At 56.1% G+C, this 110,185-nt stretch carries 99 protein-coding genes and 2 pseudogenes; 53 read left to right on the top strand and 48 right to left on the bottom strand.

Annotation, left to right across the window (positions count from 1 at the left end; translation table 11 throughout):
• The 5 genes from L350_RS23715 to aceK all read left to right on the top strand — a co-directional run.
• Positions 1–179: integrase core domain-containing protein (locus L350_RS23715; RefSeq protein WP_144300347.1), on the top strand; the 179-nt coding region annotated here is incomplete at its 5' end.
• Positions 180–356: 177 nt separating this feature from the next.
• Positions 357–1,286: a homoserine O-acetyltransferase MetA gene (metA, locus tag L350_RS00900; RefSeq protein ID WP_022646716.1), complete on the top strand. Its 930-nt coding sequence runs from the start codon at positions 357–359 to the stop codon at positions 1,284–1,286.
• Positions 1,287–1,556: 270 nt separating this feature from the next.
• Complete coding sequence (gene aceB / locus L350_RS00895; protein ID WP_032627008.1) at positions 1,557–3,158, top strand: malate synthase A; 1,602 nt, start codon at positions 1,557–1,559, stop codon at positions 3,156–3,158.
• A 31-nt stretch (positions 3,159–3,189) separates the two neighbouring features.
• On the top strand, positions 3,190–4,494 hold the full coding sequence (gene aceA, locus L350_RS00890; RefSeq protein WP_023299080.1) for an isocitrate lyase: 1,305 nt from the start codon (positions 3,190–3,192) through the stop codon (positions 4,492–4,494).
• 50 nt (positions 4,495–4,544) lie between these two features.
• A complete protein-coding gene (gene aceK, locus L350_RS00885) occupies positions 4,545–6,284 on the top strand; it encodes a bifunctional isocitrate dehydrogenase kinase/phosphatase (RefSeq protein WP_032627010.1) in 1,740 nt (579 codons plus the stop codon).
• A 505-nt stretch (positions 6,285–6,789) separates the two neighbouring features.
• Here aceK and iclR read toward each other — a convergent pair.
• Positions 6,790–7,617: a glyoxylate bypass operon transcriptional repressor IclR gene (gene iclR, locus L350_RS00880; protein WP_022646720.1), complete on the bottom strand. Its 828-nt coding sequence runs from the start codon at positions 7,615–7,617 to the stop codon at positions 6,790–6,792.
• A gap of 193 nt (positions 7,618–7,810) precedes the next feature.
• Here iclR and metH point away from each other — a divergent pair, with 193 nt between their 5' ends.
• From metH to rluF, 5 genes and pseudogenes are all read left to right on the top strand, one after another.
• Positions 7,811–11,494, top strand: a complete 3,684-nt coding sequence (gene metH / locus L350_RS00875) for a methionine synthase (protein WP_032627012.1) — start codon at positions 7,811–7,813, stop codon at positions 11,492–11,494.
• 116 nt (positions 11,495–11,610) lie between these two features.
• A complete protein-coding gene (locus L350_RS00870; RefSeq protein ID WP_022646722.1) occupies positions 11,611–13,242 on the top strand; it encodes a Na/Pi cotransporter family protein in 1,632 nt (543 codons plus the stop codon).
• 95 nt (positions 13,243–13,337) lie between these two features.
• Positions 13,338–13,630, top strand: a pseudogene (locus tag L350_RS23720) (type II toxin-antitoxin system CcdA family antitoxin).
• Positions 13,627–13,803: pseudogene (locus L350_RS00865) on the top strand (CcdB family protein); the annotation flags it as partial. The pseudogenes L350_RS23720 and L350_RS00865, both read left to right, overlap by 4 nt.
• 54 nt (positions 13,804–13,857) lie before the next feature.
• Positions 13,858–14,730 (top strand): 23S rRNA pseudouridine(2604) synthase RluF, encoded by an 873-nt coding sequence (gene rluF, locus L350_RS00860; RefSeq protein WP_022646725.1) that lies wholly within the window; start codon positions 13,858–13,860, stop codon positions 14,728–14,730.
• Here rluF and L350_RS00855 read toward each other — a convergent pair whose 3' ends face one another.
• The 3 genes from L350_RS00855 to lysC all read right to left on the bottom strand — a co-directional run bounded on the left by L350_RS00855 (position 14,731) and on the right by lysC (position 17,441).
• Positions 14,731–15,003, bottom strand: a complete 273-nt coding sequence (locus L350_RS00855) for a YjbD family protein (RefSeq protein ID WP_017382612.1) — start codon at positions 15,001–15,003, stop codon at positions 14,731–14,733.
• Positions 15,004–15,053: 50 nt separating this feature from the next.
• Positions 15,054–15,998 (bottom strand): ketopantoate/pantoate/pantothenate transporter PanS, encoded by a 945-nt coding sequence (panS, locus tag L350_RS00850; protein ID WP_032627014.1) that lies wholly within the window; start codon positions 15,996–15,998, stop codon positions 15,054–15,056.
• A gap of 93 nt (positions 15,999–16,091) precedes the next feature.
• Positions 16,092–17,441, bottom strand: a complete 1,350-nt coding sequence (gene lysC / locus L350_RS00845) for a lysine-sensitive aspartokinase 3 (RefSeq protein ID WP_022646727.1) — start codon at positions 17,439–17,441, stop codon at positions 16,092–16,094.
• Between the two features lie 374 nt (positions 17,442–17,815).
• On the opposite strand from lysC, the gene pgi reads away from it, so the two are divergent.
• The 6 genes from pgi to psiE all read left to right on the top strand — a co-directional run bounded on the left by pgi (position 17,816) and on the right by psiE (position 24,195).
• Positions 17,816–19,465, top strand: a complete 1,650-nt coding sequence (pgi, locus tag L350_RS00840; protein WP_022646728.1) for a glucose-6-phosphate isomerase — start codon at positions 17,816–17,818, stop codon at positions 19,463–19,465.
• 366 nt (positions 19,466–19,831) lie between these two features.
• Positions 19,832–20,074, top strand: a complete 243-nt coding sequence (gene yjbE, locus L350_RS00835) for an exopolysaccharide production protein YjbE (RefSeq protein ID WP_003860341.1) — start codon at positions 19,832–19,834, stop codon at positions 20,072–20,074.
• 63 nt (positions 20,075–20,137) lie between these two features.
• Positions 20,138–20,776 (top strand): YjbF family lipoprotein, encoded by a 639-nt coding sequence (locus L350_RS00830; RefSeq protein ID WP_003860339.1) that lies wholly within the window; start codon positions 20,138–20,140, stop codon positions 20,774–20,776.
• Complete coding sequence (locus tag L350_RS00825; RefSeq protein WP_032627016.1) at positions 20,773–21,510, top strand: capsule biosynthesis GfcC family protein; 738 nt, start codon at positions 20,773–20,775, stop codon at positions 21,508–21,510. The genes L350_RS00830 and L350_RS00825 overlap by 4 nt, the downstream gene beginning before the upstream one ends.
• Positions 21,510–23,606, top strand: coding sequence for a YjbH domain-containing protein (locus L350_RS00820; RefSeq protein ID WP_023299084.1), 2,097 nt, complete (start codon positions 21,510–21,512; stop codon positions 23,604–23,606). Before L350_RS00825 ends, L350_RS00820 begins: the two co-directional genes overlap by 1 nt.
• A 178-nt stretch (positions 23,607–23,784) precedes the next feature.
• Positions 23,785–24,195 (top strand): phosphate-starvation-inducible protein PsiE, encoded by a 411-nt coding sequence (gene psiE, locus L350_RS00815; protein WP_000202963.1) that lies wholly within the window; start codon positions 23,785–23,787, stop codon positions 24,193–24,195.
• A gap of 96 nt (positions 24,196–24,291) precedes the next feature.
• Here the strand turns inward: psiE and malG are convergent, their stop codons facing one another.
• The 3 genes from malG to malE all read right to left on the bottom strand — a co-directional run bounded on the left by malG (position 24,292) and on the right by malE (position 28,053).
• A complete protein-coding gene (gene malG / locus L350_RS00810) occupies positions 24,292–25,182 on the bottom strand; it encodes a maltose ABC transporter permease MalG (RefSeq protein ID WP_003860332.1) in 891 nt (296 codons plus the stop codon).
• 14 nt (positions 25,183–25,196) lie between these two features.
• Positions 25,197–26,741 carry a maltose ABC transporter permease MalF gene (gene malF / locus L350_RS00805; RefSeq protein ID WP_023299085.1) on the bottom strand — a complete coding sequence of 515 codons (1,545 nt, stop codon included), beginning with the start codon at positions 26,739–26,741 and terminating at the stop codon, positions 25,197–25,199.
• Between the two features lie 121 nt (positions 26,742–26,862).
• Positions 26,863–28,053: a maltose/maltodextrin ABC transporter substrate-binding protein MalE gene (gene malE, locus L350_RS00800; protein ID WP_022646733.1), complete on the bottom strand. Its 1,191-nt coding sequence runs from the start codon at positions 28,051–28,053 to the stop codon at positions 26,863–26,865.
• A 371-nt stretch (positions 28,054–28,424) separates the two neighbouring features.
• Here malE and malK point away from each other — a divergent pair, with 371 nt between their 5' ends.
• The 5 genes from malK (at position 28,425) to ubiA (ending at position 33,546) form a co-directional block, all read left to right on the top strand.
• Positions 28,425–29,534: a maltose/maltodextrin ABC transporter ATP-binding protein MalK gene (malK, locus tag L350_RS00795; protein WP_003860329.1), complete on the top strand. Its 1,110-nt coding sequence runs from the start codon at positions 28,425–28,427 to the stop codon at positions 29,532–29,534.
• 42 nt (positions 29,535–29,576) lie between these two features.
• Positions 29,577–30,944: a maltoporin gene (locus L350_RS00790; protein WP_032621777.1), complete on the top strand. Its 1,368-nt coding sequence runs from the start codon at positions 29,577–29,579 to the stop codon at positions 30,942–30,944.
• A 111-nt stretch (positions 30,945–31,055) separates the two neighbouring features.
• Positions 31,056–31,994, top strand: coding sequence for a maltose operon protein MalM (gene malM, locus L350_RS00785; protein WP_032627019.1), 939 nt, complete (start codon positions 31,056–31,058; stop codon positions 31,992–31,994).
• Between the two features lie 172 nt (positions 31,995–32,166).
• On the top strand, positions 32,167–32,664 hold the full coding sequence (gene ubiC / locus L350_RS00780; protein WP_022646736.1) for a chorismate lyase: 498 nt from the start codon (positions 32,167–32,169) through the stop codon (positions 32,662–32,664).
• A 12-nt stretch (positions 32,665–32,676) separates the two neighbouring features.
• Complete coding sequence (gene ubiA / locus L350_RS00775) at positions 32,677–33,546, top strand: 4-hydroxybenzoate octaprenyltransferase (protein ID WP_032627022.1); 870 nt, start codon at positions 32,677–32,679, stop codon at positions 33,544–33,546.
• 89 nt (positions 33,547–33,635) lie between these two features.
• Here ubiA and plsB read toward each other — a convergent pair whose 3' ends face one another.
• Positions 33,636–36,056, bottom strand: coding sequence for a glycerol-3-phosphate 1-O-acyltransferase PlsB (plsB, locus tag L350_RS00770; protein ID WP_023299088.1), 2,421 nt, complete (start codon positions 36,054–36,056; stop codon positions 33,636–33,638).
• A 154-nt stretch (positions 36,057–36,210) separates the two neighbouring features.
• On the opposite strand from plsB, the gene L350_RS00765 reads away from it, so the two are divergent.
• The 4 genes from L350_RS00765 to L350_RS00750 all read left to right on the top strand — a co-directional run bounded on the left by L350_RS00765 (position 36,211) and on the right by L350_RS00750 (position 39,026).
• Positions 36,211–36,579, top strand: coding sequence for a diacylglycerol kinase (locus L350_RS00765; RefSeq protein WP_006810487.1), 369 nt, complete (start codon positions 36,211–36,213; stop codon positions 36,577–36,579).
• Between the two features lie 108 nt (positions 36,580–36,687).
• Positions 36,688–37,296: a transcriptional repressor LexA gene (lexA, locus tag L350_RS00760; RefSeq protein WP_003860318.1), complete on the top strand. Its 609-nt coding sequence runs from the start codon at positions 36,688–36,690 to the stop codon at positions 37,294–37,296.
• A gap of 63 nt (positions 37,297–37,359) precedes the next feature.
• Entirely contained in the window at positions 37,360–38,697 is a 1,338-nt protein-coding gene (dinF, locus tag L350_RS00755) for an MATE family efflux transporter DinF (protein ID WP_032627024.1), read from the top strand.
• 119 nt (positions 38,698–38,816) lie between these two features.
• Positions 38,817–39,026 (top strand): CsbD family protein, encoded by a 210-nt coding sequence (locus L350_RS00750; protein ID WP_003860314.1) that lies wholly within the window; start codon positions 38,817–38,819, stop codon positions 39,024–39,026.
• Between the two features lie 47 nt (positions 39,027–39,073).
• On the opposite strand, the gene zur is transcribed toward L350_RS00750, so the two are convergent.
• Positions 39,074–39,586 carry a zinc uptake transcriptional repressor Zur gene (gene zur / locus L350_RS00745; RefSeq protein WP_006810484.1) on the bottom strand — a complete coding sequence of 171 codons (513 nt, stop codon included), beginning with the start codon at positions 39,584–39,586 and terminating at the stop codon, positions 39,074–39,076.
• Positions 39,587–39,703: 117 nt separating this feature from the next.
• On the opposite strand from zur, the gene L350_RS00740 reads away from it, so the two are divergent.
• Positions 39,704–40,192, top strand: a complete 489-nt coding sequence (locus tag L350_RS00740) for a cupin domain-containing protein (protein WP_022646741.1) — start codon at positions 39,704–39,706, stop codon at positions 40,190–40,192.
• A 192-nt stretch (positions 40,193–40,384) separates the two neighbouring features.
• Positions 40,385–41,671 carry a conjugal transfer protein TraF gene (gene traF / locus L350_RS00735; protein ID WP_152811457.1) on the top strand — a complete coding sequence of 429 codons (1,287 nt, stop codon included), beginning with the start codon at positions 40,385–40,387 and terminating at the stop codon, positions 41,669–41,671.
• A 32-nt stretch (positions 41,672–41,703) separates the two neighbouring features.
• On the opposite strand, the gene L350_RS00730 is transcribed toward traF, so the two are convergent.
• Together L350_RS00730 and L350_RS23725 are read right to left on the bottom strand one after the other, a co-directional pair.
• The gene (locus L350_RS00730; RefSeq protein ID WP_197092504.1) at positions 41,704–42,039 is read right to left on the bottom strand and encodes a type II toxin-antitoxin system HicB family antitoxin; all 336 of its coding nucleotides are present in this window, start codon (positions 42,037–42,039) and stop codon (positions 41,704–41,706) included.
• A complete protein-coding gene (locus L350_RS23725; RefSeq protein WP_071993645.1) occupies positions 42,036–42,299 on the bottom strand; it encodes a type II toxin-antitoxin system HicA family toxin in 264 nt (87 codons plus the stop codon). Before L350_RS23725 ends, L350_RS00730 begins: the two co-directional genes overlap by 4 nt.
• A gap of 147 nt (positions 42,300–42,446) precedes the next feature.
• Between L350_RS23725 and dusA the strand changes: the two genes are divergently transcribed.
• Both dusA and pspG read left to right on the top strand, forming a co-directional pair.
• Positions 42,447–43,442 carry a tRNA dihydrouridine(20/20a) synthase DusA gene (gene dusA / locus L350_RS00725; protein ID WP_003860304.1) on the top strand — a complete coding sequence of 332 codons (996 nt, stop codon included), beginning with the start codon at positions 42,447–42,449 and terminating at the stop codon, positions 43,440–43,442.
• 136 nt (positions 43,443–43,578) lie between these two features.
• Complete coding sequence (pspG, locus tag L350_RS00720) at positions 43,579–43,821, top strand: envelope stress response protein PspG (RefSeq protein ID WP_017382623.1); 243 nt, start codon at positions 43,579–43,581, stop codon at positions 43,819–43,821.
• Positions 43,822–44,006: 185 nt separating this feature from the next.
• Here the strand turns inward: pspG and L350_RS00715 are convergent, their stop codons facing one another.
• Positions 44,007–44,990, bottom strand: coding sequence for a quinone oxidoreductase (locus tag L350_RS00715; protein ID WP_022646744.1), 984 nt, complete (start codon positions 44,988–44,990; stop codon positions 44,007–44,009).
• 66 nt (positions 44,991–45,056) lie between these two features.
• On the opposite strand from L350_RS00715, the gene dnaB reads away from it, so the two are divergent.
• The 8 genes from dnaB to L350_RS00675 all read left to right on the top strand — a co-directional run bounded on the left by dnaB (position 45,057) and on the right by L350_RS00675 (position 52,285).
• Positions 45,057–46,469, top strand: a complete 1,413-nt coding sequence (gene dnaB / locus L350_RS00710; RefSeq protein ID WP_003860298.1) for a replicative DNA helicase — start codon at positions 45,057–45,059, stop codon at positions 46,467–46,469.
• A 16-nt stretch (positions 46,470–46,485) separates the two neighbouring features.
• A complete protein-coding gene (alr, locus tag L350_RS00705) occupies positions 46,486–47,565 on the top strand; it encodes an alanine racemase (RefSeq protein ID WP_032627027.1) in 1,080 nt (359 codons plus the stop codon).
• A 21-nt stretch (positions 47,566–47,586) separates the two neighbouring features.
• Complete coding sequence (gene pnuC, locus L350_RS00700; RefSeq protein ID WP_032627030.1) at positions 47,587–48,144, top strand: nicotinamide riboside transporter PnuC; 558 nt, start codon at positions 47,587–47,589, stop codon at positions 48,142–48,144.
• Positions 48,141–49,154, top strand: coding sequence for an AAA family ATPase (locus tag L350_RS00695; RefSeq protein WP_032627032.1), 1,014 nt, complete (start codon positions 48,141–48,143; stop codon positions 49,152–49,154). The genes pnuC and L350_RS00695 overlap by 4 nt, the downstream gene beginning before the upstream one ends.
• Positions 49,155–49,225: 71 nt before the next feature.
• Positions 49,226–50,419, top strand: a complete 1,194-nt coding sequence (gene tyrB, locus L350_RS00690) for an aromatic amino acid transaminase (RefSeq protein WP_023305262.1) — start codon at positions 49,226–49,228, stop codon at positions 50,417–50,419.
• A 267-nt stretch (positions 50,420–50,686) separates the two neighbouring features.
• Positions 50,687–51,400, top strand: a complete 714-nt coding sequence (gene aphA / locus L350_RS00685; protein ID WP_003860292.1) for an acid phosphatase AphA — start codon at positions 50,687–50,689, stop codon at positions 51,398–51,400.
• Between the two features lie 112 nt (positions 51,401–51,512).
• Positions 51,513–51,929, top strand: coding sequence for a secondary thiamine-phosphate synthase enzyme YjbQ (locus tag L350_RS00680; RefSeq protein WP_023299095.1), 417 nt, complete (start codon positions 51,513–51,515; stop codon positions 51,927–51,929).
• A gap of 2 nt (positions 51,930–51,931) precedes the next feature.
• Positions 51,932–52,285: an MmcQ/YjbR family DNA-binding protein gene (locus L350_RS00675; protein ID WP_032627034.1), complete on the top strand. Its 354-nt coding sequence runs from the start codon at positions 51,932–51,934 to the stop codon at positions 52,283–52,285.
• Positions 52,286–52,288: 3 nt separating this feature from the next.
• Here the strand turns inward: L350_RS00675 and uvrA are convergent, their stop codons facing one another.
• The gene (gene uvrA / locus L350_RS00670; protein ID WP_032627036.1) at positions 52,289–55,111 is read right to left on the bottom strand and encodes an excinuclease ABC subunit UvrA; all 2,823 of its coding nucleotides are present in this window, start codon (positions 55,109–55,111) and stop codon (positions 52,289–52,291) included.
• 251 nt (positions 55,112–55,362) lie between these two features.
• Between uvrA and ssb1 the strand changes: the two genes are divergently transcribed.
• Positions 55,363–55,887: a single-stranded DNA-binding protein SSB1 gene (gene ssb1 / locus L350_RS00665; RefSeq protein WP_003860284.1), complete on the top strand. Its 525-nt coding sequence runs from the start codon at positions 55,363–55,365 to the stop codon at positions 55,885–55,887.
• 60 nt (positions 55,888–55,947) lie between these two features.
• On the opposite strand, the gene L350_RS00660 is transcribed toward ssb1, so the two are convergent.
• The gene (locus tag L350_RS00660; protein WP_022646751.1) at positions 55,948–56,229 is read right to left on the bottom strand and encodes a YjcB family protein; all 282 of its coding nucleotides are present in this window, start codon (positions 56,227–56,229) and stop codon (positions 55,948–55,950) included.
• Between the two features lie 431 nt (positions 56,230–56,660).
• On the opposite strand from L350_RS00660, the gene L350_RS00655 reads away from it, so the two are divergent.
• Together L350_RS00655 and L350_RS00650 are read left to right on the top strand one after the other, a co-directional pair.
• Positions 56,661–58,061: a sensor domain-containing diguanylate cyclase gene (locus L350_RS00655; protein WP_032627039.1), complete on the top strand. Its 1,401-nt coding sequence runs from the start codon at positions 56,661–56,663 to the stop codon at positions 58,059–58,061.
• 265 nt (positions 58,062–58,326) lie between these two features.
• The gene (locus L350_RS00650; RefSeq protein WP_032627041.1) at positions 58,327–59,892 is read left to right on the top strand and encodes an EAL domain-containing protein; all 1,566 of its coding nucleotides are present in this window, start codon (positions 58,327–58,329) and stop codon (positions 59,890–59,892) included.
• A 6-nt stretch (positions 59,893–59,898) separates the two neighbouring features.
• Here L350_RS00650 and soxS read toward each other — a convergent pair whose 3' ends face one another.
• On the bottom strand, positions 59,899–60,225 hold the full coding sequence (soxS, locus tag L350_RS00645) for a superoxide response transcriptional regulator SoxS (RefSeq protein WP_003860277.1): 327 nt from the start codon (positions 60,223–60,225) through the stop codon (positions 59,899–59,901).
• 98 nt (positions 60,226–60,323) lie between these two features.
• Between soxS and soxR the strand changes: the two genes are divergently transcribed.
• The 4 genes from soxR (at position 60,324) to L350_RS00625 (ending at position 65,211) form a co-directional block, all read left to right on the top strand.
• A complete protein-coding gene (gene soxR, locus L350_RS00640; protein WP_003860275.1) occupies positions 60,324–60,782 on the top strand; it encodes a redox-sensitive transcriptional activator SoxR in 459 nt (152 codons plus the stop codon).
• A 310-nt stretch (positions 60,783–61,092) separates the two neighbouring features.
• Positions 61,093–61,764: a glutathione S-transferase family protein gene (locus L350_RS00635; protein ID WP_022646756.1), complete on the top strand. Its 672-nt coding sequence runs from the start codon at positions 61,093–61,095 to the stop codon at positions 61,762–61,764.
• A gap of 297 nt (positions 61,765–62,061) precedes the next feature.
• Positions 62,062–63,411: a guanine/hypoxanthine transporter GhxP gene (gene ghxP / locus L350_RS00630; protein WP_022646757.1), complete on the top strand. Its 1,350-nt coding sequence runs from the start codon at positions 62,062–62,064 to the stop codon at positions 63,409–63,411.
• Between the two features lie 153 nt (positions 63,412–63,564).
• Complete coding sequence (locus L350_RS00625) at positions 63,565–65,211, top strand: Na+/H+ antiporter (RefSeq protein ID WP_022646758.1); 1,647 nt, start codon at positions 63,565–63,567, stop codon at positions 65,209–65,211.
• Positions 65,212–65,723: 512 nt separating this feature from the next.
• Here the strand turns inward: L350_RS00625 and L350_RS00620 are convergent.
• Positions 65,724–66,611 (bottom strand): LysR family transcriptional regulator, encoded by an 888-nt coding sequence (locus L350_RS00620; protein WP_022646759.1) that lies wholly within the window; start codon positions 66,609–66,611, stop codon positions 65,724–65,726.
• 102 nt (positions 66,612–66,713) lie between these two features.
• Here L350_RS00620 and L350_RS00615 point away from each other — a divergent pair, with 102 nt between their 5' ends.
• Positions 66,714–67,124 carry a CidA/LrgA family protein gene (locus L350_RS00615; protein ID WP_022646760.1) on the top strand — a complete coding sequence of 137 codons (411 nt, stop codon included), beginning with the start codon at positions 66,714–66,716 and terminating at the stop codon, positions 67,122–67,124.
• Complete coding sequence (locus tag L350_RS00610) at positions 67,117–67,806, top strand: LrgB family protein (protein ID WP_022646761.1); 690 nt, start codon at positions 67,117–67,119, stop codon at positions 67,804–67,806. Before L350_RS00615 ends, L350_RS00610 begins: the two co-directional genes overlap by 8 nt.
• 33 nt (positions 67,807–67,839) lie before the next feature.
• Here L350_RS00610 and actP read toward each other — a convergent pair whose 3' ends face one another.
• The 3 genes from actP to acs all read right to left on the bottom strand — a co-directional run bounded on the left by actP (position 67,840) and on the right by acs (position 71,892).
• Complete coding sequence (gene actP / locus L350_RS00605; RefSeq protein ID WP_023299099.1) at positions 67,840–69,489, bottom strand: cation/acetate symporter ActP; 1,650 nt, start codon at positions 69,487–69,489, stop codon at positions 67,840–67,842.
• Positions 69,486–69,800: a DUF485 domain-containing protein gene (locus tag L350_RS00600; protein ID WP_022646763.1), complete on the bottom strand. Its 315-nt coding sequence runs from the start codon at positions 69,798–69,800 to the stop codon at positions 69,486–69,488. Before L350_RS00600 ends, actP begins: the two co-directional genes overlap by 4 nt.
• 133 nt (positions 69,801–69,933) lie before the next feature.
• Positions 69,934–71,892 carry an acetate--CoA ligase gene (gene acs, locus L350_RS00595; RefSeq protein WP_032627044.1) on the bottom strand — a complete coding sequence of 653 codons (1,959 nt, stop codon included), beginning with the start codon at positions 71,890–71,892 and terminating at the stop codon, positions 69,934–69,936.
• A gap of 423 nt (positions 71,893–72,315) precedes the next feature.
• On the opposite strand from acs, the gene gltP reads away from it, so the two are divergent.
• Positions 72,316–73,629: a glutamate/aspartate:proton symporter GltP gene (gltP, locus tag L350_RS00590; RefSeq protein ID WP_022646765.1), complete on the top strand. Its 1,314-nt coding sequence runs from the start codon at positions 72,316–72,318 to the stop codon at positions 73,627–73,629.
• Positions 73,630–73,749: 120 nt separating this feature from the next.
• Here gltP and L350_RS00585 read toward each other — a convergent pair whose 3' ends face one another.
• From L350_RS00585 to fdhF, 5 genes are all read right to left on the bottom strand, one after another.
• Entirely contained in the window at positions 73,750–74,907 is a 1,158-nt protein-coding gene (locus L350_RS00585) for a DDE-type integrase/transposase/recombinase (RefSeq protein ID WP_032624508.1), read from the bottom strand.
• 103 nt (positions 74,908–75,010) lie between these two features.
• Positions 75,011–75,685, bottom strand: a complete 675-nt coding sequence (locus tag L350_RS00580) for a tetratricopeptide repeat protein (protein ID WP_032627046.1) — start codon at positions 75,683–75,685, stop codon at positions 75,011–75,013.
• Positions 75,686–75,842: 157 nt separating this feature from the next.
• Positions 75,843–75,959 (bottom strand): Hok/Gef family protein, encoded by a 117-nt coding sequence (locus L350_RS0122750; protein WP_050595087.1) that lies wholly within the window; start codon positions 75,957–75,959, stop codon positions 75,843–75,845.
• A gap of 99 nt (positions 75,960–76,058) precedes the next feature.
• Positions 76,059–77,428 (bottom strand): IS3-like element ISKpn8 family transposase gene (locus tag L350_RS24080; protein ID WP_085949440.1). Its coding sequence is split into 2 segments (ribosomal slippage): positions 76,059–76,948 and positions 76,948–77,428, totalling 1,371 coding nucleotides; the frame shifts between segments, so codons are not numbered across the junction.
• A gap of 296 nt (positions 77,429–77,724) precedes the next feature.
• Entirely contained in the window at positions 77,725–79,872 is a 2,148-nt protein-coding gene (gene fdhF, locus L350_RS00565; RefSeq protein ID WP_080298763.1) for a formate dehydrogenase subunit alpha, read from the bottom strand.
• 256 nt (positions 79,873–80,128) lie between these two features.
• Here fdhF and L350_RS00555 point away from each other — a divergent pair, with 256 nt between their 5' ends.
• The gene (locus L350_RS00555; RefSeq protein ID WP_032627048.1) at positions 80,129–80,860 is read left to right on the top strand and encodes a response regulator; all 732 of its coding nucleotides are present in this window, start codon (positions 80,129–80,131) and stop codon (positions 80,858–80,860) included.
• On the opposite strand, the gene L350_RS00550 is transcribed toward L350_RS00555, so the two are convergent.
• The 6 genes from L350_RS00550 to L350_RS00525 form a co-directional block, all read right to left on the bottom strand.
• Complete coding sequence (locus L350_RS00550; RefSeq protein WP_032627049.1) at positions 80,842–81,861, bottom strand: carbohydrate kinase family protein; 1,020 nt, start codon at positions 81,859–81,861, stop codon at positions 80,842–80,844. The two genes, L350_RS00555 and L350_RS00550, sit on opposite strands and share 19 nt — an antisense overlap.
• Positions 81,861–82,721 carry a ketose 1,6-bisphosphate aldolase gene (locus tag L350_RS00545; protein WP_022646771.1) on the bottom strand — a complete coding sequence of 287 codons (861 nt, stop codon included), beginning with the start codon at positions 82,719–82,721 and terminating at the stop codon, positions 81,861–81,863. Before L350_RS00545 ends, L350_RS00550 begins: the two co-directional genes overlap by 1 nt.
• Positions 82,722–82,731: 10 nt before the next feature.
• On the bottom strand, positions 82,732–83,418 hold the full coding sequence (locus tag L350_RS00540; RefSeq protein WP_032627050.1) for a D-lyxose/D-mannose isomerase: 687 nt from the start codon (positions 83,416–83,418) through the stop codon (positions 82,732–82,734).
• A 107-nt stretch (positions 83,419–83,525) separates the two neighbouring features.
• Positions 83,526–84,467, bottom strand: coding sequence for an ABC transporter substrate-binding protein (locus L350_RS00535; RefSeq protein WP_003860240.1), 942 nt, complete (start codon positions 84,465–84,467; stop codon positions 83,526–83,528).
• A gap of 28 nt (positions 84,468–84,495) precedes the next feature.
• Positions 84,496–85,491, bottom strand: coding sequence for an ABC transporter permease subunit (locus L350_RS00530; protein WP_003860239.1), 996 nt, complete (start codon positions 85,489–85,491; stop codon positions 84,496–84,498).
• 2 nt (positions 85,492–85,493) lie between these two features.
• Positions 85,494–87,008 carry a sugar ABC transporter ATP-binding protein gene (locus tag L350_RS00525; RefSeq protein WP_023299107.1) on the bottom strand — a complete coding sequence of 505 codons (1,515 nt, stop codon included), beginning with the start codon at positions 87,006–87,008 and terminating at the stop codon, positions 85,494–85,496.
• Between the two features lie 181 nt (positions 87,009–87,189).
• Between L350_RS00525 and L350_RS00520 the strand changes: the two genes are divergently transcribed.
• Both L350_RS00520 and yjdP read left to right on the top strand, forming a co-directional pair.
• Positions 87,190–89,469 carry a hybrid sensor histidine kinase/response regulator gene (locus L350_RS00520; RefSeq protein WP_032627051.1) on the top strand — a complete coding sequence of 760 codons (2,280 nt, stop codon included), beginning with the start codon at positions 87,190–87,192 and terminating at the stop codon, positions 89,467–89,469.
• Between the two features lie 69 nt (positions 89,470–89,538).
• Positions 89,539–89,862 (top strand): DDRRRQL repeat protein YjdP, encoded by a 324-nt coding sequence (gene yjdP / locus L350_RS00515; protein WP_017382647.1) that lies wholly within the window; start codon positions 89,539–89,541, stop codon positions 89,860–89,862.
• A gap of 55 nt (positions 89,863–89,917) precedes the next feature.
• Here yjdP and phnP read toward each other — a convergent pair whose 3' ends face one another.
• The 16 genes from phnP to L350_RS00435 all read right to left on the bottom strand — a co-directional run bounded on the left by phnP (position 89,918) and on the right by L350_RS00435 (position 101,809).
• The gene (gene phnP, locus L350_RS00510; protein ID WP_032627052.1) at positions 89,918–90,676 is read right to left on the bottom strand and encodes a phosphonate metabolism protein PhnP; all 759 of its coding nucleotides are present in this window, start codon (positions 90,674–90,676) and stop codon (positions 89,918–89,920) included.
• A gap of 9 nt (positions 90,677–90,685) precedes the next feature.
• Entirely contained in the window at positions 90,686–91,120 is a 435-nt protein-coding gene (gene phnO / locus L350_RS00505) for an aminoalkylphosphonate N-acetyltransferase (RefSeq protein WP_032627053.1), read from the bottom strand.
• Positions 91,113–91,664, bottom strand: a complete 552-nt coding sequence (gene phnN, locus L350_RS00500; RefSeq protein ID WP_032627054.1) for a ribose 1,5-bisphosphokinase — start codon at positions 91,662–91,664, stop codon at positions 91,113–91,115. The genes phnO and phnN overlap by 8 nt, the downstream gene beginning before the upstream one ends.
• Positions 91,661–92,797 carry an alpha-D-ribose 1-methylphosphonate 5-triphosphate diphosphatase gene (phnM, locus tag L350_RS00495; RefSeq protein ID WP_032627056.1) on the bottom strand — a complete coding sequence of 379 codons (1,137 nt, stop codon included), beginning with the start codon at positions 92,795–92,797 and terminating at the stop codon, positions 91,661–91,663. Before phnM ends, phnN begins: the two co-directional genes overlap by 4 nt.
• On the bottom strand, positions 92,794–93,474 hold the full coding sequence (gene phnL, locus L350_RS00490; protein ID WP_022646780.1) for a phosphonate C-P lyase system protein PhnL: 681 nt from the start codon (positions 93,472–93,474) through the stop codon (positions 92,794–92,796). Before phnL ends, phnM begins: the two co-directional genes overlap by 4 nt.
• A gap of 156 nt (positions 93,475–93,630) precedes the next feature.
• Entirely contained in the window at positions 93,631–94,386 is a 756-nt protein-coding gene (gene phnK / locus L350_RS00485) for a phosphonate C-P lyase system protein PhnK (protein WP_032627058.1), read from the bottom strand.
• Positions 94,383–95,228, bottom strand: coding sequence for an alpha-D-ribose 1-methylphosphonate 5-phosphate C-P-lyase PhnJ (gene phnJ, locus L350_RS00480; RefSeq protein ID WP_023299113.1), 846 nt, complete (start codon positions 95,226–95,228; stop codon positions 94,383–94,385). The genes phnK and phnJ overlap by 4 nt, the downstream gene beginning before the upstream one ends.
• The gene (locus L350_RS00475; RefSeq protein WP_022646782.1) at positions 95,221–96,285 is read right to left on the bottom strand and encodes a carbon-phosphorus lyase complex subunit; all 1,065 of its coding nucleotides are present in this window, start codon (positions 96,283–96,285) and stop codon (positions 95,221–95,223) included. The genes phnJ and L350_RS00475 overlap by 8 nt, the downstream gene beginning before the upstream one ends.
• Complete coding sequence (phnH, locus tag L350_RS00470) at positions 96,285–96,869, bottom strand: phosphonate C-P lyase system protein PhnH (protein WP_003860219.1); 585 nt, start codon at positions 96,867–96,869, stop codon at positions 96,285–96,287. The genes L350_RS00475 and phnH overlap by 1 nt, the downstream gene beginning before the upstream one ends.
• Entirely contained in the window at positions 96,866–97,318 is a 453-nt protein-coding gene (gene phnG / locus L350_RS00465; RefSeq protein ID WP_022646783.1) for a phosphonate C-P lyase system protein PhnG, read from the bottom strand. Before phnG ends, phnH begins: the two co-directional genes overlap by 4 nt.
• Positions 97,319–98,044, bottom strand: coding sequence for a phosphonate metabolism transcriptional regulator PhnF (gene phnF / locus L350_RS00460; RefSeq protein WP_032627060.1), 726 nt, complete (start codon positions 98,042–98,044; stop codon positions 97,319–97,321).
• Positions 98,045–98,064: 20 nt separating this feature from the next.
• Positions 98,065–98,844, bottom strand: a complete 780-nt coding sequence (gene phnE / locus L350_RS00455; RefSeq protein ID WP_022646785.1) for a phosphonate ABC transporter, permease protein PhnE — start codon at positions 98,842–98,844, stop codon at positions 98,065–98,067.
• A 115-nt stretch (positions 98,845–98,959) separates the two neighbouring features.
• Complete coding sequence (phnD, locus tag L350_RS00450) at positions 98,960–99,976, bottom strand: phosphonate ABC transporter substrate-binding protein (protein WP_022646786.1); 1,017 nt, start codon at positions 99,974–99,976, stop codon at positions 98,960–98,962.
• Positions 99,977–99,999: 23 nt separating this feature from the next.
• Positions 100,000–100,788 carry a phosphonate ABC transporter ATP-binding protein gene (gene phnC, locus L350_RS00445; protein WP_003860210.1) on the bottom strand — a complete coding sequence of 263 codons (789 nt, stop codon included), beginning with the start codon at positions 100,786–100,788 and terminating at the stop codon, positions 100,000–100,002.
• Positions 100,789–100,961: 173 nt separating this feature from the next.
• A complete protein-coding gene (gene yjdN, locus L350_RS00440) occupies positions 100,962–101,393 on the bottom strand; it encodes a VOC family metalloprotein YjdN (RefSeq protein ID WP_022646788.1) in 432 nt (143 codons plus the stop codon).
• Between the two features lie 80 nt (positions 101,394–101,473).
• Positions 101,474–101,809 carry a zinc ribbon domain-containing protein YjdM gene (locus L350_RS00435; protein WP_022646789.1) on the bottom strand — a complete coding sequence of 112 codons (336 nt, stop codon included), beginning with the start codon at positions 101,807–101,809 and terminating at the stop codon, positions 101,474–101,476.
• A 591-nt stretch (positions 101,810–102,400) separates the two neighbouring features.
• Here L350_RS00435 and crfC point away from each other — a divergent pair.
• Complete coding sequence (gene crfC, locus L350_RS00430; protein ID WP_032627062.1) at positions 102,401–104,755, top strand: clamp-binding protein CrfC; 2,355 nt, start codon at positions 102,401–102,403, stop codon at positions 104,753–104,755.
• Positions 104,752–105,630 carry a diguanylate cyclase regulator RdcB family protein gene (locus tag L350_RS00425; RefSeq protein ID WP_022646791.1) on the top strand — a complete coding sequence of 293 codons (879 nt, stop codon included), beginning with the start codon at positions 104,752–104,754 and terminating at the stop codon, positions 105,628–105,630. Before crfC ends, L350_RS00425 begins: the two co-directional genes overlap by 4 nt.
• Before the next feature lie 33 nt (positions 105,631–105,663).
• Here L350_RS00425 and kdgT read toward each other — a convergent pair whose 3' ends face one another.
• Complete coding sequence (gene kdgT / locus L350_RS00420) at positions 105,664–106,656, bottom strand: 2-keto-3-deoxygluconate transporter (protein ID WP_022646792.1); 993 nt, start codon at positions 106,654–106,656, stop codon at positions 105,664–105,666.
• 646 nt (positions 106,657–107,302) lie between these two features.
• Between kdgT and proP the strand changes: the two genes are divergently transcribed.
• On the top strand, positions 107,303–108,805 hold the full coding sequence (gene proP / locus L350_RS00415) for a glycine betaine/L-proline transporter ProP (RefSeq protein ID WP_022646793.1): 1,503 nt from the start codon (positions 107,303–107,305) through the stop codon (positions 108,803–108,805).
• 32 nt (positions 108,806–108,837) lie between these two features.
• Here proP and L350_RS00410 read toward each other — a convergent pair whose 3' ends face one another.
• Positions 108,838–109,791: a nickel/cobalt transporter gene (locus tag L350_RS00410; protein WP_032627064.1), complete on the bottom strand. Its 954-nt coding sequence runs from the start codon at positions 109,789–109,791 to the stop codon at positions 108,838–108,840.
• Positions 109,792–110,185 lie beyond the last annotated feature (394 nt).

Genomic DNA, 110,185 nt, shown 5'->3' on the forward strand with positions numbered 1-110,185 from the left:
GTTTGAATGAGCACTGGTTCAGCGATATCGTTCATGCCAGGAAAATTATTAATGACTGGCGGCAGGATTATAACGAATGCCGCCCGCACTCCACGCTGAATTATCAGACACCGTCTGAATTTGCAGCGGGCTGGAGAAAGGGTCATTCTGAGAATGAAGATTCCGACGTTACTAACTGAGTGTTGTATCTAATCGTGGGGGCAGGTCAGTGGCCCCACCTTACCCGCCCTACATGCTTTCCCTCCTTGAAACTTTCTCACCTTTCGCTTGCAGACTCGACATTAAGCCTGTTTCTGGGTATCGTTAGCTGTCTGGATGTCTAAACGTTTATACGTATGTTGTGAGGATTTAAGGTTATGCCGATTCGGGTGCAGGACGAGCTACCAGCCGTCAATTTCTTGCGTGAAGAGAATGTCTTCGTCATGACGGCTTCGCGTGCGACAGGTCAGGAAATTCGCCCGCTGAAGGTGCTTATTCTCAATCTGATGCCAAAAAAGATCGAAACGGAGAACCAGTTCCTGCGTTTGCTCTCCAACTCTCCGCTTCAGGTTGATATCCAGCTGCTGCGCATTGACGCCCGTGAGTCACGCAACACGCCTGCTGAGCATCTGAATAACTTCTACTGTAATTTTGAAGATATTCGCGATGAGAATTTCGATGGACTGATCGTCACCGGCGCACCGCTGGGTCTGGTGGAATTTAATGACGTTGCCTACTGGCCACAAATCAGGCAGGTGCTGGAGTGGGCAAAAGATCACGTCACGTCCACCTTATTTGTCTGTTGGGCGGTACAGGCCGCGCTGAATATCCTCTATGGCATTCCCAAGCAAACCCGCAGCGACAAACTTTCTGGCGTATACGAACACCACATTCTTCACCCGCATGCGCTGCTGACGCGTGGTTTCGATGACACTTTCCTGGCTCCGCATTCTCGATACGCCGATTTTCCGGCACAGCTGATCCGCGATTATACCGACCTGGAAATCCTGGCCGAAACGGAAGACGGCGATGCCTACCTGTTCGCTAGTAAAGACAAACGCATCGCGTTCGTTACCGGCCATCCTGAGTACGATCCGCATACCCTCGCGTCAGAGTATTTTCGTGACGTTGAAGCGGGTCTGAATCCGGATGTCCCGTACAACTATTTCCCGAAAAACGATCCGCAAAACACGCCTCGGGCAACCTGGCGTAGTCACGGAAATCTGCTGTTCACTAACTGGCTCAACTATTACGTCTACCAGATTACGCCGTACGATCTGCGCCACATGAATCCGACGCTGGAGTAATCGTCTGCATTAAACGATCCTAAAGCGTTTCAGCTATTCAGATCAGGCACCTTAAGGTGCCTTTTTTATTTCCGAAAACCAACTCAACATCGTGAAAAACTTTAATCCCATATTAATCATACAGTTGTAATTGGATATGAATTAAAATGGAAATTGTTTTTGATTTTGGAAAAATTATAGATAGTCTTAATTCTGCTGAGCGAAAACTAAACAACGATCTTTCGCTCGCATCGGGGGCGTGATTTTGGATCTTTGATGAGGAGCAGAACGATGACTCAACAGGCAACAACGGTCGATGAACTGACCTTTACCCAGCCGAATGGTGAGCAAGAACAGCAAGTTTTGACGGCAGAAGCGGTAGAGTTTCTGACTGAACTGGTGACTCGCTTTACGCCACAGCGTAATAAACTGCTGGCGGCACGCATTCATCAACAGCAGGAGATCGATAACGGCAAGTTGCCAGGGTTTATTTCGGAAACCGCTTCCATTCGTCATGGTGAATGGAAAATTCGCGGAATCCCTGAAGATTTACAGGATCGTCGCGTAGAGATCACCGGCCCGGTAGAGCGCAAAATGGTGATTAACGCCATGAATGCCAACGTCAAAGTATTTATGGCGGACTTCGAAGATTCCCTCGCGCCGGACTGGCAGAAAGTTATCGACGGGCAGATCAACCTGCGCGACGCCGTCAACGGCACCATCAGCTATACCAACGAAGCCGGTAAAATTTACCAGCTCAAACCGAATCCGGCGGTGCTGATCTGCCGCGTACGCGGTCTGCATTTGCCAGAAAAACACGTTACGTGGCGCGGAGAAGCGATTCCGGGCAGCCTGTTCGACTTTGCGCTGTACTTCTTCCACAACCATAAGAACCTGCTGGCGAAAGGCAGCGGCCCCTATTTCTATCTGCCGAAAACCCAGTCCTGGCAGGAAGCGGCGTGGTGGAGTGAAGTCTTCAGCTACGCAGAAGACCGCTTCAGCCTGCCGCGCGGCACCATTAAGGCCACGCTGCTGATTGAAACCCTGCCAGCCGTATTCCAGATGCATGAGATCCTCCATGCGCTGCGTGACCATATTGTGGGCCTGAACTGCGGCCGCTGGGATTACATCTTCAGCTACATCAAAACCCTGAAAAACCATGCCGACCGGGTATTGCCGGATCGTCAGGTTGTCACCATGGATAAACCCTTCCTCAGCGCCTACTCGCGCCTGCTGATTAAGACCTGCCACAAACGCGGCGCCTTTGCGATGGGCGGTATGGCGGCGTTTATCCCGAGCAAAGACGCAGAGCGTAACAACCAGGTGCTCAACAAGGTAAAAGCCGATAAAGAACTGGAAGCCCGTAACGGCCACGACGGGACGTGGATTGCCCACCCCGGTCTGGCCGACACGGCGATGGAGGTCTTCAACCGCGTACTCGGCGACAACAAAAACCAGCTGTTTGTCACCCTTGAAGACGATGCGCCAATCGCAGAAGAACAGTTGCTTGCGCCGTGTGCGGGCGAGCGTACGGAAGAGGGCATGCGCGCCAATATTCGCGTCGCCGTGCAGTACATCGAGGCATGGATCTCCGGCAACGGCTGCGTGCCGATCTACGGTCTGATGGAAGATGCCGCCACGGCGGAAATTTCACGTACCTCCATCTGGCAGTGGATCCATCATCAAAAAACGCTCAGCAACGGCAAACCGGTCACCAAAGCCCTGTTCCGTCAGATGCTGGCCGAAGAGATGCGGGTCATCCAGGACGAACTGGGCGAGCACCGCTTCAGCAGCGGGCGTTTTAATGACGCTGCGCGCCTGATGGAGCAAATCACCACCTCTGATGACTTAATCGACTTCCTGACCCTGCCGGGCTACCGCTTCCTGGCGTAATTCACCACATAACAATATGGAGCATCTGCACATGAAAACCCGTACCCAACAGATCGAAGAGTTACAAAAAGAGTGGACCCAACCGCGCTGGGAAGGCATTCGCCGTCCGTACAGCGCAGAGGAAGTGGTGAAGTTACGCGGCTCGGTTAACCCGGAGTGTACGCTGGCGCAGAACGGCGCGGCGAAAATGTGGGATCTGCTGCACGGGGGGTCTAAAAAAGGTTATATCAACAGCCTCGGCGCACTGACTGGCGGTCAGGCATTGCAGCAGGCGAAGGCCGGCATTGAAGCTATCTATCTTTCCGGCTGGCAGGTCGCGGCGGATGCTAACCTGGCCTCCAGCATGTATCCGGATCAATCTCTTTATCCGGCGAACTCGGTGCCGTCAGTGGTAGATCGGATCAACAATACCTTCCGCCGTGCGGATCAGATCCAGTGGGCGGCGGGCATCGAGCCCCACGATCCGCGCTTTACTGATTATTTCCTGCCGATCGTCGCCGATGCGGAAGCCGGTTTCGGCGGCGTGCTGAACGCCTTTGAGCTGATGAAATCGATGATTGAGGCCGGTGCAGCGGCCGTACACTTTGAAGATCAGCTGGCGTCGGTGAAGAAGTGTGGGCATATGGGCGGGAAAGTGCTGGTGCCAACTCAGGAAGCGATCCAGAAGCTGGTTGCCGCGCGTCTGGCTGCTGACGTGCTCGGCGTGCCGACGCTGGTCATTGCCCGTACCGATGCGGACGCAGCGGACCTGATCACCTCTGACTGCGACCCGTACGACAGCGAATTCATTACCGGCGAACGCACCAGCGAAGGGTTCTATCGCACGCATGCCGGTATTGAACAGGCGATCAGCCGCGGCCTGGCGTATGCCCCTTACGCCGACCTGGTCTGGTGTGAAACCTCCACGCCGGATCTGGCGCTGGCGAAGCGCTTTGCCGATGCGATTCATGCGAAATATCCGGGCAAGCTGCTGGCCTATAACTGTTCACCGTCCTTCAACTGGCAAAAAAATCTGGACGACACGACCATCGCCAGCTTCCAGCAGCAGCTGTCGGATATGGGCTACAAGTACCAGTTCATCACCCTGGCGGGTATCCACAGCATGTGGTTCAACATGTTCGACCTGGCGCATGCCTACGCACAGGGCGAAGGCATGAAGCACTATGTTGAGAAGGTACAGCAGCCAGAATTTGCGGCGGGTAAAGAGGGATATACCTTCGTTTCGCACCAGCAGGAGGTGGGAACCGGCTACTTCGATAATGTGACCACAATTATTCAGGGCGGGACTTCCTCCGTCACGGCATTAACGGGCTCAACGGAAGAAGCACAGTTCTGATCTTTCCCCCTCTCCCCCCTCGGGGAGAGGGTTGGGGTGAGGGGGAATATATGTCGCGTGGTCTGGAATTACTGATAGCCCAAACTATTTTGCAGGGCTTCGATGCCCAGTATGGCCGCTTTCTGGAAGTCACATCCGGCGCGCAACAGCGTTTTGAGCACGCCGACTGGCATGCGGTTCAGCAGGCCATGAAGCAGCGTATCCATCTCTATGATCACCACGTAGGTCTGGTGGTGGAACAACTGCGCTGTATCACCGACGGTAAAAGCCCGGATGCGGAATTTTTACTGCGCGTGAAAGAGCATTACACCCATCTGTTACCCGACTACCCGCGCTTCGAGATTGCGGAGAGCTTTTTCAACTCCGTCTATTGCCGGTTATTTGACCACCGCTCATTATCTCCTGAGCGGTTATTTATCTTCAGCTCCCAGCCCGAGCGACGCTTCCGTACCATTCCGCGTCCGCTGGCGAAAGATTTCTTTCCCGATCGCGGCTGGGAAAAGCTCCTGCACCGCGTCTTAACGGATTTGCCGCTGCGCCTGCCGTGGCAGAATAAACCCCGGGATATCGGCTATATCCACGCGTATCTCAGTGAAACCTTCGGCGAGGCGGTGCTCAGCCGCAGCCATTTGCAGGTTGCCAACGAGCTTTTCTACCGCAATAAGGCCGCCTGGCTGGTGGGTAAACTGGTTACGCCGACAGCCATCGTGCCGTTTCTGCTGCCCATTCACCGTACCGACGACGGCGAACTGTTTGTCGATACCTGCCTGACTACCAGCGCTGAGGCGAGTATCGTATTTGGCTTCGCCCGCTCCTATTTCATGGTCTACGCCCCGCTGCCCGCCGCCCTGGTGGAGTGGCTGCGCGAGATCCTGCCGGGCAAAACCACTGCCGAGCTGTATATGGCGATTGGCTGTCAGAAGCATGCCAAAACGGAGAGTTATCGGGAATACCTGCGTTATGTCACCACGGCTGATGAGCAGTTTATCGAAGCGCCGGGTATCCGCGGCATGGTGATGCTGGTCTTCACGCTGCCGGGCTTTGATCGGGTGTTTAAGGTGATTAAGGATAAATTCGCCCCGCAGAAAGAGATGACCGCAGCCCACGTCCGTGCCTGCTATCAGCTGGTAAAAGAGCACGATCGCGTCGGGCGAATGGCCGATACCCAGGAGTTTGAAAACTTTGTGCTGGATAAGCAGCAGATCGATCCGGCGCTAATGACGCTACTCATGCAGGAAGCGTCGTCGAAAATTACCGATCTTGGCGATAAGATTGCGATCAGCCATCTCTACATTGAGCGCCGTATGGTGCCGCTAAATATCTGGCTGGAACAGTCAGAGGGCCAGGCTTTACGTGATGCCATCGAAGAGTACGGCAACGCCATCCGCCAGCTCGCCGCTGCCAATATTTTCCCCGGGGATATGCTGTTTAAAAACTTCGGCGTCACCCGTCACGGGCGGGTGGTGTTCTACGATTACGATGAAATTTGCTACATGACCGAGGTGAACTTCCGCGATATCCCGCCGCCGCGCTACCCGGAAGATGAACTGTCCAGCGAGCCGTGGTACAGCGTATCGCCGGGCGATGTGTTTCCGGAGGAGTTTCGCCACTGGCTGTGTGCGGACCCACGCATCGGGCCGTTATTTGAAGAGATGCATGCCGATCTGTTCCGCGCCAGCTACTGGCGCGGGCTGCAAACGCGGATTAAAAACGGGCACGTGGAAGATGTCTACGCTTACCGCCGCAAGCAGCGGTTTTGCATCCGCTTTTCTCCCTCTCCCGCAGGGTAAGGGCATCATGTTTTCTCCCTCTCCCTGTGGGCTGAGGGTTCCCCAGTAATTTTTTTATGCAGAAGCAATAAAGTTGCTTTCTAAATGACTGAGGGCTGTCAGCGATGCCCTGGTCCGGCTGTAAATCGCTGAGGCGTTTCCTGCAGGCCGGGGCGAGGCGCAGGGATGCGCCGAGAGGGCGGCTTTACAGGGACGTTGCCTCCGCCCGTACCCGATAAGCCGGAAGGAATAAGCCGAGGGCACCGCGAAGCGGCGATTTTCCGCCGGGAGCCCGGGTCGCCAGGGTGGTGGCGACTGAGCCACCCTGGCACGTTCACCGGTCATGTCGTTACAGAGTAGCAAGGAACATAAAGTGAACGGAATGACCACCACCGCCGTATGTTCCCCTCACCCTAACCCTCTCCCCGGAGGGGCGAGGGGATTGCTCAGTGCTCGCATTAATTTGTGGGGAACCCTCAGCCCTGTGGGAGAGGGCCGGGGTGAGGGCACCAGACCGCTCTCAATCCTAGCGAATCCCACCATACGCCAGCGTCACCTCTTTTGCGGCCTTAATCACCAGCGCACCCAGCTCGGTGACGCGGTCGTCGGTCATACGTGAAATCGGCCCGGAGATGGAGATGGCGGCAAACGGCTCGCGGTGTTCGTCGAAAATACAGGACGCGAGGCAGCGCAGCCCGAGGGCATGTTCTTCGTCATCAAACGAATAGCCGCGCTTGCGGGTCAGAGCCAGATCTTCTTTCAGATGCACCGGCGACACCAGGGTGGCGTGGGTGTAGGCGTGCAGACCTTTACGGTGCAGCAGACCCGTCACCTGCTCTTCGCTAAGCTGCGAGAGAAACGCTTTCCCTGCGCCAGAGGCATGCATCGGCAGCTTGCCGCCAATCGGTGCGGACATGCGCATCAGCTGCGTACACTGCACCTGGTCGATGATAATCGCCTGATGATCGCTCTGATCCAGCACGGCCAGGTTTACCGTCTCGCCGGACTCCTCCATCAGCTTGCGCAGAATCGGGTGGACAATCGCCAGCAGGTTGCGGCTTTGCAGGAAGCTGCTGCCAACGATAAAGGCATGCGCGCCAACCGCCCAGTGACCCAGCTCGCCCACCTGACGTACGAAGCCCAGCTGCTGCATGGTGGTTAACAGGCGGTGAGTGGTGGAGTTCGGCAGGCCAGCCTGCTGCGCCAGCTCCGTCAGGGCCACGCTACCATGCGATTCGGCTATCCATTCCAGCAGCTTCAGGCCGCGCGTCAGGGATTGAACCTGTCCGCCAGGTTGTGCAGCGGTGGTTGCAGCAGGTTTTCTGCCGCGTTTAGCGGGAACGGTCGTAACCATGACGAACTCCTTTTTCTGTATCGTGGAAATCATTTTCGTTTTATTTGGTGGTTTTGCAACCGCTTTCCTGACTGATCGGAGGAGTGATAGTGAACATGTCTCATGTTACCGCTGTGTGACTTTTCGACCCTTAGAGATTATGCCAGTATGGAACGCAGCCTTTTGGCCATGTTGAACGTTGTCGGGAGCAAGTGTGAGCAGCAAAGTAGAGCAACTGCGTGCGCAGTTAAATGAACGAATTCTGGTGCTGGACGGCGGCATGGGCACCATGATCCAGGGCTATCGTCTGAGTGAAGACGATTTCCGTGGCGAGCGCTTTGCCGACTGGCCTTGTGACCTGAAAGGAAACAATGACCTGCTGGTGTTGAGCAAACCCTCTGTCATCAGGGATATCCACAACGCCTACTTCGAAGCGGGTGCGGATATTGTAGAAACCAACACCTTCAACTCGACAACCATCGCCATGGCGGATTACCAGATGGAATCCCTGTCGGCGGAGATCAACTTTGCAGCGGCGAAACTGGCGCGCGCTTGCGCCGACGAGTGGACGGCCCGCACGCCGGACAAGCCGCGCTATGTTGCCGGGGTGCTGGGCCCGACCAACCGCACCGCGTCGATTTCTCCGGACGTGAACGATCCAGCCTTCCGCAATATCACCTTTGACCAACTGGTGGCCGCGTATCGTGAGTCCACTAAAGCGCTGGTGGAAGGCGGTTCCGATCTGATCCTGATTGAAACCGTATTCGACACTCTCAACGCCAAAGCTGCAATTTACGCGGTGAAAGAGGAGTTCGAGGCGCTGGGAGTTGACCTGCCGATCATGATTTCCGGCACCATCACCGATGCCTCGGGGCGCACGCTTTCCGGCCAGACAACCGAAGCGTTTTATAACTCTCTGCGCCATGCCGAAGCGCTCTCCTTCGGCCTGAACTGCGCGCTGGGGCCGGACGAGCTGCGCCAGTACGTGCAGGAGCTTTCGCGCATCGCAGAGTGCTACGTCACCGCCCACCCGAACGCCGGTCTGCCGAACGCGTTCGGTGAGTACGATCTGGATGCCGACACCATGGCGGCGCAAATCCGCGAGTGGGCCGAATCTGGCTTCCTCAACATCGTCGGCGGCTGCTGCGGCACCACGCCGGAGCACATCGCCGCCATGAGCCGCGCCGTCGCCGGGCTTGCACCGCGCAAGTTACCCGAGCTTCCGGTAGCCTGCCGTCTGTCCGGCCTTGAGCCGTTGACCATCGGCGACGACAGCCTGTTTGTGAACGTGGGTGAACGTACCAACGTGACCGGTTCTGCGAAGTTCAAGCGCCTGATCAAAGAAGAGAAGTACAGCGAAGCGCTGGACGTTGCCCGCCAGCAGGTGGAGAGCGGGGCGCAGATCATCGATATCAACATGGACGAGGGGATGCTCGACGCCGAAGCGGCGATGGTGCGTTTCCTCAACCTGATTGCCGGTGAGCCGGATATCGCCCGCGTGCCGATCATGATTGACTCCTCCAAATGGGACGTCATCGAAAAGGGGCTGAAGTGCATTCAGGGCAAAGGCATCGTTAACTCCATCTCAATGAAAGAGGGCGTCGATACCTTTATCCACCACGCGAAGCTGGTGCGTCGCTACGGGGCCGCCGTGGTGGTGATGGCCTTCGATGAAGTGGGCCAGGCCGATACCCGCGAGCGCAAAATTGAGATTTGCCGCCGGGCGTACAAAATTTTGACCGAAGAGGTGGGCTTCCCGCCGGAAGACATTATTTTCGACCCGAACATCTTTGCTGTCGCAACCGGCATTGAAGAGCACAACAACTACGCCCAGGACTTTATCGGCGCGTGTGAAGACATCAAACGCGAGCTACCGCATGCGCTAATTTCCGGCGGCGTGTCGAACGTCTCGTTCTCGTTCCGCGGCAACGACCCGGTGCGTGAGGCCATCCATGCCGTGTTCCTCTACTATGCCATCCGCAACGGGATGGACATGGGGATCGTTAACGCCGGACAGCTGGCGATTTACGACGACCTGCCCGCAGAACTACGCGACGCAGTAGAAGATGTGATCCTCAACCGTCGCGACGACGCCACCGAACGCATGCTGGATCTGGCGGAAAAATACCGCGGCAGTAAAGCTGACGAATCAGCCAACGTTCAGCAGGCCGAATGGCGTTCCTGGGATGTGAGAAAGCGTCTGGAATACTCGCTGGTAAAAGGCATTACTGAGTTCATTGAGCAGGATACCGAGGAAGCGCGTCAGCAGGCAGCCCGTCCGATTGAAGTGATCGAAGGGCCGCTGATGGACGGCATGAACGTGGTCGGCGATCTGTTCGGCGAGGGCAAAATGTTCCTGCCGCAGGTGGTGAAATCCGCCCGCGTCATGAAGCAGGCCGTGGCTTATCTTGAGCCGTTTATCGAAGCCAGCAAAGAGAAGGGCTCCAGTAACGGTAAGATGGTCATTGCCACCGTGAAGGGCGACGTACACGACATCGGCAAAAACATTGTCGGCGTGGTACTGCAATGCAATAACTACGAAATTATCGATCTTGGCGTGATGGTCCCGGCGGATAAAATCCTCAGGACCGCTCGCGAAGTGAATGCGGATCTGATTGGTCTTTCCGGGCTGATTACGCCGTCGCTGGACGAAATGGTCAACGTGGCAAAAGAGATGGAGCGCCAGGGCTTCACTATTCCACTGCTGATTGGCGGGGCAACCACCTCGAAAGCCCACACCGCAGTGAAAATCGAGCAGAACTACAGTGGGCCGACGGTGTATGTCCAAAACGCCTCGCGCACCGTGGGCGTGGTCTCCGCGCTGCTGTCTGACACCCAGCGCGATGACTTTGTCGCCCGCACCCGCAAAGAGTATGAAACCGTCCGCATTCAGCATGGACGTAAGAAACCGCGCACGCCGCCGGTTTCGCTTCAGGCGGCGCGCGATAACGATCTGGCGTTCGACTGGTCCAGCTATACGCCGCCGGTCGCGCACCGTCTGGGCGTGCAGGAGGTGACGGCCAGCATCGAAACGCTGCGTAACTACATCGACTGGACGCCGTTCTTCATGACCTGGTCGCTGGCGGGCAAATATCCGCGCATTCTTGAAGATGAGGTAGTAGGCGAAGAGGCGAAACGCCTGTTTAAAGATGCCAACGATATGCTCGACAGACTGAGCGCAGAGAAAGCCCTCAACCCGCGCGGCGTGGTGGGGCTGTTCCCGGCGAACCGCGTGGGCGACGACATAGAAATTTACCGCGATGAAACCCGCACCCATGTGCTGGCCGTGAGCCACCATCTGCGCCAGCAAACCGAGAAAGTGGGCTTTGCCAACTACTGCCTGGCGGATTTCGTCGCACCGAAACTCTCCGGTAAAGCCGACTATATCGGCGCCTTTGCGGTGACCGGCGGTCTGGAAGAAGACGCGCTGGCGGACGCGTACGACGCACAGCACGATGATTACAACAAAATCATGGTGAAAGCGATTGCCGATCGCCTGGCGGAAGCCTTTGCCGAGTATCTGCACGAGCGCGTACGTAAGGTGCACTGGGGCTACGCCGCGAATGAGAATCTCAGCAACGAGGAGCTGATCCGCGAAAACTACCAGGGCATTCGTCCGGCACCCGGCTATCCGGCCTGCCCGGAACACACCGAGAAGGGCACTATCTGGAAACTGCTCGACGTGGAAGCGCATACCGGCATGAAACTTACCGAGTCGTTCGCCATGTGGCCGGGCGCGTCCGTTTCCGGCTGGTATTTCAGCCACCCGGACAGCAAGTACTTCGCCGTGGCACAGCTTCAGCGGGATCAGATTGAAGACTACGCCCTGCGAAAAGGCATGAGCGTGTCAGAGGTGGAACGCTGGCTAGCGCCGAATTTAGGCTACGACGCAGACTAACGTCACTTTTCCTTACAACAAACAGGGCACCGCTATGGTGCCTTGTCTCTTTCTTACGTTTAAACCCTTATACTGAACCTAAGGAAAATGAATAACGATAAGGAGGAAAACCCACTGTGTTGACGTTGTTACACCTGCTCTCCGCAGTCGCACTGCTGGTATGGGGCACCCATATCGTTCGTACCGGCGTGATGCGCGTGTTTGGCGCACGTTTACGTACCGTTCTCAGCGGCAGCGTTGAGAAGAAGCCGCTCGCCTTCTGTGCGGGTATTGGCGTCACGGCGCTGGTGCAAAGCAGCAACGCCACCACTATGCTCGTCACCTCGTTCGTGGCGCAGGATCTGGTGGCGCTCGCCCCGGCGCTGGTGATTGTCCTTGGCGCCGACGTCGGTACCGCGCTGATGGCACGTATCCTGACCTTCGATCTCTCCTGGCTGTCGCCGCTGCTGATTTTTATCGGCGTCATTTTCTTCCTCGGTCGTAAGCAAAGCCGTGCCGGGCAGCTTGGCCGCGTCGGTATTGGCCTCGGGCTGATCCTGCTGGCGCTGGAGCTGATTGTGCAGGCTGTCACGCCGATCACCCAGGCCAACGGTGTGCAGGTCATTTTCGCCTCGTTAACCGGCGATATTATGCTGGATGCGCTGATCGGCGCGGTGTTTGCCATTGTCAGCTACTCCAGCCTGGCAGCGGTCCTCCTGACGGCGACCTTAACCGCTGCGGGCGCGATCTCTTTCCCGGTGGCGCTATGCCTGGTCATCGGTGCGAATCTTGGCTCTGGCCTGCTGGCGATGCTCAACAACAGCGCAGCCAATGCTGCCGCCCGCCGGGTGGCACTGGGGAGTTTGCTCTTCAAGCTGGTGGGTAGCCTGATCATTCTGCCGTTTGTGCACCCGCTGGCGAACCTGATGGACAACCTCTCTCTGCCGAAAGCGGAGCTGGTGATCTACTTCCACGTCTTCTACAACCTGGTACGCTGTCTGGCGATGGTGCCGTTTGCCGCGCCGATGGCCCGCTTCTGCGAGCGGCTAATTCGTGATGAACCGGAGCTGGACGCGCGCCTTAAACCGAAGCATCTGGACACCTCGGTGCTGGACACGCCCGCGCTGGCTATCGCCAATGCCGCCCGCGAAACGCTGCGCATGGGTGACGCGATGGAAACCATGCTGGAAGGGTTGCAAAAGGTGATGCACGGCGAGCCGCGCGAAGAAAAAGAGCTGCGCAGGCTGGCGGACGATATCAACGTGCTGTATACCGCCATCAAGCTCTATCTGGCGCGGATCCCGCAGGACGAGCTGGCGGAAGAGGAGTCGCGCCGCTGGGCGGAAATCATTGAGATGTCGCTTAACCTGGAGCAGGCTTCGGATATTGTCGAGCGTATGGGCAGTGAAATCGCAGACAAATCCCTGGCCGCACGTCGGGCGTTTTCTGTCGAAGGGCTGAAGGAGCTGGAAGCGCTCCACGAACAGCTGGTCAGCAACCTGAAGCTGGCGATGTCGGTCTTCTTCTCCAGCGACGTGCCGAGCGCGCGCCGCCTGCGCCGCAACAAGCACCGTTTCCGCATCCTCAACCGGCGCTACTCGCACGCCCACGTTGAGCGTCTGCACCAGCAGAACGTGCAGAGTATCGAAACCAGCTCCCTGCACCTGGGGCTGCTGGGAGATATGAAGCGTCTTAACTCGTTGTTCTGTGCGGTGGCATACAGCGTGATGGAGCAGCCGGATGAAGACGATGAGCGGGATGAGTATTAATCTCTGAAAGCGCCTCGCAAAACGGTTTTGTGAGGCGTGACTCCCCATAAAGAGCAATTTATTCTTCAACCCTTACATTTTTAAGGGAATAGGAAGTGCTCAATTATTACGCTACACTTCGCCAGTTCATGCGCATTCCAATGGGGGTTCTCATGCGCGGTGCTAATAGCATTAAAAAATCAGTGAATGTTTCCCTGTCGCCGGACATCCTTGAAGAGGCGCGAAGGCTTAAACTTAACCTTTCTGCCGTGCTAACGGCGGCTTTGCAGGAGCAATTTCGTGAACATCGGCGCGCAGAGTGGCTTGAAGAAATAAAGCTTCTATTGACGCCATTAACCAGTGGGTTGATGAAAACGGCTCCTTTAGTGACTTTCAGAGGTCGTTCTGATGAAGCATGTACTGGTCGCTCCCGTCGTTGAGGTCGCGGGAAAACCCTGCGTGGTGATGATGCACATGATGGCAGGCATATCGCTAAAAGAGTTAGGTGAACGCGTTGCCGATCTTACTAACAGCAGTGCTTCATTGCGGGATGCACTCGATTTTCTGATCAGCGGTTACTAGGACTTTTTTGTCAGGCGCAAGGTAAGGTATATTTCGCCCTTCACAGGAGAAACTATGCTGCCAACTCAATCAACCCGATTAAACAAATACATTAGCGAGAGCGGGATCTGCTCACGTCGCGAGGCTGACCGTTACATTGAACAGGGTAACGTGTTTCTTAACGGCAAACGCGCCACCATTGGCGATCAGGTGGTACCTGGCGATGTGGTGAAAGTGAATGGTCAGGTCATCGAACCGCGTGATGCCGAAGACCTGGTGTTTATCGCGTTGAACAAACCGGTTGGGATTGTCAGCACCACGGAAGATGGCGAGCGGGACAACATTGTTGATTTCGTGAACCACAGCAGCCGCATTTTCCCGATTGGCCGTCTGGATAAAGACTCTCAGGGGCTGATTTTCCTCACCAACCACGGCGATCTGGTCAACAAAATTCTGCGTGCCGGTAACGACCACGAGAAAGAGTACATCGTGACGGTGAACAAGCCGGTGACGGACGAGTTTATCCGCGGAATGGGCGCTGGCGTGCCGATTCTGGGCACCGTGACGAAGAAGTGTAAAGTCAAAAAAGAAGCACCGTTCGCGTTCCGCATCACGCTGGTTCAGGGCCTGAACCGCCAGATCCGCCGCATGTGCGAGTACTTCGGTTATGAAGTGACGAAGCTGGAACGCACGCGCATCATGAACGTCAGCCTGTCTGGCATCCCGCTGGGCGAGTGGCGTGACTTAACGGATGATGAGCTGATCGAGCTGTTCAAACTTATCGAGAACTCCTCGTCCGAAGCGAAGCCGAAAGCTAAAGCCAAACCGAAAACGCAGGCGATTAAGCGTCCGGTGGTGAAGGCACCGCAGGCGGAAGAGAAAGGGCGAGGCAAGCCGGGCAACGGAAAACGCTTTACCCAGCCGGGGCGCAAAAAGAAAGGGCGCTGATTAGCGCCTTCCACGGGTTGATGTGCTGGCGGACCAGGAAAAAGTCGCCTCTGCGTCGGGTTTATACGCCTGCTCTTTTTTCAGCTTGCGGGCTTTTTTCGCCGCGGCATCACGTTGCGCCATCAGCTTATCGATGTACTCTTTTTTAACCTGATTGGTTTCGGCGTTCGTCAGCGTGCGGCCATGCGCGATGCGGGCGCGGTCGAGAAGCGTTTTAAGTTCGCGCTGCTCGGCTTCGGTCATGTCTTTCTGGGTCAAACGTGGTGTAGCCATTGCTGAAGCCTCCTGATGGGGAGGCTTCAGTGTAAAGCAAGCCGGCTCAATTAACCCTGTTTCACCGCATCTTTTTTCGGTTGGTCATCAATCGGCTTACCGGACCAGTACCCTGCTAACAGCGAACCGGACAGGTTGTGCCAGACGGAGAACAGCGCTCCCGGTAGCGCCGCCAGCGGTGAGAAGTAAATTTTACCCAGCGCCGCCGCCAGGCCAGAGTTCTGCATCCCCACTTCGATCGCCAGCGTGCGGCAGGTGGATTCGTCGAAACCAAACAGCTTTCCACCCCAGTACCCGCCCAGCAGACCAATGGTGTTATGCAGCACAACCGCGACGATCACTACAAAGCCCACCGAAGCAATGTGCGATGCGGAACCGGCTACCACGGCGCTGATAATGGCCAGTATGCAGATCATCGAAAACGCGGGCAGATACGGCTCAACCGCTTTCACCACCCGCGGGAAGAGATGGTGGATCACCAGTCCCAGCGCAATCGGGATTACCACGATTTGCAGAATGCTGAGCAGCATGCCCATCACATCCACCTGGATATGCGCGTCCACGTACAGGCGGGTTAACAGCGGCGTGGCAATCACGCCCACCAGCGTGGAAACGGAAGAGATAGTGACGGAGAGCGCCACGTCGCCTTTCGCCAGATAGATCATGACGTTAGATGCCGTGCCGCTGGCGACGCTCCCCACCAGCACCATCCCGGCGGAAAGGTCGGGCGGCATCTTAAAGGCCATCGCCAGCAGCCAGGCCGCGAGCGGCATCACCAGGTAGTGCAGGAAAATCCCTGCGGCAACCGGTGCCGGGCGAGACAGCACGCGTTTGAAATCGTCAATTTTTAGATGCACGCCCATGCCGAACATAATCAGCATCAGTAGCGTGGTGACCCACGGACCAATGCCCGTGAACGTGGTGGGAGTGTAATACGCGAGTACGGAGAGCAGCAGCGCCCATAACGGGAACAGCCGGGTGATAGCGGAGAGCATAGTGAATTCCTTGCAGTATTGTCGTGTTGTTTTGTTATAAAAAAGCCGGGTCTGTGCCCGGCTTATGGATAATGTTTATCGTGCTAACGAATTTTATTCAAACAAATTCTGATGAAGTTTCTGCACAACCTGCTCGGCCTGATCGGCAGGGACCAGGAAGCAGAGGTTGTAGCTGGACGCGCCGTAGCAAATCATGCGGATGCTGAACGGGTCGAGCACGCCGAACACCTCTTTGCCCACGCCGCACGCGCGCGACAGCTTATTACCGATGATGGCAACCAGCGCCAGATCTTCTTCCACCTCCACGCGGCACAGCTCGGAAAGCTCAATCAGCAGCGACTGCGTCAGCAGGGTATCACCCGTTGAGGTTGAACCGGTGGTGTCGAGCGTCAGCGCAATACTCACTTCGGAAGTGGTAATCAAATCTACAGAGATATTGTGGCGCGCCAGGATGCCAAACACTTCCGCCAGGAATCCGCGGGAGTGCAGCATATTATGGCTGTGCAGGGTAACCAGCGTCTGCTTACGACGCAGGGCCAGCGCGCGGAACAGCGGCGGGTTCTCGGTTTTCTTGCAGACCAGCGTCCCGCCCGCCTTTGGATCTTTACTGGAGCCAACGAAGACCGGAATGTCGCTGCGCACGGCGGGCAGCAGCGTGGCCGGATGCAGCACTTTCGCGCCGAAGGTGGCCATTTCAGCCGCTTCTTCAAAGGCGATCACGTCAATGCGTTTTGCCGCAGAGACCACGCGCGGGTCGGTGGTGTAAATGCCCGGCACGTCCGTCCAGATATCCACGCGGGTGGCATGCAGGGCTTCACCCAGCAGGGCGGCGGTATAGTCGCTGCCGCCACGGCCCAGCGTGGTTGTGCGCCCTTTGGCTTCGCTGCCGATAAAGCCCTGGGTGATCACTATGCCTTCATCCAGACGCGGGGCAAGCTGCTGGTTGGTCAGCTCGGCCAGCGCTTCCACGTCCGGCTCGGCGCGGCCAAAGCGGTCGCTGGTGCGCATTACTTTACGCACGTCGAACCACTGCGCCTGAATATTGCGCTCGCGCATGATCTCAACGAATAGCAGGGTGGACATCAGTTCGCCGTGGCTGACCAGTTCATCGGTTAGGGCGGTAGAGGTTGCCAGTGAAGCGGCTTCTGCCAGGGTAGTGATATTTTCCAGCAGGCGTTCCACTTCCTCACGAATGACGTTCGGGTTTTGCAGACGCTCAAGGATGTCGAACTGAATTTTGCGCAGTGCATCCAGCTTCACGAAACGCTCGGTCGCTTCCAGTCCTTCAGACAAAGAAACCAGCAGGTTCGTCACGCCGGCTGAGGCGGAGAGCACCACCAGGCGGGTATTCGGATCGGCCAGCACCACATCGGCGCTGCGGTTCATGGCAGCGTAGTCTGCCACACTGGTGCCGCCAAACTTGGCGACCACAAAACTCGTCATAACAACCTCGTGTCAGGGAATGAATAGAGCGACCTTGGCACAAGAATGAAGCGAGAACAGGTGCAGGCGCAAAATACGGCCCTATAAATAAAATGCGGGGGAGGTCCTGTCAATGCTGGGATTATGCGGATTTTTCATGGGGGGGTACCCCTCAGAAACAGGACTTATAACAGGCCCATATTTTATGCTCCTTTTTACCCCTTTTTGACCAACATTTCGCCACGCCGGAAGGGCGCGACAGCAGCTATACTTTTCGGGTCTTTTCACCTGCGTTTGATGCAGACCAGGGCAATGGCATAAAAACCATCACAATTTTTATTTGCAGGCGCTACAATCGACCGCAGTCACAATTCTCAAATCAGAAGAGTATTGCTATGAAAAACATCAACCCAACGCAGACCGCTGCATGGCAGGCACTACAGAAACATTTTGATGAAATGAAAGACGTCACTATCGCGGATCTGTTCGCGAAAGATGCCGATCGTTTCAGCAAGTTTTCCGCCACCTTCGATGACCTGATGCTGGTGGATTTCTCTAAGAACCGTATCACCGAAGAGACGCTGGCGAAGCTGCAAGATCTGGCGAAAGAGACTGAGCTGGCAGATGCCATCAAATCCATGTTCTCCGGTGAGAAGATCAACCGCACCGAAGACCGTGCCGTGCTGCACGTGGCGCTGCGCAACCGTAGCAATACTCCAATTATCGTTGACGGCAAAGATGTGATGCCGGAAGTGAACGCGGTGCTGGAAAAGATGAAAACCTTCTCTGAAGCGATCATCTCAGGTCAGTGGAAAGGCTACACCGGGAAAGCGATCACCGACGTCGTAAACATCGGTATCGGCGGCTCTGACCTCGGCCCGTTTATGGTGACCGAGGCGCTGCGCCCGTACAAAAACCATCTCAACATGCACTTCGTGTCCAACGTCGATGGGACTCACATCGCTGAAGTGCTGAAAAAGGTGAACCCGGAAACCACGCTGTTCCTGGTGGCGTCTAAAACCTTCACCACTCAGGAAACCATGACCAACGCCCACAGCGCGCGCGACTGGTTCCTGAAAACCGCGGGCGACGAAAAGCACGTGGCGAAACACTTCGCGGCGCTGTCCACCAACGGTAAAGCGGTAGGTGAGTTCGGTATTGATACTGCGAACATGTTTGAATTCTGGGACTGGGTGGGTGGCCGCTACTCACTGTGGTCTGCGATCGGTCTGTCCATCATCCTGTCCGTCGGCTTCGACAACTTCGTTGAGCTGCTCTCCGGCGCGCACGCGATGGACAAACACTTCTCCACCACCGCGCCTGAGAAAAACCTGCCGGTGCTGCTGGCGCTGATCGGGATCTGGTACAACAACTTCTTCGGCGCTGAAACCGAAGCGATTCTGCCGTACGACCAGTATATGCACCGCTTTGCGGCCTACTTCCAGCAGGGCAACATGGAATCCAACGGCAAGTACGTTGACCGTAACGGTAACGCGGTGGATTATCAGACTGGCCCAATCATCTGGGGCGAGCCGGGCACCAACGGTCAGCACGCGTTCTACCAGCTGATCCATCAGGGCACCAAAATGGTACCGTGCGATTTCATCGCCCCGGCGATTACGCACAACCCGCTGTCCGACCACCATCCGAAGCTGCTGTCTAACTTCTTCGCCCAGACCGAAGCGCTGGCGTTCGGTAAATCCCGCGAGGTGGTTGAGCAGGAGTACCGTGACCAGGGTAAAGATCCGGCTACGCTGGAACACGTCGTGCCGTTCAAAGTGTTCGAAGGCAACCGTCCAACTAACTCCATTCTGCTGCGTGAAATTACGCCGTTCAGCCTGGGCGCGCTGATTGCCCTCTACGAGCACAAGATCTTCACTCAGGGCGCTATTCTGAACATCTTCACCTTTGACCAGTGGGGCGTTGAGCTGGGCAAACAGCTGGCAAACCGCATTCTGCCAGAGCTGGGTGACGATAAAGCAATCGACAGCCACGACAGCTCCACCAATGGTCTGATTAACCGTTATAAAGCATGGCGTGCGTAATAAATATGTCATGAACAATGCCGGCGATATGCCGGCATTTTTTTATCGGATAATTCCTGATGTCTGTTAGTTATCTCAAATTCTGAATCTGAGTTTAATCCGAAAAACACGGTTACCCCGTTAATTGCTGAGGGTTATTTTAAGAAAATACGGAGTGATACTTTAATGGGTTTATATTATAACTGTTTGATAATGAATGGTTATCTATTTCAATAATTATTTTTTCTTTTCATTTTTAACCATTAGTCTGAAAACCTCATCCCTATTTACCCCCACGGTAAACCCACTGCTTTAGTTGTGTATACTCGAATCCGCCTGAATTTCTTTTCGGGCAAATCTCCATTCATTCATTGAAGGGAAATTGTTATGAAGAAAGTACTGTATGGCATTTTTGCCATATCTGCGCTTGCGGCGACGTCTGTCTATGCAGCTCCGGTCCAGGTCGGGGAAGCAGCAGGGTCGGCAGCGACGTCTGCGTCTGCGGGGAGTTCTACCGCAGCCAGCACCAGCGCCGTAAGTTCAGCCGTGGGTGTCGCGCTGGCGGCAACCGGTGGCGGTGATGGCTCCAATACCGGAACCACGACCACTACGACGACCAGCACCCAGTAATACCGGGTGTTTTAATCATAACCACACTTCGGTGTGGTTATTTCGCCCCTTCGGAGAAGAGTCGTGAAGCGACCTGCAATCATCCTGATTTGCCTGCTATTGCAGGCGTGCTCAGCTACCACCAAAGGGCTGGGCCACTCACTGTGGGACAGCATGTTCGGCACGCCGGGCGTGCATCTGACCGATGACGAACTTCAGAACATGCCGTATGCCAGCCAGTACATGCAGCTAAACGATGGTCCGCAACTGTTTGTGGTGCTCGCTTTCGATGAAAACGGGCAGCAGAAATGGGTGACGCAGGATCAGGCTACCATCGTGACTCAGCATTCCCGAATCGTGAAAACGTTGCTCGGCGGCGACAACCTGCTTGAGGTAAACAACCTGGCTGAAGATCCGCTCATCAAGCCGAATCAGATCGTCGATGGCGCAAGCTGGACGCGCACAATGGGCTGGACCGAGCACAAACAGGTGCGCTACGCCACGGCCCGCTCCACCTTCCGCTGGGATGGTACGGACAGCGTCAAAGTGGGCAGCGACGAAACACAGGTGCGCGTGCTGGATGAAGAGGTGACAACCGATCAGGCCACCTGGCATAACCGCTTCTGGGTGGACGAAGAGGGGCAAATCCGCCAGTCCTTACAGTATCTCGGTGCCGGTTTCTTCCCGGTGAAGACCACCCTGATCAAGGCGGCGAAATCATGAAAATGTTCATTCACGTTGCGCTTCTCGCCAGCCTGGCCTCGCCGCTGGCGTGGTCTGCGGGAACGGTACAGGTCTACACCCCGGACAGCGAAAAACCTAAAACCTTAACCAATGCCGGGCATCTGCTCGATCTGGTGGGGCAGCCGAGGCTGGCGAAAAGCTGGTGGACCGGGGCGGTTATCAGCGAGCGTCAGGCGACGATTGTAGCGGAACAAAAACATCAGTCGCTGCTCGCCCGACTGAGCGGGCTGGCACAACAGGAAGATGCTGACGATGCCGCGGCCATTACTAGCCTGCGTCAGCAGCTTCAGGCGGTTAAGGTGACGGGTCGCCAGAAGGTGAATCTCGATCCGGATGAGGTGCGCGTCGCCGAAAACGGCAATCCGTCGCTGGAAGGGGACTATACCCTGTGGCTGCCGGCTCAGCCTTCCACCGTCACCGTGATGGGGCTTATCAGCAGCCCTGGCAAAAAGTCGTTTACGCCGGGCCGGGACGTCGTGAGCTATCTCGACGAGCAAAGCTTGCTCAGCGGTGCGGATAACAGCTATGCCTGGGTGGTCTATCCGGACGGGCATACGCAAAAAGCGCCGGTGGCTTACTGGAATAAACGCCATATCGAACCTATGCCAGGCAGCATCATTTTTGTCGGTTTTGCCGACCATTTCTGGACGAAAGCGTATGACGGGCTTAATGCCGATATCCTTCGCTCCCTGATACAGCGGATACCGGAATAATGAAAAAAACCTATCTCTACAGCATGCTTGCACTGTGCGTGAGTGCCGCCTGTCATGCAGAAACGTATCCGGCACCCATCGGCCCGTCGCAGTCCGATTTTGGCGGCGTGGGCTTACTGCAAACCCCGACCGCGCGTATGGCCCGCGAAGGGGAAATCAGCCTTAACTATCGCGATAACGATCAGTACCGTTACTACTCTGCGTCCGTGCAGCTGTTCCCCTGGCTGGAGACCACGCTGCGCTACACCGACGTGCGTACAAAACAGTACAGCAGCGTGGACGCCTTCTCCGGCGATCAGACCTATAAAGACAAAGCCTTCGACGTGAAGCTGCGCCTGTGGGAAGAGAGCTACTGGATGCCGCAGGTCTCCGTCGGGGCGAAAGACATTGGCGGGACCGGCCTGTTTGATGCGGAATACATCGTTGCCAGCAAAGCCTGGGGACCGTTTGATTTCTCGCTGGGTCTTGGCTGGGGCTACCTCGGCACCAGCGGCAACGTAACCAACCCGTTCTGTACCTACAGCGACAAATACTGCTACCGCGATAACAGCTATAAAAAAGCGGGTTCCATCAACGGCGACCAGATGTTCCACGGCCCGGCCTCGTTGTTTGGAGGCGTAGAGTATCAAACGCCATGGCAGCCGCTGCGCCTGAAGCTGGAGTACGAAGGCAATAACTACAGCGAAGATTTTGCCGGCAAGATTGAGCAGAAGAGCAAGTTTAACGTCGGCGCCATTTACCGCGTCACCGACTGGGCCGACGTTAACCTCAGCTATGAGCGCGGTAATACCCTGATGTTTGGCTTTACGCTGCGCACCAACTTTAACGACATGCGGCCGCGCTACAATGACAATCCGCGGCCCAAATACCAGCCGGAGCCGCAGGATGCGATCATTCAGCACTCCGTGGTAGCGAACCAGCTGACGCTGCTGAAATATAACGCGGGCCTGGCGGATCCGAAGATCCAGACCAAAGGCGATACGCTGTACGTCACCGGCGAGCAGGTAAAATACCGCGACTCCCGCGAAGGGATCGAGCGCGCCAACCGGATCGTCATGAACGATCTGCCGGAGGGGATCCGCACGATCCGCGTGACGGAGAACCGTCTCAACCTGCCGCAGGTCACCACTGAAACCGATGTTGCCAGCCTTAAGCGTCATCTTGAAGGCGAACCGCTGGGACATGAAACCGAGCTGGTGCAAAAACGCGTTGAGCCGGTGGTGCCAGAGAGCACCGAGCAGGGCTGGTATATCGATAAATCCCGCTTCGATTTCCATATCGATCCGGTGCTGAACCAGTCCGTAGGTGGGCCGGAAAACTTCTACATGTATCAGCTGGGCGCGATGGCGACGGCGGATCTGTGGGTGACCGACCACCTGTTGACCACCGGTAGTCTGTTCGGCAACCTTGCCAACAACTACGACAAATTTAACTACACCAACCCGCCGAACGATTCAAAACTGCCGCGCGTGCGTACCCGCGTTCGCGAATATGTGCAGAACGATATCTACGTGAATAACCTGCAGGCCAACTACTTCCAGTACTTCGGTAACGGCTTCTACGGCCAGGTTTACGGTGGCTATCTGGAAACCATGTTCGGCGGCGCGGGGGCGGAGGTGCTTTATCGTCCCGTCGACAGCAACTGGGCGTTTGGGATTGATGCCAACTACGTGAAACAGCGTGACTGGCGCAGCGCGCAGGACATGATGAAGTTCACCGACTACAGTGTCAAAACCGGCCACCTGACCGCCTACTGGACGCCGTCGTTCGCACAGGATGTGCTGGTGAAAGCCAGCGTCGGGCAGTACCTGGCGGGCGATAAGGGCGGCACGCTGGATATCTCCAAACACTTCGACAGCGGCGTTGTGGTAGGCGGTTATGCCACCATCACCAACGTTTCGCCAGACGAGTACGGGGAAGGGGACTTCACCAAAGGGGTGTACGTGTCGATTCCGCTGGATCTGTTCTCGTCAGGCCCAACCCGCAGCCGTGCGGCAGTGGGCTGGACGCCGCTGACGCGCGACGGCGGTCAGCAGCTTGGACGTAAGTTCCAGCTGTATGATATGACCAGCGATAAGAACATTAACTTCCGCTGATGCTTGTTTGCCCGGTGGCGCTGCGCTTACCGGGCCTACGAGAGTATTTTTGTAGGCCGGGCAAACGCAGTGCCGCCCGGCAAGAATGTTCATGTGGACAAAACATAAACAAAAAATATAGATCCCCGTCACATTTTTGCGTTATACAGGAACCTCGCCCTGGAGAATGAGGTGCTGTATGACATCCCTGACTCGTCCGCGTGTTGAGTTTATCTCAACGATACTCCAGACCGTGCTGAACCTCGGTCTGCTGAGCCTTGGCCTGATCCTGGTCGTGTTTCTGGGTAAAGAGACGGTGCATCTGGCGGATGTGCTGTTCGCACCTGAGCAAACCAGCAAATACGCGCTGGTGGAAGGCCTGGTGGTCTACTTTCTCTACTTTGAATTTATCGCCCTGATTGTGAAGTACTTTCAGTCCGGCTTTCACTTCCCGCTGCGCTATTTTGTCTACATTGGCATCACCGCCATTGTGCGGCTGATCATCGTCGATCATAAATCCCCGCTCGACGTGCTGATCTACTCGGCGGCGATCCTGCTGCTGGTGATCACCCTCTGGCTGTGCAACTCAAAGCGGCTGAAACGCGAATAAAAAAAGGGCGCTCCGAAGAGCGCCTAACAACAGTCACAAGTTGGTTCAATACAATACGTCTAAAGTTGAGGGTTGCAGTGGCATAACAGATGAAACTTAACCTTTCACACCGCCCGCCGTCAGGCCGTTGACCAGCCAGCGCTGGGCCAGCAGGAACACCACGGTAATCGGGATGGCAGAGAGGACGGCCGCCGCGGCAAAGTCGCCCCACAGGTAGTTTTGCGGGTTGAGGTATTGCTGCATACCGACGGCCAGGGTGTAGCTGTTCACATCGCGCAGTAACAGAGAGGCGACCGGTACTTCGGTGATCGCCGCGATAAACGACAGGATGAACACCACCGCCAGAATCGGCACCGACAGCGGCAGCAGCACCAGACGGAACGCCTGCCACGGGGTGGCGCCATCCAGCGCGGCGGCTTCTTCCAGTGAACCATCGATGGTTTCGAAATAGCCCTTGATGGTCCACACATGCAGGGCGATGCCGCCAAGATAGGCGAAGATCACGCCGCCGTGGGTGTTCAGGCCGATAAACGGCACGTACTGGCCCAGACGATCAAACAGGGCATACAACGCCACCAGTGACAGCACCGCCGGGAACATCTGGAAAATCAGCATCCCTTTCAGCAGCGTCGCTTTGCCCGGGAAACGCATACGGGCGAAGGCGTAAGCACAGGTGGTGGAGAGCGTCACGATGCCGATGGCAGTGATGGTCGCCACTTTTACCGAGTTCCACAGCCACAGCAGCACCGGGAACGGCGGTGGAGTGACGCGGCCATCCGCGTGTTCCACACTGAAGCCCAGCGCGAGTTTCCAGTGCTCCCAGGAGATTTCATCCGGGATCAGGCTCCCGGTGGCGAAGTTCCCCGAACGCAGGGAGATGGCGATAACCATCAGCAGCGGGAACATGATCGCCGCGATGAAAATCAGCAGGCCTAAGTGCGTCGCGAGGAGGCGCAGTTTCTGAGATTTGGGTTGTACCATAGCCATGTTCAGTGCCCTCCTTAGTCAAATTTCATACGTGTAGCTTTCAGGTTCACGATCGCCAGGGCGCCCACCAGCAGGAAGATCAGGGTTGCAATCGCTGCCGCCAGACCGAAGTCCTGACCGCCGCCGCCTTCGAAGGCGATACGGTAGGTGTAGCTCACGAGCAGGTCGGTATAGCCTGCCGGCGTGGTGGTGCCGAGACGGTCCGGACCGCCGTTGGTCAACAGCTGAATCAGCACAAAGTTGTTAAAGTTAAAGGCGAAGCTGGCAATCATCAGCGGCGTCAGCGGCTTAATGAGCAGCGGCAGGGTAATTTTGAAGAAGTTCTGGAACGGACCCGCGCCGTCCATCGCCGAGGCTTCGTACAGGTCGTCCGGGATGGCCTTCAGCAGCCCCATGCACAGGATCATCATGTACGGATAACCGAGCCAGGTGTTCACGATGATAATCATCGAGCGAGCGGTGGTCGGGTCGCTGAACCAGGCCGGTTTGATGCCGAACAGCGCGCTCAGCATCATGTTGATTTCACCGAAGCTCTGGTTAAACAACCCTTTGAAAATCAGAATCGAGATGAACGACGGCACGGCGTACGGCAGAATCAGCAGCACGCGGTAAATCGCTTTGCCCTTCAGGGATTCCCACTGGACCAGACAGGCCAGCACCATGCCCACGGCCACGGTCAGGATCACGGTCAGGATGGAGAAGACTACCGTCCAGACGAAGATGGCGAAGAACGGTTTCTGGATGCCTTCGTCGGTAAACACGCGGGTAAAGTTATCCCAGCCGATGGTAACGGTATAGCCCGGGCTGAGCTTGTCGTCGCCCCAGCTGCCGTCGGCATTCACCGACTGATAGAAACCGATATCGTTGTTCGGGCGGTATTTTACGCCGCTCTGGTTGTTGGTCAGCGTGCCGTCATCCGCCAGAGTATAAAGCGGCTGCGTGCCGGAAAACTGGCGCAGCGAGCTCATGGTTACTTTGCTGTCATCGGGCAGCACAGCGGTGAGCTGGGTCAGCGCCTGGCGATTTTGAGTGATGATACGCAGGTTGGCACGTTCACCTTCTGGCAAGGCCGCGGCCTCTTTTAAGACCAGCTTCTGCTCGCCGCCAAATTTGAACGCGTCGGAAAGATAGTTTTTGCCGCTCTCACCGTCAGTGAGCGCTAACTTCCACTCATCTCCCGCAGGATACAGGCCGAAGTTAAAGGTTTTACCCGCCTGATAAGAACGATCCAGAAGCACCTGAGTGGCACGCTCCTGCGCGAGCTGGTTGGTGCTGCTGTAGTTAGTAAAGGCAATCGCGATGGTGCAGATCAGCGGAAAGAGGACAAACAGCCCCATCCCGGCAACACCGGGGTAGACATAGCGCCAGGCATACGCTTTACGGTTGGCGAAAATATACAGGCCAACCGAGCTTAAAATCAGCGTCATGATGGCAAAAAGGTATTCCCCTTGCACGTACATTAAAACAACAAGGTAACCCACCAGCAGGCACAGCAGACCTATCACTGACCACTTCAGTGCGTCGCTTTGCCACCAGCGTTTCTTTTTAATGACATCCATGGGGTTCTTCCTCTACAACGGTGGAAACTTATCGTCAGGTGGCGCTGCGCTTACCTGACCTACGGATCGTGCCGTAGTCGTAGGGCGGGTAAGCGCACGCGCCACCCGCCGTTTTTCAGACTTACTTAGTAATACGACCCTGAGCATCTTTCAGCGCGGCATCAACAGTCTGGCGACCGCTTGCAGCGTTGATGACGGCGGTACGGGTGGCGTACCAGAACGCAGCCATCTGTGGGATGTTCGGCATGATTTCGCCTTTCTGGGCGTTATCCATGGTGGCCGCAATGCGTGGATCTTTCGCTAACTGATCCTGGAAGGATTTCAGCGCAACGGCGCCCAGCGGTTTGTCCTTGTTCACTTCATCCAGACCCTGATCGGTCAGCAGGTAGTTTTCCAGGAACTCTTTCGCCAGCTCTTTGTTCGGGCTGGCGGCGTTGATACCCGCGCTCAGCACGCCAACAAACGGTTTAGACGGCTTGCCGTTGAAGGTTGGCAGCAGGGTCACGCCGTAGTTGACTTTGCTCTTGTCGATGTTGGTCCAGGCCCACGGACCGTTGATGGTCATCGCGGTTTCGCCTTTGTTGAACGCCGCTTCCGCGATGGAGTAGTCGGTATCCGCGTTCATGTGTTTGTTCTTAATCAGGTCAACCAGGAAGGTCAGGCCTTTTTTCGCGCCCGCGTTGTCCACGCCCACGTCTTTCACGTCATATTTGCCGTTTTCAAACTTGAACGCGTAGCCGCCGTCGGCAGCAATCAGCGGCCAGGTGAAGTACGGCTCTTGCAGGTTGAACATCAGAGCGGATTTACCTTTCGCCTTCAGCTCTTTATCCAGAGCAGGGATCTCTTCCCAGGTTTTCGGTGGATTTGGCACCAGGTCTTTGTTGTAAATCAGTGACAGGGCTTCAACCGCGATTGGGTAAGCGATCAGCTTGCCGTTATAGCGAACGGCGTCCCAGGTGAACGGGAACAGTTTGTCCTGGAAGGCTTTGTCTGGCGTAACTTCTGCCAGCAGGCCAGACTGCGCGTAGCCCCCGAAACGGTCATGCGCCCAGAAGATAATGTCCGGACCATCGCCGGTTGCCGCAACCTGCGGGAACTTCTCTTCCAGTTTGTCCGGGTGCTCTACGGTGACTTTGATACCGGTGTCTTTCTCGAATTTTTTGCCCACTTCGGCCAGACCGTTATAGCCCTTGTCGCCGTTAATCCAGATAACCAGCTTACCTTCTTCAATTTTGGCGAGAGCCGGTGCGGAAATCATCATTGCTGCGAGGGCGGACAATGCGAAAACGCGTGCGCCAGTCTTGATCTTCATATCTGCCATCCTTTATTGGTGATGTGCTCGTGGATACATAAGGTGGTTCAACGTGACTCAGTCTCCTTATTTGACATCCTCTTTCCATCCTCCCAGTCCCTACGCCCCACCCCCTGTTTGTGTGATCCCTGTAACATAAATTTAAGTTATGAGTGCTGGCGCACATAAAAACCCACTGAATTTTGCAGGCCGCTTCACGATTTTCGCCTCAGCCCCTCCGCTGCGGTCGCAGAGCCTGCTCTCTCATCCTCCCGCCTCCTCCCCCATAAAAAAGCCGGGGGGTGGAGGATTCACGAAAGTAATGGAACACGCATAGTGAACTTATCTTGAATGTTTCTGTCGGTGACAGGTTGTAACGAAGGGAGAAGGGCATGGCGAGCGTACAGCTGCGTAATGTAACGAAAGCCTGGGGCGACGTTGTGGTGTCAAAAGACATCAATCTGGACATCCACGAAGGTGAGTTTGTGGTGTTCGTTGGTCCATCAGGCTGTGGTAAATCTACTCTGCTGCGTATGATTGCCGGTCTTGAAACCATCACCAGTGGCGATTTATTTATTGGTGATACCCGAATGAACGACATCCCGCCAGCTGAACGCGGCGTGGGCATGGTGTTCCAGTCTTATGCGCTTTATCCGCATCTTTCCGTTGCCGAGAACATGTCCTTTGGCCTGAAGCTGGCCGGCGCGAAAAAAGAGACCATTAACCAGCGCGTCACCCAGGTGGCGGAAGTGCTCCAGCTGGCACATCTGCTGGAGCGTAAACCGAAGGCGCTCTCCGGTGGTCAGCGTCAGCGTGTGGCGATCGGCCGTACGCTGGTGGCCGAGCCGCGCGTGTTCCTGCTCGATGAACCTCTCTCTAACCTGGATGCCGCCCTGCGCGTCCAGATGCGTATCGAAATCTCCCGTCTGCACAAGCGTCTTGGACGCACGATGATTTACGTCACCCACGATCAGGTCGAAGCGATGACGCTGGCCGACAAAATCGTGGTACTGGACGCCGGTCGCGTGGCGCAGGTGGGCAAACCGCTGGAGCTGTATCACTACCCGGCAGACCGCTTTGTTGCGGGCTTCATTGGCTCGCCAAAGATGAACTTCCTGCCCGTAAAAGTGACCGCGACAGCAATCGAACAGGTACAGGTGGAGCTGCCAAACCGTCAGCAAGTCTGGCTGCCGGTCGACAGCGCCAATGTACAGGTGGGGGCCAATATGTCCCTCGGTATCCGCCCTGAGCATTTACTGCCGAGCCACATCGCTGATGTGACGCTGGAAGGTGAAGTTCAGGTCGTCGAACAGCTTGGTCACGAAACACAGATTCATATCCAGATCCCCGCCATCCGTCAGAACCTGGTCTACCGCCAGAATGACGTGGTGTTGGTAGAAGAGGGTGCCACATTCGCTATCGGTTTGCCGCCAGAGCGTTGCCATCTGTTCCGTGAGGATGGCACTGCATGTCGTCGGTTGCACAAAGAGCCAGGCGTTTAAGCATTCCAATTACAAAGAAAAGCAATGATCTCAGGAGATAGAATAATGATTACTCTGCGCAAACTTCCTTTGGCAGTTGCCGTCGCAGCGGGCGTAATGTCTGCTCAGGCACTGGCAGTGGATTTCCATGGTTATGCTCGTTCTGGTATCGGCTGGACGGGTAGTGGCGGTGAACAACAATGTTTCCAGGCAACAGGCGCACAAAGTAAATACCGTCTCGGTAACGAATGTGAAACCTACGCCGAACTGAAACTGGGCCAGGAAGTGTGGAAAGAAGGCGACAAGAGCTTCTATTTCGACACCAACGTAGCGTACTCCGTGGCACAGCAGAATGACTGGGAAGGTACCGATCCGGCGTTCCGTGAAGCTAACGTGCAGGGTAAAAACCTGATTGAATGGCTGCCTGGCTCTACCATCTGGGCCGGTAAGCGCTTCTATCAGCGCCATGACGTACACATGATCGACTTCTACTACTGGGATATCTCTGGTCCTGGTGCCGGTATTGAAAACATCGATCTGGGCTTCGGTAAACTGTCTCTGGCAGCGACGCGTTCCCAGGAAGCTGGCGGTTCTTATGCCTTCAGCAGCCAGAACATCTATGACCGTACCAAAGATACCGCGAACGACGTATTTGACGTGCGTTTAGCGGGCCTGGAAACTAACCCGGACGGCGTGCTGGAACTGGGTGTGGATTATGGCCGCGCGAACACGACCGACGGCTATGATCTTGCCGACGGCGCGTCGAAAGATGGCTGGATGTTCACCGCTGAACATACCCAGAGCATGCTGAAAGGCTACAACAAGTTTGTGCTGCAGTATGCGATGGACTCAATGACCACGCAGGGTAAAGGTCTGAGCCAGGGTTCCTATGGTTCTTCCAGCTTTACCATCACGAATCCTGATGGCACGACGACCAACTACGCCAACGATGTGATTAACAACAACGGCAGCCTCTGGCGCATTCTGGACCACGGTGCAATCACCCTGGCCGACAAGTGGGACCTGATGTATGTCGGTATGTACCAGAAACTCGACATGGATGATAACCAGGGGAGTGACTGGTGGACCGTGGGTGTACGTCCGATGTACAAATGGACGCCAATCATGAGCACCCTGCTGGAAGTGGGCTACGACAACGTCAAATCCCAGGAAACCGGCGATCGCAACAGCCAGTACAAAATCACCCTGGCGCAACAGTGGCAGGCTGGCGACAGCATCTGGTCTCGTCCGGCCATCCGTGTCTTCGCAACCTACGCGAAGTGGGATGAGAAATGGGGCTACGCGAAGAACGGTAACGGCGATGCCACCCGTTACGCGATCTCTGACTCCACCGGTAACGGTCGATTCTCTACCAGCCGCGGCGATGACGATGAGTTCTCCTTCGGCGCCCAGATGGAAATCTGGTGGTAACCGAATCCTGATCTGACGATGTAATCTGGGGGGCGAAAGCCCCTCAATTCCTGAGGTACTGCGCGCTATTGCCTGGCCACCGCAGTGCTTACGCTTTCTGAGGTGATAACAATGAAAATGAAGAAAAATCTCGTCGCGCTGTGCCTGTCAGCGGGTCTGCTGGCCTGTGTGCCTGGCGTCACGCTCGCTGACGTCAATTATGTACCGCAGAATACCAGCGCAGCGCCTGCCATTCCGACAGCCGCTCTACAGCAATTAACCTGGACGCCGGTGGATCAGTCCAAAACGCAGAGCACACAGCTTGCGACGGGTGGCCAACAGCTCAATGTGGCTGGCATTACCGGGCCGGTAGCCGCCTATAGCGTACCGGCTAATATCGGTGAGCTAACGTTGACTTTATCCAGTGAAGTTAACAAACAGACCAGCGTTTTTGCGCCGAACGTTCTGATCCTCGATCAGAACATGACGCCTTCCGCCTATTTCCCCAGCAGCTATTTTACCTATCAAGAGCCGGGTGTAATGAGCGCGGACCGCCTGGAAGGGGTAATGCGTCTGACCCCGGCGCTCGGGCAGCAAAAGCTCTACGTACTGATCTTCACCACTGAAAAAGATTTGCAGCAAACCACCACTCTGCTCGATCCGGCAAAAGCCTATGCCAAAGGGGTTGGTAACGCCATTCCCGATATTCCCGATCCGATTGCGCGCCATACCACCGACGGCCTGCTTAAGCTGAAGGTGAAAACCAACAGCAGCTCCAGCGTACTCGTAGGCCCACTGTTTGGCTCATCTGGCCCGGGTCCGGTAACGGTGGGTAATACTGCCGCGCCTGTGTATGCCGCGCCAGCCGCAGCACCAGCCGCAGCCCCGGCCCCGGCGAAAAAAGCCGAGCCGGTGCTTAACGATACTGAAACTTACTTTAACAACGCCATCAAGCAGGCAGTTAAAAACGGCGATGTCGATAAAGCGCTGAAACTGCTTGATGAAGCCGAGCGTTTAGGTTCAACCACTGCCCGTTCCACCTTTATCAGCAGTGTAAAAGGCAAGGGGTAACCGTCTCCCCACAGTGCTGATTTTGTTAGTCGTTTGGTGCGCCTTCGCGGGCGCACTTTTTTTGGCTAAGTTGCACCTTTGTTGCGATAGTGATCGTTAAATTCTGTTTGTCCGTCCTCATTTTGCCAATCTGCGATACAATGCTTTTACGTTATGTATCGGAGAGTCTGGCATGTCACACCCCGCGCTAACGCAGCTGCGTGCGCTACGCTATTTCGACCACATCCCTGCGCTTGACCCGGAACAGCTGGACTGGCTGCTGCTGGAAGATTCCATGACAAAACGTTTTGAGCAACAGGGTAAAACGGTCACGGTGACGATGATTCAGGAAGGGTTTGTCTCGCCTGCGGAGATTGCCAGCGAGCTGCCGCTGCTGCCGCAGGAAGAACGCTACTGGCTGCGTGAAATTTTACTCTGTGCGGATGGCGAGCCGTGGCTTGCCGGGCGAACGGTGGTTCCTGAGTCTACACTTTCCGGGCCGGAGCTGGCACTGCAACGCCTCGGCAAAACGCCGCTGGGGCGATATCTGTTCACCTCGTCTGAACTGACCCGTGATTTTATTGAAATTGGTTGCGATGCCGATTTGTGGGGGCGCCGTTCCCGCCTTCGTTTGAGTGGCAAGCCGTTAATACTGACGGAACTCTTTTTGCCTGCATCGCCGTTGTATTAAGAGGGAGAAAAAATGGAGTGGAGTCTGACGCAGAATAAGCTGCTGGCCTATCACCGCCTGATGCGTACTGATAAACCCATTGGCGCGCTGCTGCTGCTGTGGCCGACCTTATGGGCGCTGTGGGTTGCCACGCCGGGCGTACCGCCGCTGTGGATCCTGGCGGTGTTTGTGGCGGGTGTCTGGCTGATGCGCGCTGCGGGCTGTGTGGTTAACGACTATGCTGACCGGAAATTTGATGGACATGTTAAGCGCACCGCGAATCGTCCTTTGCCGAGCGGTCAGGTGACCGGGAAAGAGGCGCGCATCCTGTTTGTGGTGCTGGTGCTTCTCTCTTTCATGCTGGTGTTAACCCTTAACACCATGACCATTCTGCTGTCCGTCGCTGCTCTGGCGCTGGCCTGGGTCTACCCATTTATGAAGCGATACACCCATCTGCCGCAGGTGGTTTTGGGTGCGGCATTTGGCTGGTCGATTCCCATGGCGTTTGCCGCGGTCAGCGAGTCCGTTCCGCTCAGTTGCTGGCTGATGTTCCTGGCGAATATTCTCTGGGCCGTTGCGTACGATACCCAATACGCGATGGTCGATCGCGATGACGATCTCAAGATTGGCATCAAATCGACGGCGATCTTGTTTGGCCGTCACGACAAACTGATCATCGGCATATTGCAGGTGGCGGTGCTGGCGTTGATGGTGGCGATTGGTAGCCTGAACGGGCTGAACTGGGAGTTTTACTGGTCCGTGCTGGTGGCGGGTCTGCTGTTTGCGTATCAGCAGAAGCTGATCGTGAAGCGCGAGCGTGAAGCCTGCTTTAAAGCGTTTCTGAATAATAACTACGTCGGGCTGGTGCTGTTTATGGGGCTGGCGATGAGTTACTGGTCATAAAAAAACCGGGTGGCGGCTTCGCCTTACCCGGCCTACGATTTAGCAGAACATGTAGGCCGGGTAAGCGTTAGCGCCACCCGGCTTTAACATCACTCGCCCTGCGTCGAACTCTCAATCGTTAAACGCACATCCGCGGTAATCAGCTCTGCCAGCATCTGGTAAACCTTCATCGTCTCTTCCGGCTCGGCATCGCCCGTATCGCTAATGTAACCTTCGTCGCGCAGCGTCAGCACCAGGGAGCTGAATACCGCTTTGTCGAAGAATTCCGGGGCGTTAATGCCATGCAGAACGGACAGGCGCTGGGCCAGCGTCCGACTCTCTTTTTCCAGCGTACCGCGGTTGATTGACGGGTTAGCACTCAATAACCAGAAGGTAATGGCGTAGCGCTGCAACGTCTCACGCGCACCGGAAGCCAGGAGCTGCAAGGTTCGGGAACGTGACGGATTGATATGCAGTTCGTCATCACTGATGGTAATCAGCCCCTGACGACGCATCTCTGCGGACATTTTATCGAGCTCTGCCGCCAGCTCATCCTTACTCCAGCGCAGGAACAGCTCCGCTTTCAGCATCGGATAGATGGCCTGAATATGGCGCAGCAGCTCCTGACGCGAAATACGGCGGTGCTGGGTAATAATGGCTGCCATCAGTGACGGCAGCATCAGCATGTGCGTGATGTTATTACGGTAGTAGGTCATCAGCACGGCCTGCTCGCGCGGCAGAATGATGATGTCACCAATAGTATCTTTCTCGACTTCGAACTTGTTCATCTGCAACGCGTGATCGATCAATTCGCTGGCGGTGGCAGACGGCACGGTCGAATCCACGGAATACGGCACGTTGCGCATGATATCCAGATAGCAATCAATCTGCTCGGTCAGCTGTTCACGGGTCAGTGAACGCTGGCGAGAGGCCAGAAGCGCGGTACAACACAGGTTCATGGCGTTTGCCGCACCAGCATTGTTGATGCGTACCATCAGCTCGGATGCAATGCCGTTGACCGTTGGCGTCAGCCAGGCCGGACGTACCGCTTCGATAGGATCAATAGACTCGCGCCACTCCGGAACATGATGGTTCAGATATGTCATCAGGGGCAGGGGCTCGCCAAAGTTCACGTAGCCCTGACCGAGGTTGCGCAATTTACTCAGACCACGCAGCATCTGCGGCAGACTCTCTTTCTCTTTGGTCGCACCGCGCAGCTCTTTCGCGTAGGTGCCCACTTCCATCACGTGTTCATAACCGATGTAAATAGGCACCAGCGTGATAGGACGCGTACCGCCACGCAGCATGGCCTGAATGGTCATCGACAGCGTGCCGGTCTTTGGATCGAGCAGACGACCGGTACGGGAGCGACCGCCTTCAACAAAGTACTCCACGGAATAACCGCGGCTGAACAGCTCGCCCAGATACTCCCTGAAGACGGTGGAGTAGAGCTTGTTACCCTTGAAGGTACGACGAATGAAGAACGCACCCAGACGGCGGAAAATCGGACCTGCTGGCCAGAAGTTCAGGTTGATACCGGCAGCAATATGCGGCGGCACCAGGCCCTGGTGATAGAGCACGTAAGAGAGCAGCAGGTAGTCCATGTGGCTGCGGTGGCAGGGCACATAGACAATCTCGTGGCCGTCATGCGCTAACTGACGCACGCGCTCGGCGTTGTGGACGTTAATCCCCTGATAGAGGCGGTTCCACGTGAAACCGAGGATACGGTCAGAGAGACGAATCATCTCGTAGGAGAAGTTTGCGGCGATCTCTTCCATCAGCGCGATTGCGTTCTGCTGCGCTTTCTCGTGCGAAATCTTCTTGCTGCGCGCTTCGTCTTCTACGGCACGGGCAATCGCTTTGGAAGCCAGCAGCTTGTTAAACAGATCCTGACGCGCCGGGAGACGTGGCCCAACGGCCGCCAGACGCTGACGTGCAAAGTGCATACGCGCAACGCGCGCCAGCTTTTGCGCAATGATTTTGTCAGTACCGTGTTCGTCCGCCATGCGGCGCAGTGAAACGGAAGGCGAGAAGCGAACAAAGCTGTCGCGTCCCAGCCATGAGACGGCGAAGAATTTCTGAATGCCGTTGAGCATACGCAGCGGCGGGTTCTCTTCCCCTTTTTCACGCCCCGGACGACGGCCAAACATCACCGACACCGGCACCATCTGCACGTCCAGATCGGGGTTGCTGCGGTGCAGATCGAGGTAATCATGGAACAGCTTAATGGACTCTTCTTTCGGCGTGTAATAGGTGAACACGCGCGGTCCGCCATGGATGAACACGTAGCGCGGCAGCAGCGTACCGTCGACTTCCAGCGGTTCAAGCGGGTCAGGTAAATCGTGCGCCAGACATTGAGCGCGAAGCGTAAGCAGGTCTGCCTTCGAGTTATAAGGCAAAACGTACATAATAGGGCGTGACGTATCGAGCCCTAATTCCAGCGCGGGTTCTGCTGGGATAGACTTACTTTTTACCAGTACGCTTAATGGTAAATTAAGTAATTTGTAGTAAATTCGTGGCCAGCCGGACATAAACGATGTAAAGCCTCTGGTTAATAATGCAATTGCGGCGCAAGGATAACAGAAAGCGCGCAAAATTTCTGTTGTTACCCGTCATACTTCAGGTCGCAGCAAAACGCGCTGCGGCTTTAGTTACTGACGCTATTTATCATAAAAGGTTCTTTTAATGGCCAATAATACCACTGGGTTAACTCGAATCATTAAAGCTGCCGGTTATTCATGGAAAGGTTTCCGCGCCGCATGGGTTAATGAAGCCGCTTTCCGCCAGGAAGCGGTTGCCGCAATCGTTGCCGTTGTCATCGCCTGCTTCCTTGATGTTGATGCTATCACCCGCGTACTGCTCATCGGATCTGTCCTTCTGGTGATGATAGTGGAAATTCTGAATAGCGCTATTGAGGCCGTTGTTGACCGAATCGGGTCGGAATTCCATGAACTGTCTGGCCGGGCGAAAGACATGGGTTCCGCTGCCGTACTGCTGTCGATTATCACGGCGGCGATCACCTGGGTCACGCTACTTTGGTCGCATTTCCGATGAGCCTCGAGGAATAATTAAGTCCCTGGTTTTTTGTGCAGTTTTTGGTTCCAAAATCGCCTTTGACTGTATATACTCACAGCATAACTGTATATACACCCAGGGGGCGGTATGAAAGCGTTAACGACCAGGCAGCAAGAGGTGTTTGATCTCATTCGGGATCATATCGGCCAGACGGGTATGCCACCCACGCGTGCAGAAATTGCGCAGCGTCTGGGCTTCCGTTCTCCTAATGCTGCCGAAGAGCACCTTAAGGCGCTTGCGCGTAAGGGCGTGATTGAGATTGTTTCCGGCGCCTCACGCGGCATCCGTCTGCTGGTGGAAGAAGAGAGCGGTATTCCGCTGGTGGGTCGCGTAGCCGCAGGTGAACCTCTGCTGGCGCAGCAGCACATCGAAGGGCACTATCAGGTTGACCCAGGCATGTTCAAGCCGAGCGCCGATTTCCTGCTGCGCGTTAGCGGAATGTCCATGAAAGATATCGGTATTCTGGATGGCGATCTGCTGGCGGTACACAAAACGCAGGACGTGCGTAACGGGCAAGTCGTGGTGGCGCGCATTGATGATGAAGTGACGGTTAAGCGCCTGAAAAAACAAGGCAATACCGTGCAGCTTCTGCCTGAAAACAATGAATTCTCCCCGATTGTGGTGGATCTCCGCGAGCAGAGCTTCTCTATTGAAGGGCTGGCGGTCGGCGTTATCCGCAACGGTGAATGGCTGTAATCTCTTCCTGACAGGCTGTAGTTCCTCTACAGCCTGGCCTGTTTTCTGATTCCGGTAATTTCCATGGCATTGCTAACTTCTGCCGATAAGGCGTTGTGGCGTCTTGCGCTACCGATGATTTTTTCCAATATTACCGTTCCTCTGCTGGGGCTGGTGGATACGGCAGTTATCGGGCATCTCGATTCGCCGATTTACCTGGGCGGCGTCGCGATTGGCGCAACGGCGACCAGCTTCCTCTTTATGCTGCTACTTTTTCTGCGCATGAGTACGACAGGCCTGACGGCCCAGGCGTATGGTGCAAAAGATCCCCTGCGTCTGGCGCGTGCGCTGGTTCAGCCGCTCATTCTGGCGTTCGGTGCTGGCGCGTTAATCGTTCTGTTGCGTACGCCGCTGATTGATCTTGCGCTCCATATTGTAGGCGGCAGCGATGCCGTACTGGAACAAGCCCGGCGGTTCCTCGAAATTCGCTGGCTCAGCGCGCCCGCTTCACTGGCAAACCTGGTCCTGCTGGGCTGGCTGCTGGGCGTGCAGTATGCCCGCGCGCCGGTGATCCTGCTGGTGGTGGGTAACCTTCTCAATATTGTCCTCGATCTCTGGCTGGTAATGGGGCTGCACATGAACGTCCGGGGCGCGGCGCTGGCTACGGCAATTGCCGAGTACGGGACGCTGCTGATCGGTTTGGGGATGGTCTGGCGCGTGCTGGCGATGCGCGGTATCACCCTGGATCTGCTGAAATCGGCCTGGCGCGGCAATATGCGTAAGCTGCTGGCGCTCAATCGCGACATCATGCTCCGTTCGCTCCTGCTGCAACTCTGCTTCGGCGCATTAACCGTTTTTGGTGCGCGTCTTGGGCCTGAGATCGTCGCCGTCAACGCAGTGCTCATGACGTTACTGACCTTTACCGCTTACGCGCTGGATGGTTTTGCTTACGCCGTCGAGGCGCATTCAGGGCAGGCTTATGGCGCGCGTGAAAGCGGCCAGTTACGCGAAATCTGGCGTGCTGCCTGTCGTCAGGCGGGTCTGGTGGCGCTGGTCTTTGCTCTGGTTTACGCCTGTTTTGGTGGGCATATTGTCGCGCTTCTCACCTCGTTGCCCGCGCTACGTGAGCTGGCCGATCGCTACATCCTCTGGCAGGTAGTATTACCGGTGGTGGGTGTGTGGTGCTATTTGCTGGACGGCATGTTTGTTGGTGCGACGCGCGGGGCGGAGATGCGCAACAGCATGGCCGTCGCTGCGGCGGGGTTCGGCCTGACGCTGCTGACCTTGCCGTATCTCGGCAATCATGGTCTGTGGCTCGCGCTGGCGGTGTTTCTCTCACTGCGTGGCCTTTCGCTGGCCGTTATCTGGCGTCGTCACTGGCGAAACAATACCTGGTTTCCAGCCCCGCACGATATATCGTAACGGTTAAAGATTCCGAATATAAAAATAAATGCCGAATCCTTAACTACAATAATAATCACGTCCAGCAGAATAGAACGAAGCGGACGACACTCATAGACGCTTAACACGAGGACACGATTATGAATAAAGACGAAATCGGCGGCAACTGGAAGCAATTCAAAGGTAAAGCGAAAGAACAGTGGGGTAAGCTGACAGATGACGATATGACCGTCATTGAAGGTAAGCGCGATCAGCTGGTAGGTAAAATCCAGGAGCGCTACGGTTATGAAAAAGATCAGGCGGAAAACGAAGTCAAAGACTGGGAAACCCGTAACGACTACCGCTGGTAACCGGCACTATCCCCAAGGGCGGCTCTGAGCCGCCTTTTTCTTTGGCCTTAACGCGGCTTTTTCTTCACCAGGATAGAGTGATCGTGCTGACAGGCATCCTGATGACGGCATGACTCCACCTCCACGCAGGCAGAACATAAGCCGTGGGCTTCGATCACGTTATGGCGCAGCGCAAAGCCCATTCTGGCTGCCAGCGTATGCATAATATCTTCCACACCTTCCGCACACTCTTCCTTCACCACGCCACAGCGATCGCAGATAAACATGGCGGACGTGTGAGTAGGCTGGTCAAAAAGATGGCACAGCACATAGCTGTTTGTTGATTCCACTTTATGCACAAACCCTTGCTCCAGCAGAAAATCCAGCGCCCGATAGACGGTCGGCGGTTTTGCCTGCGGCTCGCTTTCACGCAGCAGGTCGAGCAGATCGTACGCGCTGATGGCACCCTGTTGCAGGCTCATCAGACGCAGTACCTCAAGGCGCTGCGGGGTCAGGCGCACATTGCGTTGCGCACAGAGCTTTTCAGCTTGCGCTAACAGCTCTTTTGTGGACTTGTCCATCGGGCACCTCGGATGTGGTAAGGGGTGAAAACCCTCACTTTATCATGTTCTGCTAAAAACACCGAGATCCGCCGGGCTGTGCTATACCTGACGCATCGCAAATCAGGAGATCGCAAAATGAAAAGACCTGACTGTATTCGGCACTGGCGGGACGTGGAAGGCGCCGATGACGCAACGTATCCGGACAGCAATGAACGGTTTTCTATTGGCGCGCCGCTGGCCCGCAAGCTGGGTCTCGGCCGCATTGGTATTCACCATGAACGGCTGCCGCCCGGACGCCGTACTTCTTATCCGCATGCGGAAAGCGACGAAGAGGAGTTTGTTTACGTTCTGGAGGGTTACCCTGAGGCCTGGATCAATGGTTATCTGTGGAAGCTTGAACCCGGAGACAGCGTGGGATTTCCTGCCGGCACGGGCGTGTGCCATACCTTTATCAACAACACCGATGAAGAGGTGCGCTTACTGGTGGTGGGTGAGGCTAATAAAAAACATAACCGCATCTACTATCCCCTCAATCCGGTGTATGCCGTGACGCGCGAAGATCACTGGGTAGACCATCCGCCTCAGTTTTTTGGCCCGCACGATGGAAAACCTGGGCGAAAATAATTTCCTCTTCTATAAATATTGATGGTCGTCACACATTAGAACAGGCCGGGATGGAATTTAACTTAGGGAAATAGCGGGTCTTTTTGTACTTATTCACAGCAATAGTTCGTTCCTGTTTGGGTGATAACAGACAGGGTTAACTAATAACAAACTATTTACGAGCACACTGTGAAAAAACATTTTAAATTTTCGATGGTTAGCATTGCTGTCTCCTTTTTTATGGCAAATCAGGCGGGAGCAGCCAATACCTGGACGGAAGCGCGTAGTGACGCAATGGGCGGCACGGGCGTGGCAGCAGGCAGCTATGGCAGCGGGGCGTTAATCAACCCCGCGTTACTGGCAAAATCTAAGCCCGAGGATGATGTGACGGTCATTTTGCCGTCCGTTGGCGTGCAGGTGACCGATGAAGACAATCTTCAGGACGAGATTGATACCATTAACGATAAAATCAATCATTACAAGGACGTGGTTGATAGTCTGACCCCCATTGATATCATCACGGATCCATTAGGTTCGATCAATCAGTTCCAGGGCGCAGCGAAAGATCTCGCTGATGAGCTGGACTACCTGAAAGGCAAAACCGCACACGCCACCGCAGGGGCGGGGATTGCCGTCAGTATCCCTAACGATGTCCTTTCCGTGGCCTTTATGGCCAAAGGCTATGCACATGGCCGCGTCAGCTCTTCAATCGATCAGCAGGACATTGATTATCTGCGCGGTATACAACGAAGCGATGCGGTGGCTGCCGGTGTGGCGCTGGATGCCGCGCTAAACGGTTCCGATCAGATCACCAAAAACCTTAACTCTACGGCGTCTGGCCGGGCGGCGATTGTGTCCGACTACGGTATTGCGGTAGCCCGTCAGTTCGATCTTGGCGGCGTTCCGGTTTCCGTTGGCGTCACGCCGAAGCTGCAAAAAACCTGGCTCTATAACTACACTACCTCAATCTACGATTACGACAGTAATAAGTGGAACGACAGCCGCTACCGTACCGACGACACTGGTTTCAACGTTGATGCCGGTATTGCTGCTGATTTCGGTGAAAACTGGACGGTCGGCGTGAGCGGGCAAAACCTGATGTCGCGCGATATCGATACCAAAGATATCCGCATTCGCAACGGGCGTACGGGAGAGGTGGTGAGTTATAAAGACACTTATCAGATCCGTCCGCTGGTCACTGCCGGGGCCGCCTGGCACAACGATCTGGTCACGCTGACCGCAGATGGCGATCTGACCGAAACCAAGGGCTTTAAAAGCGAAGACACCTCCCAGTACGTTGGCGTCGGTGCCGAAGTCACGCCACTGAGCTGGCTGGCAGTACGCGCCGGTTATCGTGCGGATATGAAAGGGAACGACAGCAACGTCTTTACCGGCGGTGTCGGTTTCGCGCCGTTCAACTCCGTCCACGTTGACCTGATGGGGCTTTATGGCGAAGACGAGACCTGGGGTGCAGGGGCACAGTTGAGCATGACGTTCTAAATAAAAAGGGCACCATTAATGGTGCCCTTAGCTTATCCGTGTGCCGCTTTGGTCAGCGTATCGCTGATCCATTGATTTACGCTTTTACCTGAAACTTCGGCTGCGATGTTAATTGCGGAATGTATCTCGGGCGCGATGCGCAGGCTGATTTTCCCGCTTGCCGGACGCAGAGGTTCTCGACCTTGTTCTGTGCAGTAGGCAAGATAATCATCGACCGCTTCTTCAAACGCTTTACGGAGGGCTGCGACGTTATCTGCATGAAAACCGATAACATCTCTTATGCCAGCAACATGCCCAACGAAGCATAGATCTTCGTCGCTGTAATCAATTTTTGCGGCATAGCCTTTATAAGTCATGGTGTTAATCATGGAGAAACCCCTGTTGCGATGAGAAAAGCCATTGCGTCGCGAACCTGATAAACCTTCGCTTCTTTATCCGGATGAGGACGATGAAACGAGGCCACAACCCCATTGATTTCAAATCTTACCCTTGAGCCGTTCCCTTCTGAGGCCTTCGCGCCTAATGCGATAAAAAGCGCTTCAATCTTGCGCCATTCCAGAGAACTGGGCGTTGGCATGGAGAAAATCAACTGCAATGTTTTTTGATGGCGGGCGTTCAATGTTTTCATTTTTAATCGATTCCATTTTGATTTTTTCTCTCCGCCAAGTAGAAATAAATGATATCACTTTTTGATATCATATCAAGCCGGATCGTATCCTTTTTGAGCCTGTGCTATAGTAGCGCCCCTTTTCCACCAGATGCTTAAAAGTTCGCCATGTCGTCAGAATTCCAGACCGCTTTCCCTGCACACCGTTTTTCCATTGCGCCAATGCTCGACTGGACGGACAGACACTGCCGCTATTTCCTGCGTCAGCTCTCCCGCCATACGCTGCTATACACCGAAATGGTCACTACCGGCGCAATTATTCACGGCAAAGGCGACTATCTGGCGTACAGCGAAGAGGAGCATCCGGTTGCGCTGCAACTCGGTGGCAGCGATCCGGCTGCGCTGGCGCAGTGCGCGAAGCTGGCCGAAGAACGCGGCTATGACGAGATTAACCTTAACGTCGGTTGTCCGTCCGACCGTGTGCAAAACGGCATGTTCGGCGCGTGTCTGATGGGAAATGCGCACCTGGTGGCGGACTGCATCAAAGCGATGCGCGACGTCGTCTCTATCCCGGTCACGGTCAAAACCCGTATCGGCATAGACGACCAGGACAGCTATGAGTTTCTGTGTGATTTCATCAACACGGTATCAGGGAAGGGTGAATGCGAGATGTTTATCATCCACGCCCGTAAAGCCTGGCTCTCAGGCCTCAGCCCGAAAGAAAACCGCGAGATCCCGCCGCTGGACTACCCGCGCGTGTACCAGCTGAAACGCGACTTCCCACACCTGACCATGTCGATCAATGGCGGTATTAAGTCGCTGGACGAGGCCAAAGCGCACCTCGAACATATGGATGGCGTGATGGTCGGACGCGAGGCGTATCAGAATCCGGGCATTCTGGCGACGGTTGACCGGGAAATCTTTGGCGTTGAGGGTGCTGACACCGATCCCGTGGCCGTAGTGCGCGCCATGTATCCGTACATTGAGCGCGAGCTGAGTCATGGTACGTATCTGGGCCACATTACCCGCCATATGCTTGGCCTGTTCCAGGGCATTCCTGGTGCGCGTCAGTGGCGTCGTTATCTCAGCGAGAACGCGCATAAAGCCGGTGCGGATATTGAGGTACTGGAACACGCGCTGCGTCTGGTTGCGGATAAACGTTAAATTTCGCTAAAAGATGGTCAAATACGCCACGCCCTGCAACACATTGCGGGGCGTTTTGCTTTCAGAACAACAACTTATTTTTGGCATGATTCTTGTAATGATCGCAGCATCATTCGGGAACTCGTGGGAGAGCACCATGCTGGAACTACTTTTTGTGATTGGCTTCTTTATCATGCTGATGGTCACGGGCGTGTCGCTGCTCGGTATTCTGGCCGCGCTCGTTGTGGCCACGGTGGTGATGTTTGTCGGCGGATTATTTGCCCTGACGATTAAACTCTTGCCGTGGTTACTTCTGGCGATTGCGGTGGTATGGGCCATACGGGCGATTAAATCACCAAAACTGCCGACTTATCAGCGTAATAACCGCTTCCGTTACTAAGGTATTGAGGGGTACGTCACATACCTGCAACTTTTCCGGCAGCAATCTTTAGAACAGAATAGGATTTACTTATCGAATCTGTCACTATGGCTGCCGCTAAAGAATTCATCGAGCTGTACCCTACATACAGCCGAACTAAAAAAAAGAAAGGGCTTCCCATGGGAAGCCCAATTTCTTTTTATGGCTCAGGGAATTAACAGACTTGAGCCCTGGGTTGCCCGGCTCTCCAGCACCTCATGCGCACGTTGCGCATCGGTCAGCGGATATTTCTGCGCTTCTGCCACATCCACTTTGATCACCCCGCTGGCGATCAGCGAGAACAGCTCGTTGCTGGCTTCCTCAAGTTCTTCCCGATTAGTGATGTAACCTTGCAGGGAAGGGCGGGTGACATACAGCGACCCTTTCTGATTCAGAATGCCTAGGTTCACGCCGGTGACAGCCCCGGAGGCGTTACCGAAGCTCACCATCAGCCCGCGACGTTGCAGGCAGTCCAGCGAAGATTCCCAGGTGTCTTTCCCCACCGAGTCATACACCACGCGTACCTTTTTGCCGCCAGTGATCTCTTTCAGCCGCTCAACGATGCTCTCTTCCCGGTAGTTGATCACCTGCCATGCGCCCGCGTCCAGCGCGCGCTGCGCTTTTTGCGCGCTGCCTGTGGTGCCGATCAGCTTCGCCCCCAGGGCTTTCGCCCACTGGCAGGCAATCAGCCCTACGCCACCTGCGGCTGCGTGAAACAGGAATTGCTCGTCAGGCTTAATTTCGTAGGTTTTGCGCAGCAGATAATAGACCGTCAGCCCTTTCAGGAATGAGGCGGCAGCCTGCTCGAAGCCGATCGCATTTGGCAAAAGCGCCGCTTTCTCGGCCGGAACGTTATGGATGGAGCTGTAAGCGCCCAGCGCCGACTGCGCGTACACCACGCGATCGCCTTCCTTAATGTGCTTAACCGCGCTGCCCACTTTGCTGACGATACCGGCCGCCTCGGTGCCCAGTCCGCTCGGCATCGACGGAGGCGGATAGAGACCGCCGCGAATATAGGTATCGATGTAGTTAATGCCGATCGCTTTGTTTTCAACCTGGATTTCGTTCTCGCCAGGTGCCGTGGGGGTAAACTCCACGGCTTGCAGTACGTCTGGCCCGCCATGTTTCTGGAACTCAATGCGTGTTGCCATGCTCCCTCCGTTAGAAAATTATGGTAATCTTTCGACCCACTCTTTATCTCGGTAACTCCATTCACTATGGCAGGAAACAAACCCTTCAACAAACAGACTGAACCCCGTGAACGTGATTATCAGGTCGCCGGGTTAAAAGTCCCGCCGCACTCGATTGAAGCGGAACAGTCGGTGTTGGGCGGTTTAATGCTGGATAACGAACGCTGGGACGACGTCGCCGAGCGCGTTGTCGCGGAAGACTTCTATACCCGCCCGCACCGCCACATCTTTACGGAAATGGCGCGTTTGCAGGAGTCGGGCAGCCCTATCGACCTGATTACGCTCGCAGAATCGCTGGAGCGTCTGGGACAGCTCGACAGCGTCGGCGGATTTGCCTATCTGGCAGAACTGTCAAAAAACACGCCAAGTGCCGCGAACATCAGCGCTTACGCTGATATCGTCCGTGAACGTGCCGTTGTCCGCGAGATGATCTCGGTGGCGAATGAGATCGCCGAGGCCGGTTTCGATCCCCAGGGGCGCACCAGCGAAGATCTACTTGATCTTGCCGAGTCCCGCGTCTTTAAAATCGCCGAAAGCCGTGCGAACAAAGACGAAGGCCCGAAAAACATCGCCGATGTGCTCGACGCCACCGTTGCGCGTATTGAGCAGCTTTTCCAGCAGCCGCACGATGGCGTGACGGGGGTGAACACCGGTTATGACGATCTCAACAAGAAAACGGCAGGTCTTCAGCCATCGGATTTGATTATCGTCGCGGCGCGTCCGTCGATGGGTAAAACGACATTTGCGATGAACCTCGTCGAAAACGCGGCGATGTTGCAGGATAAACCGGTTCTTATCTTCAGTCTTGAGATGCCCTCAGAACAGATCATGATGCGTTCTCTGGCATCCCTGTCCCGCGTGGATCAGACCCGCATCCGTACCGGTCAGCTCGACGATGAGGACTGGGCGCGGATCTCCGGCACCATGGGGATTTTGCTGGAAAAACGGAACATCTATATTGATGACTCCTCCGGCCTGACGCCGACGGAAGTGCGCTCCCGCGCGCGCCGTATCGCCCGTGAACACGGTGGCATCGGCCTTATCATGATTGACTACCTCCAGCTGATGCGTGTTCCGTCGCTTTCCGACAACCGTACGCTGGAGATTGCCGAGATTTCGCGCTCGCTCAAGGCGTTAGCCAAAGAGCTGCACGTGCCGGTGGTGGCGCTGTCGCAGCTTAACCGCTCTCTGGAACAACGTGCAGACAAGCGCCCGGTCAACTCCGACCTGCGTGAATCCGGCTCCATCGAGCAGGATGCCGACTTAATCATGTTCATCTACCGTGATGAGGTTTATCACGAGAACAGCGACCTGAAAGGGATCGCCGAAATTATTATTGGTAAGCAACGTAACGGCCCCATCGGTACGGTACGTCTGACCTTTAACGGCCAGTGGTCGCGTTTCGACAACTATGCCGGTCCTCAATATGATGATGAGTAATTTCTAAGGAATTCAAATGCAAGCGGCAACTGTTGTTATTAACCGCCGCGCTCTGCGACACAACCTGCAACGTCTGCGAGAACTGGCGCCCGCCAGTAAGCTCGTTGCAGTCGTGAAAGCGAACGCTTACGGACACGGTCTTCTTGAGACCGCGCGAACGCTCCCCGATGCCGACGCTTTTGGCGTCGCCCGTCTCGAAGAAGCTCTCCGCCTGCGCGCAGGTGGAATTACGCAACCGATTCTGCTCCTCGAAGGCTTTTTTGAAGCCTCGGACCTGCCGACCATTGCCGATCAGCACCTGCACACGGCGGTGCATAACGAAGAACAGCTGGCCGCGCTGGAAACGGCCGAACTGAGCGAGCCGGTCACCGTGTGGATGAAGCTCGACACGGGCATGCACCGCCTGGGCGTGCGCCCGGAGAATGCCGAAGCGTTTTATCAGCGGCTGTGCCAGTGCAAGAACGTGCGTCAGCCGGTGAATATCGTCAGCCACTTTGCCCGCGCCGATGAGCCTGAATGCGGCGCAACGGAACAGCAGCTTGATATCTTCACCACCTTCTGCGAAGGCAAACCGGGGATGCGCTCCATTGCGGCGTCCGGCGGCCTTCTGCTGTGGCCGCAGTCGCACTTCGACTGGGCGCGTCCGGGGATTATCCTGTATGGCGTTTCCCCGCTTGAGAACAAACCCTGGGGACCGGACTTCGGCTTTAAGCCGGTGATGTCGCTGGTTTCAAAGCTGATTGCCGTGCGTGAGCACAAAGCAGGGGAGCCGGTAGGTTACGGCGGCACCTGGACGAGTGAGCGCGACACGCGGCTTGGCGTGGTAGCGATGGGCTACGGCGACGGCTATCCACGCGCCGCGCCAACGGGTACGCCGGTACTGGTCAATGGTCGCGAAGTGAAGATTGTCGGCCGTGTGGCGATGGACATGATTTGTGTCGATCTGGGACCCGACGCGCAGGATAAAGCGGGGGACGATGCGGTGATGTGGGGCGAAGGCCTGCCGGTAGAGCGTATTGCTGAAATAACAAAAGTGAGTGCTTACGAACTTATTACGCGCCTTACCTCAAGGGTAGCGATGAAATACGTCGACTAATCACAGTATCCGGGAAGGGATATGTCACCATCTGAAATGGCTGCTTGTCTGGCCTATGCGCTCTCTGTCTGGCTGGCGGCCAGAAACAATATCAACACGTGGTGGATCGGTATTCTCGGCAGCGGGCTATACGCCTGGGTCTTCTATTCAGTGCAGCTCTATGCCGATGTTACCCTACAGCTCTTTTTCATTATCACGAGCATAACGGGTTGGGTGCACTGGCTGAAAGGAAACCGCGGAGAGGTATTGCCGGTGCGGCGAACCCACCCCAGACATTTTCTCCTTCTGCTGGCCTGTGCCGTGGCAGTAGCGGCGCTGTACGGGCTTTTATTGCATCGGTATACCAACGCCTGGGCGCCCTGGCTGGACTCCATTATTTTAACCTTCAGCATCCTGGCGCAGTTCATGCTAATGGGCCGGCGCCTGGAGAACTGGTACGTCTGGCTTGCCGTCAATACCCTTGCCGTGCCGCTGTATGCGATGAGGGGCCTGCATTTGACCGCGGTTCTGTATCTGGTGTTCTGGTTTAACGCCTGGCACGGTTTATATCAATGGCGTAAGGAGATCCGCGCGCGATGAAACCTTACGCAGAGGGTCTGATTGTCGGCAAGTTCGCGCCCTTACACGCAGGACATGAATTGCTTATCAACGCTGCGCTTGCCCGGTGCGAGACGGTGTTTATCATCAGCTATTCGCTACCGGAAATGCCGGGGTGCGAACCCGAAAAGCGCCTTCAGTGGCTACAGACGCGTTTCCCGCGGTGTCGTCACCTGGTGTTTTCGCCAGAGATCGCGGCGGGCCATGATATTGAACCGCCGCCGCCCAACGACGCAGATGCCGATCGCCACCGACACTACGTGGCTACCCTGTGCGAACGCTTCTTTCACTGCCGACCGGACGCCGTATTCACTGCGGAGGATTACGGCGATGGCTTTGCCCGCGTATTAAGCCAGCGTTTTGGCAAACCGGTCACGCACGTGCGGCTTCAGCGCCCGGAGGGCCCTGATGCGCCCTCAGGCACGCTTATTCGCTCTGATGTTCATCGCTACCGCGAGATGCTCTCGGCGGAGGTTTACCGGAGTTTTGTCTTTCGAATTTGCTTATTGGGCGGCGAGTCGACGGGCAAAAGCACGCTTTCCCGGGCGTTGGCAGCAGCGCTTAACGCGCCCTATGTCGCTGAGTTCGGGCGCGAATACTGGGAAGAAAAGAACGGAGTACTGGAATGCGACGATCTCCTGCATATTGCGCGCGAGCAGGTGCGGCGTGAGGACGCAGCCAGCACGGCGCCTTATCTGATTTGTGATACGTCGCCCTTAACCACGCTGTTTTATACCCTCGACCAGTATGGCTCGGCGCCTCAGGCGCTGCACGACTTAGCCGGGCGGGACTACTCGCTGGTTGTACTGTGCGGCGATGAATTTCCCTTTGTACAGGACGGTACCAGGCAAGGCGCGGCGTTTCGCCGCAGGCAGCAGTCGTGGTATATCGCTGAACTGGCGCGCCGAAATATCCCGTATTTACGCGTCACAGGGTCGACGTCTGAACGTATCCAACAAATTCGTGGGCATATCCAGAAACGGTTTTCATAACCTTCTCGACCTTCTCCTGCTTCCGGTTTATTGTTGAAAATCCTGCCTCATAATAATCCGGAGAACATCGCGTGTTTCAGAAAGTAGACGCCTACGCCGGCGACCCTATCCTCTCCTTGATGGAGCGTTTCAAAGAAGATCCTCGCAGCGACAAAGTGAACCTCAGCATCGGTCTTTATTACAACGAGGACGGCATCATTCCTCAACTGAAAGCCGTTGCCGAAGCCGAAGCGCGTCTTAACGCAACCCCGCACGGGGCTTCGCTTTATCTGCCGATGGAAGGGTTAAATACCTACCGTAATACCATTGCGCCGCTGCTATTTGGTGCGGATCACGCGGTGCTCGCGCAAAAGCGCGTGGCGACTATCCAGACGCTGGGTGGCTCGGGTGCGCTGAAGGTAGGCGCAGATTTCCTGAAAAAGTACTTCCCGGATTCCGGCGTGTGGGTCAGCGACCCGACGTGGGAAAACCACGTGGCCATCTTTGAAGGCGCGGGCTTTAAGGTTGCGACCTATCCATGGTTCGACAGCGAAACCAACGGCGTACGCGTTGATGCGCTGCTGGAAAAACTGAACACCCTGCCGGAGCGCAGTATCGTATTGCTGCATCCGTGCTGCCATAACCCGACCGGTGCGGACCTCACCAATGCCCAGTGGGATGCGGTGATCGAGGTACTGAAGGCGCGTAACCTGATCCCGTTCCTCGACATCGCCTATCAGGGCTTTGGGGCGGGCATGGAGGAGGACGCCTACGCCATTCGCGCGATTGCCAGCGCGGGTCTGCCTGCGCTGGTCAGCAACTCTTTCTCAAAAATCTTCTCCCTCTACGGCGAGCGCGTCGGCGGTCTGTCCGTGGTGTGTGAAGACGCCGAAGCCGCGGGACGCGTACTCGGTCAGTTGAAAGCGACGGTCCGCCGTATTTACTCCAGCCCGCCGAACTTTGGTGCGCAGGTGGTCGCGACCGTACTGGGCGATGATCAGCTGAAAGCCACCTGGCTTGCGGAAGTGGAAGGCATGCGTAAGCGCATCCTGTCGATGCGTCAGGAGCTGGTTAACGTTCTGAAAGAGGCCGTGCCTGGACATAACTTTGATTATCTTCTCAAGCAGCGCGGGATGTTCAGCTATACCGGACTGAGCGCAGCGCAGGTCGATCGCCTGCGCGAAGAGTTCGGTGTCTACCTGATCGCCAGCGGCCGTATGTGTGTGGCGGGGCTGAATGCCGGCAACGTCCAGCGCGTGGCGCAGGCGTTTGCATCCGTAATGTAAGTATTCACTTACTTGCATGCTATATGTAGGCCGGGTAAGGCGCAGCCGCCACCCGGCTTTTTTGTTCGCGCCGGTGCCAATCATTGTCCGGCGGCGCTTCGCTTACCGGGTCTACACGTTTCTTCTGCGCTTTGTGATCGTCTTCTTTTTATTCAGCTTCATAAGCAAAAACTCCTTTTCTTCCCCTCCCGCTGGGGTTATGGTCGGATAGTTTTTGACCATCCGCTCAAAATAAAAAGATAACAAACTGAATATTCAGGGGAAAACATGCGCAAGATCACACTGGCGCTCAGCGCCGCCTGCTTATTGTTCTCGCTTAATAGTACCGTTGTTGCGCGGGCTTCTGCACCCACGCCGCTTTACACCGGAACCACCGCCGCCATTCTTGCCGAACAGGCCCCCATTCACTGGGTTTCAGTGGCACAAATCGAAAACAGCCTGACGGGTCGCCCGCCGATGGCCGTGGGCTTCGATATTGACGATACCGTTCTCTTCTCCAGTCCCGGTTTCTGGCGCGGCAAAAAAACGTACTCCCCTGACAGCGAAGCCTATCTGAAAAACCCGGAATTCTGGGAAAAGATGAACAACGGCTGGGATGAGTTCAGTATCCCGAAAGAGGTTGCCCGCGCGCTGATCGCCATGCACGTAAAGCGCGGCGACAGCATTTACTTCGTGACAGGACGTAGCCAGACCAAAACCGAAACCGTCTCGAAAACGCTACAGGATGATTTTCTGATCCCGGCGGCCAGCATGAATCCGGTCATTTTTGCCGGGGACCAGGAAGGGCAAAACACCAAAACCCAGTGGCTGGAAAAGAAAAATATCAAGGTGTTCTACGGTGATTCAGATAACGACATCACTGCGGCGCACGACGTGGGAGCAAGAGGCATCCGGGTGTTACGCGCCTCGAACTCCACCTACCGGCCGCTGCCAATGGCCGGTAAATTTGGCGAAGAGGTGATCGTTAACTCCGAATACTGATGCATTAACGGCGGGGTGAATGCTTTTTTAAGCAAATCTCGCCGCGCGGGTTTTACCTTTCGCTTTCTTGCTGCACACTTAGAAAGATTCATCTTTCAACACGGAGCAGCACATGTGGTATCAACAGACCCTGACCTTAAGCGCAAAACCACGCGGATTTCACCTGGTGACGGACGAAGTCATCGGGCAAATCCGCGACCTGCCGCGCGTCAAAACGGGTTTGCTACATCTGCTGCTTCAGCACACGTCTGCTTCTCTCACGCTCAATGAAAATTGCGATCCCACCGTCCGGTCTGACATGGAGCGGCATTTTCTGAAAACCGTCCCGGATAACGCCCCGTATGACCATGATTACGAGGGGGCGGATGATATGCCTTCGCACATCAAATCCTCTTTGCTGGGGGTCTCGTTGATGCTGCCGGTCCACAACGGACGGCTGCTGCTGGGAACGTGGCAGGGGATCTGGCTGGGAGAACATCGCATTCACGGTGGTTCGCGTAAAATTATCGCAACGCTACAAGGGGAATAAAGATGACAATTTCGGAGATACTTCAGTACTGCATGAGCAAGCCGGGCGCAGAACAGAGCGTTCACAGCGACTGGAAAGCCACGCAGATCAAAGTGGGTGAAGTGTTGTTCGCGATGGTAAAAGAGGTTGAGGGACGTCCTGCGGCATCGCTGAAAACCAGTCCTGAACTGGCCGACTTACTGCGCCAGCAGCACGATGATGTCAGGCCAAGCAAGCATCTGAATAAAGCACACTGGAGTACGGTGTTTCTCGACGGCTCGCTGCCAGATTCGCAAATTTACTACCTGGTAGATGCGTCGTATCAACAGGCGGTAGAACTGCTGCCGGAAACGATCCGACAGCAGCTCTCCGTGTAACGATTACAGCAACGGTTTGAGGAAGCGCGCGGTGTGCGAGGCTTCGCACTCTGCAACGGTCTCTGGCGTACCGGAGACGAGGATTTCACCGCCGCCGCTGCCGCCTTCCGGGCCGAGATCGACAATCCAGTCCGCGGTTTTAATCACGTCCAGGTTGTGCTCAATCACCACGATGGTGTTGCCCTGATCGCGCAACTGGTGCAGCACGTCCAGCAGCTGCTGGATATCCGCAAAATGCAGGCCGGTGGTCGGCTCGTCCAGAATGTACAGCGTCTGACCGGTACCGCGTTTGGACAGCTCACGCGCCAGCTTCACGCGCTGCGCTTCACCACCGGACAGCGTTGTCGCTGACTGCCCCAGACGGATATAGGTCAGACCAACATCCATCAGGGTTTGCAGCTTACGCGCCAGCGCAGGGACGGCGTCAAAGAACTCGCGCGCCTCTTCGATAGTCATATCCAGCACTTCGTGGATGGTCTTGCCTTTGTACTTAATCTCCAGCGTTTCGCGGTTATAGCGCTTGCCTTTGCACTGGTCGCACGGCACGTAGATATCCGGCAGGAAGTGCATCTCAACCTTGATTACGCCGTCGCCCTGGCACGCTTCACAGCGGCCGCCGCGCACGTTAAAGCTAAATCGGCCTGGCGTGTAGCCGCGCGTACGCGCTTCCGGTACACCCGCGAAGAGTTCACGGACGGGCGTAAAGACGCCAGTATAGGTCGCCGGGTTGGAACGTGGGGTGCGGCCAATCGGGCTCTGATCGATATCGATAACCTTGTCGAAATGCTCCAGCCCCTGAATGTCGCGGTACGGTGCAGGCTCGGCCAGCGTCGCGCCGTTCAGCGCCGTCTGCGCAATCGGGAACAGCGTATCGTTGATCAGCGTCGATTTACCGGAACCGGACACGCCGGTGATGCAGGTAAACAGCCCGACAGGCAGCGTCAGGGTCACGTCTTTCAGGTTGTTGCCGCGCGCCCCGGTTAGCTTCAGCACTTTTTCCGGGTTCGCCGCCACGCGCTGTTTTGGCACTTCAATTTTGCGCTTGCCGCTCATGTACTGGCCGGTCAGCGACTCGGGCACCGCCATAATGTCTTTCAGCGTCCCTTCTGCCACCACCTGTCCGCCGTGCACGCCAGCGCCCGGGCCGATGTCGATCACGTGGTCTGCGGCGCGAATGGCGTCTTCGTCGTGCTCAACCACAATCACCGTGTTGCCAAGGTTACGCAGGTGAACCAGCGTGCCGAGCAGGCGTTCGTTGTCGCGCTGGTGCAGGCCGATAGACGGCTCATCCAGTACGTACATCACGCCGACTAAGCCCGCGCCAATCTGGCTCGCCAGACGGATACGCTGGGCTTCACCGCCGGAGAGCGTTTCAGCCGATCGGGAAAGCGTCAGGTAGTTCAGGCCGACGTTCACGAGGAACTTGAGGCGATCGCCGATCTCTTTCAGCACTTTTTCGGCGATTTTCGCGCGCTGGCCGGAGAGCTTCAGGTTGTTGAAGAAGTCCATCGCGTGGCCGATGCTCATGTCTGAGATGGTCGGCAGCGCCGTGTTTTCGACAAACACGTGACGCGCTTCGCGACGCAGACGTGTACCCTCGCAGGTGGCGCAGGAGCGGTTGCTGATGAACTTCGCCAGCTCCTCGCGCACCGCGCTGGATTCGGTCTCTTTGTATCGGCGCTCCATGTTGTGCAGCACCCCTTCGAACGGGTGGCGACGCACGGAAGTGTCACCGCGATCGTTCATGTACTTGAACTCGATGTTCTCTTTGCCGGAACCGAACAGGATCACTTTATGTACGTTCGCGCTCAGGCTGGCCCACGGGGCTTCAACATCGAACTTATAGTGCTCTGCCAGCGATTTCAGCATCTGGAAGTAGTAAAAATTACGCTTATCCCAGCCGCGAATGGCGCCACCCGCCAGCGACAGCTCCGGGTTCTGGATCACGCGGTCCGGGTCGAAATATTGCTGAACGCCGAGGCCGTCACAGGTCGGGCACGCGCCCGCTGGGTTGTTGAACGAGAACAGGCGCGGTTCCAGCTCGCGCATGCTGTAGCCGCAAATCGGGCAGGCGAAGTTGGCGGAGAAGAGCAGCTCTTCCGCTTTCGCATCGTCCATGTCTGACACCACCGCCGTGCCGCCCGACAGTTCCAGCGCCGTTTCAAAGGATTCCGCCAGACGCGTCGCCAGATCTTCACGTACCTTAAAGCGGTCAATCACCACTTCGATGGTGTGTTTCTTTTGCAGCTCCAGCTTTGGCGGATCGGACAGGTCACACACTTCGCCATCGATACGGGCGCGGATATAGCCCTGGCTTGCCAGGTTTTCCAGCGTTTTGGTGTGTTCACCCTTACGCTCTTTAATGATTGGCGCCAGCAGCATCAGGCGTTTGCCTTCCGGCTGAGACAGCACGTTATCCACCATCTGGCTGACGGTTTGGGCCGCCAGCGGAACGTCATGATCCGGACAACGCGGCTCGCCCACGCGCGCATACAGCAGACGCAGGTAGTCATGGATTTCGGTAATGGTACCGACCGTAGAACGCGGGTTATGCGATGTGGATTTCTGCTCAATGGAGATAGCAGGAGACAACCCTTCAATGTGGTCGACATCCGGTTTTTCCATCAGCGACAGGAACTGACGCGCGTACGCCGAGAGCGATTCAACGTAACGACGCTGTCCTTCGGCATACAAAGTGTCGAAAGCCAGTGAGGATTTGCCAGACCCCGAAAGCCCGGTCACGACGATGAGTTTGTCGCGAGGGATTATGAGGTTGATATTCTTGAGATTGTGGGTGCGGGCGCCCCGAACTTCGATCTTATCCATTCACCTTTCCCGGTTGGAACACGGATTGCCTGATTTGTTTGAAGGACAAACGGCTGTCAGAAACGGCTAATTATGACACAAAATGACCTGTTTGAATATACAGTATTGGAATGCATTTTCTGATTCACTGTGTAACAATGTCGAGTCCGCGAGAGAACTCTGGAACATGCTACGCAACTATCAAAGTGTCGCATGGAAATGGTACACTCGCGCGTTTACACTATTAAGAAACGTATTCAGGAGACACGAACATGGCCAGCAGAGGCGTAAACAAGGTGATTCTCGTCGGTAATCTGGGCCAGGACCCGGAAGTACGCTACATGCCGAGTGGTGGCGCAGTTGCCAACATTACGCTGGCTACTTCCGAATCCTGGCGTGATAAAGCGACCGGTGAAATGAAAGAGCAGACCGAATGGCACCGCGTTGTGCTGTTTGGCAAACTGGCTGAAGTGGCCGGTGAGTATCTGCGTAAGGGTTCTCAGGTCTATATCGAAGGCCAGCTGCGTACCCGCAAATGGACCGATCAATCCGGTCAGGAAAAATACACCACGGAAGTGGTGGTCAACGTAGGCGGCACCATGCAGATGCTGGGTGGTCGTCAGGGCGGTGGCGCACCGGCAGGTGGCGGCCAGCAGCAGGGCGGTTGGGGTCAGCCTCAACAGCCTCAGGGCGGCAATCAGTTCAGCGGCGGCGCGCAGTCTCGTCCTCAGCAGCAGTCTGCTCCGGCACCGTCTAACGAACCGCCAATGGACTTCGACGACGATATCCCGTTCTGATATCCAGACGCGTGAAACACAAAAAACCCAGACAATGTCTGGGTTTTTTATAACAGGCTATCAGGTAATCACCATCGGCCAGTCTGGCGGAGTGTGGCTCATGGCTTCAACCATCACCACTTTAATGTTTTCCCAGACGGCGGCCATATCCACCAGCGTAATGCCGAGCAAACCTGTCGCGAACCAGCATGCGGCACCCAACCCTAACAGGGTGCTAATCACAGCAAGACCTGCGTAGTCGGACTTTCGGAACTGAATGTTTAACGTGCTGGCCAGGAACATCAAAACCGCGCTCAACAACGGCCAGCGCAGGAGCACCATGCTGGTGGTAATGGTTGCCATAAAACCCATCCTCGACAAAACAGACGAACTGGAATGAAACAATGTTTCTCGTTACATAAGATGTGTGAACTATATCACATTTGCTGTTTTATTCGCCAGTATCGTATGAGGTAAAAGTGGGTTTATAACCGGGGAAAATATATCGTACTCGCTCAGATCGGCGCTTAGCCGGAATTTTTATTTTTAATTCATTCAGATAGCAAAACCTTTGCAAAACACCCTCGGCTGTATAGCGTTTACAGCAGTATGTCTATGGATTATGCTTGTGTGGAACAATAAATGTACCCGCAAAAATAATTCATCACATTGAATTATTTGGATTTTTATTCTTTTTTAACACTCAGCATACTCTTTGATTTCGTGGTCTTATTCTTTTATTCAGATATGAGTTATTGCGGTTGCTCTCTCGATTAATGACCTGCGAAAAGATAATGAAAGAAAAAAGACGCGAGATTATTAACGACAGCATGCAGGCTCTGCACGCCCTGGCGAAGCTGATGCCACAACTCAACGCGCAGTGTTCGCCGGTTGAAATGCTGGAAATCATCAACAGCGCACTGGGGGCAAATCTCTCGTGGGTCAGTGTCGAATCCGCAGACGGGCCGCGCGTGGTTTGTGCCGGCGACGTGACGTGTCACGCCTTCAACGTGGCGGATTTTCTTGCCAGCACCCTGTTGCAACGGCATCACCGCGCCTGGCGCGTTATCTACTGGAAAGAGCATATTGGCCGGGCGGTATTTTCCCCTCAGCACCCGGGCTATGCGCGGCTGCAAAGCGGCGTGCTATGTAAACTCTCAGCGCATGGCAGACAGTGCAGTGGTTATTTCTTTTTGGCTTTTAATGAAAAACTGACCTCGTTGCCGATATTGAAAAATATCGTGGTGGTATTGGTCGAGAAGCTAAAAGATTATTTTGATGACATCATCGTGCGGGAAAAAACAGCGCAAGAGATGCAGCGCGTCGTCACGCAATATAAAACTTTATTTGAACGTGCTCCGGTATTGATGAACGCTTTTGACAGGCATAACCGGTGTGTATTGTGGAACGTCGAATGCGAAAAAGTCTTTGGCTGGAGTATGACTGAAATCGGCGAGCACCCCGATCCGCTGGCCCTGTTTTACCCGGATCCCGAGGAGCGACAGCGCGTGCAGGAGTCGGTTCGTTTCGCACCACTTAAGGATATGTACGAATGGCACCCGGTGCGTAAAGACGGGACGCCGTTAACCATCCTCTGGTCAAACATCCTTTTACCGGATAACTCCATTCTCAATATTGGCCTCGATATCACCGAACGTAAAAAAGCAGAACAGCAGCTGACCGTCAAAGCCACCACGGACGATCTGACGGGCTTTCTGAATCGCTCGACAATTTTACAGCGGCTCAAAATGGCGCTGGCAGCCAGTTCGCCGCAGGATGTCAGTAGCCATTTCTGTCTCCTGATGTTCGATCTCGATTATTTCAAGCAGATCAACGATCGGTGGGGACATCAGGTTGGCGATGCGGCATTGATTCACTTTTGCGACCGTATTCGCGAAGTGAGCCCGGCCGGGTCGGCACTGGGACGGGTAGGGGGCGAAGAGTTTGTTCTTCTGCTGGCGCGTACGGATGGTATGGCCGCTACGTTGCTCTCTTCCCGGCTGCGTGCCGCGCTGATCTCAAAACCGCTGCGTGTGGGCGATAAAACGCTGGTACTCTCTTTCAGCGCCGGGGTGGTTGAAGTCTGTCACGGGCAACGGGATACTTCTGCCATACTGATGCGTGCCGATCAGGCATTATATGACGCCAAGCGTACGGGAAGAGGAAAAACGGTTCTGGCGTCTGATTATTTATAAATCAGCATAAGAACAAAGAGCAGGCTATTTCAGCCAACAAATTTTCCACACCTGTCGCGGGTAATTATTATCCTTATCAGAAACGAAATGAATACTTTTAGTTTGGCTTACGGGAAAATATTATCGGCATCACGAATTTTAGGATTTTTAATACCAAAAGTCAGTTGCTAACTTCCCATGATTCATGCAACGTAATCACCTGTTTATCAAAGCAGCCGGTCTTCATTGCTACAGGCGTACAACATGCAGGGATACAGAGCGGGAAATGAATCGTAGCGCGCGGCGCAAAATGCTCAAAGCGGTCGGGATTATCATGGTAGTTATGCTGCCGGTGATGCTTGCGCTATGGTTTGCCCAGCTTAGAGCCGTGTCGGAAATCAGCGCTCAGCTGCGCACGTTTGCTGAACTTGCTTTAAACAAAACTGAACGGGTTATTCAACAGGTTGATATGGCCCGGGAAGACGCGGAAAAATATCAGGGTAAAGTGTGTACGCCGGAGCATCGTCAATATATGTTGAACGTTTCCCGCGGTCGCCTTTTTGTTGCCGATTTAATTTATGCTGAAGGCCAGGACTTTCTCTGCTCGACCCTTTTTACGCCGGATCATCCTTACATCATCCCCGCTGCCAATTACACACGTAAACCCGACGTTGCTATCTATTATTTTCGCGATACGCCATTTTTTAATGGTTATAAAATGATATATATGCAGCGCGGAAATTATGTCGCAGTGGTCAACCCGCTTTCGTACAGTGAGGTGATGTCAGACGATCGTTCCCTGTCGTGGGGAGTGTATGACACCGTCAGCAATGCATTCTTTTCTGTGAGTCAGAAAGCCAATATTTCTTTATTGCATTCGATGCTCCGACATCAGGAAACGACTTTTCAGAAAGATGACCGTTTTTATACGATCGTAAAATCAGAGCAGAGGCCCATTGCGGCCATCGTTTCAACCTCCAATGCCCGTTTTTATAAAACGCTTTATCATCAGGCTACTCTGACGCTACCGCTGGGGATGATTTGCAGCATTATTATTTTGCTGGTGTGGTCGCGAACACACCGTGAATTCAATTCGCCTGGCCGACTTCTGCACCGGGCGCTGAATAAACGCCAGCTGTGCGTCCATTATCAGCCCATTATTGATATAAAAAATAACCAGTGCGTGGGAGCAGAGGCGTTGTTGCGCTGGCCAGGATTCAACGGTCAGGTTATGAGCCCGGCGGAATTTATTCCCCTGGCCGAAAAAGAGGGGATGATTGAGCGCATTACGGATTACGTCGTGGAGGAGGTGTTCACCGATCTGGGCCATTTTCTTGCCGCTCACCCCGATCTGTATGTCTCGATTAACCTGTCGGCGTCGGATTTTCACTCTTCGCGTCTTATCGCCCTGATCTCCGACAAAGCCCGCTTTTGCTCGGTTCGCGCGCAGCAAATAAAAATTGAGGTGACGGAGCGGGGGTTTATTGACGTGCCGAAAACCACGCCGGTCATTCAGGCGTTTCGCCAGGCGGGGTATGAAGTGGCGATTGATGATTTCGGAACCGGCTACTCTAACCTGCATAACCTCTATTCGCTGAACGTCGATATCCTGAAAATCGACAAATCTTTTATCGATACCTTAACCACCAACAGCACCAGCCACCTGATTGCCGAGCACATCATTGAAATGGCGCAAAGCCTGCGGCTGAAAACCATTGCGGAAGGGGTCGAGACGGGGGAGCAGGTGAGCTGGCTGCTGAAGCGTGGCGTGCAGTATTGTCAGGGATGGCACTTCGCGAAAGCGATGCCGCCCCAGGCATTTATGGCCTGGCAGCAGCAACCCTTGCGTTAACACGCATTAATTGAGCTGATGGCGGTAGTCGCTCGGCGTACGGTCAAACTCGCGGCGGAAGACGCGGGAAAAGGTCTGCTGCGACACATAGCCCAGATCCATTGCGATATCAAAAATGGGCCGCTGCGTTGAGCGTAACGCCTGCGCCGCCAGCAGGAGCCTGCGCTGGCGAATGTAGTCACCCAGCGTTTGATGCATTACGGTGCGGAACATTCTCTGTAAATACCATTTCGAATAGCCCGACTTCTTAGCGACCACATCAATGTTCAACGGCTGGTCGATATGTTCATCAATCCATTCAATAAGCGTCTGAATAATTTGCTGATGCGACATAAGGTTACCCCTCTGTGGAGACATCTGTCCTGGTTGATTCGTCGTTTTCTCTGCGGGGGAGTATAATTCCTCAAGTTAACTTGAGGTAAAGAGGTTTTATGGAAAAGAGATTACCGCGCATCAAAGCGCTGTTAACCCCCGGTGAAGTGGCGAAACGAAGCGGCGTGGCGGTGTCGGCGCTCCACTTCTATGAAAGCAAAGGGTTAATAAAAAGTATCCGTAACGCCGGAAACCAGCGGCGCTATACCCGCGATGTGCTCCGCTACGTGGCGATTATCAAAATTGCGCAACGTATCGGCATCCCCCTGGCTACCATCGGCGACGCGTTCGGCGTATTGCCGGAAGGACACTCGCTGAGCGCGAAAGAGTGGAAGCAGCTGTCGTCCCAGTGGCGAGAAGAACTGGATCGTCGTATTCACACGCTGGTGGCCCTGCGCGATGAACTGGATGGCTGCATTGGTTGCGGGTGTTTATCACGTAGCGATTGTCCGCTGCGTAACCCGGGTGACAGGCTGGGCGAGCAGGGAACAGGGGCGCGGTTGCTGGAGGAGGATTGAGAGGTGTGTGCCGGGTAAGGCGCAGCCGCCACCCGGCAACAAGCATAAAGAACTAAAGCGCCACTAAGGGCGCTTTAGTTTTTTCCGGTCTTTGTCTTTCTCTCTATCCCGCTGGCTCACGGGAGGGTTTCCCCCGACATCAGTACTCCTCGTGTCGAGCTTGTGGAGGAGGTTCCGGTTTGTACTGACACTTTAATTCTATGCCCGGCCGCCGTTTTTGCCACCGGAGATGATGAGATTTTAGCCGAATTTTTTTCGTGAAGTTGTTCAGTTTTCTATAGTTAAAAAGTATGAATCACCGGAGAACATCATGCTAACGGTCCACCACCTTAACCAGTCTCGTTCCCATCGCGTCCTCTGGGCGCTGGAAGAACTGGGTCTGACATATGAGATTGTGCGCTACCAGCGCGAAAAAACCATGCTCGCACCAGACGCGCTCAAAAAAGTGCATCCGCTGGGAAAATCCCCGGTACTGGAAGATAACGGACTGGTTCTGGCTGAATCAGGCGCGATTCTGGAATATCTTCAGGAAACGTACGATTCGGCGTCACGATTCAAACCGTTAGATCCCGCCCATAAAGTGCAGTATCGCTTCTGGCTGCATTACGCCGAAGGGTCCTTGATGCCGCTGCTGTTAATGAAGCTGGTATTTAACAGCCTCGGCAAACCCCCCGTCCCGTTTGGCCTGCGCACGCTGGGTAAGGCGCTGGGGCAGGGGGTGCAAAAAGCGTATCTCAACCGCCAGCTGGAAACGCATGCGCGCTTTATTAACGATCATCTTGCCGAAAACAGCTGGTTTGCCGGCGACACGCTGACCATGGCGGACATCCAGATGAGTTTTCCCCTCTTCGCCCTGCTGGCGAGAGGCGGCATCGACAATCTCGACCACATAGCGGCGTGGAAACAGAGAGTGGAGGCACGTCCGGGCTGGCAGACAACGCTTGCGAAAGGCGGCCCGCTGACGATACCCGGCGGGGGATGAAATGTAACGAAATTGCGCATGGACGATAACGTTTGCGCATCCTCTGCTTAATTCTTCATCGTCATGAGGCAATTTTAGCGAAAAACGAGAAAGTTCAGTTGAAAAGGGCGGGTATTAGGCTAGATAATCGTTTGCCTACATTTGACCACCCGTTTTGTAAGCGCGGAGCTAAACGTTTGCTTTTTTTGTGACGCCCCTTTCGTCGCAAACGCAGCACAAGGATTTGACGTTTCGCTGGCAGTGGAGTCTCCACCACGCTTACGGACTTTCAATAAAAATTTTCAGGGGATGTTTTCTATGTCTACGCCATCTGCGCGTACCGGCGGTTCACTTGACGCCATGTTTAAAATTTCTGCTCGCGGCAGCACCGTGCGCCAGGAAGTTGTTGCCGGTCTGACGACGTTTCTGGCGATGGTGTACTCCGTCATCGTGGTGCCGGGCATGCTCGGCAAAGCGGGCTTCCCGCCAGCGGCGGTCTTTGTTGCCACCTGCCTGGTTGCGGGTGTGGGTTCGATTGTGATGGGCCTGTGGGCGAACCTGCCGCTGGCGATCGGGTGCGCCATCTCCCTGACCGCGTTTACCGCCTTCAGCCTGGTGCTGGGCCAGCATATCAGCGTCCCGGTAGCGCTCGGCGCGGTGTTCCTGATGGGTGTACTGTTCACCGTGATCTCTGCTACCGGCATCCGTAGCTGGATTTTGCGCAACCTGCCGCAGGGCGTGGCGCACGGCACCGGTATCGGCATCGGCCTGTTCCTGCTGCTGATTGCCGCCAACGGCGTGGGTCTGGTCATCAAGAACCCGCTGGACGGCCTGCCGGTTGCGCTGGGTAACTTCGCGAGCTTCCCGGTAATTATGTCGCTGGTGGGTCTGGCGGTGATCATTGGCCTGGAAAAACTGAAAGTGCCGGGCGGCATTCTGCTGACCATTATCGGCGTGTCCATCGTCGGTCTGATCTTCGACCCGTCCGTTCATTTCTCCGGGATTTTCGCCATGCCGTCGCTGAGCGATGACAACGGTAACTCCCTGATTGGCAGCCTGGATATTGTTGGCGCGCTGAACCCGGTGATCCTGCCAAGCGTGCTGGCGCTGGTAATGACCGCGGTGTTTGATGCCACCGGGACCATCCGCGCGGTGGCGGGGCAGGCTAACCTGCTGGACAAAGACGGCCAGATCATTGACGGCGGCAAAGCGCTGACCACCGACTCCCTGAGCAGCGTTTTCTCTGGCCTGGTGGGTGCAGCGCCAGCGGCAGTGTACATTGAGTCCGCAGCGGGTACGGCGGCAGGCGGCAAAACCGGCCTGACGGCTATTACCGTTGGCGTACTGTTCCTGCTGATCCTGTTCCTCTCTCCGCTCTCTTATCTGGTGCCAGCTTACGCGACCGCACCTGCGCTGATGTACGTCGGCCTGCTGATGCTGAGCAACGTGGCGAAAATCGACTTTGCTGACTTTGTTGATGCCATGTCCGGTCTGATCACCGCGGTCTTTATCGTGCTGACCTGTAACATCGTGACCGGCATTATGATCGGTTTCGCCTCGCTGGTGATTGGGCGTCTGGTCTCCGGTGAGTGGCGCAAGCTGAACATCGGTACCGTTGTCATCGCCGTTGCGCTGGTGGCGTTCTACGCGGGCGGCTGGGCAATTTAAGTTATCCATTGATGCGAAAACGGGTGGCTCAGGCCGCCCGTTTTTATTTTCAGGACTCATCCCGTTGTCTTTTACGTTACTCTGGAGAGGATAGAATAAGAGGCACGACGCCTCAGGTTTGGCTTAAAAAGAAACACAGCAAACAGGGAACGCATGGAAATTTTCTTCACAATACTCATCATGACCCTTGTGGTCTCATTATCCGGGGTGGTTACACGCGTACTGCCCTTCCAGGTCCCCCTGCCTTTAATGCAAATAGCTATCGGTGCGCTGCTGGCGTGGCCGACGTTCGGTCTGCACGTGGAGTTCGATCCGGAACTGTTCCTCGTGCTGTTTATCCCGCCGCTGCTGTTTGCCGATGGCTGGAAAACGCCGACGCGCGAATTTCTTGAGCACGGGCGAGAGATCTTCGGTCTGGCGCTGGCGCTGGTGGTCGTTACCGTGGTCGGGATTGGTTTCCTGATCTACTGGGCCGTACCGGGGATCCCGCTTATACCCGCCTTTGCGCTGGCTGCCGTGCTGTCGCCGACCGACGCCGTGGCGCTGTCCGGCATTGTGGGCGAAGGGCGCATTCCTAAGAAAATCATGGGCATTTTGCAGGGCGAGGCGCTGATGAACGACGCTTCCGGCCTGGTCGCCCTGAAGTTTGCCGTGGCGGTAGCCATGGGCACCATGGTCTTTACCGTCGGCGGTGCAACCCTCGAATTCTTCAAGGTGGCGATTGGCGGTATCCTCGCAGGCTTTGTTGTAAGCTGGCTGTACGGTCGTTCGCTGCGCTTCCTCAGCCGCTGGGGCGGCGATGAACCGGCGACGCAGATCGTCCTGCTGTTCCTGCTGCCGTTCGCCTCTTACCTGATTGCCGAACATATCGGCGTGTCGGGCATTCTGGCGGCGGTAGCCGCGGGGATGACCATCACCCGTTCCGGCGTGATGCGCCGGGCGCCGCTGGCGATGCGTCTGCGCGCGAACAGTACCTGGGCGATGCTCGAGTTTGTCTTTAACGGCATGGTGTTCCTGCTGTTGGGCCTGCAACTGCCGGGCATTATGGAATCTTCGCTGATCGCGGCCGAAGCGGATCCAAACGTTGAAGTGTGGATGCTGTTTACCGATATCGTACTCATCTACCTTTCGCTGATGCTGGTGCGTTTCGGCTGGCTGTGGACGATGAAGAAGTTCAGCGTTCGCTTCCTGACCAAAAAGCCGATGGAGTTCGGCTCCTGGACCACGCGCGAGCTGCTGATTGCCTCTTTCGCGGGCGTTCGCGGGGCGATCACCCTTGCTGGTGTGCTCTCCATTCCTCTGCTTCTGCCGACGGGCGACGTCTTCCCGGCGCGCTACGAGCTGGTGTTCCTGGCGGCGGGCGTGATCCTCTTCTCCCTGTTTGTCGGCGTAATTATGCTGCCGATTCTGCTGCAGCATATTGATGCGGGTGACACCTCGCAGCAGCATAAGGAAGAGCGGATTGCCCGTGCGGCGACGGCGGAAGTAGCGATTGTCGCCATCGAGAAGATGGAGGAGCGTCTGGCCGCCGATGCCGAAGAGAACATTGATAACCAGCTGCTGAAGGAAGTCAGTTCACGCGTGATCGGTAATTTGCGTCGCCGTGCTGACGGACGTAACGACGTGGAAAGTTCGTTGCAGGAAGAGAACCTCGAGCGCCGTTTCCGCCTGGCGGCGCTGCGCTCCGAGCGTGCCGAGCTGTATCACCTGCGCGCGACGCGGCAGATCAGCAACGAGACGCTGCAAAAGCTGCTGCACGATCTGGATCTGCTGGAAGCGTTGTTGATAGAGAATCAGTAGCGCTGTAATTGCCCGGTGGCGCTGCGCTTACCGGGCCTACGTGCTCGATCGGTTCCCTCTCCCTATGGGCTGAGGGATCCCCAGTAATTTTTTTATGCAGAAGCAATAAAGTTGCTTTCTAAATGACTGAGGGCTGTCAGCGATGCCCTGGTCCGGCTGTAAATCGCTGAGGCGTTTCCTGCAGGCCGGGGCGAGGCGCAGGGATGCGCCGAGAGGGCGGCTTTACAGGGACGTTGCCTCCGCCCGTACCCGATAAGCCGGAAGGAATAAGCCGAGGGCACCGCGAAGCGGCGATTTACCGCCGGGAGCCCGGGTCGCCAGGGTGGTGGCGACTGAGCCACCCTGGCACGTTCACCGGTCATGTCGTTACAGAGTAGCAAGGAACATAAAGTGAACGGAATGACCACCACCGCCGTATGTTCCCCTCACCCTAACCCTCTCCCCGGAGGGGCGAGGGGATTGCTCAGTGCTCGCATTAATTTGTGGGGAACCCTCAGCCCACAGGGAGAGGGTTAGGGTGAGGGTACCCAAAACCCCTCACAGCATTGCAACCACGCCTGTGCGCTGTGCGACAGATACACCCCTTCACGCCAGATCATCCCTAACTGCCAGTGCAGATCGCTCTCCAGCGGGATCCAGCGCAGCGTGTTTTTATCCAGCCGCTCGCAGATCGGCTGCGGCAGAATGGCTATCCCCACGCCCGCCTGTACCATCGCTGCCAGAAAATCCCACTGGCCGCTGCGCACCGCAATGCGCGGCTTTACGTTGTGCTGGTTAAACAGCGCCATCAGCTGGCGGCTTAAGGCGAAATCTTCGTTGTAAATCAGCAGCGGGTGTTCGCCGAGCAGCTCGGGTTTTACTGATTCAATCTTCAGCCAGTCGCCGGAGCGCGGCACCAGCACGCACAGCGGGTGGCTGAACAGCGGCAGCGTTGCCAGCCCGCTCTCTTCTTCCACGGGAAGGGCCGTCATGGCCACGTCCAGTTCACCGTTCATCACCGCCTGCTGCACGGTCAGGCCGCCAAACTCAGAGATTTTTAGCTCAACGCCGGGATAGCGCTGGCGAAACAGGCTAATCGGCCCGGCCATCATCATGCCGACCATCGGCGGAATGCCGAGCCGCAGCAGCCCTTTTGTCAGGTGGTTGATGTCCCCAAGCTCGGCCTCCAGCTGGCGGAACTCCGCCAGAATTGCCAGCCCGCGCTCGAACACCACACGACCGGTATCGGTCAGCAGCAGCTTGCGCCCGTCGCGGATCAGCAGGGTACAGTTCAGCTCATCTTCGAGGTTTTTCAGCATCTTACTGATGGTAGGCTGGGTTACGAATAACTTTTCCGCTGCGCGGGTAAAACTTTGCTGGCGAACCACCTCGACAAAATAGCGCAGCGTTCTTATGTCCATGATTATTCCTCGAAACTATACCTTCGATGATTTTAATTCATTTCAGTCGATACCGTACGCTCACTATACTGGCGCCTCGTCTCATTTCTGAGGAAAACCCCCATGGCCGTGGCGTTAAGCCGTGTTACGCCTGCCGTTGTTCAACGACTCCAGGTACCGGTTCAGGTACTGCTCTACGCGGGACTGTTTGTTTTTGCTGAATATCTTGTCGACTGGCTGAACCTGCCTTTACCCGCCAACCTGGTGGGTATGGTGCTGATGCTGACGCTGATCCTCTGTCGCGCGTTGCCCCTTAGCTGGGTGCGGGCCGGTGCGCGCTGGCTGCTGGCGGAGATGCTGCTGTTCTTCGTTCCGGCCGTGGTGGCGGTGGTGAATTATGCGCAACTGCTGATGGTCGACGGCTGGCGCATCTTTGCGGTTATCGCCCTGAGCACGCTGATGGTGCTGGGCGCCACCGCCTGGGTGGTGGATAAAGTGTATCGCTTTGAAATCAGCAGGCAGAAGCATGACTAACTTTCAGATAAGCGTGCTATGCCTGATTGCGACAGTCGTCATTTACTTTGCCAACAAGCGCCTGTATCGCCGCTTTCGCACGCTGCCGCTGATGCCGCTGGTCTTTACGCCGATCCTGCTGGTGCTGATGCTGGTCTTCGGCCATATCTCCTGGCAGAACTACATTGGTGAATCCCACTGGCTGCTGTGGCTGCTCGGCCCGGCGACTATCGCCTTTGCGGTGCCGGTGTATGACAACCTGGCAATTATTAAACGCCACTGGATGTCGCTCAGCGCGGGAGTCGTCACCGCGACGGTAGTGGCGGTGTGCAGCTCGGTCTGGCTGGCGCGGCTGTTTACCCTGTCTGATGAAATCCAGCGCAGCCTGGCGGTACGCTCGGTGACCACACCGTTCGCGCTGGCGGCGGCTAAACCGCTCGGCGGACAGCCGGATCTGGTGGCGCTGTTTGTGGTGGTGACCGGCGTGTTCGGCATGGCAGTGGGGGATGTGCTGTTTCTGCGCCTTTCCATTCGCGAAGGGATGGCGAAAGGGGCGGGGTTTGGCGCGGCGTCGCACGGGGCGGGGACGGCACGTTCGTATGAGCTGGGACAGCAGGAAGGCGTTGTTGCAAGCCTGGTGATGATGCTCTCGGGCGTGACAATGGTATTAATCGCGCCGCTGGTGGCGTGGGTGATGTTTTAAGTTCCCCGGCCAGAGCGACCGGGGAGAAAAGGTTTAGTGCGCGCGGCCCTGCTCAACACCCAGGCCGGTTTGCGAGCGGATAAACTGGGCGCGGAATTTCTCACGCTCCAGGTTACCCTCCGGCGAGTTGTCGGTCGCTGAGAAGAACCAGATCCCAATAAACGCCACGGCAATGGAGAACAGCGCCGGGTATTCATACGGGAAGATAGCGCTTTCGTGACCGAGGATCTGCACCCAGATGGTCGGGCCGAGGATCATCAGAATCACCGCCGTCAGCAGCCCCAGCCAGCCGCCAATCATCGCCCCACGGGTGGTCAGTTTTGACCAGTACATGGAGAGCAGAATGATCGGGAAGTTACAGCTTGCCGCAATCGAGAAGGCCAGCCCCACCATAAAGGCGATGTTCTGCTTCTCGAACAAAATCCCCAGCAGGATGGCGACGACGCCCAGCACCAGTACGGTGATTTTGGAGACTTTCAGCTCATCGCGCTCGCTTGCGCCTTTGCGGAAAACGTTGGCGTAGAGATCGTGCGATACCGCAGACGCACCAGCCAACGTCAGCCCGGCAACCACCGCGAGGATGGTGGCGAAGGCCACGGCAGAGATAAAGCCGAGGAACAGGTTACCGCCTACCGCGTCGGCCAGATGCACCGCCGCCATGTTGTTACCGCCGATAAGCGCGCCCGCCGCGTCTTTAAACGCCGGGTTTGCCCCCACCAGCATGATCGCGCCAAAGCCGATGATAAAGGTCAGTATGTAGAAGTAGCCCATAAACCCGGTGGCGTAGAACACGCTTTTACGCGCTTCACGTGCATCAGACACCGTGAAGAAACGCATCAGGATATGCGGCAGGCCAGCGGTACCGAACATCAGGCCGAGACCGAGCGAGAGCGCGGATATCGGATCTTTCACCAACCCGCCTGGGCTCATGATCGCTTCCCCTTTCGGGTGCACTGACATGGCTTCGGTAAACAGATTATTGAAGCTGAACCCGACGTGTTTCATCACCATAAAGGCCATAAAGCTGGCGCCGAACAGCAGCAGTACCGCTTTGATGATCTGTACCCAGGTGGTGGCCAGCATGCCGCCGAACAGGACGTACATCACCATCAGCACGCCTACCAGCACCACCGCGACGTGGTAGTTCAGACCGAACAGCAGCTCGATCAGTTTGCCCGCACCGACCATCTGCGCAATCAGGTACAGCGCCACCACCACCAGCGAACCGCAGGCGGAGAGCATGCGGATGGGGCCTTGTTTGAGGCGGTATGAAGCTACGTCTGCAAAGGTGTAGCGGCCAAGGTTACGCAGGCGCTCGGCAATCAGGAACAGAATGATCGGCCAGCCGACGAGGAAGCCGAGGGAGTAGATCAGGCCGTCATACCCCGAGGTATAAACCAGCGCGGAGATCCCGAGGAACGAGGCGGCAGACATAAAGTCTCCCGCAATCGCCAGCCCGTTCTGGAAGCCGGTAATGTTGCCGCCCGCGGTGTAGTAATCGTTACGGGAGCGCACGCGTTTCGACGCCCAGTAGGTGATGTAAAGCGTTAGCACCACGAAAATCAGGAACATGATAATCGCCTGCCAGTTGGTTGGCTGGCGCTGGACCTCGCCGGTAAGGGCATCTGCCGCATGGGCAGCAAAGGGAAGTGTGGCGGCAAGCGCCGTCAGGACTCGCTTCATGATGCTTTTACCTCGCGCAGAACTTCTCTGTTAAGACGATCGAATTCACCGTTCGCACGCCAGACATACACACCTGTCAGCACAAACGAAATAACGATAACGCCAATGCCAATTGGGATGCCGCGCGTAACGCTGGTTCCGGCGTGCAGCGGCGTACCGAGCCACTGCGGCGCAAAGGCGATCAGCAGAATAAAGCCGACGTAAATAACCAGCATGATGATGGAAAGGATAAAGGCAAACCGTTGCCGTTTTTCGACGAGCTCCCTGTAGTGCGCACTATTCTCTATCTGCTGACAAATATCGTTATTCATCACAGAGTCTCCAAAGGTAAGGTTGGTTTGTTTTTATCCCCTCTCCCCTATGGGGAGAGGGTTAGGGTGATGGAAGGAAGGTGCGGTCTGATGCCCTCACCCCGGCCCTCTCCCACGGGGAGAGGGAGAAACACTAGGAAGGCATTGCGATGGCCTGCTTCTCTTCGAGCAGTTTGTCCACCACGCCAGGATCGGCAAGCGTTGAGGTATCACCGAGGTTGCTGGTGTCGCCTGCTGCGATTTTGCGCAGAATACGACGCATAATCTTGCCGGAACGGGTTTTCGGCAGTGAGTCGGTCCAGTGCAGCACGTCCGGCGTGGCCAGCGGGCCGATCTCTTTACGCACCCAGTTGCGCACCTCGGTATACAGCTCTGGCGACGGCTCTTCGCCGTGGTTCAGGGTGACGTAGGCGTAGATCGCCTGGCCTTTGATGTTGTGAGGAATGCCGACAACTGCCGCTTCGGCAATCTTCGGATGCGACACCAGCGCAGACTCAATCTCCGCCGTGCCCAGACGGTGGCCGGAAACATTCAGCACGTCGTCCACGCGTCCGGTGATCCAGTAATAACCGTCTTCGTCCCGGCGCGCGCCGTCGCCGCTGAAGTACATGTTTTTAAAGGTCGAGAAGTAGGTCTGCTCGAAGCGCTCATGGTCGCCGAACAGGGTACGCGCCTGGCCAGGCCAGGAATCGACGATTACCAGGTTGCCTTCGGTGGCCCCTTCCTGCGGATTGCCTTCGTTGTCCACCAGCGCGGGCTGCACGCCGAAGAACGGACGGGTGGCCGAACCGGCTTTCAACTGCGTGGCGCCCGGCATCGGGGTGATCATGAAGCCGCCGGTTTCGGTCTGCCACCAGGTGTCCATCACCGGGCACTTCTCGTTGCCGATCTTCTTCCAGTACCACTCCCAGGCTTCCGGGTTGATCGGCTCGCCCACGGAACCGAGGATGCGCAGGGAAGAGCGGTCGGTCCCTTCGATGGCTTTATCGCCTTCCGCCATCAGCGCACGGATCGCCGTTGGCGCGGTGTAGAGAATGTTGACCTGATGCTTATCGACCACCTGGCACATACGCGCCGGCGTTGGCCAGTTAGGTACGCCTTCAAACATCAGCGTCGTTGCGCCGCAGGCCAGCGGGCCGTACAGCAGGTAGCTGTGACCGGTGACCCAGCCCACGTCGGCGGTACACCAGTAGATGTCGCCCGGATGGTAGTCGAAAACGTATTTAAAGGTGGTGGCCGCGTAAACCAGATAGCCGCCGGTGGTATGCAGCACGCCTTTCGGCTTACCGGTGGATCCGGAGGTATAAAGGATAAACAGCGGATCTTCCGCGTTCATCTCTTCCGGCTGATGCTGGTCGCTTGCGTTTTCAATCAGATCGCTCCACCACAGGTCTCGGCCCTCGTGCCAGTCAATGTTGCCGCCCGTGCGTTTGAAGACAATGACGTTATGGATGGATTTCACGTTCGGGTTTTTCAGCGCTTCATCGACGTTTTTCTTCAGCGGAATGCCGCGCCCGGCACGCACGCCCTCGTCAGCGGTGATCACCAGCTTTGAGTTCGAGTCGACGATACGTCCGGCAACCGCCTCCGGCGAGAAGCCACCAAAAATAACGGAGTGGATCGCGCCGATGCGCGCGCAGGCCAGCATAGCCACCGCGGCTTCCGGCACCATCGGCATATAGATCGCCACCACATCGCCTTTTTTAATGCCCTGGGCCAGCAGCACGTTGGCGAAGCGGCAGACGTCGCGATGAAGCTCTTTATATGAGATGTGTTTGCTCTGAGAGGCATCGTCGCCTTCCCAGATAATGGCCGTTTCGTTGCCGCGTTCGGCAAGATGGCGGTCCAGGCAGTTCGCGGCCAGGTTCAGCGTGCCGTCTTCATACCATTTAATGGAGACGTTGCCCGGCGCGAAAGAGGTGTTCTTTACCTTCTGATAAGGTTTGATCCAGTCGAGGATGTGGCCCTGTTCACCCCAGAATGCGTCAGGGCTGGAAATGGACTGCTGGTATTTCTCCTGGTACTGCTCCGGGCTTATCAGGCAACGGTCCGCAATGTTTGCGGGAATGTCGTGTTTGTTTATTTGGCTCATGGCTTTTTTTCTCCTTGTAAGATGTTAATAATATGTCGCAAAAACGTTAATAGTAGGGGCTTTACAAGCTTTGTTTAGTATTTGGGCGACAGATCACGCAATGTCTGAAGAGTATGAAAATTGAGCGAATGAAACTTTGAAGGGAAATAATTCATCTGAAGAATTATTCACTTTTTTGTTTGTAAAAGTTTTTTCATAACAATCGGTTATTGATGTGGATTGCTATTAATTACCGTCAATGACGCTTTTTGCAGTGAAATGCCTTGTTCTTTAAGGCTTGCGCAGCATGCCGTGCAAATGATACTCATACGGCGCGTTAAAAAATCCCATAAACCAACGCAACACAATTCATACCCTTTCAGTATGTCTCCATATTCATGCAGTTTTGCTGGTGCGGAGATTTCATTGAGGAAGTCAGTTTCTATGAAAAATTTGAAAGTCAGCCTGGCCTGGCAGATCCTGCTGGCCCTTGTGCTGGGCATCTTGCTGGGCAGTTACCTCCATTACCATAGTGACAGCCGCGAGTGGCTGATTGCGAACCTTCTCTCGCCAGCGGGCGATATCTTTATTCATCTGATCAAGATGATTGTTGTGCCGATTGTGATCTCGACGCTGGTGGTCGGTATTGCCGGGGTAGGTGATGCGAAACAGTTAGGCCGCATCGGCGTTAAAACCATTCTCTATTTCGAAGTGATCACCACGGTTGCCATCATTCTTGGTATCACCCTGGCGAACGTGTTCCAGCCAGGTTCCGGGATTGATATGTCGCAGCTGGCGACGGTGGATATTTCGAAATACCAAAGCACCACCGCCGACGTGCAGAGCCATTCGCATGGGCTGATGGGGACTATCCTCTCGCTGGTGCCGACCAACATTATCGCGTCAATGGCGAAGGGCGAGATGCTGCCGATCATCTTCTTCTCGGTGCTCTTTGGTCTGGGGCTTTCTTCCCTGCCCGCGACGCACCGTGAACCGCTGGTAACGGTGTTCCGCTCTATCTCTGAAACCATGTTCAAAGTCACCCACATGGTGATGCGCTATGCGCCGGTGGGTGTTTTTGCGCTGATCGCCGTAACCGTGGCGAACTTCGGCTTTGCTTCCCTGTGGCCGTTGGCGAAGCTGGTGATTCTGGTGCACTTCGCGATCCTGTTCTTCGCGCTGGTGGTGCTGGGGATTGTGGCGCGCCTGTGCGGGCTGAGCATCTGGATCCTGATCCGCATTCTGAAAGATGAGCTGATTCTGGCGTACTCCACGGCAAGTTCTGAGAGCGTGCTGCCGCGTATCATTGAGAAGATGGAGGCCTACGGTGCACCGGCGTCCATTACCAGCTTCGTTGTACCGACCGGTTACTCCTTCAACCTGGATGGTTCAACGCTGTATCAGAGTATTGCGGCAATCTTTATCGCTCAGCTGTACGGCATTGACCTGTCGCTGTGGCAGGAAATCGTGCTGGTGTTGACCCTGATGGTGACCTCAAAGGGTATCGCAGGCGTGCCGGGCGTCTCCTTCGTGGTGCTGCTGGCGACGCTGGGCAGCGTCGGTATTCCGCTGGAAGGCCTGGCGTTTATCGCCGGTGTGGACCGTATCCTCGACATGGCGCGTACCGCGCTGAACGTGGTGGGTAATGCGCTGGCGGTGCTGGTAATCTCCAAGTGGGAACACAAGTTCGACCGTAAAAAAGCGCTGGCGTATGAACGCGAGGTGCTGGGTCGTTTTGATAAAACGGCTGACCAGTGATGTAAAAATGCCGGGTGGCGGCTTCGCCTTACCCGGCCTACATAACCGTAGGCCCGGTAAGCACAGTGTATGACCGGATACATAGGTAACAGATCAGACCGGGAACATAGGTAACACTTTTCAGTCTATCCGGAGCACACTCTGGGTTTTTCGGTCGTAGTACGCAAGCGTTATTCCATTAAAGATGATGGCCTCCAGGCCATCATCTTGTTCTTCCAGCATGATGTACTCATCAGTCAGCGCTTCACTCAGGAACACCGTCCCCTTTTTCCCCATATAGAGTGTCCCCCTTGATTTCACCCTGTAGACCGTACCTCCTTCCGGATAAGCATATTCAGGAACCCTGCCATCCCAGTGCCGGCCTGAGGGGTGCCATACCGTTCCGGGCGTTGCACCCGCCAGGGCTTCATGCGGCCTTTCGTAGTTAAACTCTTCCCGGTAGCCACTGAACCACCGCTGTTGTTCTTCCATCGTCATAAATATGTTGCCCTGTTTTACTGCACTTTTCAGCGAACGATGCATTCGCTCATGACGGCCGTTTTCTTCCGGATGCCCCTTTCTGATGCGTTCCGGTCTGATGCCCAGCTTTATCAGCCAGACTGCAAGGCGACTTAACCCGGCGATACCTGTTCCTGCGAAAGGCTGACCATTATCCGTTCTCAGGACTTCCGGCAGACCGTACTCCAGGAACGCATCCGTCAGGCACTGCCTGACGAAGGGCTCGCTCTCCCGGTCTGCTCCCCGGCAGCTCAGAAGATACCGGCTGTGATTGTCGGTGAGGGTGAAGGGATGACAGTATTTCCGGCTCAGCAGCCTGAACTTGCCTTTAAAATCAGCGCTCCAGACCTGATTGTTCTCACTGATGATGGTCAGGGGCTGGCGATTGCCCGGGGTTCTGCGTTTTCGCTTTTTATCCGGAACCAGGCCTTCACGCTTGAGGATATCGCCGATAGTACTGGCAGCGGGGACGGTAAAATCGACGTGATGATTGAGCAGCCACATCCGCAGTTTTTTGGGGCCCCAGTCAGGGTGTTTTTGCCTCAGGGCCGTAAGCTGCCCGGCGATATCATCAGGAACTGTCCGGGAGTGGGAGTGCGGAGCACGCGACCGGTCAGAGAGAGATGACAGGTCAGAGGGGTCAAAACGCTGAAGCCATTTGTAACCGGTTTTTCGACTGATGCCGAAGAGACGGCAGAGGGCAGAAAAAGAATCCGTACCTGCATGGCAGGCACGGATAAAATCAAGGCGTTGCATAGGTCGGGTCTCAGTCCAGGGCATAGCGAGTCTCCTCTTCTATGCCAGTTATAACTGTTACCCATGTATCCGGTCTAAAGTGTTACCCATGTTTCCGGTTCATACCACAGCGCCACCGGGCAATAATTTACTCCCCGCTCAACGCATCAAACTCTTCACACCCGGTATCAAACCCTTCCGTACAGCTCAGGTTTAACCAGTAAAGCGCTTTCTGTTTATTCGGTGTGATAAAGCCTTTCTCACCCTGCCTGAACAGCATGCCTGCCCAGTACTCCGCATAGCCCGTCCGGGACAGAGCCGAACTCCGCTTGAACCACGCCGCAGCCTGCACGTCATCCTGAGGGACTTCAACGCCGTTGGCATAGATCAGCCCCAGCAGCTGTTGCGCGTCTACCGCCGAGTCGCTATCGATGTCTTCGGTCACCGTTTGCAGCAGTTTAATGGCCTGCGGGTAGTCGGTCTTGCCTGCCTGCGTATTCACCAGCACCCGCGCCAGCATGATCGCGCCGCGTTTGCTGCCCGCAATGTTTGCCTGTTGGGCCAGAGCTTTGGCCTGTGCGTAGTCGCCCTGCGTAAAGAGGATTTGCGACAGCAGCGCCATGGCGTCGACATTGCCGCCTTTCGCCGCTTTCTCGGCCCACAGCGCGGCCTGCTTGCTGTCGCCGGAGCTGAAGTACGTATCGGCAAGATAATACTGGGCGCGCGCATCACCGGCTTCCGCCTGTTTTCGATACTGGCTGCCTATCTCATCGGCACGGGCAAAGGCGGTTAAAAATAACAACAACAGAAAAATGGCTTTCATGGATTCTTATCATCGGGGTACATGCCGCGCAGTATAATCGCGGTGACAGAAGAAAAAAACGGGTGCGTTAAGACCTCAGCATCCCACAAGCCGGGCGGAACACGCGTTCCACCCGAAGAGGTTAGCCTGCGTTACAGGCTAATTTCGCCGCCACCTCCTAATGTTCACTCTTTATTGAAAACTCACATAACTTACCGCGAGTAATAAAGGTAAAGTTCACTATCGTCAGGCAAATAATAAAAACGATGCCTAACGCAGTTTTTAATGGCGTCATGCCTTTTACTTCTTGTGAAAAAAAGAATAAGAGGCTACTCTCAACTTGTTGGGGTTGAGGGGTAGCCTCGGGTTGTACTGACCCCAAAAAGTTGGACAGTTAAACACGAGGCACATAGGTCTGGGTTCGATATTCAATTGGACTCAGACCTTTTAATTTCAGGCTAATTCTTCTGCTGTTGTAGTAGTCAATATATTCCGTAACAGCATCCTTCAGTTCGCTTATATTACTGAACTCGTCAAGATAAAAACACTCCGACTTTAAGGTTCCAAAGAAACATTCCACGACTGCATTATCCAGACAATTGCCTTTTCTGGACATGCTCTGTGTAATGCCTTGTTCTTTAAGGATGTTTTGATACCTTCTCATACGATACTGCCATCCCTGGTCAGAGTGCAGAATAGGATGCTCGTGAGGCTTAAGCTTTTTGAATGCCTGATCGAGCATATTCTCGACCATGTTCATCACAGGTCTTTCCGACAGGCTGTAAGAAATAACTTCGTTGTTGAAGAGATCTATTACTGGAGACAAATACAGCTTTCGCCCATTGACTGCAAATTCAGTAACGTCGGTAACCCACTTCTCGTTTGGCCGTGTAGCCTTGAAATCCCTTTGGAGAACATTGGGGGCGGTTTGCCCTACCTCTCCTCTGTAGGAGCTGTATCGCTTGACCTTAATCGCTGCCTTAAGCGAGAGGGTTCCCATCAGGCGCTGAACGGCTTTATGGTTAATCCGTTCCCCGTCTCGATGGAGAGACAACGTTACCCTACGGTATCCGTAACGACCTTTATTCTCGTGATAAATCTCACCAATACGCTTTTTAACATCCGCATACTTATCAGGCTTGCTGAGAGCCTTTAGATGGTAATAAAACGTACTGCGCGGTATCTCCGCTGCCTTGAGAAGCTCATCAAGAGGGTAAAACTGCCTTAGCTCGTTGAGTACTTTCACTTTTTCGCGGGATGAGCTAAGGCTTTCAGCTTTTTTAGATACGTAAGCCGCATTTCAAGGAATCGAACTTGTCTTTCAAGATCCTCAATACGTCGGTCTTTCGACAGCTCCAATGCTAACGCCGCTTTTTCTGGATCAACTGACATTGTAATGTTTCTTTTGGTGCCGATCTTGAGTGCGCGTAAACCAGCTTCTCCGTGCTCCTCATAGACTTTCAGCCACTTGGCTACAGAACCACTACCAGCAAGCATAAAGTGAGCAGCAGCCTGATTGAGGGACATCTGCTGCTCGGTCACGGCTTTCACGACCTTAATGCGCAACTCTGGATCAGCACTAACGCCTTTAGGTTTGGGAATTAAACCTTTTTCTCCATGTTTTTCATAGAGGGCAACCCACGTCCTGACCTGGGTTCGAGGCACACCAAAACGTGCAGAGATGATCCTGTAACCATCATCAGTTGTGAAGTAGTGATTCACGACTTCAAGGCGCTTTTCGAAGGGGTATTTTGGCTTTGACATATCAGGGACTATTCCATTTCATCGTCCAACAAAATGGGTGCAGTACAGGTAAATGCAAATTTCCCGGGGCTTTCCACTTTCTGTCCCTCAACAATGCTCAAGACAGAAAGTCTTAAGCACCCGCCGCATATCTTATCCCTCTGAATTAAAATGCAAAGATGTAATTAATTTTCGCGAAAATTACATTTTTCTGCGAGACGTCTTCAGAGAAATATATTGTTATTATTAATAGCGATGCCAGAAATAATAATGGGGTGAATATCTCACCCCATTTAGTCAGCGATTAATTAACAGCTTCATCCCATTGCGCTTTCACGCAGGCGGGCTTTCAGCTTGTTATATTCGTCGATCACGTACTGTTCCGCTGCGCGCTGATCCGCTATGGGCTCCACGTTTACGGCGCAGTATTTATACTCCGGCGTTTTGGTTATCGGGCTTAAATTCTCCGTCACCAGCTCGTTACAGGCGCCAATCCACCACTGGTAGGTCATATAGACCGCGCCTTTGTTCGGACGGTCGCTGACCTGCGCGCGGGTAATGATGCGGCCTTTACGCGAGTTCACCCACACCAGCGCTTCATCTTCAATACCGAGCCTTTCGGCATCGGCGGTGTTGATCTGCGCGTAGCCCGGTTCATCCGCCAGCGCCGCCAGCGCGGCGCAGTTGCCGGTCATGGAACGGCAGGAGTAATGGCCCACTTCACGCACGGTGGAGAGCACCATCGGATACTCGTCGGTGAGTTTATCGATCGGCGCGACCCAGTCGCAGGTGAAGAATTGCGCCAGCCCGTTCGGGGTGTCGAATTTTTCTTTAAAGAGGTACGACGTTCCCTGATCCGCCTCTGACTCATCCCGGCACGGCCACTGGATGTAGCCTAGCTCACCCATTTTTTCATAGGTTGCCCCATAAAAGTCCGGGCACAGATGCCGCAACTCGTCCCAGATCTCCTGGGTGTTGTTGTAGTGCATCGGGTAGCCCATGCGGGTGGCGATTTCGCTGATGATCTGCCAGTCCGTTTTCAGATCCCACTTCGGCTCGACAGCCTTGAAGAAGCGCTGGAAGCCGCGGTCTGCCGCCGTATAGACACCTTCATGCTCGCCCCAGGAGGTCGACGGTAAAATCACATCCGCCGCCGCCGCGGTTTTGGTCATAAAGATATCCTGAACAATCACCAGCTCCAGATCCTCAAACCCTTTACGCACCGCAGACAACTCGGCGTCGGTCTGGAGCGGATCTTCACCCATGATGTAGGCCGCACGCACTTCACCGTGCGCCGCGCGGTGCGGCAGCTCGCTGATGCGATATCCCGTGTGCTCAGGCAGGCTCTCCACGCCCCAGGCCTTCGCGAATTTCTCGCGATTTTCCGGGAATTTGACGTACTGGTAGCCCGGATAGGTGTCCGGCAGCGCGCCCATGTCGCACGCGCCCTGCACGTTATTCTGACCACGTACCGGGTTCACGCCCACATGCGCTTTACCCAGATTGCCGGTCAACATGGCGAGGCTGGTGAGCGAGCGCACGGTTTCCACGCCCTGGTAGAACTGGGTCACGCCCATACCCCACAGAATGGCGGCGGTTTTCGCTCCGGCGTACATCCGCGCCGCCTGGCGGATCTCCTGTGCGCTGACGCCGGTTATCGCCTCAACGGACTCCGGCGTATAGCCTTCGACAATCTTGCGATACTCTTCAAACCCTTCCGTACGGCTTGCGACAAACGCCTGGTCGTATAGGTTCTCCTCAATAATGACGTGCCCCATTGCATTTAACAGCGCGATGTTCGAGCCGTTTTTCAGTGCGATGTGCATATCGGCAATGCGCGCGGTTTCAATTTTGCGCGGATCGCAGACGATGATTTTCGCCCCGTTCTGTTTGGCGCGAATCACGTGATTCGCGACGATAGGGTGAGAATCCGCCGGGTTATAGCCGAAGATGAACACCAGATCGGTGTTATCTATCTCGTTGATGGCATTACTCATTGCGCCGTTACCGACCGACTGGTGCAGACCTGCAACCGATGGGCCGTGTCAGACGCGAGCGCAGCAGTCGACGTTATTGGTACCAATAACGGCGCGCGCGAATTTTTGCATCACATAGTTGGTTTCATTCCCGGTTCCGCGTGAGGAGCCGGTGGTCTGAATCGCATCCGGGCCATACTTGGCCTTGATGGCGCTAAGGCGCGTGGCAACATAATCCAGCGCTTCATTCCAGGAGACGGCTTCCAGCTTGCCGCCGCGCTCGCGGCGGATCATAGGGGTTTTCAGGCGCGGGGTGAGGATTTGGGTATCGTTAATAAAATCCCAGCCGTAGTACCCTTTCAGGCACAGCGTGCCCTGATTGGTTTTACCCTGCGCCGCTTCCGCCCGGACGATTTTGCCGTTATCGACCACCAGGTGGATCTTGCAACCTGAGGCACAATAAGGGCAAACCGTGACGACTTTTTTCATCACTTTGCTCCAGTTAAACAGTTCTTACCTGCCCAATATGCAGCTTCTATGCCATGTTTTTACTATGGGTATTTCCTGACTTTACGACCCTTTGCGGGGCAAAACCCTGACGAAAAACAGCCAATCGTCAAAATTGACGTGTCGAAAGGGCAGGGGATGTGACATGGATTGAATTTCCGTCACGTAAAAAACAATTCGGCTGGAGCCGGCGGCAGAATGGTTCAGACTTAACATAATTCCCTGACGGAAGCATGCGATGAAACCGGCGATTCTGGTGGTTGATGATGATGTCGCAGTCTGCGAACTGCTACAGGATGTGCTCAGCGAGCACGTCTTTACCGTGCTGACGTGTCACACCGGTCAGGAAGCGGTGAACCGTGTCCAGCAGGACTCCGGCATTGCGCTGGTTCTGCTGGACATGATGCTGCCGGATATCAACGGATTACAGGTTTTGCTGCAGATGCAAAAGCGGCGACCGTCGCTACCGGTGGTGATGCTGACGGGGCTGGGAAGTGAATCAGATGTGGTTGTCGGGCTGGAAATGGGCGCTGATGATTACATCGGAAAACCGTTCAATCCGCGCGTGGTGGTCGCCCGCGTTAAGGCGGTGCTGCGTCGTACCGGCGCGCTGGCCGCGGAGCCTGCCGCGCCGCGCGTTGAGGGTATTGCTTTTAACGGCTGGACGCTGGACACCACCCGCTGCGAGCTGAGCGATCCGCAGCGTAATACCGTGCCGTTAACCCAGGGCGAATATGGCCTGCTGCTGGCATTAACGCAAAACGCCCGCCGGGTACTGAGCCGTGAACAGCTGCTTGAACTGACCCACAGCGAATGCGCCGAGGTCTTTGACCGCACTATCGACGTGCTGATCATGCGGCTGCGGCGAAAAATTGAGGTCAATCCGCACCAGCCTCTGCTGATCAAAACCATTCGCGGTCTGGGCTATGTTTTTGCCACGGACGTTTCCCATCATGAGAAAGCCGCCTGACCGTTCTCCTGAATAAACGTCTGAAGCTCGGCCAGCGTTTTCGCGCCGTCAATTGCATTAGCCGCCAGCAGGCTGGCCCGCGCGCAGGCGTGCGCCAGATAAATACTCTCCGTCAGCGGCAGGGATTCATGGCAGCCGTATAAAAAGCCCGCGCAAAACGCGTCGCCCGCGCCGACGCTGCCGATAATCTCGTCCTGCGTCAGCTTCCACGACGGAACCCATTGCCCTTTTTCACCCGGCGCTTCACCCCATGCCCCTTCCGGACAGTGGATCACCACCCGCTGTCGCACGCCTGCCGCCAGCAGCTGTGCGGCAGCGTCGGCGATATGGGCCATGTTCAGCGCATCATGGCTGTCGCGGATCTCAAGCCCGCTAAACTCACCGGCTTCCAGCTCGTTAATCACCAGATAATCAAGATGGCGCAGGGCAGGGAGCACCAGCGGCTGATAGCGCGGGTCGCCCTTGCGGGACACCAGATCGAGCGAGGTTTCATACCCCTGATCGTGCATCTGTGCCAGTAACCGCGCGCTGCGGGTGCCAAATTCCTCGTCCGGCATATCCAGGCTGTCGAGCAGCAGCAGATAGCCGAGATGGAAGATCTTCAGCGATCCGTCTAAACGATCGAAGGCGGGAAGATCCAGCAGGCGGTTGGCGCCCGGCGAGTGGAAAAAGGTGCGCTGTCCGCTGGGGTCGGTCATCACCTGCGACATCGACGTTGGGGAGAACGTCGTGCGCTGCACGCGCTGGCGATTGACGTGATACTGGTCGAGCATCGCCAGAATATAGTCTCCGTCGCTGTCTTCCCCAATCAGCCCCACCGCCTGTAACGGCAGGCCGACGTGCATTTTTGCCAGCGTCAGCAGAACGTTGAGCGGCGCACCGCCGGTTGAGCGTTCGCTGTGGGTGATTTCTGCCAGCCAGCCGCGCTCCGGCCACTGTAAGATCTGGTGGACGTGATCCACCAGCATATTGCCTGCGGCGACGATCCCTTTGCGTTCCATTAGGCCTGCCCCGCACTGCCGAAGATGCGCATTTGCTCCGCAACCGTATCGGTAATGGCCTCTTCAATGCCCAGCAGCAGCTCGGCAAACTCATCGTAAAGCGATTGTCGGTTCGCCATGCGTTGCTCAACGGCGGCAAGTGCGGCCTGCGACATGCCGGTATAGAAATTGATTTTATGAATACCGAGTTCAATGGCGCGGCGGAAATCAGTGTCGCTTATGCCAGAGCCACCGTGTAAAACCAGCGGCAGGCCCGTCTGCTGGCGAATGGCGTCCAGACGCGGAAAATCAAGCTTCGGCTCGCCCTTGTATTTGCCGTGCGCGTTGCCAATGGCAACCGCCAGCGCATCGATGCCGGTTGAATCAACAAATTCGCGCGCCAGTTGCGGGTCGGTAAAGAAGGCTTCATCCGCATGACCGTACAGCGCGCCACCTTCATCCCCGCCTACCGCGCCCAGCTCCGCCTCTACCGAGACGCCCACCGCGTGGCACATCTTCACCACTTCCCGGGTCTGGCGGATATTTTCCTCATAGCTCAGCGTGGAGCCGTCGAACATCACCGAGCTGAACCCTAAACGCAGGGCGCGCACCACCGCCTCAAAATGCAGGCCGTGGTCGAGGTTCAGCACCACGGGAATATCGTGGCGGGCAGCTTCGAATTTCACCGCTTCCACCAGCGACTCCAGAGACACGTACTTAAAATGCACTTCGGCGATGTTGATGATAAACGGCGAGCGTTCCTGCTTCGCGGCGGCAAACAGCGCGCGCAGGAAATGGGAGTCGAGCACGTTGAACGCGCCCAGGGCGTAGCGGTGTTCCCTGGCGTGGGCCAGACCGTCGGCAAGAGAAATCAATGGCATCATTCACTCCTTATATCCGAAAGAGGGTGTACTCGTTGCACAGCACCAGCAGCGCCGGTTCGTCTTCTTCAATGGTGTTGTAGCGGTCAATGGGCTGTAAAAAGTGGTTGTCGTGTTCATCGTCATTGACCGACGACACTTCGCCCACCAGCACGTCACCAAAGCCGCGTTCACCCCAGAAACTGTGGTACAGGCCGGGCGTCAGGCAGATGCTCTCCCCAGGCGTGAGGCGCAGCTGGCTGCCGGGCGCGTGCGTCTGCCGACAGCCGTCTATCGTGACGGTCACGTCGGTGTTTTCGGTCTCTTCATGCGCGCCCGCATTCCATAACTCAATAATCAGATTCCCGCCGCCGCGGTTAATAATGTCCTCCCGCTTGCGCCAGTGAAAATGCATCGGCGTCACCTGGCCGTCGCGGACGTGCATGATTTTTTCGGCATAGCACTTTTCATAGGGCACGCCGTTGGGGGAGCCGTTGCGCAGGGTGAAAAGCGTTAACCCCTGTGCAGCGAAGTTGTTGCCACCAAATGCCGTCACGTCCCAGCCGAGCCTGAGGTCAAACACCTCCTGCCATGCTGCCTGGTCAAGCTGCTGCCATTTTGTCGGCGGAAAGCTGGCAAAAGGGGGGAGATGCACGTCGTGCATGGAGAAGAACTGCCGCGTGTGGCCGAGGATTGCGTTGATGTCGGAGCGTTTCATGGGGACTCCTTGAGTTTTTGCCGCCCCCTCACCCTAACCCTCTCCCCAAAGGGGAGAGGGAACTTGAACACCCTCTCCCCTTTGGGGAGAGGGCCGGGGTGAGGGGCTTACTTAACCGTCCAACCCTTATACGTGCCGACGTTCTTTTTATCGATCATCGTCACCGGGATCAGCACGGGCTCTTTCGGCGCAGGTTTGCCCTGAAGAATGTCATAGCCAATCTCCACCGCCTTCGCCGCCATCACCTGCGGATCCTGCGCCGGGGTAGCAACAAACAGCGAGTTTTCGCGCTTCAGGGCTTCTTCACCATCCGGGCTGCCATCCACGCCAACGATAAAGAATTCGTTGCGTTGAGCCTGTTTAGCCGCCAGATCGGCGCCGATCGCGGTCGGATCGTTAATCGCGAATACGCCGTCGATCTTCGGATTGGCCGCCAGCAGGGAGGTCATGACCTCCAGGCCGCCTTCGCGGCTGCCTTTGGCGTTCTGATTATCCGAGAGCACTTTGATATCCGGGTGGCGCCTGAACTCGGTCTGGCAGCCCTCCACGCGGTTTTGTACCGCAGAAACCGGCGGTCCGTTGATGATCACCACGTTGCCTTTACCTTTCAGGCGGTCGGTAATGTACTTACAGGCCATTTCTCCCGCCTGAGTGTTATCGGAGGTGATGGTCGCATCGGCCCCTTCCGCCGCCACGTCCACCGCCACGACCACGATCCCCGCCTCTTTAGCGCGTTTTACCGCGGGGCCGATCCCTTTGGAATCCGCGGCATTAAGGATGATCATGTCTACTTTCGCCGCAATGAAGTTATCGATCTGCGACACCTGCTGGCCCAGATCGTACCCGCTGGAGACCAGCGTCACCTTGACGTTATCTCCCGCCAGCTTGCGCGCTTCCAGCTCGGCACCTTTGGTGATCTGCACGAAGAACGGGTTAGCCAGGTCACCCACCGTCACGCCGATGGATTTCAGATCTTTTGCCTGCGCAAACGGGGTTGCGGCCAGCAGCGCGCCAGCACAGAGCGCGGTCACTAAGGGCTTCAATCTCATGCTGTATTCCTCACGTAGGGTATTGTTGTTATGCACTTTGATGGTGTCGGGTACGGTATTTGTCGATCAGCACCGCTATGATGATCACCGCCCCTTTGATCACCAGCTGCCAGAAATAGGAGACGCCCATCAGCGTCATGCCGTTGTTGAGGGTGGCGATGATCAGCGCGCCCACCAGGGTGCCGGTGATCGTGCCGATCCCGCCGACGAAGCTGGTGCCGCCGAGGATCACCGCCGCAATCGCATCCAGCTCGTACCCCGTGCCGAGGTTGCCGTTGGCGCTGTAGAGACGTGAAGCGCTCATCACGCCGCCTAAGCCCGAGAGCAGGCCACTCATGCCGTAGACAAACAGCAGCACCAGCCAGACCTTAATGCCGGTTAAGCGTGCCGCCTGCATGTTGCCACCAACCGCATAGATGTGAACGCCGAGGGTGGTGCGGCGCAGGATGAACCAGCACACCACAATCACCGCCAGGGCGATCACCACCAGCCACGGAATCGGGCCGAGGTAGTTATTGCCGATCCACTCGAAGTTAATGTTGGAGTTAATAACCGTCGTGCCGTCCGCCAGCAGATAGGCCGCGCCGCGCAGCGCCGTATAGGTGCCGAGCGTGACGATAAACGGCGGAAGTCCGGCGAAGGCCACCAGCGCACCGTTGAACAGCCCCAGCACCATACCGAGCATCAGCGCCGCCGGAATGGAGAGCATCGCAAATTCAGGGATAAGCGACACTACCATCGCTGCCACTGCCGTGGTGCCCAGAATCGAGCCCACGGAGAGGTCAATCCCGCCGGTCAGGATGATGAAGGTCATCCCGGCCGCCAGCACAATGTTGATCGACGCCTGCCGGGTAATGTTGAGCAGGTTGCTCTCGGTGAAAAAGTTCGGGGCGATAAAGCCAAATACCGCCACAATCAGGATTAAAATCGGCAAAATGCCGATCGTTTGCATCAGATCGCTCATCAGCATTTTTTTGGCGGAGGCGGATTTCGCCACCTGCTGCGGATGGGTTGGAGTTGTCATAATTACACCGCCTGATGATGTGTGTCGTTTACGCCGGTTGCCAGCGTCATGATGTTTTCCTGAGAGATGTCGCGCCCGTGCAGTTCACCCGCAATGCTGCCTTCCCGCATCACGTACACCCGGTCGCTCATCCCTACTACTTCCGGCAGCTCGCTGGAGATCATCAGTATCGCAACGCCTTTGCGCGCCATCTGGTTCATGATGCGGTAGATCTCGCTTTTTGCGCCGACGTCTACGCCGCGCGTGGGCTCGTCCAGAATCAGAATGCGCGGGCCTATCGCCACCCAGCGGGAGATCAGCAGTTTTTGCTGGTTGCCGCCGGAGAGCCCGCCCGCGCGCACCTGTGAATGGGGCACGCGGATATTGAGCAGGGCGATGGCGTCATCGGAAATCGACTGCGCTTTTTTGCGGTTCAGCCAGCCGAAGGTGGCGTCGCGCTCCAGCGTCGCCATGGTGATGTTCTCCTGCGCCGCCAGCTCCAGAAACAGACCTTGCTCCTTGCGGTTCTCGGTAAGAAAACCGATGCCGTTCTCAATGGCCGCGCGCGGGGAGTGGATCACCACCGGTTCGCCGTCCACCTCAATCATGCCGCCGGTGGCTTTGCGCACGCCGAAGATCAGCTGCGCCAGCTCGGAACGCCCGGCCCCGACCAGACCCGCCAGTCCGACGATTTCACCGGAGCGCACCTGCAAACTACAGGGCTGCACTTTTTTGCCGTCGGTGAGGTGGTGGACGTTAAGACGCGGGCTGCCGAGGGGAATATCGCGCTCTTTGTTAAACAGATCGCTGAGCGGACGGCCCACCATCATGCGCACCAGCTCGGAGGCGTTGAGCCTGTCGCGCGTCAGGCTGCCGACGTATTGCCCGTCGCGCAGCACGCTGACGCGGTCCGAGAGTTCATACACTTCCGCCATCCGGTGGCTGATGTAAATAATCGCCATGCCTTCATCGCGCAGGCGCAAAATCAGTTCGAACAGACGGTGGGTTTCGCGTGAGGAGAGGGCGGCGGTAGGTTCGTCCATCACCAGAATGCGGCTGTTGCGGTGCAGGGCGCGGGCGATCTCCACCTGCTGCTGCTCGGCGATCGTCAGCTTCATGACCAGGTCGGTGGCGCTGAACTGCGCACCGAGGCGGTCAATGACCGCCTGCGCCTGGGCAGCCATCTCTTTGCGCTGGACCAGCCCGCCGCGCGACAGCTCGCTGCCGAGAAAAATGTTTTCTGCCACGGTCAGGTTAGGAGCAAGCTGCATCTCCTGATAAATCAGGGTAATGCCTGCGGCCAGCGCATCCTTCGGACCTTTGATGTGAAATGGCTTGCCGTCGATGAGGATGTCGCCGCTGCTGGCGGTATAGGCTCCTGCGAGGATCTTCATCAGCGTGCTTTTTCCGGCGCCGTTTTCCCCCATCAGCGCGTGGATCTCACCGGGGAAAACCGTCAAATCCACGCCCTTGAGCGCGTGGAAATTGCCAAAGGTTTTGGCAATGTGGCGCATCTCTAAAACCGGGGTTCTGCTCATGGCGGATCTCCTGTGAATGTCGATATCTGCACTTCATCACAGGCGCGTAAATGCAAAATGTCAGAAGCTGTTCATATTTGTCATAGTTATGAATAGCTAATCGCCATCACATTTTCCTTTTCCCTCTCCCTGTGGGAGAGGGCCAGGGTGAAGGCACCAATCCGCAGAGGAGCCCAAACCCATGTCTTCACGCCCCCCGTTCTTCACCAGCGCCCGCGGACGCCTGCTGATTTTTAATCTGCTGGTGGTCGCCGTCACGCTGATGGTCAGCGGTGTGGCGGTGCTCGGCTTTCGTCACGCCAGCCAGATCCAGGAGCAGGTCCAACAGCAAACGCTGGATGACATGACCGGCAGCATGAACCTCGCCCGTGATACCGCAAATGTGGCAACGGCGGCGGTGCGGCTGTCGCAGGTGGTCGGTGCGCTGGAGTACAAAGGCGAAGCCGAGCGGCTGAAACAGACGCAGATGGCGCTGCGCCACTCGCTGGATCAACTTGCCGATGCGCCGCTGGCGCAGCAGGAGCCGGCGCTGGTGGCGCGAATTATTCGCAGGAGTAATGAATTACAGCAGAGCGTGACGGGAATGCTGGAGCGCGGGCAAAAGCGGCATCTGGAGCGTAACGCGCTGCTCAGCTCGCTCTATCAAAGCCAAAGCTACCTGCGTCATTTGCAGGATATCAACCGCCGTTACGCGAGCAATGTGCCAGACGCCCGACAGCTTGCAGAGATGGACAGGCTGATCGTTGCCGCCATTGATACCCCTTCACCGCGCGCCACGGTGCAGCAGCTGGATGCAGTAACCGCGGGGTTATCCGCGAGCGCCCTGCAACCGGTGGCCAACCTGGTGCTCCCGGATTTTAATGATGAGCTGCGCAAGCTCGCACCACTGTCGACGCAGCTGGAGGAGAGCGAACTGTCCATCAGCTGGTACATGTTCCACATCAAGGCGCTGGTGGCGATATTAAACAGCGACATTAATCAGTACGTTGAACAGGTGGCGCAGGCTTCCCGGCTTCGCACGGCCCAGAGCCATCACGAGCTGCAATCCATCAGCGTGTTTATCAGCATCTTCGCGGTGCTGGCGCTGATCATCACCGGCTGTGCCTGCTGGTATATTTACCGCAATCTGGGCTCCAACCTGACGGCTATCTCAAGGGCGATGTCGCGTCTCGCTCATGGGGAGCAGGATGTGTCGGTGCCCGCGCTACAGCGGCGTGATGAGCTGGGGGAACTGGCGCGCGCGTTTAACGTTTTCGCCCGCAATACCGCTTCGCTGGAGCACACCACGCGGCTGCTGAAGGAGAAGACCTCACAGATGGAGGTTGACCGCATCGAACGTCAGGGGCTGGAGGAGGCGCTGCTGCACAGCCAGAAAATGAAGGCGGTCGGGCAACTGACGGGTGGCCTGGCGCATGATTTTAATAACCTGCTGGCGGTGATTATCGGCAGTCTGGAGCTGACCGATTCGGCATCACCGGACGCGCCGCGCATCACCCGTGCGCTTAAAGCCGCGGAACGCGGAGCCATGCTCACCCAGCGTCTGCTGGCCTTCTCGCGCAAGCAATCCCTGCAACCCCATGCGGTAGAGATGAAGCCGCTGCTGGAGAACCTGAGCGAGCTGATGCGGCACTCGCTTCCCGCCACGCTGACGCTGGATATTGAAGCGCAAACCCCGGCGTGGCCCGCATGGATTGACGTCAGCCAGCTGGAAAACGCCATTATCAACCTGGTAATGAACGCCCGTGACGCAATGGAGGGGCAATACGGTGTGATCAAAATCCGCACCTGGAACCAGCGTGTGACCCGCAGCGACGGGCGCAGGCAGGATATGGTCGCGCTGGAGGTGATTGACCACGGCTGCGGGATGTCGCAGGAGGTGAAATCGCAGGTCTTTGAACCGTTCTTCACCACCAAACAGACCGGCAGCGGCAGCGGGTTAGGGCTGTCGATGGTGTACGGCTTTGTGCGCCAGTCGGGTGGTCGCGTTGAGATCGAAAGCGCGCCGGGGCAGGGAACCACCGTGCGGCTCCAGCTGCCGCGCTCGACGCTGCCCGCGTTCTCCGATGATGTCGTGCTGGCGACCACGGCCCCGGCAGAAAGTGAGCTGCTTGTGCTGGTCCTGGAAGATGAGGCGGGCGTGCGTCAGACCCTGTGCGAGCAACTGCACCAGCTTGGCTACCTGACACTTGAAGCCGAAAACGGCGAGCAGGCGTTGAACATGCTGGACGCATCACCGGATATCGGCATGTTTATCAGCGACCTGATGTTACCGGGCGGCCTGAGCGGTGCGGAGGTGATCGGCCATGTACGCAGCCACTATCCGCAGTTGCCAGTTCTGCTGATCAGCGGACAGGATTTGCGCCCGGCGCATAACCCGCAGCTGCCGGACGTTCCGTTACTGCGAAAACCGTTCACCCGCGCACAGCTGGCGCAGGCGCTGCGCAAGGTGATGGTAATTTGAGATTCCTCCGCTACTCCCGCTAACAGCCAGTCATTACTTTAAGGCCAGTTCACCTGCGAGTCTGGCCTTATGAAACGTTACTCTACCGCTCTGTTATTGGGTCTGCTGACTTTAACCAGCCAACTGGCGCATGCCGATGTGATTGATGATGCTATTGGCAATATTCAGCAGGCGATCAACGACGCCTATAACCCCGGCAGCAGCCGTAATGACGATGACGACGATCGTTACGATCGCAGCCGTCAAACCGACAGCCGCCAGTACGACGATCGTCGCCGGCAGTTAGAAGACCGACGCCAGCGCTTAGACGAGCGTCAGCGGCAGCTGGATGACGACCGGCGTCGGTTAGAGGAGGATGAGCGCCGGTTAGAGGATGATTACGATCGGTGGTAAACCCCGGTATCGCAACGCGTAGGCCGGGTAAGGCGCAGCCGCCACCCGGCAAAACCTAATCCAGCACCAGTACCATCCCGTCATACCCCGCTTCAATGCCGGACGGCAGCGGGTTATCCATCATCCAGACGTCAAACTGATGGCTGATATGCGTCAGGATCACCTGCGGACAGCCAATCACCTCGTTCAGCGCAATCACCGTATTCAAATCACAGTGGTTGCGCGGCGTCTCCTGGCGCGGTTCATGGCTACAGTCAATAATCATCGCCTGCGGCTGATTATTTAGCAGAAATGTCACCGTTTTATCCGGTAGCCCGGCGGTATCAGAAAGCCACGCCACGCGACTGTGGGCGGACTCCAGCAGATAGCCAAATGTGAGTTTTGAATGGTTGAGCGGCAGCGGCGTGACCCGCAAGCCCTGAAGTTCAAACGTCACAAACGGCTCTACCGTGTGGCTGAAATCGAGAAGGCCGGGATGTTTGAACAGGTCGTCACAGCCTGCGTCGTCCGGCGGACCGTAAACCGGAATGGTCGCTCCCACGCCCCAGCGCAGAGGAAACAGCCCCTGAACGTGATCCATATGATAGTGGGTAAGCAAAAACTGCCTGAAACTCCCTGCGGGCCAGTCGTCCATCAGGTGTGGAATACCTGCGTCCAGCAAGGTGACCGCATCGTTGAATTTCACCGCCGCGCTGCAGGGGCGACGGCGATGGTTTTCCTGCAAACGCGCCCGTCGGCACGCCGCGCAGTCGCAGCCAAACACCGGCACCAGCTGCGCCCCTCCCGTTCCTGTCAGCGTGATCGTCAGACTCATAACGCACCTCTACAGCGGTTTGGTGAAGCGGAAATGGCTTTGCGTATACCCTTCACGAACATAAAAACGGTGCGCGTCCACGCGCTTCACGCTGGTGGAAAGCTCGGTCAGCTCGGCGCCTGCCTGTCGCGCGACGTCCTCTGCCCAGGCCAGCAGCTGGCTGCCCACTTTTAATCCGCGCGCCTGCGGCATCACCACCAGCTCCTGGATCTCGCCGATCCAGCGGGCGTGATGCAGGTGAAACTGCATATGCAGGCCGATCATACCGATGATCTGCCCGTCCAGCTCGGCCAGCTGGTAGCGCATATTGTGATCCTGCAAGTTGGCCAGATACCCGACGTGAAACGCCTGATGATCGAACTCGGCCTGCTTAAGTTCGCAGATCAGAGCGTAAACGATCGGCGCATCGTCGGCGGTGGCGGGGCGAAGCTGGCAGTCAGGCATGCTGTTTCTCCTTCTGGCGAATAAGCGATAGAAAGGTCTCGACTGACTGTAGCAAACTTCCGTCGTTATTGAGGAGATGGCAACCCGACGGGGTGTAGCGCGCCGCCCGTTCCAGCCGCTGTTCGATCTCGCGTGCGTTTTCGCGCCCCCGCTTTTGCAGCCGGCTACGCAGAACCTCCGGGGAAACCTGCAAACAGACCGGGAGCAGCGCCGCTTCGTACCGGGCGCGAGCCTGCGGGAGATGCGCCCGTGAGCCGTTAACCAGCACGTCGAACCCCGCGTGCAGCCAGAGGTCGATCTCAATGCCGACGCCATAGTAGTAACCGTTGGCATGCCAGCTTAGCGCCAGCAGGTTTTGTCCGGCGCGGGTAAAAAACTCCTGCTCGCTCAGGGCGATATGGTTTTCGCTTCCGGCGTTGGCATCGCGCGTGATATAGCGGTGCGCCACCAGCAGCTGTGAGTGTTCCCGCTGCCGTAACGCCGACAGCAGGCTGTCCTTCCCGGAGCCGGACGGGCCCATTAACCAGATGAGTCTTCCCATCAGAACACCCTTTTTCCCTGACGCCAGACGTGGTCGATATGAATGTGCTCGCCCTTACGGTGCGCCAGCACCAGATCGGCCCGTTTCCCCTCGGCGATTTCCCCGCGTTCGTGAAGATTGAGCGCGGTGGCCGGGTTTTTCGTCACCAGGCGAATCGCCTGCGGCAGCGTGAAGCTATTGCCTTCGTCGTCCGCGACGCGGAAGGCCGCGTCCAGCAGGCTGGCGGGGTAATAGTCAGATGAGAGGATATCCAGCAGGCCGAGGGAGGCGAGCTTGCTTGCCGCCACGTTTCCGGAGTGCGACCCGCCGCGCACGATGTTCGGCGCACCCATTAGCACGTTCATGCCATGCTTACGCGATGCCTCTGCCGCCTCGAACGTGGTGGGAAATTCGGCGATCACGCTCCCAAGCTGGTGGGATTCACGGACATGGTCGTGCGTGGCATCATCATGGCTGGCCAGGGCAATATGACGGTCACGGCACATCGCGGCAATGGAGAGACGATTCGGCTGCGACCACTGGGCCGCAAGCTGGAGCTGCTCTTCTTCATAGCGCGCCATCTCAGCATCGTTGAGCGCGTATTTGCCCTGATAGTATTCGCGATACTTTTCAATGTTGGCGAACTGGCGCTGCCCCGGCGAGTGATCCATCAGGGAAACCAGCGAGACCGGCTCGCGGCCCACCAGCTTTTCAAACAGCGGCAGGGTAGTGTGGTGCGGCAGCTCGCAGCGCAGGTGCAGACGGTGCTCGGCGCGGTTGAGGCCGCGCTTTTGCGTCTCCTCCACGGCGTTGATCATCTTCTCCAGGTTCTCCAGCCGATCGCCGCCGTCGCGCACGTCGCCGATCGCCACCGCGTCCAGCACCGTGGTGATGCCGCTGGCGACCATCAGCGCGTCGTGGCTGCTCATCGCTGAATGCGCGGGCCAGTCGACCTTCGGGCGGGGCGTGAAAAATTTATCAAGATTATCGGTATGCAGCTCAATCAGCCCCGGCAGCAGCCAGCCGCCTTCGCCATCCATCGCGTCCGGTGAGCGGCTCTGGGTTTCAGCAAACGCGCGGATGACACCGTCCCGGACCTCAACCGAGCCGTTCACGACTTCATTTTCCAGTACCAGCCTGACGTTATTGATAATCATACGTTTGTCCCCATCGGGTGCAGTCTGTCCGCCACGCGATGGCGTACGGCGTCGTCGTGGAAGATCCCGACGATCGCCGCGCCGCGCGCTTTGGCCTGTTCGATCAGTTCCATCACCGCTGCGCTGTTTTTACTGTCGAGCGAGGCGGTGGGTTCATCCAGAAGTAAAATCGGGTAATCGACGATAAAGCCGCGGGCGATGTTCACGCGCTGCTGTTCGCCGCCGGAAAAGGTCGACGGGGCGAGGTGCCACAGACGCTCCGGTACGTTGAGACGCGTCAGCAGGCTGGCGGCTTTAGCGGCGCAGGTTTCGCGCGGTACGCCGAGATCCAGCAGGGGCTGCATGACCACGTCCAGGGCAGAGATCCGCGGGATCACCCGCAGGAACTGGCTGACCCAGCCGATCGTCGAGCGGCGTACTTCCAGCACCTTGCGCGCGGGAGCCTGGACCAGATCGACCCATTCATTGTTATGGCGGATATGAATATGGCCTTCGTCCGGCAGGTAGTTGGCATACAGGGAGCGCAGCAGGGTGGATTTTCCGCTGCCGGAATGGCCATGCAGCACCACGCATTCGCCGTTGCTGACCTCTAATGAGGCATTTTGCAGTACCGGCAGGCGGACACCGTTTTGCTGGTGGAGCACAAAGGTTTTACTGACATTTTCAACGTGGATCATTTTTGCCTCGCGATTCGTTTTGCCGGGTGGCGGCTTCGCCTTACCCGGCCTACGGGTGCGGTGTTCGTTTTGCCGGGTGGTGGCTTCGCCTTACCCGGCCTACAGGTGCGCTGTTCGTAGCCCGGGTAAGCGCAGCGCCACCCGGCAACAGCGCCCTCAGTTCTGCAACACCGACGACACCAGCAGCTGGGTGTACGGATGATGGGGATCGTCGAGCACCCGGTCGGTTAACCCACTTTCCACCACCTGACCCTGCTTCATCACCAGAAGACGGTCCGCCAGCAGGCGCGCGACGCCTAAATCATGGGTGACAATCACCACCGCCAGGTTCAGCTCCACCACCAGGCCGCGCAGCAGGTCGAGCAGGCGCGCCTGCACGGATACGTCCAGCCCGCCGGTCGGTTCGTCCATAAACACCAGCTTCGGATGGGTGACGAGATTGCGGGCAATCTGTAAACGCTGCTGCATGCCGCCGGAGAAGGTGGTCGGCAGGTCGTCGATGCGCGAGGCGGGGATTTCAACTTCCTCCAGCCAGTGCTGCGCCGTGGCGCGGATATTGCCGTAGTGGCGTGCGCCGGTGGCCATCAGCCGTTCGCCGATGTTGCCCCCCGCTGACACCTGACGGCGCAGGCCGTCCATCGGGTGCTGATGCACCACGCCCCACTCGGTGCGCAGCAGGCGGCGGCGCTCGGCTTCGCTCATGCCGTACAGCGACACGCCCTCATACAAAATGTCGCCACTCTGCGGCGTCAGGCGCGCGGAGATGGACTTCAGCAGGGTGGTTTTACCGGAGCCGGACTCGCCGACAATGCCCAGCACTTCGCCCGGCCACAGCTCAAACGACACGTCGCTAAAGCCTTTGCCCGGCGCATAAAGGTGAGTCAGGTTGTTAACCGAAAGCAGCGGTTTCATTGGCTGTTCGCCTCGCTCTGTTGGCGGCAGTAATCAGTGTCGGAGCAGACAAACATCCGTTTGCCGGTGTCGTCCAGCACCACTTCATCCAGATAGCTGTGTTTGGATCCGCAGATGGCGCACGGCTCGTCCCACTCCTGCACCGTAAAAGGGTGATCGTCGAAATCCAGGCTCTCTACGCGGGTAAACGGCGGTACGGCGTAGATGCGTTTTTCACGTCCGGCACCAAAAAGTTGCAGGGCGGGCATCATGTCCATCTTCGGGTTATCGAATTTCGGGATCGGCGACGGGTCCATCACGTAGCGGCCGTTCACCTTCACCGGGTAGGCGTAGGTGGTGGCGATATGGCCGAAGCGGGCGATGTCCTCATACAGTTTGACCTGCATGATCCCGTACTCTTCCAGGGCGTGCATGGTGCGGGTTTCGGTTTCCCGCGGCTCGATAAAGCGCAGCGGCTCCGGGATCGGCACCTGGAAAATCAAAATCTGATCTTCAGTCAGCGGGGTCTCCGGAATGCGGTGACGGGTCTGGATCAGCGTCGCGTCTTCGGTTTTTTCAGTGGTGTTGACGCCCGTTACGCGCCTGAAGAAGTTGCGGATCGACACGGCGTTGGTGGTGTCGTCTGCCCCCTGGTCGATGACCTTCAGCACGTCCGCTTCGCCAATCACGCTGGCGGTGATTTGAATACCGCCGGTGCCCCAGCCGTAGGGCATCGGCATTTCGCGGCCGCCGAACGGCACCTGGTAGCCAGGGATCGCCACAGCTTTAAGGATGGCGCGGCGGATCATGCGTTTAGTTTGCTCGTCCAGATAGGCAAAGTTGTAGCCGCTTAAGTTAGCCATTGGCGCGCTCCCGTTGCAGGCGTTTCAGCAGTTCCAGTTCGGCCTGGAAATCGACGTAGTGCGGCAGCTTGAGGTGCGAGACAAAGCCCGCGGCCTCAACGTTATCCGCGTGGGCCAGCACGAACTCTTCGTCCTGTGCCGGGCCTGCAATATGCTCGCCGTAGTCCGGCGCCTGGAGCGCACGGTCAACCAGCGCCATCGCCATCGCCTTGCGCTCGCTCAGGCCATACACCAGCCCGTAGCCGCGGGTAAAGTGTGGATCTTCATTTTCTGGCGCGACAAAACCGTTGACCATTTCGCACTCGGTCATCAGCAGTTCGCCGATGTTCACCGCAAACCCCAGCTCTTCTGGCACAATTTCGACATCGAGATAGCCGCTGCGGATCTCTGCCGCGAACGGGTGGTTGCGCCCGTAGCCGCGCTGCGTGGAGTAGGCCAGCGCCAGCAGATACCCTTCGTCGCCGCGCATCAGCTGTTGCAGACGGGACGAGCGCGAACAGGGATAGACCGGCGGCGTGCGGGTGATGTCATCCGGTGTGCTGCCGGTGTCTTCTTCCGCCTTCGCCAGCCCCTGGTTTGCCAGCAGGCTAAAGACGTGCGGGGAGGCGTCTTGTTCAGCATCAGAGGCGCTGAGCTGCGGTGTTTCACCGTTTGCCAGCAGAGCGAAGTCCATCAGACGATGGGTGTAGTCGTAGGTGGGGCCAAGCAGCTGGCCGCCAGGAATATCTTTATACACCGCAGAAATACGGCGCTCTAAACGCATTTCCGCCGTATTTACCGGCTCGCTCACCGCCAGCTTCGCAAGCGTTGTGCGGTAAGCGCGCAGCAGGAAGATGGCTTCCACGTTATCGCCGCTGGCTTGTTTCAGCGCCAGCGCCGCCAGCTCACGGTCCGCGATGCCGCCTTCGGTCATCACGCGGTCGACGGCCAAATTTAACTGCTGTTCAATCTGGGCGACGCTCAGCTCGGGAAGAGCGTCATCCCCCCGGCGTCTGTGCGCCTGCAAGGCATGGGCGGCGGCGATCGCCTTCTCGCCCCCTTTGACGGCAACGTACATCAGCACACCTCCACGTGAGTGGTTCGCGGGATCGCCAGCAGGCGCTCGCCGCAGGTCAGGATCAGGTCGATACCGAGCGGGAACGGATGCGGGCGCTCGGTCAGCTCATGAATGATGCACTCCGGCAGCTGGGGGGCGACCATCCGCTCGTCGGCGATGCCTGCACCCGTCAGGCGAAGCATGCGACCACCGCTCAGGCTGGAGACCTGCAAAATCAGCGTGGCGCTGGTTTCCGGGGCGACGGCGCTGCCTTCGCTCAGGGCGTTAAGCTGCTCGTGGCTGATTTGCTCGTCTGCCACGGCGAAGACCGCCTGCTGGGGCTGCTCGACCAGCGGCGCGTTGGTGTGAAAGCGCAGGTTCTGGCTGGCGATATCGTTCAGCAATGCCCCTGACAGCCATACCGGCGTGTCGTTGTCCGCCAGCGTCAGCAGCACGCTGGTAGAGGCGAGGTTCAGCGGCAGCCAGCCCTGCGAAAGCTGGTGCAGCGAGACGATCACGCCGGGCTCGCTCATGGCTTTCAGCAGGCGACGGAAACTCTGTTGGGCATCCTGGACGGCCAGGGTAAAGGCAGGTTGAAGCGTCATGCGTTGTCTCCGCGAACGAGCGTAAAGAAGTCGACCCGGCTGGTATTCACTTCGGTCTGACGCGCGGCAAGGCGTGCGGCGCGGTCAGCTTCCAGCGGGGCAATAAGGGTTTCCATTAAGGTCTGAAAATGCGGCTGTTCCTGTAAAAGCGCGTCGATAACCGCGCAGCGCTCGGCGTGCGTTTTGTCGCGTCCAAGTACGTAGCCGTAGCCCAGCGTGCCGCTGCTCAGGCGGATCACCGCGCGGGTGAGGGTGGCATCGCCGGCGAAGAAGCGCTCACCGGTGCCGCCCATGCGTGCCTGGATCTGCACCAGGCCGATCTCCGGCGCGCGGATCGTGTCGTAGTCCGGCGTCAGGCCGAGCGCGTTCATGCGGGCAGCCAGCGCAGCAGGCTGGCTATGGGCCAGCACGCGCATCCAGCGCTGACGAGTGGAGGTGTCGAAGTGCATTCAGTGCTCCATGGTAAATTCAATCATGTCGGCGCGGGTCAGGCTGACGGAGTATTCCGTTGCGTTGACGTCGCCGTCACGGTGGTTGAGGGTGCGCACGCAGAGCAGCGGGGCCATGTTGGGGATCTCCAGCACCTTGCTCTCTTTAGCCTGCGCGCGGCGGGCGCTGATGCGCGTCTGGGTGCGTTTGAGCGCGATACCCGTCGCCTCCTGAAGAAAATCATGCAGGGAACCGCTGGCGAAATGTTGCAGCACGGGCCAGAGGGAGAGGTCCGCGAAGTAGTGGTCGATCTGACAGACCGCCACGCCGTTCACCCGGCGCAACGTGCGCAGGTGAACGACGTTGTCGCCCTCCTGAATCCCCAGCGCGTCCGCTACGTGGCGGGAGGCCGGGCGCAGGACAGACAGCAGCTTTTCGCTGGTGGGGTGGCTGCCCTGATCGAGCAGGTTCTGGCTAAAACGCGCCTGAGCATTGAGCGGGTAGTCAAACGGGCGCATCAGCACCAGCACGCCGACGCCCTGACGACGCTGGACCCAGCCGCGCTCCACCAGCTGATCGATGGCGCGACGCAGGGTGTGGCGATTCACTTCGTAGCGGTCGGCAAGCTGCTGCTCGGCAGGCAGGTAGTCGCCGCACCGATAGTGCGTGCGCAGCTCCACTTCGAGCTTTGCCGCAATCTCTTGCCAGCGGGTAGGGTAACTGGTCGGATGTCTGGATAAGTACATACCAATCAAAGCCTCGCTTCTCAGATGAAGTGCTTACGCAAGCGTTGAGAGAGGAAATCCAGCAGGCTGACGGTGACGATGATAAGCACCATCAATGCGCAGGTTTGCTGGAACTGGAAACCGCGAATCGCTTCCCACAGGGTGACGCCAATACCGCCTGCGCCCACCATGCCGACCACGGTGGCGGAGCGAACGTTGGACTCGAAGCGGTATAGCGAATAGGAGATGAGCAGCGGCATGACCTGCGGCAGGACGCCGTAGAGGATCTCTTCGATTTTGTTCGCGCCGGTTGCGCGGATGCCTTCCACCGGGCCGGGCTCGATGGCTTCAACCGCTTCGGAGAGCAGCTTGGAGAGTACGCCGGTGGTGTGGATGAACAGCGCCATCACGCCAGCGAACGGACCCAGGCCGACGGCGACCACGAACAGCATCGCAAAGACCATTTCGTTGATGGCGCGACAGGCGTCCATCAGGCGACGCATCGGCTGGTAGATCCACCACGGCACGATGTTTTCGGCGCTCATCAGGCCAAACGGAATGGAGAGGATCACGGCGAGGGCGGTGCCCCAGACGGCGATTTGCAGGGTGGTGGCCATTTCACTGAGGTAGTCCTGCCACTGGCTGAAGTCAGGTGGGAAGAAGTCGGCGGCGAAGGTCGCCATGTTGCCCGAGTCCCTGAAGAGCAGCAGCGGATCCATCTCCGCGCCCTTCCAGGAGATAACGAGCACCGCCAGCAGAACGGCCCAGCTTATGAGCGAGAACCAGCTGCGCTTTGGCGGCGGGAGGGTGATGGTTTGCATGTTGGCTCCTTAATCTGTTCTCCCTCTCCCTGTGGGAGAGGGCCGGGGTGAGGGCATCAGCGTGCGCCTTTCCCCCTCACCCTAACCCTCTCCCTCAAGGGAGAGGGGACTTGAGTTACTGCACCGCTTTATTCACGCTGGTCATCGCGCCGAGCGCGGCGGTCAGGCGGTCGAGATCGTCCAGCTGCGCCTGAATTTCCGACACTTTGCTGGTCTTCTCTTCTTCCTTCAGACCTTTGTTGTCCTTCACGCCCTGCATCTGTTTAAACAGCGCCAGCTGGCGAATCGGCACCAGCTGCAAATCGCTGGACGCGCGGAACGGTGCCCAGCCCAGGTGCGCCAGCACCGCTTTCTCTTCCGGCGTTTTGCCGTAGTTCATAAAGAAGTCGTAGACCTTGTCTTTGGTGCTTTCGGAGAGGTTTTTACGCCACACAATCGGGTCGCCCGGGATCAATGGCGATTTCCAGATCACCTTCAGCGCTTTCAGCTTGTCCGGCGCGGAGGTCTTCAGCTTGTCGAGGTTTTCAGTGTTGTTGGTGGCAACGTCTACCTGCTTGTTTGCTACGGCCAGGGCGTTGGTTTCGTGGCTGGCGTTGACCGTGCGCTTGAAGTCGCTGGCGGAGATGTTGTTTTTCGCGAAGACGTAGTAACCCGGGACGAGGAAGCCGGACGTAGAATTCGGGTCGCCGTTACCAAAGGTCAGCTCTTTGCGTTTGGCGAGCATATCGTTGAGGTTGTTGATCGGGCTGTCTTTGTTAACGATCAGCACGCTCCAGTAGCCCGGGGAGCCGTCTGCTGCAACGGTCTGGGCAAAGACCTGGCCGTTGGCGCGATCTACCGCTTCCATGGCAGAGAGGTTGCCGTACCACGCGATGTCGACTTTGTTGAAGCGCATTCCCTGGATAATGCCCGCGTAGTCCGGGGCGAAGAAGGCGTTCACTTTGATCCCCAGTTTGGTTTCCATATCTTTCAGGAACGGTTCCCACTGCGGCTTCAGGTTTTGCTGTGATTCCGTTGAAATGATGCCAAAGTTCAACGCTTTTTCCTGTTCCTCTGCCCAGGCCGGGCTTAACAGGGTGCTGATGCTGAACATGCTGGTGAAGGCCAGCGCGGCAACGGCTTTGTAGTTCATTTCCATTCCTCGTTATCGGGGCGTTAAGCAGCCTGCGCGCGTTCTTCGACGCGGTTTACGCTGCGGTAGAGATGATCAAAACGTTCGTTATCAAACTGATGGCTGGCGCCATCGAAGAACACGTGGCCCTGACGCAGGGCGACGATGCGCTCGCAGTAGCGCAGGGCGTAATCCACCTGATGCAGCGTCACCACCACGGTGATGCCGTCGTTCTGGTTGATGTCGCGCAGGGTTTCCATCACGATGCGGGCCGATTCCGGATCCAGCGAGGCGATAGGCTCATCGGCCAGAATGATTTTGGCTTTCTGCATCAGGGCGCGGGCGATGGCGACGCGCTGCTGCTGTCCGCCGGAGAGCGTTGAGACGCGCTGGTGGGCAAAATGCGCCATACCGACGCGGGTCAGCGCCTGTAAGGCTTCTTGTTTCTGGGAAGGGGAGAACCAGCGCAGGCAGGTGCGCCAGAACGGGGTGCTGCCGAGCGCGCCAATCAGCACGTTCTCGAGCACCGTCAGGCGGTTCACCAGGTTGAACTGCTGAAAGATATAGCCCGTCTGCGCGCGGCTTTTGCGAATATCGCTTGCCAGACGCCCCGCATGTTGCACGGTGTTACCCAGCAGCTCGACGCGGCTTTCCGGCGTTTTGTCACAGGTAATGAGGCCGCTTAAGTGACGAAGAAGGGTGGATTTTCCTGAACCGGATGGCCCCAGCAGCGCCACCATTTCGCCCTGCTGGACGGTCAGATCAACGGCATGCAGCGCCTTGTTGTGATGGAAGGTTTTGCTCAGTTTCTCGACGCGAATGACAGTTTGCATGTGCTGGGCCTCACGATAAATGTGGCCTCATGCTGGCGCATCAATATGACATTCAGGTTAAGTGTTGGTTGCGGGAGTTTGAAGAGTTGAGGGGGATTTGATGACAATCACCGTAGGCCCGGTCAGCGCAGCGCCACCGGACTCTGTTGCCGGATGCGCTGCGCTTATCCAGCCTACGATTTAACGACGTTAATCATCCACGGCACGCCGTATTTGTCGGTCACAGTGCCGAATCCGTGCGCCCAGAAGGTCTCCTGCCAGGCCATTTCAATATTGCCGCCATCGGCGAGGTTGTCGAACCAGCGCTTGCCTTCCGACACATCCTGGGTGTCGAGCACCAGTGTGAAACCCGCGTATTGCGCGCTGCTGCCAGGCGGTATCCCGTCGCTCATCATAATGTCGCTGCCCGCGATGCGGACGTTAGAGTGGGCGATGGCGGTATCCGGGAAGTTCATGCCGGACGGACAGCCTTCTTCGCTGTTTTCGTCTTTAGGCATTTCGCCGAAGGTGATTTTGTAGAGGAGTTCTGCGCCGACGGCCTGCTGATAGAAGGCGGTGGCCTCCGCACAGTTGCCGGCGAAAGAGATGTAGGGACTTAACGGCATAATCTTTACCTCACGTAAGAAAAGCCCGTTAAGTGTAGTTCCCGGACGCCCGGTAAGCGAAGCGTCACCGGGCGGGTCAATCAGTTCTTTTTCACGAACTCAGATTTCAGTTTCATCGGACCGAAGCCGTCAATTTTGCAATCGATATTATGATCGCCTTCAACAAGACGGATGTTTTTCACTTTGGTACCAATCTTCAGCATGGAAGAACTGCCTTTTACCTTCAGATCTTTCACAACGGTAACGCTGTCGCCGTCTGACAGCAGGTTGCCGTTCGCGTCTTTCACAATCAGCGTATCGCTGTCCTGCGCAGGCTCCGCATCGTTCCATTCATGGGCGCATTCCGGGCAAACGAACATGCCATTGTCTTCATAGGTGTATTCAGAATTGCATTTCGGGCAGTGTGGAAGTTGCATGTGGGTATCCTCAAAAGTGTTAACACGCTGGAAAACGCCAGCTAAATGACGGCAGTGTGCCGAAAAAGGCAGCGAGTATAACGCAAATCCCCACTTTTGTCGGTGATATTGTTTTAGAAAAATAGCGCAAAAATGCGTAAAAGATGACACGAACTGTCAGTGAATTAAGGGAAGCTTATGCCCTGCACAGCAGTGATCGTTATGATGATAAATATATCGAATATTTTATTACAGCAAATTGCTACGCTGTGCCATTTCGGATAAGGTGAAGGAACAAGCCGTTATTTATCTATCCTTTCTGATGCTATACATCTTTTGGTGTCAGGGAATACCTCTCTTTTTTGGTGGGTAAATAACGATGATATCTCCTGATGTTTCCTGAAAATGCGTTTTGTCTATTTACTTTTGGTCTTCTGACCAGAGGGATGTTTTACACGTATTAGAAGGGTGAGATTTAAATTCTCATTATCTTCAGTTACTTGTATTAAATGAACATGTTTTCCATACGTGATCATATAAGCCTGAACAGTATAATTAAAAAAACGTGGCTTAATAAAAGTAATAAATTTGCGTTAAGGGAAGGCTTTTATCATGCACACACAGACCATATTTGAATTAAGCCAGGAAGCCGAACGTTTGTTACAGCTGGCTCTGAACAATCTTGATTCATTAAAATCAATGCCGATTGCAAAGCTGGATAGCACAGCCGCTGCCATGAGCGGCGTTAATAACAACGTTTTGCCATTACATTTTAGCGCGCGGGGTGTCGACGCTCAGCAGGCGTTGCTGAATAACGAATTACGCAAAATAACCCGCCTCGAAATGGTGCTGGCGATTGTGGGTACCATGAAAGCGGGAAAATCGACCACCATTAATGCGATTGTGGGCACGGAAGTGCTGCCGAACCGCAATCGTCCGATGACGGCGCTGCCCACGCTGATCCGCCATACGCCGGGCCAGAAGGAGCCGGTGCTGCATTTTTTGCACGTTGCGCCCATTGATACCCTGATTTCCCAGTTGCAGACGAAATTGTGCGATAAAGATTGCGGCAAGCTGGCGCGGCGTCTGGAAATCGACAAGGACATGAATACGCTGCTGGAGCGCATCGAAAGAGGTGAGGCGTTCGGAAAACATCACCTGGGCGCGGAGCCCATCTTTCATTGTCGGAAAAGCCTGAACGATCTGGTGCGGCTTTCGCAGGCGCTGGGTGTGGAGTTTCCTTTTTCTGAGTATGCCGCGATTGAACATATTCCGGTGATTGAGGTGGAATTTGTGCACCTCGCCGGTCTGGATGCGCATCTTGGTCAACTGACGCTGCTCGACACGCCGGGGCCGAACGAGGCCGGTCAGCCGCACCTGCAAAAAATGCTCAGCGAGCAGCTGGCGCGCGCCTCCGCCGTGCTGGCGGTGATGGACTATACCCAGCTTAAATCCATTTCCGACGCCGAGGTTCGTCAGGCAATTTCGGCGGCGGGGAAATCCGTGCCGCTTTACGCCCTGGTCAATAAATTCGATCAGAAAGATCGTAACAGCGACGATGAAGAGCAGGTACGGGCGATGATTTCCGGCACGCTGATGAAAGGGAATATTTCTCCGGGACAAATTTATCCGGTCTCTTCCATGTGGGCCTACCTGGCAAACCGCGCCCGCTATGAGATGAACACCCATGGGCGGCTTCCCGATCATCAGGATCAGCGTTGGGTGCAGGATTTTGCCGAGGCCGCGCTGGGCCGCCGCTGGCGTACGGCCGATCTCGACGATAGTGACCATATTCGCCATGCGGCGGATCTGCTGTGGGAGGATTCGCTGTTCGAACAGCCCATCCGCAAGCTGATTTACGCGGCTTACGCCAACGCCTCGCTGTTCGCCCTGCGGTCGGCATCGCATAAACTGCTGAACTATGCGCAAAATGCCAGAGAATACCTGGATTTTCGCCATCAGGGACTGACGGTCGCCTTTGATGAGCTGGAGCGGAATATTAAGCGCCTGGAAGAGGACATGGCGATGCTGCGTCAGCGGCAGAGCGTAGTGAGCGATGAGGTCCAGCATGAAGTTGAAGAGGCGCTCAACGCAGCGGATACATTTCTGCTTAGTCAGAAAGGTGAACTTCACCAGGCGCTGGACGACATGTTTAGCCGCCCGTTAATTCTTGATTTAGCCGGGCGCGAGCCATCCAGCATGCGTACAGACGACACGGATGAGAACCAGCAGCTGGTGCTTGACGATGAAGGGCAGGCACAGATTGTCCTGAGCAAGATCCGATCGTCATGCGAGCAGATTTTGCTGAATGCGCAGAGCAGAATTAGCCGGGAGCTGGCGTTACGCTTCGATCAGCTGGAGTCTACGCTCGCCCGATCGTTGAATGAGGCGATGCGCCCCATCGAGATGCAAATTAAGGAACAGCTCAGTCATGCCGGCTTTCGGGCGCGGATTAGCTTTCCGGCGTTTCAGGCAAACCAGCTTAACTTCAATACGCGCGGCTTATTTAATGATGCCATTGTGCAGGACACCCCTCCCGCCAGTCAGCCTGCAGGGGCGGGCAGCGTACGTAATACCGTCTCGCGTTGGCTCAATCATCCCGGCTGGGGCTGGGAAGCGTATGTGGAGACGCGCACCCGATATGTCATCGATATCGCTCAGCTTCATGGCAAATTTACGCAGCATACCGATCAGTTTTGCGATCAAATACGTAAAGCTTTGGCCGCGCAGGTCGATGTCTCTGTTACGGCAGGTATGGCAACGTTCTTTGCAGAGTTTTCGTTGTGCCTGACCGGGTTACAGGAAAGCTTGCGTGATAGCCTTGCCGTGCGGCAGCAGAATGAGCATTCAACCCGGGCGCTTAGCCAGTTGTTGAAGCAAAGTATGACCACAGCGGCGTGGATTCAGGAAGATACCCGACTGTTACGCGATGATATTCAAACCTTATTCGCGGCAGAGCAACCATGACAACACAGCTACTGGACGGTCCCGGGCGGACGCTGGAGTGTATTCATCCAAAATTTATGGTCGATTTGGTCCAGGGGGCGGATGCTGCTCGTCACACCCTCCTGGGGCCACAGCAACTGCAATTTCGTGAGCGTTTGACGCAGGAGATCGTTACGCAGACCCGGTTGCGGCCATGGGCAATGGCGGGAATGCTCAACGAAAATGCAGCACTGCGGCTGGGTCTGGCGGAGAAACTGGCCGGTATGCTCGACCCCGGACACCTGGCGCTGACCCGCATGTCCGACAAGCTGGTAGCCCTGCGCCAGCAGGTTAATCCACGCCTCCCTCAACCTTCCGGATTGTTGCAACAGTACGAGGCGCTCTCCGCACATTTCAACCAGCGTGCCGCCTATAAAGAGAAAGCGCTCGCGCAGCGCGGCCTTACGGTTCAGGCGGGTGAGCACAGCGAGCAAATTTTTACCCGCTGGCGAGCCGGGCAGTATGACGGCTGGTCGCTGGCTGGCCGCTGCTTTATCGTGCTGGAAGAGTTGCGCTGGGGCGCGTTTGGCGATGCCTGTCGTCTGGCGAATAGTGATGTGGCGGCCATGCTGAAAGATAACCTGCGCAGCATGGCCGCAAACTATCTGGCACAGGGGATTAACGCTTCTCCCACCACCCGGCATTTTTACCATCAGTGGCTGACGACGCCCGCTTCTCCTGGTCTGATGGATTATAAAGATATGCTTGGCTGGCTGGGGGACTGGTGTCAGGCGGATAAACATCCGGTGAGCTGGTCAGTGACGCAGAGCTGGCAAACGGTCGCGCTGGGTATGCCGAGACTCTGTTCGGCAAAACGGCTGGTGGATGGCATGGTGGAAGAGATATTTAGTGCGTGATTGCCCCCTCTTTTTAAGGAGGGGGCGAACGGCTTAGTGGTGCATTTCTACCGCTTTCGGCTCTGCCTGGGTTTCCGGAACCTGTCCAAAACGTCTGGCGTACAGCGCCGTGATGATCGGGACCAGAATCGCCGTCACAATCACGCTGGCGGCAACCAAGGCCGTGGCGGAAGCCGCCACCGGTTCAAAGGCCGGGTTAATCTGGGCGATAATCACCGGGTTAGCTACCGCAGCGCCTGCGGCCGACGAGGCGGCCACACCTGCGGTTCCGTTACCGCCCCCGATGACGCGGTCTGCAATAATTAGCGGAATACCCGTGATGACGATGACGGCAACACCCAGCACAATACCCAGCAGGCCGGTTTCCAGAATCACGTTCAGATTGATGGTATTGCCCAACGCGAAGCCGAAGAACGGGATCAGTACCGGGGTGGCTTTGCTGAAGAAATCGCGCAGATCGTGATCGAGGTTGCCTAGCGCAAAACCAATCAGGAACGGCAGGATCGCCCCGACAAAATGGTGGGGTTCAAAGGAGGCAAGGCCGGCAGAACCCAGAATCAGCATGGTCATCAGCGGACCCGACTCCAGGGACATCAGCACGAACGCGCCTGATTCTTCTTTGGTGCCATATTGATTCATCAGGCTGGCATAGAGACCGCCGTTGGTCATATCCATTGCTGAAACAATGGCCAGAACGGATAATCCGGCGAAGAATCCGGTCTGTATGCCATTCTCCGGAATGAACATCGCGCAGATCATGGCAACGACCCAGGCGACCGCAATTTTAGTAATGACCAGCGTCCCTGATTTACGTAATACCGTACCAGTTGCACGTAAATTAATAGATGCGCCGATGCAAAAGAACCAGACTGCCAGAATCGGCACCGTTCCGGTGATCATACCTTTTGTAAAACCGCCAAAATAAGCACCGGTATTCGGGGCCAGCGTATTTAATATCGCGCCAAGTACCAGCGGGACCAGCATCATCCCGCCCGGGATGCGTTCTATTGTTGCTTTAATCTTCATCATTAACCCTCACATCTCGCCCGCGTGGCTGGCGGAAATCTCAAAAAATAGATCAACAAATTCAAATGATTGCCTTTTTTGAAGACCAATCGATTCGTTACTTATGCTGTAAAGCGAAATTCAGGTGCTTAGCATTCCTTCATTTGAAAGCCGCTGGGATATTGTGTTCGGGTTTATCATGCGATCTTTGGAATTGCGATTCAATGAAAATAAAACACTGTTTTAGTTATCTGCGTCACATATTGAATGTAAACAGGAATGCCCGCTGTTAATAATTAAATTTTGTGTAAATTCGATGTGAAGAAATGTGATTGTTTTTTGTTTTAAGAGGAATAATAACGGGTGTTAAGATGTGCTTGATAAAGGGGGTGAGAATGACCTTATTTATCGTGAATTGACAAAACCTGAAGCCAACTTACGAACCGGAAAAATATATGTGAAGTTGATCACATATATAAACGCTGGTAGGGTAAAAAGGTCTTTAACTGCCCAGACAGGCGTCAACAGGTTCGGTTGTATTGAGGTAAAACGTCAATGTAAGTAAACCTGCTACGCTTGAATAAGGAGATTCGCATGGAGCGGATCTCTGGTTCACAGCTTGCAAATGCGCTGTGAAACGGACGGGGCTGAGTCTACGAGGAAAGCTATGCTTAGAAGGAAAAAAGTAAAACCCATCACGCTGCGCGATGTCACCATTATTGATGATGCGAAACTGCGCAAAGCGATTACGGCGGCCTCGCTCGGTAATGCGATGGAGTGGTTCGATTTTGGTGTCTACGGCTTTGTTGCCTATGCGCTTGGTAAAGTGTTCTTCCCCGGTGCCGATCCCAGCTTGCAGATGATTGCCGCGCTGGGTACGTTCTCTGTTCCCTTCCTTATTCGCCCTCTCGGTGGCCTGTTCTTCGGCATGCTGGGTGATAAATATGGTCGCCAGAAGATCCTGGCTATTACTATTGTCATCATGTCGATAAGTACATTCTGTATCGGCCTTATTCCGTCCTATGCGACCATTGGTATATGGGCACCGATCCTGCTGTTGATCTGTAAGATGGCGCAGGGCTTCTCCGTTGGCGGCGAATATACCGGTGCATCGATTTTTGTCGCCGAGTATTCTCCGGACCGAAAACGCGGCTTTATGGGCAGCTGGCTCGACTTTGGTTCGATTGCCGGGTTTGTCATGGGCGCGGGAGTTGTGGTTCTGATTTCAACCGTAGTGGGTGAAGAGAACTTCCTCGACTGGGGCTGGCGTATTCCGTTCTTCCTGGCGCTGCCGCTTGGCATCATCGGTCTTTACCTGCGTCACGCCCTGGAAGAGACGCCTGCGTTCCAGCAGCACGTTGAAAAGCTGGAGCAGGGCGACCGTGAAGGGTTGCAGGATGGCCCGAAAGTGTCGTTCAAGGAGATTGCGACCAAACACTGGCGCAGCCTGCTGACCTGTATCGGTCTGGTGATTTCCACCAACGTGACCTATTACATGCTGCTGACCTACATGCCGAGCTATCTGTCGCATAACCTGCACTACTCGGAAGACCACGGTGTGCTGATTATTATCGCCATCATGGTAGGCATGCTGTTCGTGCAGCCGATTATGGGTCTGCTGAGCGACCGCTTTGGCCGTAAGCCATTCATTATTCTCGGTAGCGTCGCACTGTTCGCGCTGGCAATCCCGGCCTTTATTCTGATTAACAGCAATGTGCTGGGGCTGATTTTCGCCGGTCTGCTGATGCTGGCGGTGATCCTCAACTGCTTTATCGGGGTGATGGCTTCTACGCTACCGGCAATGTTCCCGACGCATATTCGCTACAGTGCGCTGGCGGCAGCCTTTAATATCTCCGTTCTGATTGCGGGCCTGACGCCGACGCTTGCTGCTTCACTGGTGGAGAGCACGCAGAACCTGATGATGCCTGCTTACTATCTGATGGTTATTGCGGTGATTGGCCTGATTACCGGTATTACTATGAAGGAGACGGCGAACCGTCCACTGAAAGGGGCAACGCCTGCGGCGTCCGATATTCAGGAAGCGAAGGAGATCCTGCGCGAGCACTACGATAACGTAGAGCAGAAGATTGAAGATATTGACGCAGAGATTGAAGAGCTTCAGAAAAAACGTTCTCGCCTGGTTGACCAGCATCCGCGAATTAACGAGTGATAAAAAACCCGCCGCTGGCGGGTTTTCTTTTATTAGCATCCTGCGGCGATATAGTCGCCGCTGGCGCTGACGGGGATCACCGTCAGGAAGAGGATAGTTGCGAACAGTATCAGAACAACTCCTCCGGCTATTTTGACCATCGGCATTACCCAGTTCAGGGAAGTGCCGCCACTAAACCAGGCTACTGTGCGTTCACGCGCGTAACGTACTGCCAGCGACAGCCCCATAATCGACAACGCCGTTCCCAGCGACATTGTCATCACAGCAGCAATTCCCCAGCTAATAATGCCGAGCGCATTCGAGAACATCAGGATCATAATTGCTCCGCTGCACGGGCGTGCGCCAATGGCCAGCACCACGCCCAGACGGGTTTTCCAGTCGCTTTTAGCCAGATCCACCCCTACGCCGTGATGGCCGCAGCCACAGTGTTCATTATGCTGATGATGCGGCTTGATGGCGCTAATCGCCATTTTGCGCGGACGCAGGCTGCTGAGCGCCTGATAAATGATAAACGCACCGAAGGCGGCAATCAGTAAGGCGCTGATTTTCTCGACGTACCAACGGCTGGTGCTAATATCTCCTGACGCGAGGTTCAATTCAACCGCCAGGATAAACACAAAGAGGATCGCGCTGACGCCCTGCATCAGGCTACCGATAAACGGTACGACGCGCGCCGCGAGCTGGCTCTCTTTATTGGTGCTGAGATACGTGGCGACGATAAATTTGCCGTGTCCTGGTCCAACGGCATGGAGTACACCATAAAGAAACGCACCGGTTAACAACCACAGCCCACCGCTGTACTGATGATTATTAAGTTGCAGCAAATACATCACCAGATAACGGTGCAGGGTGATCTGAGCGGCGAGGCACCACTGAATAAAAGCATTCCAGTGCGTATGCAGTGCGAAACCTGCCATAAGTAACACCAGCACGGCGAGCCCGGCGGTTGGGATACGCCAGTCACGTTGAAGTCGTTGTGTCGTCATCAGGTTGGTCTGCGAGAGGAATATTTGCCGCTAGTATAGTGTTCAATTAGCGGGATCGCACCGGGATCGTCAATGGATTGTGGATAACTCTGTGCGTAAAAGGGTATAAGGCGGGGTTTTGCTGGGGAATACAGCAGTCAGTCATTTTTTTGCAACTTTTCTGTTGCGGTCGCTTGGGAACTCCCTATAATGCGCCTCCATCGACACGGCGGATGTGAATCACTTCACAGACAACCCGGTCGGTTGAAGAGAAAAAATCCTGAAATAACGGGTTGACTCTGAAAGAGGAAAGCGTAATATACGCCACCTCGCGACAGAGCGCTGAAGCGCGTCGCAACTGCTCTTTAACAATTTATCAGACAATCTGTGTGGGCACTCAAAGTGACATGGATTC

This window comes from Enterobacter sp. MGH 4 (assembly GCF_000534735.1).
In the GTDB taxonomy this organism is placed as follows: Bacteria; Pseudomonadota; Gammaproteobacteria; order Enterobacterales; family Enterobacteriaceae; genus Enterobacter; species Enterobacter intestinihominis.

Bases quoted from the DNA above. Each gene is read 5' to 3' on its own strand.
- metA (WP_022646716.1), top strand. From the start codon at position 357: ATGCCGATTCGGGTGCAGGACGAGCTACCAGCCGTCAATTTCTTGCGT.
- aceB (WP_032627008.1), top strand. From the start codon at position 1,557: ATGACTCAACAGGCAACAACGGTCGATGAACTGACCTTTACCCAGCCG.
- aceA (WP_023299080.1), top strand. From the start codon at position 3,190: ATGAAAACCCGTACCCAACAGATCGAAGAGTTACAAAAAGAGTGGACC.
- aceK (WP_032627010.1), top strand. From the start codon at position 4,545: ATGTCGCGTGGTCTGGAATTACTGATAGCCCAAACTATTTTGCAGGGC.
- iclR (WP_022646720.1), bottom strand. From the start codon at position 7,617: ATGGTTACGACCGTTCCCGCTAAACGCGGCAGAAAACCTGCTGCAACC.
- rluF (WP_022646725.1), top strand. From the start codon at position 13,858: ATGCTGCCAACTCAATCAACCCGATTAAACAAATACATTAGCGAGAGC.
- L350_RS00855 (WP_017382612.1), bottom strand. From the start codon at position 15,003: ATGGCTACACCACGTTTGACCCAGAAAGACATGACCGAAGCCGAGCAG.
- panS (WP_032627014.1), bottom strand. From the start codon at position 15,998: ATGCTCTCCGCTATCACCCGGCTGTTCCCGTTATGGGCGCTGCTGCTC.
- lysC (WP_022646727.1), bottom strand. From the start codon at position 17,441: ATGACGAGTTTTGTGGTCGCCAAGTTTGGCGGCACCAGTGTGGCAGAC.
- pgi (WP_022646728.1), top strand. From the start codon at position 17,816: ATGAAAAACATCAACCCAACGCAGACCGCTGCATGGCAGGCACTACAG.
- yjbE (WP_003860341.1), top strand. From the start codon at position 19,832: ATGAAGAAAGTACTGTATGGCATTTTTGCCATATCTGCGCTTGCGGCG.
- L350_RS00825 (WP_032627016.1), top strand. From the start codon at position 20,773: ATGAAAATGTTCATTCACGTTGCGCTTCTCGCCAGCCTGGCCTCGCCG.
- L350_RS00820 (WP_023299084.1), top strand. From the start codon at position 21,510: ATGAAAAAAACCTATCTCTACAGCATGCTTGCACTGTGCGTGAGTGCC.
- psiE (WP_000202963.1), top strand. From the start codon at position 23,785: ATGACATCCCTGACTCGTCCGCGTGTTGAGTTTATCTCAACGATACTC.
- malG (WP_003860332.1), bottom strand. From the start codon at position 25,182: ATGGCTATGGTACAACCCAAATCTCAGAAACTGCGCCTCCTCGCGACG.
- malF (WP_023299085.1), bottom strand. From the start codon at position 26,741: ATGGATGTCATTAAAAAGAAACGCTGGTGGCAAAGCGACGCACTGAAG.
- malE (WP_022646733.1), bottom strand. From the start codon at position 28,053: ATGAAGATCAAGACTGGCGCACGCGTTTTCGCATTGTCCGCCCTCGCA.
- malK (WP_003860329.1), top strand. From the start codon at position 28,425: ATGGCGAGCGTACAGCTGCGTAATGTAACGAAAGCCTGGGGCGACGTT.
- malM (WP_032627019.1), top strand. From the start codon at position 31,056: ATGAAAATGAAGAAAAATCTCGTCGCGCTGTGCCTGTCAGCGGGTCTG.
- ubiC (WP_022646736.1), top strand. From the start codon at position 32,167: ATGTCACACCCCGCGCTAACGCAGCTGCGTGCGCTACGCTATTTCGAC.
- ubiA (WP_032627022.1), top strand. From the start codon at position 32,677: ATGGAGTGGAGTCTGACGCAGAATAAGCTGCTGGCCTATCACCGCCTG.
- plsB (WP_023299088.1), bottom strand. From the start codon at position 36,056: ATGTCCGGCTGGCCACGAATTTACTACAAATTACTTAATTTACCATTA.
- L350_RS00765 (WP_006810487.1), top strand. From the start codon at position 36,211: ATGGCCAATAATACCACTGGGTTAACTCGAATCATTAAAGCTGCCGGT.
- lexA (WP_003860318.1), top strand. From the start codon at position 36,688: ATGAAAGCGTTAACGACCAGGCAGCAAGAGGTGTTTGATCTCATTCGG.
- dinF (WP_032627024.1), top strand. From the start codon at position 37,360: ATGGCATTGCTAACTTCTGCCGATAAGGCGTTGTGGCGTCTTGCGCTA.
- L350_RS00750 (WP_003860314.1), top strand. From the start codon at position 38,817: ATGAATAAAGACGAAATCGGCGGCAACTGGAAGCAATTCAAAGGTAAA.
- zur (WP_006810484.1), bottom strand. From the start codon at position 39,586: ATGGACAAGTCCACAAAAGAGCTGTTAGCGCAAGCTGAAAAGCTCTGT.
- L350_RS00740 (WP_022646741.1), top strand. From the start codon at position 39,704: ATGAAAAGACCTGACTGTATTCGGCACTGGCGGGACGTGGAAGGCGCC.
- traF (WP_152811457.1), top strand. From the start codon at position 40,385: ATGGTTAGCATTGCTGTCTCCTTTTTTATGGCAAATCAGGCGGGAGCA.
- L350_RS00730 (WP_197092504.1), bottom strand. From the start codon at position 42,039: ATGATTAACACCATGACTTATAAAGGCTATGCCGCAAAAATTGATTAC.
- L350_RS23725 (WP_071993645.1), bottom strand. From the start codon at position 42,299: ATGAAAACATTGAACGCCCGCCATCAAAAAACATTGCAGTTGATTTTC.
- dusA (WP_003860304.1), top strand. From the start codon at position 42,447: ATGTCGTCAGAATTCCAGACCGCTTTCCCTGCACACCGTTTTTCCATT.
- pspG (WP_017382623.1), top strand. From the start codon at position 43,579: ATGCTGGAACTACTTTTTGTGATTGGCTTCTTTATCATGCTGATGGTC.
- L350_RS00715 (WP_022646744.1), bottom strand. From the start codon at position 44,990: ATGGCAACACGCATTGAGTTCCAGAAACATGGCGGGCCAGACGTACTG.
- dnaB (WP_003860298.1), top strand. From the start codon at position 45,057: ATGGCAGGAAACAAACCCTTCAACAAACAGACTGAACCCCGTGAACGT.
- alr (WP_032627027.1), top strand. From the start codon at position 46,486: ATGCAAGCGGCAACTGTTGTTATTAACCGCCGCGCTCTGCGACACAAC.
- pnuC (WP_032627030.1), top strand. From the start codon at position 47,587: ATGTCACCATCTGAAATGGCTGCTTGTCTGGCCTATGCGCTCTCTGTC.
- L350_RS00695 (WP_032627032.1), top strand. From the start codon at position 48,141: ATGAAACCTTACGCAGAGGGTCTGATTGTCGGCAAGTTCGCGCCCTTA.
- aphA (WP_003860292.1), top strand. From the start codon at position 50,687: ATGCGCAAGATCACACTGGCGCTCAGCGCCGCCTGCTTATTGTTCTCG.
- L350_RS00680 (WP_023299095.1), top strand. From the start codon at position 51,513: ATGTGGTATCAACAGACCCTGACCTTAAGCGCAAAACCACGCGGATTT.
- L350_RS00675 (WP_032627034.1), top strand. From the start codon at position 51,932: ATGACAATTTCGGAGATACTTCAGTACTGCATGAGCAAGCCGGGCGCA.
- uvrA (WP_032627036.1), bottom strand. From the start codon at position 55,111: ATGGATAAGATCGAAGTTCGGGGCGCCCGCACCCACAATCTCAAGAAT.
- ssb1 (WP_003860284.1), top strand. From the start codon at position 55,363: ATGGCCAGCAGAGGCGTAAACAAGGTGATTCTCGTCGGTAATCTGGGC.
- L350_RS00660 (WP_022646751.1), bottom strand. From the start codon at position 56,229: ATGGCAACCATTACCACCAGCATGGTGCTCCTGCGCTGGCCGTTGTTG.
- L350_RS00655 (WP_032627039.1), top strand. From the start codon at position 56,661: ATGAAAGAAAAAAGACGCGAGATTATTAACGACAGCATGCAGGCTCTG.
- L350_RS00650 (WP_032627041.1), top strand. From the start codon at position 58,327: ATGAATCGTAGCGCGCGGCGCAAAATGCTCAAAGCGGTCGGGATTATC.
- soxS (WP_003860277.1), bottom strand. From the start codon at position 60,225: ATGTCGCATCAGCAAATTATTCAGACGCTTATTGAATGGATTGATGAA.
- soxR (WP_003860275.1), top strand. From the start codon at position 60,324: ATGGAAAAGAGATTACCGCGCATCAAAGCGCTGTTAACCCCCGGTGAA.
- L350_RS00635 (WP_022646756.1), top strand. From the start codon at position 61,093: ATGCTAACGGTCCACCACCTTAACCAGTCTCGTTCCCATCGCGTCCTC.
- ghxP (WP_022646757.1), top strand. From the start codon at position 62,062: ATGTCTACGCCATCTGCGCGTACCGGCGGTTCACTTGACGCCATGTTT.
- L350_RS00625 (WP_022646758.1), top strand. From the start codon at position 63,565: ATGGAAATTTTCTTCACAATACTCATCATGACCCTTGTGGTCTCATTA.
- L350_RS00620 (WP_022646759.1), bottom strand. From the start codon at position 66,611: ATGGACATAAGAACGCTGCGCTATTTTGTCGAGGTGGTTCGCCAGCAA.
- L350_RS00615 (WP_022646760.1), top strand. From the start codon at position 66,714: ATGGCCGTGGCGTTAAGCCGTGTTACGCCTGCCGTTGTTCAACGACTC.
- L350_RS00610 (WP_022646761.1), top strand. From the start codon at position 67,117: ATGACTAACTTTCAGATAAGCGTGCTATGCCTGATTGCGACAGTCGTC.
- actP (WP_023299099.1), bottom strand. From the start codon at position 69,489: ATGAAGCGAGTCCTGACGGCGCTTGCCGCCACACTTCCCTTTGCTGCC.
- L350_RS00600 (WP_022646763.1), bottom strand. From the start codon at position 69,800: ATGAATAACGATATTTGTCAGCAGATAGAGAATAGTGCGCACTACAGG.
- acs (WP_032627044.1), bottom strand. From the start codon at position 71,892: ATGAGCCAAATAAACAAACACGACATTCCCGCAAACATTGCGGACCGT.
- gltP (WP_022646765.1), top strand. From the start codon at position 72,316: ATGAAAAATTTGAAAGTCAGCCTGGCCTGGCAGATCCTGCTGGCCCTT.
- L350_RS00585 (WP_032624508.1), bottom strand. From the start codon at position 74,907: ATGCCCTGGACTGAGACCCGACCTATGCAACGCCTTGATTTTATCCGT.
- L350_RS00580 (WP_032627046.1), bottom strand. From the start codon at position 75,685: ATGAAAGCCATTTTTCTGTTGTTGTTATTTTTAACCGCCTTTGCCCGT.
- L350_RS0122750 (WP_050595087.1), bottom strand. From the start codon at position 75,959: ATGACGCCATTAAAAACTGCGTTAGGCATCGTTTTTATTATTTGCCTG.
- L350_RS00555 (WP_032627048.1), top strand. From the start codon at position 80,129: ATGAAACCGGCGATTCTGGTGGTTGATGATGATGTCGCAGTCTGCGAA.
- L350_RS00550 (WP_032627049.1), bottom strand. From the start codon at position 81,861: ATGGAACGCAAAGGGATCGTCGCCGCAGGCAATATGCTGGTGGATCAC.
- L350_RS00545 (WP_022646771.1), bottom strand. From the start codon at position 82,721: ATGCCATTGATTTCTCTTGCCGACGGTCTGGCCCACGCCAGGGAACAC.
- L350_RS00540 (WP_032627050.1), bottom strand. From the start codon at position 83,418: ATGAAACGCTCCGACATCAACGCAATCCTCGGCCACACGCGGCAGTTC.
- L350_RS00535 (WP_003860240.1), bottom strand. From the start codon at position 84,467: ATGAGATTGAAGCCCTTAGTGACCGCGCTCTGTGCTGGCGCGCTGCTG.
- L350_RS00530 (WP_003860239.1), bottom strand. From the start codon at position 85,491: ATGACAACTCCAACCCATCCGCAGCAGGTGGCGAAATCCGCCTCCGCC.
- L350_RS00525 (WP_023299107.1), bottom strand. From the start codon at position 87,008: ATGAGCAGAACCCCGGTTTTAGAGATGCGCCACATTGCCAAAACCTTT.
- L350_RS00520 (WP_032627051.1), top strand. From the start codon at position 87,190: ATGTCTTCACGCCCCCCGTTCTTCACCAGCGCCCGCGGACGCCTGCTG.
- yjdP (WP_017382647.1), top strand. From the start codon at position 89,539: ATGAAACGTTACTCTACCGCTCTGTTATTGGGTCTGCTGACTTTAACC.
- phnP (WP_032627052.1), bottom strand. From the start codon at position 90,676: ATGAGTCTGACGATCACGCTGACAGGAACGGGAGGGGCGCAGCTGGTG.
- phnO (WP_032627053.1), bottom strand. From the start codon at position 91,120: ATGCCTGACTGCCAGCTTCGCCCCGCCACCGCCGACGATGCGCCGATC.
- phnM (WP_032627056.1), bottom strand. From the start codon at position 92,797: ATGATTATCAATAACGTCAGGCTGGTACTGGAAAATGAAGTCGTGAAC.
- phnL (WP_022646780.1), bottom strand. From the start codon at position 93,474: ATGATCCACGTTGAAAATGTCAGTAAAACCTTTGTGCTCCACCAGCAA.
- phnK (WP_032627058.1), bottom strand. From the start codon at position 94,386: ATGAAACCGCTGCTTTCGGTTAACAACCTGACTCACCTTTATGCGCCG.
- phnJ (WP_023299113.1), bottom strand. From the start codon at position 95,228: ATGGCTAACTTAAGCGGCTACAACTTTGCCTATCTGGACGAGCAAACT.
- L350_RS00475 (WP_022646782.1), bottom strand. From the start codon at position 96,285: ATGTACGTTGCCGTCAAAGGGGGCGAGAAGGCGATCGCCGCCGCCCAT.
- phnH (WP_003860219.1), bottom strand. From the start codon at position 96,869: ATGACGCTTCAACCTGCCTTTACCCTGGCCGTCCAGGATGCCCAACAG.
- phnG (WP_022646783.1), bottom strand. From the start codon at position 97,318: ATGCACTTCGACACCTCCACTCGTCAGCGCTGGATGCGCGTGCTGGCC.
- phnF (WP_032627060.1), bottom strand. From the start codon at position 98,044: ATGTACTTATCCAGACATCCGACCAGTTACCCTACCCGCTGGCAAGAG.
- phnE (WP_022646785.1), bottom strand. From the start codon at position 98,844: ATGCAAACCATCACCCTCCCGCCGCCAAAGCGCAGCTGGTTCTCGCTC.
- phnD (WP_022646786.1), bottom strand. From the start codon at position 99,976: ATGAACTACAAAGCCGTTGCCGCGCTGGCCTTCACCAGCATGTTCAGC.
- phnC (WP_003860210.1), bottom strand. From the start codon at position 100,788: ATGCAAACTGTCATTCGCGTCGAGAAACTGAGCAAAACCTTCCATCAC.
- yjdN (WP_022646788.1), bottom strand. From the start codon at position 101,393: ATGCCGTTAAGTCCCTACATCTCTTTCGCCGGCAACTGTGCGGAGGCC.
- L350_RS00435 (WP_022646789.1), bottom strand. From the start codon at position 101,809: ATGCAACTTCCACACTGCCCGAAATGCAATTCTGAATACACCTATGAA.
- crfC (WP_032627062.1), top strand. From the start codon at position 102,401: ATGCACACACAGACCATATTTGAATTAAGCCAGGAAGCCGAACGTTTG.
- L350_RS00425 (WP_022646791.1), top strand. From the start codon at position 104,752: ATGACAACACAGCTACTGGACGGTCCCGGGCGGACGCTGGAGTGTATT.
- kdgT (WP_022646792.1), bottom strand. From the start codon at position 106,656: ATGAAGATTAAAGCAACAATAGAACGCATCCCGGGCGGGATGATGCTG.
- proP (WP_022646793.1), top strand. From the start codon at position 107,303: ATGCTTAGAAGGAAAAAAGTAAAACCCATCACGCTGCGCGATGTCACC.
- L350_RS00410 (WP_032627064.1), bottom strand. From the start codon at position 109,791: ATGACGACACAACGACTTCAACGTGACTGGCGTATCCCAACCGCCGGG.